103 protein-coding genes and 1 tRNA gene are annotated in these 112,722 nt (G+C 69.8%); 54 read left to right on the top strand and 50 right to left on the bottom strand.

Annotated elements, in window-relative coordinates:
* The first annotated feature begins 475 nt into the window (after positions 1–475).
* The 4 genes from J4030_RS06140 to J4030_RS06125 all read left to right on the top strand — a co-directional run bounded on the left by J4030_RS06140 (position 476) and on the right by J4030_RS06125 (position 6,909).
* Positions 476–1,612, top strand: a complete 1,137-nt coding sequence (locus J4030_RS06140; RefSeq protein WP_208048328.1) for a site-2 protease family protein — start codon at positions 476–478, stop codon at positions 1,610–1,612.
* An 11-nt stretch (positions 1,613–1,623) separates the two neighbouring features.
* Positions 1,624–2,622, top strand: a complete 999-nt coding sequence (locus J4030_RS06135) for a tRNA (adenine-N1)-methyltransferase (RefSeq protein WP_208048327.1) — start codon at positions 1,624–1,626, stop codon at positions 2,620–2,622.
* A 68-nt stretch (positions 2,623–2,690) separates the two neighbouring features.
* Positions 2,691–4,427, top strand: coding sequence for a proteasome ATPase (gene arc, locus J4030_RS06130; protein ID WP_208048326.1), 1,737 nt, complete (start codon positions 2,691–2,693; stop codon positions 4,425–4,427).
* Positions 4,428–4,599: 172 nt separating this feature from the next.
* Positions 4,600–6,909 carry a hypothetical protein gene (locus tag J4030_RS06125; protein ID WP_208048325.1) on the top strand — a complete coding sequence of 770 codons (2,310 nt, stop codon included), beginning with the start codon at positions 4,600–4,602 and terminating at the stop codon, positions 6,907–6,909.
* Between the two features lie 2 nt (positions 6,910–6,911).
* Here J4030_RS06125 and J4030_RS06120 read toward each other — a convergent pair whose 3' ends face one another.
* Positions 6,912–8,183 carry an FAD-binding protein gene (locus tag J4030_RS06120; RefSeq protein WP_208048324.1) on the bottom strand — a complete coding sequence of 424 codons (1,272 nt, stop codon included), beginning with the start codon at positions 8,181–8,183 and terminating at the stop codon, positions 6,912–6,914.
* Positions 8,159–8,584 (bottom strand): DUF3054 domain-containing protein, encoded by a 426-nt coding sequence (locus J4030_RS06115; RefSeq protein WP_208048323.1) that lies wholly within the window; start codon positions 8,582–8,584, stop codon positions 8,159–8,161. Before J4030_RS06115 ends, J4030_RS06120 begins: the two co-directional genes overlap by 25 nt.
* Positions 8,585–8,798: 214 nt before the next feature.
* Between J4030_RS06115 and J4030_RS06110 the strand changes: the two genes are divergently transcribed.
* The gene (locus J4030_RS06110; protein ID WP_208048322.1) at positions 8,799–10,244 is read left to right on the top strand and encodes an HNH endonuclease signature motif containing protein; all 1,446 of its coding nucleotides are present in this window, start codon (positions 8,799–8,801) and stop codon (positions 10,242–10,244) included.
* Positions 10,245–10,336: 92 nt separating this feature from the next.
* On the opposite strand, the gene J4030_RS06105 is transcribed toward J4030_RS06110, so the two are convergent.
* Both J4030_RS06105 and J4030_RS06100 read right to left on the bottom strand, forming a co-directional pair.
* Positions 10,337–11,221 carry a slipin family protein gene (locus J4030_RS06105; RefSeq protein ID WP_208048321.1) on the bottom strand — a complete coding sequence of 295 codons (885 nt, stop codon included), beginning with the start codon at positions 11,219–11,221 and terminating at the stop codon, positions 10,337–10,339.
* Positions 11,194–11,691: an NfeD family protein gene (locus tag J4030_RS06100; RefSeq protein ID WP_208048320.1), complete on the bottom strand. Its 498-nt coding sequence runs from the start codon at positions 11,689–11,691 to the stop codon at positions 11,194–11,196. The genes J4030_RS06105 and J4030_RS06100 overlap by 28 nt, the downstream gene beginning before the upstream one ends.
* Positions 11,692–11,887: 196 nt before the next feature.
* Here J4030_RS06100 and J4030_RS06095 point away from each other — a divergent pair, with 196 nt between their 5' ends.
* Positions 11,888–13,129 carry a DUF2235 domain-containing protein gene (locus J4030_RS06095; RefSeq protein ID WP_208048319.1) on the top strand — a complete coding sequence of 414 codons (1,242 nt, stop codon included), beginning with the start codon at positions 11,888–11,890 and terminating at the stop codon, positions 13,127–13,129.
* A 3-nt stretch (positions 13,130–13,132) separates the two neighbouring features.
* On the opposite strand, the gene J4030_RS06090 is transcribed toward J4030_RS06095, so the two are convergent.
* Complete coding sequence (locus J4030_RS06090; protein ID WP_208048318.1) at positions 13,133–13,678, bottom strand: hypothetical protein; 546 nt, start codon at positions 13,676–13,678, stop codon at positions 13,133–13,135.
* A gap of 449 nt (positions 13,679–14,127) precedes the next feature.
* Positions 14,128–15,132, bottom strand: a complete 1,005-nt coding sequence (locus J4030_RS06085) for an alpha/beta hydrolase (RefSeq protein WP_208048317.1) — start codon at positions 15,130–15,132, stop codon at positions 14,128–14,130.
* A gap of 43 nt (positions 15,133–15,175) precedes the next feature.
* Between J4030_RS06085 and dop the strand changes: the two genes are divergently transcribed.
* From dop to prcA, 4 genes are all read left to right on the top strand, one after another.
* Positions 15,176–16,702, top strand: coding sequence for a depupylase/deamidase Dop (gene dop, locus J4030_RS06080; protein ID WP_243762948.1), 1,527 nt, complete (start codon positions 15,176–15,178; stop codon positions 16,700–16,702).
* 106 nt (positions 16,703–16,808) lie between these two features.
* A complete protein-coding gene (locus J4030_RS06075; RefSeq protein WP_208048316.1) occupies positions 16,809–17,012 on the top strand; it encodes a ubiquitin-like protein Pup in 204 nt (67 codons plus the stop codon).
* Entirely contained in the window at positions 17,009–17,836 is an 828-nt protein-coding gene (gene prcB, locus J4030_RS06070; protein WP_208048315.1) for a proteasome subunit beta, read from the top strand. Before J4030_RS06075 ends, prcB begins: the two co-directional genes overlap by 4 nt.
* A complete protein-coding gene (gene prcA, locus J4030_RS06065; RefSeq protein WP_208048314.1) occupies positions 17,833–18,600 on the top strand; it encodes a proteasome subunit alpha in 768 nt (255 codons plus the stop codon). The genes prcB and prcA overlap by 4 nt, the downstream gene beginning before the upstream one ends.
* Before the next feature lie 3 nt (positions 18,601–18,603).
* On the opposite strand, the gene J4030_RS06060 is transcribed toward prcA, so the two are convergent.
* Positions 18,604–19,353, bottom strand: a complete 750-nt coding sequence (locus tag J4030_RS06060; protein ID WP_208048313.1) for a DNA alkylation repair protein — start codon at positions 19,351–19,353, stop codon at positions 18,604–18,606.
* A gap of 263 nt (positions 19,354–19,616) precedes the next feature.
* Here J4030_RS06060 and J4030_RS06055 point away from each other — a divergent pair, with 263 nt between their 5' ends.
* The 5 genes from J4030_RS06055 to J4030_RS06035 all read left to right on the top strand — a co-directional run bounded on the left by J4030_RS06055 (position 19,617) and on the right by J4030_RS06035 (position 26,226).
* Positions 19,617–21,431 (top strand): ABC transporter ATP-binding protein, encoded by a 1,815-nt coding sequence (locus J4030_RS06055; protein WP_208048312.1) that lies wholly within the window; start codon positions 19,617–19,619, stop codon positions 21,429–21,431.
* On the top strand, positions 21,428–23,305 hold the full coding sequence (locus J4030_RS06050) for an ABC transporter ATP-binding protein (RefSeq protein ID WP_208048311.1): 1,878 nt from the start codon (positions 21,428–21,430) through the stop codon (positions 23,303–23,305). The genes J4030_RS06055 and J4030_RS06050 overlap by 4 nt, the downstream gene beginning before the upstream one ends.
* Positions 23,306–23,348: 43 nt before the next feature.
* A complete protein-coding gene (gene pafA, locus J4030_RS06045; RefSeq protein WP_208048310.1) occupies positions 23,349–24,710 on the top strand; it encodes a Pup--protein ligase in 1,362 nt (453 codons plus the stop codon).
* A 73-nt stretch (positions 24,711–24,783) separates the two neighbouring features.
* Complete coding sequence (locus J4030_RS06040) at positions 24,784–25,761, top strand: FKBP-type peptidyl-prolyl cis-trans isomerase (protein ID WP_208048309.1); 978 nt, start codon at positions 24,784–24,786, stop codon at positions 25,759–25,761.
* Between the two features lie 45 nt (positions 25,762–25,806).
* Entirely contained in the window at positions 25,807–26,226 is a 420-nt protein-coding gene (locus J4030_RS06035) for an FKBP-type peptidyl-prolyl cis-trans isomerase (protein ID WP_208048308.1), read from the top strand.
* Positions 26,227–26,320: 94 nt separating this feature from the next.
* Here the strand turns inward: J4030_RS06035 and J4030_RS06030 are convergent, their stop codons facing one another.
* The gene (locus tag J4030_RS06030; protein WP_208048307.1) at positions 26,321–26,566 is read right to left on the bottom strand and encodes a hypothetical protein; all 246 of its coding nucleotides are present in this window, start codon (positions 26,564–26,566) and stop codon (positions 26,321–26,323) included.
* Positions 26,567–26,744: 178 nt separating this feature from the next.
* Between J4030_RS06030 and J4030_RS06025 the strand changes: the two genes are divergently transcribed.
* The 6 genes from J4030_RS06025 to J4030_RS06000 all read left to right on the top strand — a co-directional run bounded on the left by J4030_RS06025 (position 26,745) and on the right by J4030_RS06000 (position 33,425).
* Positions 26,745–27,725 carry a YafY family protein gene (locus J4030_RS06025; RefSeq protein WP_208048306.1) on the top strand — a complete coding sequence of 327 codons (981 nt, stop codon included), beginning with the start codon at positions 26,745–26,747 and terminating at the stop codon, positions 27,723–27,725.
* On the top strand, positions 27,725–28,693 hold the full coding sequence (locus J4030_RS06020; RefSeq protein WP_208048305.1) for a YafY family protein: 969 nt from the start codon (positions 27,725–27,727) through the stop codon (positions 28,691–28,693). The genes J4030_RS06025 and J4030_RS06020 overlap by 1 nt, the downstream gene beginning before the upstream one ends.
* Positions 28,694–28,791: 98 nt before the next feature.
* Positions 28,792–29,118 (top strand): Sec-independent protein translocase subunit TatA, encoded by a 327-nt coding sequence (tatA, locus tag J4030_RS06015; RefSeq protein WP_208048304.1) that lies wholly within the window; start codon positions 28,792–28,794, stop codon positions 29,116–29,118.
* Positions 29,119–29,148: 30 nt separating this feature from the next.
* Positions 29,149–29,970 (top strand): twin-arginine translocase subunit TatC, encoded by an 822-nt coding sequence (gene tatC / locus J4030_RS06010; RefSeq protein WP_243762947.1) that lies wholly within the window; start codon positions 29,149–29,151, stop codon positions 29,968–29,970.
* A gap of 27 nt (positions 29,971–29,997) precedes the next feature.
* Positions 29,998–32,793: an RNA helicase gene (locus J4030_RS06005; RefSeq protein WP_208048303.1), complete on the top strand. Its 2,796-nt coding sequence runs from the start codon at positions 29,998–30,000 to the stop codon at positions 32,791–32,793.
* A gap of 89 nt (positions 32,794–32,882) precedes the next feature.
* Positions 32,883–33,425 (top strand): PH domain-containing protein, encoded by a 543-nt coding sequence (locus J4030_RS06000; protein ID WP_208048302.1) that lies wholly within the window; start codon positions 32,883–32,885, stop codon positions 33,423–33,425.
* Between the two features lie 8 nt (positions 33,426–33,433).
* Here J4030_RS06000 and J4030_RS05995 read toward each other — a convergent pair whose 3' ends face one another.
* The gene (locus tag J4030_RS05995) at positions 33,434–34,366 is read right to left on the bottom strand and encodes a 5'-3' exonuclease (RefSeq protein ID WP_208048301.1); all 933 of its coding nucleotides are present in this window, start codon (positions 34,364–34,366) and stop codon (positions 33,434–33,436) included.
* 28 nt (positions 34,367–34,394) lie between these two features.
* Between J4030_RS05995 and J4030_RS05990 the strand changes: the two genes are divergently transcribed.
* The 4 genes from J4030_RS05990 to J4030_RS05975 all read left to right on the top strand — a co-directional run bounded on the left by J4030_RS05990 (position 34,395) and on the right by J4030_RS05975 (position 38,111).
* Positions 34,395–34,868 carry an Lrp/AsnC family transcriptional regulator gene (locus J4030_RS05990; RefSeq protein ID WP_208048300.1) on the top strand — a complete coding sequence of 158 codons (474 nt, stop codon included), beginning with the start codon at positions 34,395–34,397 and terminating at the stop codon, positions 34,866–34,868.
* A 267-nt stretch (positions 34,869–35,135) separates the two neighbouring features.
* Positions 35,136–36,773, top strand: a complete 1,638-nt coding sequence (gene lnt, locus J4030_RS05985; RefSeq protein WP_208048299.1) for an apolipoprotein N-acyltransferase — start codon at positions 35,136–35,138, stop codon at positions 36,771–36,773.
* The gene (locus J4030_RS05980) at positions 36,766–37,524 is read left to right on the top strand and encodes a polyprenol monophosphomannose synthase (RefSeq protein ID WP_243762946.1); all 759 of its coding nucleotides are present in this window, start codon (positions 36,766–36,768) and stop codon (positions 37,522–37,524) included. The genes lnt and J4030_RS05980 overlap by 8 nt, the downstream gene beginning before the upstream one ends.
* Complete coding sequence (locus J4030_RS05975) at positions 37,521–38,111, top strand: FxsA family protein (protein WP_208048298.1); 591 nt, start codon at positions 37,521–37,523, stop codon at positions 38,109–38,111. The genes J4030_RS05980 and J4030_RS05975 overlap by 4 nt, the downstream gene beginning before the upstream one ends.
* A gap of 15 nt (positions 38,112–38,126) precedes the next feature.
* On the opposite strand, the gene J4030_RS05970 is transcribed toward J4030_RS05975, so the two are convergent.
* From J4030_RS05970 to J4030_RS05960, 3 genes are all read right to left on the bottom strand, one after another.
* Complete coding sequence (locus tag J4030_RS05970; RefSeq protein ID WP_179480705.1) at positions 38,127–38,486, bottom strand: RNA polymerase-binding protein RbpA; 360 nt, start codon at positions 38,484–38,486, stop codon at positions 38,127–38,129.
* Positions 38,487–38,735: 249 nt separating this feature from the next.
* The gene (locus tag J4030_RS05965) at positions 38,736–40,103 is read right to left on the bottom strand and encodes an MFS transporter (protein WP_208048297.1); all 1,368 of its coding nucleotides are present in this window, start codon (positions 40,101–40,103) and stop codon (positions 38,736–38,738) included.
* Positions 40,104–40,128: 25 nt separating this feature from the next.
* Positions 40,129–41,619: an FAD-binding oxidoreductase gene (locus J4030_RS05960; RefSeq protein WP_208048296.1), complete on the bottom strand. Its 1,491-nt coding sequence runs from the start codon at positions 41,617–41,619 to the stop codon at positions 40,129–40,131.
* Positions 41,620–41,826: 207 nt separating this feature from the next.
* On the opposite strand from J4030_RS05960, the gene J4030_RS05955 reads away from it, so the two are divergent.
* Positions 41,827–42,252 (top strand): VOC family protein, encoded by a 426-nt coding sequence (locus tag J4030_RS05955; protein WP_208048295.1) that lies wholly within the window; start codon positions 41,827–41,829, stop codon positions 42,250–42,252.
* 21 nt (positions 42,253–42,273) lie between these two features.
* Here the strand turns inward: J4030_RS05955 and J4030_RS05950 are convergent, their stop codons facing one another.
* Positions 42,274–43,167, bottom strand: a complete 894-nt coding sequence (locus J4030_RS05950; protein WP_307864588.1) for a LysR family transcriptional regulator — start codon at positions 43,165–43,167, stop codon at positions 42,274–42,276.
* Positions 43,168–43,259: 92 nt separating this feature from the next.
* On the opposite strand from J4030_RS05950, the gene J4030_RS05945 reads away from it, so the two are divergent.
* From J4030_RS05945 to J4030_RS05925, 5 genes are all read left to right on the top strand, one after another.
* Positions 43,260–44,402 carry a TDT family transporter gene (locus J4030_RS05945; RefSeq protein ID WP_307864587.1) on the top strand — a complete coding sequence of 381 codons (1,143 nt, stop codon included), beginning with the start codon at positions 43,260–43,262 and terminating at the stop codon, positions 44,400–44,402.
* 67 nt (positions 44,403–44,469) lie between these two features.
* Complete coding sequence (locus J4030_RS05940; protein ID WP_208048294.1) at positions 44,470–45,036, top strand: cysteine hydrolase family protein; 567 nt, start codon at positions 44,470–44,472, stop codon at positions 45,034–45,036.
* 375 nt (positions 45,037–45,411) lie between these two features.
* The gene (locus tag J4030_RS05935) at positions 45,412–46,476 is read left to right on the top strand and encodes a site-specific integrase (protein WP_243762945.1); all 1,065 of its coding nucleotides are present in this window, start codon (positions 45,412–45,414) and stop codon (positions 46,474–46,476) included.
* The gene (locus J4030_RS05930; protein WP_208048292.1) at positions 46,473–46,805 is read left to right on the top strand and encodes a helix-turn-helix transcriptional regulator; all 333 of its coding nucleotides are present in this window, start codon (positions 46,473–46,475) and stop codon (positions 46,803–46,805) included. Before J4030_RS05935 ends, J4030_RS05930 begins: the two co-directional genes overlap by 4 nt.
* Before the next feature lie 262 nt (positions 46,806–47,067).
* A complete protein-coding gene (locus J4030_RS05925; RefSeq protein WP_307864586.1) occupies positions 47,068–48,324 on the top strand; it encodes a recombinase XerD in 1,257 nt (418 codons plus the stop codon).
* An 82-nt stretch (positions 48,325–48,406) separates the two neighbouring features.
* On the opposite strand, the gene J4030_RS05920 is transcribed toward J4030_RS05925, so the two are convergent.
* The 3 genes from J4030_RS05920 to J4030_RS05910 form a co-directional block, all read right to left on the bottom strand.
* A complete protein-coding gene (locus J4030_RS05920) occupies positions 48,407–48,790 on the bottom strand; it encodes a hypothetical protein (RefSeq protein ID WP_208048291.1) in 384 nt (127 codons plus the stop codon).
* A 619-nt stretch (positions 48,791–49,409) separates the two neighbouring features.
* A complete protein-coding gene (locus J4030_RS05915; protein ID WP_208048290.1) occupies positions 49,410–50,234 on the bottom strand; it encodes an LLM class flavin-dependent oxidoreductase in 825 nt (274 codons plus the stop codon).
* Between the two features lie 134 nt (positions 50,235–50,368).
* Positions 50,369–51,112: a potassium channel family protein gene (locus J4030_RS05910; protein WP_307864585.1), complete on the bottom strand. Its 744-nt coding sequence runs from the start codon at positions 51,110–51,112 to the stop codon at positions 50,369–50,371.
* 327 nt (positions 51,113–51,439) lie between these two features.
* Here J4030_RS05910 and J4030_RS05905 point away from each other — a divergent pair, with 327 nt between their 5' ends.
* The gene (locus J4030_RS05905) at positions 51,440–51,823 is read left to right on the top strand and encodes a hypothetical protein (protein WP_208048289.1); all 384 of its coding nucleotides are present in this window, start codon (positions 51,440–51,442) and stop codon (positions 51,821–51,823) included.
* Between the two features lie 95 nt (positions 51,824–51,918).
* Here the strand turns inward: J4030_RS05905 and J4030_RS05900 are convergent, their stop codons facing one another.
* Both J4030_RS05900 and J4030_RS05895 read right to left on the bottom strand, forming a co-directional pair.
* Positions 51,919–52,980 carry an alpha/beta fold hydrolase gene (locus J4030_RS05900; RefSeq protein ID WP_208048288.1) on the bottom strand — a complete coding sequence of 354 codons (1,062 nt, stop codon included), beginning with the start codon at positions 52,978–52,980 and terminating at the stop codon, positions 51,919–51,921.
* Positions 52,981–53,069: 89 nt separating this feature from the next.
* Complete coding sequence (locus J4030_RS05895) at positions 53,070–53,822, bottom strand: DinB family protein (RefSeq protein ID WP_208048287.1); 753 nt, start codon at positions 53,820–53,822, stop codon at positions 53,070–53,072.
* A gap of 92 nt (positions 53,823–53,914) precedes the next feature.
* Here J4030_RS05895 and J4030_RS05890 point away from each other — a divergent pair, with 92 nt between their 5' ends.
* A complete protein-coding gene (locus J4030_RS05890; protein ID WP_208048286.1) occupies positions 53,915–54,625 on the top strand; it encodes a hypothetical protein in 711 nt (236 codons plus the stop codon).
* A 32-nt stretch (positions 54,626–54,657) separates the two neighbouring features.
* Positions 54,658–55,224 (top strand): GNAT family N-acetyltransferase, encoded by a 567-nt coding sequence (locus J4030_RS05885; RefSeq protein ID WP_208048285.1) that lies wholly within the window; start codon positions 54,658–54,660, stop codon positions 55,222–55,224.
* Between the two features lie 40 nt (positions 55,225–55,264).
* Here the strand turns inward: J4030_RS05885 and J4030_RS05880 are convergent, their stop codons facing one another.
* The 3 genes from J4030_RS05880 to J4030_RS05870 all read right to left on the bottom strand — a co-directional run bounded on the left by J4030_RS05880 (position 55,265) and on the right by J4030_RS05870 (position 57,320).
* Positions 55,265–55,744, bottom strand: a complete 480-nt coding sequence (locus tag J4030_RS05880) for a GNAT family N-acetyltransferase (RefSeq protein ID WP_208048284.1) — start codon at positions 55,742–55,744, stop codon at positions 55,265–55,267.
* Positions 55,745–55,780: 36 nt separating this feature from the next.
* The gene (locus tag J4030_RS05875) at positions 55,781–56,647 is read right to left on the bottom strand and encodes a GNAT family N-acetyltransferase (RefSeq protein WP_208048283.1); all 867 of its coding nucleotides are present in this window, start codon (positions 56,645–56,647) and stop codon (positions 55,781–55,783) included.
* Positions 56,648–56,846: 199 nt separating this feature from the next.
* Positions 56,847–57,320 (bottom strand): hypothetical protein, encoded by a 474-nt coding sequence (locus J4030_RS05870; RefSeq protein WP_208048282.1) that lies wholly within the window; start codon positions 57,318–57,320, stop codon positions 56,847–56,849.
* Here J4030_RS05870 and J4030_RS05865 point away from each other — a divergent pair.
* Positions 57,319–57,525, top strand: a complete 207-nt coding sequence (locus J4030_RS05865) for a hypothetical protein (RefSeq protein ID WP_208048281.1) — start codon at positions 57,319–57,321, stop codon at positions 57,523–57,525. The genes J4030_RS05870 and J4030_RS05865 overlap by 2 nt on opposite strands.
* A gap of 204 nt (positions 57,526–57,729) precedes the next feature.
* On the opposite strand, the gene J4030_RS05860 is transcribed toward J4030_RS05865, so the two are convergent.
* Positions 57,730–58,425 carry a dienelactone hydrolase family protein gene (locus J4030_RS05860; RefSeq protein ID WP_307864584.1) on the bottom strand — a complete coding sequence of 232 codons (696 nt, stop codon included), beginning with the start codon at positions 58,423–58,425 and terminating at the stop codon, positions 57,730–57,732.
* 311 nt (positions 58,426–58,736) lie between these two features.
* Between J4030_RS05860 and J4030_RS05855 the strand changes: the two genes are divergently transcribed.
* A complete protein-coding gene (locus J4030_RS05855) occupies positions 58,737–60,182 on the top strand; it encodes an HNH endonuclease signature motif containing protein (RefSeq protein ID WP_208048279.1) in 1,446 nt (481 codons plus the stop codon).
* Between the two features lie 98 nt (positions 60,183–60,280).
* Here the strand turns inward: J4030_RS05855 and mshC are convergent, their stop codons facing one another.
* Genes mshC through J4030_RS05830 form a run of 5 tightly spaced genes read right to left on the bottom strand, consistent with a single transcriptional unit; the run spans position 60,281 to position 64,757 of the window.
* Positions 60,281–61,531, bottom strand: coding sequence for a cysteine--1-D-myo-inosityl 2-amino-2-deoxy-alpha-D-glucopyranoside ligase (gene mshC, locus J4030_RS05850; RefSeq protein ID WP_208048278.1), 1,251 nt, complete (start codon positions 61,529–61,531; stop codon positions 60,281–60,283).
* 19 nt (positions 61,532–61,550) lie between these two features.
* The gene (locus J4030_RS05845; RefSeq protein WP_208048277.1) at positions 61,551–62,354 is read right to left on the bottom strand and encodes an SCO1664 family protein; all 804 of its coding nucleotides are present in this window, start codon (positions 62,352–62,354) and stop codon (positions 61,551–61,553) included.
* On the bottom strand, positions 62,332–62,871 hold the full coding sequence (locus tag J4030_RS05840) for a DUF3090 domain-containing protein (RefSeq protein ID WP_179480772.1): 540 nt from the start codon (positions 62,869–62,871) through the stop codon (positions 62,332–62,334). Before J4030_RS05840 ends, J4030_RS05845 begins: the two co-directional genes overlap by 23 nt.
* 9 nt (positions 62,872–62,880) lie before the next feature.
* Positions 62,881–63,696, bottom strand: a complete 816-nt coding sequence (locus J4030_RS05835; RefSeq protein WP_208048276.1) for a histidine phosphatase family protein — start codon at positions 63,694–63,696, stop codon at positions 62,881–62,883.
* Complete coding sequence (locus J4030_RS05830; protein WP_208048275.1) at positions 63,696–64,757, bottom strand: LLM class F420-dependent oxidoreductase; 1,062 nt, start codon at positions 64,755–64,757, stop codon at positions 63,696–63,698. Before J4030_RS05830 ends, J4030_RS05835 begins: the two co-directional genes overlap by 1 nt.
* 51 nt (positions 64,758–64,808) lie before the next feature.
* Between J4030_RS05830 and J4030_RS05825 the strand changes: the two genes are divergently transcribed.
* Positions 64,809–65,744 (top strand): aldo/keto reductase, encoded by a 936-nt coding sequence (locus J4030_RS05825; protein WP_243762957.1) that lies wholly within the window; start codon positions 64,809–64,811, stop codon positions 65,742–65,744.
* Between the two features lie 50 nt (positions 65,745–65,794).
* On the opposite strand, the gene J4030_RS05820 is transcribed toward J4030_RS05825, so the two are convergent.
* Positions 65,795–66,163, bottom strand: coding sequence for a primosomal protein (locus J4030_RS05820; RefSeq protein WP_208048273.1), 369 nt, complete (start codon positions 66,161–66,163; stop codon positions 65,795–65,797).
* A 39-nt stretch (positions 66,164–66,202) separates the two neighbouring features.
* Between J4030_RS05820 and J4030_RS05815 the strand changes: the two genes are divergently transcribed.
* Entirely contained in the window at positions 66,203–66,388 is a 186-nt protein-coding gene (locus tag J4030_RS05815) for a DUF5703 family protein (protein WP_179480782.1), read from the top strand.
* A 56-nt stretch (positions 66,389–66,444) separates the two neighbouring features.
* Here the strand turns inward: J4030_RS05815 and J4030_RS05810 are convergent, their stop codons facing one another.
* From J4030_RS05810 to J4030_RS05800, 3 genes are read right to left on the bottom strand one after another with little or no spacing between them, the layout of a single operon-like run.
* Positions 66,445–67,764: a M20/M25/M40 family metallo-hydrolase gene (locus tag J4030_RS05810; RefSeq protein ID WP_208048272.1), complete on the bottom strand. Its 1,320-nt coding sequence runs from the start codon at positions 67,762–67,764 to the stop codon at positions 66,445–66,447.
* Positions 67,761–69,311, bottom strand: a complete 1,551-nt coding sequence (locus J4030_RS05805) for an ATP-dependent DNA ligase (protein WP_208048271.1) — start codon at positions 69,309–69,311, stop codon at positions 67,761–67,763. Before J4030_RS05805 ends, J4030_RS05810 begins: the two co-directional genes overlap by 4 nt.
* A gap of 35 nt (positions 69,312–69,346) precedes the next feature.
* Positions 69,347–69,781 (bottom strand): hypothetical protein, encoded by a 435-nt coding sequence (locus tag J4030_RS05800; protein ID WP_208048270.1) that lies wholly within the window; start codon positions 69,779–69,781, stop codon positions 69,347–69,349.
* 86 nt (positions 69,782–69,867) lie between these two features.
* Between J4030_RS05800 and J4030_RS05795 the strand changes: the two genes are divergently transcribed.
* The 3 genes from J4030_RS05795 (at position 69,868) to J4030_RS05785 (ending at position 72,890) form a co-directional block, all read left to right on the top strand.
* Positions 69,868–71,064 carry a sorbosone dehydrogenase family protein gene (locus J4030_RS05795; protein ID WP_208048269.1) on the top strand — a complete coding sequence of 399 codons (1,197 nt, stop codon included), beginning with the start codon at positions 69,868–69,870 and terminating at the stop codon, positions 71,062–71,064.
* Positions 71,065–71,186: 122 nt separating this feature from the next.
* Positions 71,187–71,275 (top strand) — tRNA-Leu (locus J4030_RS05790).
* A 211-nt stretch (positions 71,276–71,486) separates the two neighbouring features.
* Positions 71,487–72,890 (top strand): glutamate decarboxylase, encoded by a 1,404-nt coding sequence (locus J4030_RS05785; RefSeq protein ID WP_208048268.1) that lies wholly within the window; start codon positions 71,487–71,489, stop codon positions 72,888–72,890.
* Between the two features lie 87 nt (positions 72,891–72,977).
* Here the strand turns inward: J4030_RS05785 and J4030_RS05780 are convergent, their stop codons facing one another.
* The 3 genes from J4030_RS05780 to J4030_RS05770 all read right to left on the bottom strand — a co-directional run bounded on the left by J4030_RS05780 (position 72,978) and on the right by J4030_RS05770 (position 80,040).
* Positions 72,978–73,922: a transglutaminase family protein gene (locus J4030_RS05780; protein WP_208048267.1), complete on the bottom strand. Its 945-nt coding sequence runs from the start codon at positions 73,920–73,922 to the stop codon at positions 72,978–72,980.
* Complete coding sequence (locus J4030_RS05775) at positions 73,919–76,582, bottom strand: circularly permuted type 2 ATP-grasp protein (protein WP_208048266.1); 2,664 nt, start codon at positions 76,580–76,582, stop codon at positions 73,919–73,921. Before J4030_RS05775 ends, J4030_RS05780 begins: the two co-directional genes overlap by 4 nt.
* Before the next feature lie 68 nt (positions 76,583–76,650).
* Positions 76,651–80,040 (bottom strand): transglutaminase family protein, encoded by a 3,390-nt coding sequence (locus J4030_RS05770; RefSeq protein WP_307864583.1) that lies wholly within the window; start codon positions 80,038–80,040, stop codon positions 76,651–76,653.
* 235 nt (positions 80,041–80,275) lie between these two features.
* Between J4030_RS05770 and J4030_RS05765 the strand changes: the two genes are divergently transcribed.
* A complete protein-coding gene (locus J4030_RS05765) occupies positions 80,276–81,061 on the top strand; it encodes a hypothetical protein (RefSeq protein WP_208048339.1) in 786 nt (261 codons plus the stop codon).
* A 5-nt stretch (positions 81,062–81,066) separates the two neighbouring features.
* Here J4030_RS05765 and J4030_RS05760 read toward each other — a convergent pair whose 3' ends face one another.
* The 5 genes from J4030_RS05760 to J4030_RS05740 all read right to left on the bottom strand — a co-directional run bounded on the left by J4030_RS05760 (position 81,067) and on the right by J4030_RS05740 (position 86,480).
* Positions 81,067–82,392: a DNA polymerase IV gene (locus tag J4030_RS05760; RefSeq protein WP_208048264.1), complete on the bottom strand. Its 1,326-nt coding sequence runs from the start codon at positions 82,390–82,392 to the stop codon at positions 81,067–81,069.
* A 71-nt stretch (positions 82,393–82,463) separates the two neighbouring features.
* The gene (locus J4030_RS05755; protein ID WP_208048263.1) at positions 82,464–83,003 is read right to left on the bottom strand and encodes a hypothetical protein; all 540 of its coding nucleotides are present in this window, start codon (positions 83,001–83,003) and stop codon (positions 82,464–82,466) included.
* 128 nt (positions 83,004–83,131) lie between these two features.
* Positions 83,132–85,249, bottom strand: coding sequence for a DEAD/DEAH box helicase (locus J4030_RS05750; RefSeq protein ID WP_208048331.1), 2,118 nt, complete (start codon positions 85,247–85,249; stop codon positions 83,132–83,134).
* Between the two features lie 109 nt (positions 85,250–85,358).
* Positions 85,359–86,156 carry a 1-acyl-sn-glycerol-3-phosphate acyltransferase gene (locus J4030_RS05745; RefSeq protein ID WP_208048262.1) on the bottom strand — a complete coding sequence of 266 codons (798 nt, stop codon included), beginning with the start codon at positions 86,154–86,156 and terminating at the stop codon, positions 85,359–85,361.
* Positions 86,157–86,165: 9 nt separating this feature from the next.
* On the bottom strand, positions 86,166–86,480 hold the full coding sequence (locus J4030_RS05740) for a hypothetical protein (RefSeq protein ID WP_208048261.1): 315 nt from the start codon (positions 86,478–86,480) through the stop codon (positions 86,166–86,168).
* A 64-nt stretch (positions 86,481–86,544) separates the two neighbouring features.
* On the opposite strand from J4030_RS05740, the gene J4030_RS05735 reads away from it, so the two are divergent.
* Positions 86,545–87,558: an LLM class flavin-dependent oxidoreductase gene (locus J4030_RS05735; protein WP_307864581.1), complete on the top strand. Its 1,014-nt coding sequence runs from the start codon at positions 86,545–86,547 to the stop codon at positions 87,556–87,558.
* Between the two features lie 71 nt (positions 87,559–87,629).
* On the opposite strand, the gene J4030_RS05730 is transcribed toward J4030_RS05735, so the two are convergent.
* From J4030_RS05730 to J4030_RS05715, 4 genes are read right to left on the bottom strand one after another with little or no spacing between them, the layout of a single operon-like run.
* Positions 87,630–88,442 (bottom strand): RNA methyltransferase, encoded by an 813-nt coding sequence (locus J4030_RS05730; RefSeq protein WP_208048259.1) that lies wholly within the window; start codon positions 88,440–88,442, stop codon positions 87,630–87,632.
* Complete coding sequence (locus J4030_RS05725; RefSeq protein ID WP_208048258.1) at positions 88,439–89,161, bottom strand: sulfite exporter TauE/SafE family protein; 723 nt, start codon at positions 89,159–89,161, stop codon at positions 88,439–88,441. The genes J4030_RS05730 and J4030_RS05725 overlap by 4 nt, the downstream gene beginning before the upstream one ends.
* Complete coding sequence (locus J4030_RS05720) at positions 89,158–89,922, bottom strand: sulfite exporter TauE/SafE family protein (protein WP_307864580.1); 765 nt, start codon at positions 89,920–89,922, stop codon at positions 89,158–89,160. Before J4030_RS05720 ends, J4030_RS05725 begins: the two co-directional genes overlap by 4 nt.
* Before the next feature lie 42 nt (positions 89,923–89,964).
* Positions 89,965–90,750 carry an ABC transporter ATP-binding protein gene (locus tag J4030_RS05715; RefSeq protein WP_208048257.1) on the bottom strand — a complete coding sequence of 262 codons (786 nt, stop codon included), beginning with the start codon at positions 90,748–90,750 and terminating at the stop codon, positions 89,965–89,967.
* 34 nt (positions 90,751–90,784) lie between these two features.
* Between J4030_RS05715 and J4030_RS05710 the strand changes: the two genes are divergently transcribed.
* Both J4030_RS05710 and J4030_RS05705 read left to right on the top strand, forming a co-directional pair.
* Positions 90,785–91,543, top strand: coding sequence for a hypothetical protein (locus tag J4030_RS05710; protein ID WP_208048256.1), 759 nt, complete (start codon positions 90,785–90,787; stop codon positions 91,541–91,543).
* A gap of 124 nt (positions 91,544–91,667) precedes the next feature.
* The gene (locus J4030_RS05705; RefSeq protein WP_208048255.1) at positions 91,668–92,225 is read left to right on the top strand and encodes an AAA family ATPase; all 558 of its coding nucleotides are present in this window, start codon (positions 91,668–91,670) and stop codon (positions 92,223–92,225) included.
* 145 nt (positions 92,226–92,370) lie between these two features.
* Here the strand turns inward: J4030_RS05705 and glgA are convergent, their stop codons facing one another.
* On the bottom strand, positions 92,371–93,582 hold the full coding sequence (glgA, locus tag J4030_RS05700; protein ID WP_208048254.1) for a glycogen synthase: 1,212 nt from the start codon (positions 93,580–93,582) through the stop codon (positions 92,371–92,373).
* Positions 93,583–93,669: 87 nt separating this feature from the next.
* Here glgA and glgC point away from each other — a divergent pair, with 87 nt between their 5' ends.
* Genes glgC through cphA form a run of 4 tightly spaced genes read left to right on the top strand, consistent with a single transcriptional unit; the run spans position 93,670 to position 99,934 of the window.
* On the top strand, positions 93,670–94,917 hold the full coding sequence (glgC, locus tag J4030_RS05695) for a glucose-1-phosphate adenylyltransferase (RefSeq protein WP_208048253.1): 1,248 nt from the start codon (positions 93,670–93,672) through the stop codon (positions 94,915–94,917).
* A gap of 22 nt (positions 94,918–94,939) precedes the next feature.
* Positions 94,940–96,145, top strand: a complete 1,206-nt coding sequence (serB, locus tag J4030_RS05690; protein ID WP_208048252.1) for a phosphoserine phosphatase SerB — start codon at positions 94,940–94,942, stop codon at positions 96,143–96,145.
* Entirely contained in the window at positions 96,138–97,022 is an 885-nt protein-coding gene (locus J4030_RS05685) for a cyanophycinase (RefSeq protein ID WP_208048251.1), read from the top strand. The genes serB and J4030_RS05685 overlap by 8 nt, the downstream gene beginning before the upstream one ends.
* A 50-nt stretch (positions 97,023–97,072) precedes the next feature.
* Positions 97,073–99,934: a cyanophycin synthetase gene (gene cphA / locus J4030_RS05680; protein ID WP_208048250.1), complete on the top strand. Its 2,862-nt coding sequence runs from the start codon at positions 97,073–97,075 to the stop codon at positions 99,932–99,934.
* An 82-nt stretch (positions 99,935–100,016) separates the two neighbouring features.
* Here the strand turns inward: cphA and J4030_RS05675 are convergent, their stop codons facing one another.
* The 3 genes from J4030_RS05675 to fabG are packed head-to-tail and all read right to left on the bottom strand — an operon-like array spanning position 100,017 to position 103,718.
* Positions 100,017–102,200, bottom strand: coding sequence for a tetratricopeptide repeat protein (locus J4030_RS05675; RefSeq protein WP_208048249.1), 2,184 nt, complete (start codon positions 102,198–102,200; stop codon positions 100,017–100,019).
* A 17-nt stretch (positions 102,201–102,217) separates the two neighbouring features.
* On the bottom strand, positions 102,218–102,979 hold the full coding sequence (gene fabI / locus J4030_RS05670) for an enoyl-ACP reductase FabI (protein ID WP_179480840.1): 762 nt from the start codon (positions 102,977–102,979) through the stop codon (positions 102,218–102,220).
* 25 nt (positions 102,980–103,004) lie between these two features.
* Positions 103,005–103,718, bottom strand: a complete 714-nt coding sequence (gene fabG / locus J4030_RS05665) for a 3-oxoacyl-ACP reductase FabG (RefSeq protein WP_208048248.1) — start codon at positions 103,716–103,718, stop codon at positions 103,005–103,007.
* 101 nt (positions 103,719–103,819) lie between these two features.
* On the opposite strand from fabG, the gene J4030_RS05660 reads away from it, so the two are divergent.
* Together J4030_RS05660 and J4030_RS05655 are read left to right on the top strand one after the other, a co-directional pair.
* Positions 103,820–104,128, top strand: coding sequence for a DUF3099 domain-containing protein (locus J4030_RS05660; RefSeq protein ID WP_208048247.1), 309 nt, complete (start codon positions 103,820–103,822; stop codon positions 104,126–104,128).
* A 2-nt stretch (positions 104,129–104,130) separates the two neighbouring features.
* A complete protein-coding gene (locus tag J4030_RS05655; protein WP_208048246.1) occupies positions 104,131–104,370 on the top strand; it encodes a hypothetical protein in 240 nt (79 codons plus the stop codon).
* Between the two features lie 93 nt (positions 104,371–104,463).
* Here the strand turns inward: J4030_RS05655 and moaA are convergent, their stop codons facing one another.
* Positions 104,464–105,477 (bottom strand): GTP 3',8-cyclase MoaA, encoded by a 1,014-nt coding sequence (moaA, locus tag J4030_RS05650; RefSeq protein ID WP_208048245.1) that lies wholly within the window; start codon positions 105,475–105,477, stop codon positions 104,464–104,466.
* 33 nt (positions 105,478–105,510) lie between these two features.
* Between moaA and J4030_RS05645 the strand changes: the two genes are divergently transcribed.
* The gene (locus tag J4030_RS05645) at positions 105,511–106,329 is read left to right on the top strand and encodes an SURF1 family protein (RefSeq protein WP_208048244.1); all 819 of its coding nucleotides are present in this window, start codon (positions 105,511–105,513) and stop codon (positions 106,327–106,329) included.
* 73 nt (positions 106,330–106,402) lie between these two features.
* Here the strand turns inward: J4030_RS05645 and J4030_RS05640 are convergent, their stop codons facing one another.
* Together J4030_RS05640 and J4030_RS05635 are read right to left on the bottom strand one after the other, a co-directional pair.
* Positions 106,403–108,271, bottom strand: a complete 1,869-nt coding sequence (locus J4030_RS05640; protein WP_243762950.1) for an ABC transporter ATP-binding protein — start codon at positions 108,269–108,271, stop codon at positions 106,403–106,405.
* Positions 108,272–108,533: 262 nt separating this feature from the next.
* Positions 108,534–110,132 carry an ABC-F family ATP-binding cassette domain-containing protein gene (locus J4030_RS05635; RefSeq protein WP_208048243.1) on the bottom strand — a complete coding sequence of 533 codons (1,599 nt, stop codon included), beginning with the start codon at positions 110,130–110,132 and terminating at the stop codon, positions 108,534–108,536.
* Positions 110,133–110,353: 221 nt separating this feature from the next.
* Between J4030_RS05635 and J4030_RS05630 the strand changes: the two genes are divergently transcribed.
* The gene (locus J4030_RS05630; RefSeq protein WP_208048242.1) at positions 110,354–111,313 is read left to right on the top strand and encodes a neutral zinc metallopeptidase; all 960 of its coding nucleotides are present in this window, start codon (positions 110,354–110,356) and stop codon (positions 111,311–111,313) included.
* 64 nt (positions 111,314–111,377) lie between these two features.
* Complete coding sequence (locus tag J4030_RS05625; RefSeq protein WP_208048241.1) at positions 111,378–112,583, top strand: MFS transporter; 1,206 nt, start codon at positions 111,378–111,380, stop codon at positions 112,581–112,583.
* Positions 112,584–112,722: the final 139 nt, after the last annotated feature.

Here is a 112,722-nt window from a genome sequence, read left to right as displayed (position 1 = left end):
GGACCGGCCCCCGACAACTGCCCGGCGAGCCCACCGGGCAGTGCGTGGGTCGGGTCGGTGGAAGGGCGCCGCGTGGTCCCTCGTGAGGCGGGCTTGGTGGGTCGGGTCGGTGGAAGGGCGCCGCGTGGTCCCTCGTGAGGCGGGCTTGGTGGGTCGGGTCGGTGGAAGGGCGCCGCGTGGTCCCTCCTGAGGCGGGCTTGGCCGGTCGGGTCGGTGGAAGGGCGCCGCGTGGTCCCTCCTGAGGCGGGCTTGGCCGGTCGGATCGGTGGAAGGGCGCCGCGTGGTGCCTCGGGCGCAGGAAAGTCGCCGCAGAGCCCACGACCCACTCAACCCGGGCCGGCAGCGCCAGGCGATCGACACGGGCGTCCTCCAGGCCGCCTGTGAACCGGCGCAGCAGCGGGAAGTGGCGGCGAGCATCCACGAACCCAGGGTTAGCCCTGAAGTGCTGCACGACGCCTGCAGTTAGCCTGAGCACATGCCGCGAACCCCCGACGCTTCCTGCCCCGGGTGGCAGATCGGCCAGGTTCGCGGCGTCCCCGTCTATCTGGGACGCAGTTGGCCCATCATCGCGATCTTCATCGTGGTCACCTTCGGACCGCAGGTGCACGGAGTGCTTCCCGAACTCGGCTCCGGCGGCGCCTACCTGGTCGCGATCGGCTACGTGCTGCTGCTCCTGCTGTCCGTGCTCGTCCACGAGGCCTCCCACGCCCTGGTGGGGCAGTGGCGCGGATACCAGGTGCGCCAGATCGTGGCGGACCTCTGGGGCGGGCACACGTCGTACGACACGGCCGACACCACGCCACTCTCCAGCGCGCTGGTGGCCGTCGCCGGACCGCTGAGCAACGGCGTGCTCGCGGGTCTCGGCTACCTGGCGCTGCAGAGCACGGACGGCGGGGTGCCCCACCTGCTGGTCCAGGTGTTCGTATGGACGAACGGCTTCGTGGCGATCTTCAACCTGCTGCCGGGTCTGCCGCTCGATGGCGGGTTCCTCGTCGACTCCCTCGTATGGCGGATCACCGGCTCCCGCGCGACCGGGCTGCTGGTTGCCGGGTGGTGCGGCAGGGTCGTCGCCGTCATCGTCGTCGTCGCCGCCCTGGGGCGATCCCTCCTGCAGGGTGTCCAGGTCGACTTCTACACCGTCGTCTGGGCCGTCCTGATCGCCGGATTCCTCTGGGTGGGTGCGACGAGCGCGATCGCCCGTGCCTCGGCGAGCCGGGTCATCTCCCGGGTGACCGTGCGGCAGTTGCTGACGAGGGTGACCCTGGTGCCCACGGGTACGCCGCTGTCCCGGCTGCGCGGCAACGGCGACCTGGTGGTCACCGACCCGGCGGGGGTGCCGTGGGGTTTCGCGACGGCGGCCGACCGGGCACGGGTGCCCGCGGGCATCGGCGACAGCGCCCCGGTCGACGCCGTCGCGCGACGCCAGCCACAGGGCTGGGTCGCCCAGGTGGACTCGGTGGACGACGACTGCTCGGAGCTGATCACGGCCGTGCAGTCCGCCGATCCGGCGCCAGAACAGCTGCTGGTCACGCTGCGCGACGGCCGGCCCGTCGGCATCATCCGCACGGCCGAGCTGGGACAGGCGCTGCAGGCCGCCTCGCAGGCTCACTAGGCTGACGCCCGATGACCACACCGACCGCACACGCCACGGGCGCCGACACACGACGCGGTCCGTTCACCGCAGGAGAGCGCGTCCAGCTCACCGACGCCAAGGGCCGGATGCACACCATCACCCTGGGGGAGGGCAAGCAGTTCCACACCCACCGGGGCCACCTGCTGCACGACGACCTGATCGGCGCGCCCGACGGCAGCACGATCACCAACACCGCCAACGTGCAGTACCTGGCGCTGCGTCCGCTGCTGTCGGACTACGTGATGTCGATGCCGCGCGGTGCCGCCGTCGTCTACCCCAAGGACGCCGGCCAGATCGTCACGATGGCCGACATCTTCCCTGGCGCCCGGGTCGTCGAGGCCGGCGTGGGTTCCGGTGCACTCAGCATGTCGCTGCTGCGCGCCGTGGGCGACACCGGTCACGTGCACTCCTTCGAACGCCGCGAGGACTTCGCCGACATCGCCCGGGGCAACGCGCGCGCGTTCTTCGGTGCGGACCACCCGGCATGGACGGTGACCGTCGGCGACCTGGTCGAGTCGCTGCCCCAGCACGAGGCGCCGGGCTCGGTCGACCGGGTCGTGCTCGACATGCTCGCCCCCTGGGAGTGCCTCGACGCGGTCGCAGAGGCGCTCGCGCCCGGCGGTGTCCTCATCGCCTACGTCGCGACCGCCACCCAGCTGTCCCGGGTCGCCGAAGCGGCCCGCGAGCACGGCGGCTTCACCGAGCCGCAGGCGTGGGAGTCGATGGTGCGCGGCTGGCACCTGGAGGGCCTGGCGGTCCGACCCGAGCACCGGATGCACGGACACACCGGCTTCCTCATCACCACGCGCCGGTTGGCACCCGGTGTCACCCCGCCGCTGCGCAAGCGTCGTCCGGCGAAGGGCTCCTACGGTGATGAGAGCGACGCGTCGAGCTCGAGCTGGGACGCCGAGAGCCTCGGTGAACGCCCCGTCTCGGACAAGAAGGTCCGCAAAGTTCGCCGCTCGTTGAGTGAGCCGCCCGCGAATTGATCAGGCCGTCGGGTTAAGGTCGGGTGACATCACTCGCGAAGCGCCCACCGCTCCACGCAGGAGGCCTGATGTCCGACCACCAGCCCGATGACTCCACGCCCTACGACGCCGTCGAGAGCCTCCAGCAGGAGGTCAAGGCACTCCGCAGCCGGCTGAACGCATCCGGCGCCGGGCGCAACCCGCAGCTCACCCAGCAGGTGAATCAGCTGCAGTCCTCCGTGGGCACTCTCTCGGCGCAGAACGAACGGCTCGTCTGCACGCTCGGCGAGGCTCGCGAGCAGATCGTCACGCTCAAGGGCGAGGTCGACCGGCTGGCGCAGCCGCCCGCCGCGTACGGCGTGGTCCTCGCCGTCCGTGACGATGCGACGGCCGACATCCTCAACAGCGGCCGCAAGATGCGGGTGGCGGTCAGCCCGACCGTCGAGCCCGAGGTGCTGCAGCCCGGCCGCGAGGTACTGCTCAACGAGGCGATGAACATCGTCGCGGTGACCGGCTACGAGTCCATCGGCGAGATCGTCACGGTCAAGGACCTGCTCGACGACACGCGCATCCTGGTCGTCGCGCACACCGACGAGGAGCGGGTGTGCCGTCGGGCCGCGAGCCTCGACGGGCAGACCGTCCGGGTCGGCGATTCGCTGCTGCTCGACGGCCGCAGCGGCTTCGTCTACGAGCGCATCCCCAAGGCCGAGGTCGCGGACCTCGTACTCGAAGAGGTGCCCGACATCCAGTACGAGGACATCGGCGGCCTGGCGGGGCAGATCGAGCAGATCCGCGACGCCGTCGAACTGCCCTACCTGCACAAGGAGCTCTTCCGCGAACACGCGCTGCGGCCGCCCAAGGGCGTGCTGCTCTACGGCCCTCCCGGGTGCGGCAAGACGCTCATCGCCAAGGCGGTGGCCGCGTCGCTGGCTCGCAAGGTCGCCGAGAAGACCGGGCGATCGGAGACCCGCAGCTTCTTCCTCAACATCAAGGGCCCGGAGCTGCTCAACAAGTACGTCGGTGAGACCGAGCGGCACATCCGGCTGATCTTCCAGCGGGCGCGGGAGAAGTCCTCCGACGGCACGCCCGTGGTGGTCTTCTTCGACGAGATGGAGAGCCTCTTCCGCACCCGCGGGTCGGGCGTCTCCTCCGACGTGGAGACCACGATCGTCCCCCAGCTCCTCGCCGAGATCGACGGTGTCGAGCGCCTGGAGAACGTCATCGTCATCGGTGCGTCCAACCGCGAGGACATGATCGACCCGGCGATCCTGCGTCCGGGCCGGCTGGACGTGAAGATCAAGATCGAGCGGCCGGACGCCGAGAGCGCCCGGGACATCTTCGAGAAGTACCTCACCGTCACGCTGCCCCTGCATGCCGACGACCTGGCGGAGTACGGCGGCTCGGCGCAGGACACGGTGACCGCGATGATCCAGACGACCGTCGAGCGGATGTACACCGAGATCGACGAGAACAAGTTCCTCGAGGTCACCTACGCCAGCGGTGACAAGGAGATCCTCTACTTCAAGGACTTCAACTCGGGCGCGATGATCCAGAACATCGTCGACCGCGCGAAGAAGATGGCGATCAAGGATCTGATCACCCTGGGCTCCAAGGGAATTCGTGTCGATCACCTGCTGCGCGCGTGCGTCGACGAGTTCAAGGAGAACGAGGACCTGCCCAACACGACCAACCCGGACGACTGGGCGCGCATCTCGGGCAAGAAGGGCGAGCGGATCGTCTACATCCGCACACTCATCGACGGCAAGGACGGCTCCGAGCCCGGCCGCGCGATCGACTCGATCGCCAACACCGGCCAGTACCTGTAGCCGGTTGTCCGCGGTTTCGTGACGGCGGCGTCACGAAACCGCGGACAACCGACCGCGAGCCGGACCATGATTCCTGACCAGGTCTCAAGAGCCGTCAACGTCCCTACGGCGCAGTAGTTTTGGAGCCCGCGGCGCTCGCCGCATTCCTGCTCCGTCGGAAGTGGTCACCCGAATGCGTTCGTACGCCGCGCTGCGCAGTCTCCTTCTCGCGATGCTGCTGGGGTGCGCGCTCGCTGCGCCCACCATGGCGTACGCCGCCTCGATGTCTGCCGCCCTTTCGCACCCGAGCGGAACCGCGCGCCCGGCCGTCGTCGCGGGACCGGCGCCCACCACCCGGCTCACGTCCGTCGCGCCCACCCGGGTCATCGACACCCGGACGGGCCTTGGCGGCCCGAAAGGAGCTGTTGCAGCAGGGAGTACGACGACCGCCAAGGTCGGCGGGACGGGCGGGGTGCCCACCTCGGGGGTCGCAGCCGTCGTCCTCAACATCACGGTGACCGGTGCGACCGCTTCGGGGTATCTCATCGCCTATGCGACCGGTTCCACCCGACCGGGCACCTCGAACATCACCTTCTCCGCCGGACAGACCGTGGCCAACCAGTCGGTCACGCCGGTCGACGCGAGTGGCCGGGTGAGCGTCTACCTGTCCACCTCGACGCAGTTCTTCGCCGACGTCTCCGGTTACTACGCCACCGGCGGCTCCTACCACCCGGTCACCCCGACCCGTCTGCTGGACACCCGCAAGACGCACACGGTCGCGGCGGGGTCCACCACGACGGTGCCCGTCACAGGTGTCGCAGGCGTCCCGTCGAGCGGGGTGGGTGCAGTCATCCTCAACATCACGGTGGTCGCGCCCGCCACGTCCGGATACCTCATCGCCTACCCGGCCGGAGCGACCCGCCCGTCGTCCTCGAACGTGAACTTCGTGGTCGGACGCGCCGCCGTGGGTACGACGTTCGCGCGGGTCGGCACCGGGGGAGCGGTCTCGATCTATACCTCGGCCACGACCCACCTGCTGGTGGACATCGCCGGCTGGCTCCCGACGTCCGCCGACTACACCGGCGTCACCCCGACCCGCCTGGTCGACACCCGCAGCGGCACCGGGGCACCGCGGGCGCGGGTCCCCGCGGGCGGCACCCTCACCGTGCAGGTCACCGGGGTGGGCGGCGTACCCACGGCGGGCATCAACGCCGTCGAGCTGGGCGTCACCGCGGTCGGGCCGTCCGCCGGCGGTTACCTCACGACCTACCCCGCGGGCGGCAGCCGCCCGGGCTCCTCCACCCTCAACTACCCGCAGGGTCAGGCCGTCGCCAACTCGGTGACCGCCAAGGTGGGTGCGGGCGGCAAGGTCAGCATCTTCAGCTCGGCGCAGACCGATCTGCTCGTGGATGTCCAGGGTTACTTCCGCTATCCGCTCACCGGCGTGGTGTCGGCGTGGGGCGCGGGGTTCAGTGGCCAGCTCGGCAACGGCGCCAGCCCCACCTCTTCGAGCGCCACGGTGCGGGTGAGCGCCCTCTCAGGGGTGACCGGCATCGCAGCCGGAGAGGCCACCGGGTACGCGCTGCGGGCGGACGGCACCGTGTGGGCGTGGGGCGACGGCGGGGCAGGTGAGCTGGGCGACGGCGGCAGCCTGGACGGCTCGGACGTCACCACCGTGCCGCGCCAGGTCCTCGGTCTGACCGGAGTCACGTCCGTGGCGGCCGGCTACTTCTCCGGCTACGCGCTGCGCGGCGACGGCACGGTCTGGGCGTGGGGCAGCGGTTTCCACGGCGAGCTGGGCAACGGATCCGGCAACTCCAGCAGCACGCCGGCGCAGGTCACCGGACTGCCGGGGATCGTCGCGATCTCGGCGGGGTGGGACACGGCGTACGCGCTCGCGTCCGACGGCACCGTGTGGGCCTGGGGCGACGGGTACTACGGGCAGATCCCCGGGACGACGGAAGGCGCCAGTACGCCGGTCAAGGTCACCGGCATCAGCAACGTCGCCTCGATCGTCGGCGGGGGACGCTCGGTGCTCGCGCTGACCTCGGACACCGGCGTCTGGGTGTGGGGCGACAACTCGGTCGGCCAGCTCGCGCTCAACTCGCCCGATCCCTACGTGACCGTGCCCACGCGCATCCCCGGGTACACGGCTGACGCGGTCGCGGCGAGTGGCGTCGACGGGTACGCGATCCGCGGCGGCGGTGTCTCCGCACAGGGCCAGGGGGCAGGCGGTGGCATCGGCTACGGCAGCACTGCGGACTCCCGGGTGCCCCAGAGCGTGCTCAACGTGTCGAACGTCCTGTCCATCGCCGCCTCCGACAACTCCGCCTATGCGCGGATGTCCAACGGCACCATCGCCGCCTGGGGGGACAACAGCTACGGCGAACTGGGCAGCGCGGGGCCCACCGACTCGGCGAGCACACCGGTGGTCGTCACGGGGATCACCGGCGCGACGGCGGTCGCGGCCGGCGGCCGCTCGGCGTACGCCATCACCCCCTGAGGTCAGTCCGATGCGACGTGGCGACGCAGGAAGTCGTTGAGGAACGCGCCGGACGGATCGAGCTCACGGCGTACCGCCTCGAAGTCGTCCAGGCGCGGGTACGCCGCGTCGAGTCGCCCCGCGTAGGTGAACAACTTGCCCCAGTGCGGGCGCGGGTCGAACGGTGCGAGCGCCTGCTGGACGAGGTCGGCGGCCTCCGATGTGGCGGCCGTGTCCGGACGCCAGGTGAAGTGGAAGACGACGCTGTCGCGGTCGTAGGTCGGGCTGAGCCATTGCCCGTCGGCTGCGACCGCACGGATCTCGGACACGATGATCATCGGCGCGATGCGCTCGCCGATCTGCAGCAGTGCTTCGGCGGCCGCGGCTCCATGTGCTGCGGGCACGAAGAACTCGGACTGGATCTCCTCGCCCGAGCTGGGGGTGAACCCCATCCGGAAGTGCGGCAGACGGTCGGACCACAGGCCGGGCGCCCCGCCCTGCTCGGTCACCTTCTCGCTGGGCTCGCCCGAGGCCCAGGACGGGTGCTTGGTGTCGGCGATCCACTCGGCGCCCGGCAGGACCGGGGCATCGCTGCGCTGGTCGGTGCGACTCTTCAGCACGATGTGGTCGGGTCCGGGCCCGACCCACCGGCCGAAGACGCTGACGCTGTACGCAGACTCCAGGATGGTCCCCAGCTCGGCGGTCAGCTGTGCCCAGGTCAGGCCGACGAAGGTGTCCTGGCGCACCTCGAACTCCGGCTCGATCGAGAGCCTGAGTCGGGTGACGACGCCGAGTGCGCCGAGCGACACCACGAGTGCCGGGAACCGCGGGTCGGAGCGGTCGAACCACCGCAGGTCGCCGTCCGCGGTCATCAGCTGCACCGCCTGCACGGAGGCGGCCAGCCCCGGCTGGCGGGCGCCTGATCCGTGGGTGCCGGTCGCGACGCTGCCGGCGACGGTGATGTGGGGGAGCGAGGCGAGGTTCGCCAACGCGAGGCCCTCCTGCGCCAGGAAGGGCACGAGCGCGCCGTACGTCGTCCCGCCGCTGACCTCGACCGTGCTGTGGTCGGCGCTGACGACCGGCGGCTCCACGAGCCCGGAAAGGTCTATCTGCCAACCGTTCTCACTGTCCGCGACATAGTTGAAGCTGTGCCCGGAGCCGGTGACTTTGACCGACGGCGCCTCGCGGAGGACCGACCGCAACTCCTCGACCGACGTGGGTCGGACGCGGCGGCCCGCGCGATAGGCGATGGTGCCCGACCAGTTGGTGTTCAGCTGTGCGTCCGTCGTTGCCATCCGGCAACAATGCCACGCCACCCGAGCAGGAACACCGCCAACACGACCATCGCGACGATGACGAAGCTGAGCGCCACCCCGCGGCCGGTGACGACTCGCAGCACCATCCCGATCGCGACGGCACCCACCCAGACCGGTACGCCGGCACGCAGCGACGCGGGCGCCCATCGCCGTATGCCGACCGCGAACGCCCACCCCACGGCCGCCCCCGCCAGGAACGGCCACGCCACGACGGCGGACTCGAGCACGGGGTGGCTCTCGGAATGCGATGCCCGCCCGATCGCGGCGAAGGCGACGATGAGCACCACGTCGAGCACGGCGGCGATCACCGTGGTACGCCGCGCAGCGAGGTCGCGCCCGGCGGGTGGCTTGGTGACGGGAGCCGAGGTTCGAAGGGCCATGGTTCGAGCCTAAGCGGCACTCGTCAAGACTCCGACACTGACTTGTGGACAACCCCTGAGTCGCCCACCTCGCCGAGTGAGATGTCGATAACAAAGTCCTGAATGATCAACATTGGCAGGCATATTCGCCCGATATGTTCTTGTGCAACGTGTCGAACAGGCGTATGATAGACAGTAGATGGCAAGAGGTGCCGTCATCAGCGCAGGAGGGGCCATGGCGCGGCCGACGACCGACATTCCTCGGCCTGCTGCGCCGGGTGCTGGTGACCGGTTGTTGGCTTCGCTGCGGGAGTTCACCTCTGCGCTGGATGAGTGGCCCGGAGCGCTGTGGCAGCTGGATGAGGCGGGCCTGGCCCAAGTGGTCGGGGGCATGCTGCGTGTCTCCTCCCGGGCGGAGAACGTCGCCGCGCTGGCCACCGCGGACGCGCTGAGCCGCGGGACGGTCGCGAACTCCACCGCGACGGGTGCCCCGGCGTGGGTGGCTCGGCAGGCGGCTGGCGTGGACCCGACGGTCGTACGCCGGGTCGGGGCGGTGGGTGTCGAGTGCGCCGACCCCCGCAACCAGGTCGTAGTTGACGCGCTGGCCGATGGGTCCGCCGGTGTGCCGGTCGCCGCTGCGGCGTTGCGGCAACTACCGCTGATCCTGCCGCAACTGCCGACCGCGGATCGGGATGACCTATTGGGCCGTTACCTGTCGCTGTCCGACTACGGCGCAAAGACGTTGCGGGAGCTGACCACCCGGATCTTGGGGGAGTACGCGCCGCAGCGGCTCGTCCGTGACGAAGAGCGACAGCAGGAGTGCGAGTCGGTGTACTGGGCCGATTTGCCCAGTGGGCTGACTCGGTTCGTCGCGGAACTGTCCGGCGGGCACGCCGCCGTGGTCAAACACGCCCTGCGCGCCTTGTCCGCGCCCACACCCGCGCCACAACCCAGTCCCGCCAGTACAAACGACCCTGACAGCGACTCGGGAACCGGCCCGCTGCTAGAGACCGGCGCCGGTACGCCCGAGCGGGACCCGCGTACCCCGGCCAAACGGCGGGCGGACGCGTTGGTGCGGCTGGTCGACACCGCAGCCGGGGTGCTGGACGGCACCACGCCGCGGCCGGTCGGTGAGTTCGGCGGCACCGCCAAGATCCTCGTCACGATGGACTACGCGACCTTGTACGAGGGCCTTCGCAACGCGGGCCGGCTCCATCAGGACAGCCAACTAGGTTCGCACGACAGCCAATCCGGCCCGACGTACTTGCCAGGCATCGGACGCACCACCGACGGGGATTACCTCGACGCCGGCACCCTCAGGCGGCTCGCATGCGACGCGGACCTCATCCCCGCCGTCCTCGGCACAGACTCCGAATCCTTAGACGCCGGCAGGGCCAGACGCCTCTTCACCGGCGGCCTCAGAACCGCGATCATCCATCGAGATCAGCACTGCACCTTCCCCGGCTGCGACCGACCACCGGACTGGTGCGACGCACACCATGTGACGCCATGGTGGGCCGGCGGAGAGACAACACTCCAGAACGCGGCGCTGCTCTGCGCACGCCACCACACCATCGTCCACCGCGACCTGCTCACCGCGAAGGTCACCACCACCGGCGTGATCTGGGACCTCACCCCCGGGCTGATGCCCTCCCGACCCGGTCGCCGACCCGCAGCCTGACGCTGAAGGCGTTCACTTTCGTTGACGGTGTTGGAACGCCGTCAACGAAAGTGAACGCCGTCAGCGTCAGAACGCCAACGCGGGTCTGTAGGTCAGGACGGTGAGACGACCGCGTCCATCTCGGGCTGAGCATCGTCGGCCTCGCCCGTGACCCGGCTCTCCTTGAGGATCGCGTCCGCCGCCCGCTTGGCCTCGGCGACCTTGTCGGAGGCGTCGGGGCTGGGCCTCAGACCACCGAGCACCCCTTGGATGAGATCGATCGGCAGGGGGATCACGACGTTGTTGTTGTTGTTGCCTCCGATCTCAAGCAACGTCTGCAGATACCGCAGCTGCAGGGTGGCGGGGTTGGTCGACATGACGTCGGCCGCCTCGGCCAACTTCGCCGACGCCTGGAACTCACCCTCGGCGTTAATGACCTTCGCACGACGTTCGCGCTCGGCCTCTGCCTGCCGCGCGATGGCCCGCTGCATGCTGCCCGGGATCTCGACGTCCTTGATCTCCACGAGCAGGACCTTGATGCCCCACGGCTCGGTCTGCTGGTCGATGACCTTCTGCAGATCCGCGTTGAGCCGCTCGCGTTCGGACAACAGCGTGTCCAACTCCGCCTTACCCAGTACGGCGCGCAGCGAGGTCTGGGCGATCTGGCTGGTCGCCGCCAGGAAGTTCTCGACCTCGACGATCGAGCGGTTGGCGTCCACGACGCGGAAGTAGGTCACCGCGTTCACCCGCACGGGCACGTTGTCCCGCGTGATGACGTCCTGCGCCGGCACGTTAAGCGTGACCGTTCGCATCCCGACGCGGACCATCCGGTCCACCACCGGGATCAGCAGCACCAGTCCCGGCTCCTTGAGCGTGACCAGACGTCCCAGCCGGAACACGACGCCCCGCTCGTACTCGCGCAGCACCCGGACGGACGATCCCAACAGCGCCAGGAGAACGACGACGACGACTACAGCGACAATTCCGAGGGCTTCCATACCGGATCCTTTTCCCACGAGTGCGGACGACGAACCATCAAGGTCAATCCGTCGAGTCGTTCGATCACGATGGTCTCGCCCGCGGTCGGCGCGGGATCCTGCCATCCGAAACTGGTACGCGCGCGCCAGAGCGAGCCGTCCGCGGCCACCTGGCCCTCGTCCCCTGCCCACGTCTGCACGACACCGGCCACACCGGGTAAACGTTCAGGCCCGGACTGCGGTTCCAGACGGCGCGACAGCAGGACCTTCTGACCCACGACGAGCAGCAGGACCGCGCCGACGAGGGTGAGGACCAGGGCCACGGGAAGGGCCACGGCCAGTGGTGCGCCGGCGGCCTCGACCATCAACCCGACACCGCCGGCAAGCGCGAGAACGCCGACGGACCCGAAGATGCCGAAGCCGGGCACATGGGCCTCCAGCACCAGCAGCCCCAGTCCGCACAGGGCCACCAACACACCGATCGCAGCCATCGGGATCACCTGATCCGGGCGAACGGGCCATCGCATGGAACGGAGCCCCAACCGACTCGACGCACCAGTTCCGCCGCTTTCCAAGATACTCCGCACTGGAGCCAGGTCCCACGAGATTCTCTCAACGAGCTGCCGATCGTGCGGCTGCGGGCATAACCTCGAGGGTCGAAATTCGCCGCCACGAAGGGGTGTCGCAATGTCGGACCAGGCACAGCACCCGGGGCCGACCCAGGACGGGCCGAAGACGATCGTCATGTGCCTGGACGGCACCAACGACCAGATCGGGGTCTCCGAGCCGTCGAACGTGGCGAAGATCTTTCGGATGCTCAGCCTGGTCGATCCGTCCCGGCAGATCGCGTACTACGACCCGGGCATCGGCACTCTGCCGGCCCCCCACGCCCGCGGGATCATCGAACGGCACCTGTCCACCGGGGAGGAGCTCGCGTTCGGCATCGGCATGAGGCACAAGCTGACCGAGGCGTACAGCTGGCTGATGCGCCACTACGCGTTCGGCGACCGGATCTTCGTCTTCGGGTTCAGCCGGGGCGCGTACACCGCGCGAGCGCTGGTGGGGATGCTGCACTGTCCCGGACTGCTGCGCACCGGCTCGGAGAACCTCGTCCCGTACGCGATCAACAAGTACGCGACCAACGACTGGCCTGACACCCCCGAGGAGTGCCAAGGGCTCACCGAGTTCGCCGACGCCTTCTGTTGGGGGACCCCGCAGAACCCGGTCAGTGCGGGCCGCCGCACGCCAGGCAGCGCGTACGTCGGGTCGCGGTCGCCGGCGCAGGAGCCCGTCTCCCCGCCGATGGACGGGTCCTACTTCGTGCCGTACCACTCCGTACCGGTCGCGTTCCTCGGCATCTGGGACACCGTCGAGGCCTCCGGTGTGCTTCACATGCACGAACACCATTGGCGCTTCACCCACTCCGTGCCGAATGCGATCTCCGTCCGGCATGCCGTCGCGATCCACGAGTGGCGCAACCCGTACCGGGCGATGCTGCTGGAGGACCGGCCCACCTGCGAGCACCCGGAGGAGGCATGGTTCGCGGGTGTCCACTCCGACGTCGGCGGGACGTACGAGGACGACCACCGGCTCGCGGTCATCGCCCTGAAGTGGGTCGTCGACGGTGCGGTCGAGCATCTGATCCTGCGCGAGCAGGACTCCTACTCGGCCCTGTTCGATGCGCTCACCGAGGGCGCGTACCAGGGAGCCGTCCACCCGTTGCCCAAGTCATGGCTGGTCACCGGCCCACCCCACCATCGGCGGATACCGGAGGGCGCCTGGATCCACCAGTCCGCCGCATCCCGGCTCGGTGATCGCGGACTCGGGCCCCGCTTCGAGCTTCCGTCGGCGCACAACGTCACCGACTCCCACTGGTATCAGCAGGTTCTAGCCGACCGACTGCAGATCAGCCCCACTGCAGCCAAGTGACGATCAGTTGACGGTGTAAGAGGCCGAACCGTTGGCGTCGGTCGCGTTAGTGGCGCTGGCCGTGGCGGTCAGTGTCCGCTGCCCCGCGCTGGTGCTGCTCAGCGCCGAGGTGAACTGGAGCACCGCAGTCTGATCGCCGGGCGCGATCGACCCGGTCCAGGTGAACGTGAGGACCCGGTTGCCACCCGAGGTCGCCGCGCTCACGTACACCCATCCCGTTCCGGACACTGCGGTGGGATCGGCGGTCGTGGCCTGCGACGTCGGGAACCGGACGAGGACGGTCAGCTTCTGAACGGTGGCGGACACCGAGGGGTACGACGCGTAGTAGACGTTCTGGACCTGGACCTGGGTCTGCAGAGCCGTGGGCTTGCCCGCGGTGTTGTTCGCCGTGCCTGTCGTGTTGAGCGTGTTGAAGGCCAGCTGGGCCGGCTGAACGCTCGTCGATGCCGCCTCGGCAGGAGCGGGCGCTCCGACGAGGATGACCGGCGCCGTCCACAGCGCGCCCGCGATGACTGCTCGCCGCCTGATCCGCGGTCGCTCACTCTCCACGACGGCACCCCCTCGGTCACGCATGTCCCCGCCCACAGCATCTCCCCGGTCATCGTTTGGTAAAGCGATGGTAAACCGTTGAAACCTCAATGAACGGCGAAACGCGCAGATCTCTTTCGAAATAGTTCGTCGATCAGGTTTGGACTGTCGATACGCACCGCCGAGGGAGCGGCGTACGACGGAATCCGCACGCTTTGCGCATCGCCGGAATCCGAGCGCACGTGGACACGCCGATGCGTCCGGCGATGGGGGAGCGGACCGAACCGGCGGGGGAGAACCGCCGGGACAGGAAGATGAACGCGCGGGCGGTCAGCCGCCCGCCGTCGACCGGTTCACGTCACCTGAAGAGTCAGGCGTCCCGCGAGGCGCCGGGGGAATCGGGGTGCCGGACCTTCGCCTGCACCCACGAGAGGCTCACCACGTACGGCGGTGAGCGGTCTAACCGGCGCTCAGACCCACCAGCGGCGCAGCGTGTCGGAGATCTCCCACCAGGCCTGGTAACCGACGTGGGTGCCGCCCGGCATGTTCAGGAAACCGTGGGGGACACCGCGGTAGCAGGTGTATCTCGTCGGCACGCCTGCGGTCTCGAGGGTCTGCGCGTAGCGCTCGCCCTCGGGGTGGAGCGGATCCAGCTCGGCGGTCTGCACGAGTGCCGGCGCCAGGCCCGCGTGGCTCGCGGCGTGCGCGGGTGAGACGACCGGGTCGCTGCCGGTCAGACCGGAACCGGTGAGATAGAAGCCCTCGAAGGCGTCCATGTCCGCGCCGGACAGGACGGGCGCGTCGCGGTAGGGCCGGTCGGCGGCCAGATCGGTGGCCGGGTAGACGAGCACCTGACCGGACAGGTCGATCCTGTTGTCACGGGCGTGCAGCGCGGCCAACGCCGCGAGGTTCCCTCCGGCGCTGTCCCCGCCGACCGCGACGCGCGGCGTGGTGCTCGTGAGGCTGCCGGCTCCGGTCGTGACCCAGTCCAGGACGTCCAGGCAGTCGTGCACTCCGGCCGGCGCCTTGTCCTCCGGCGCCAGGCGGTAGTCGGGAGCCAGCACGACACAACCGGTCTGCTCGACGAGGAAGCTCAGCAACGGGTCGAAGTCCCGCGGGCGCCCCAAGGCCCACCCTCCGCCGTGATACCAGACCAGCACCTTCTCCGATGTGCCGGACGTCGGCCGCAGCACCCTGGTCGGCACCGTGCGACCGTTGCGCACCGGCACCTGCACCGTCTCGATGACGGCGCCGGCCGCGACCCGGCCCACCACCCAGGACACGGGCGGCCTCGGGGCCGGTGAGAGCGCGCGTCGCTTCTGCAGCTCCGCCGCGCTGAGCTCACTGAGCGGCTTGCCCTGGCTGACGGCCAGACCCGTGCTGATCACCCTGGTGCGCAACGGCATTCCCGCCGAGGCCGTCCATAGCGACCGCAGACGTGCGCCGCCGGCTACCAGTGCAGATCGGTTGTCCATGGCGCCAGTCTGCCGTTCGCGGATCGCTCGTTACTGTCGGGGGATGACAGTGCGCCGTGTGATGGGCATCGAGACCGAGTACGGCATCTCCGTCCCCGGTGACCCGACCGCGAACCCGATGAACCTGTCCGGTGCGGTCGTGACGGCGTACGCGACCCGCCAGGGCATCCGCTCTACCCGGGCCAGCTGGGACTACGAGGACGAGGCGCCGTTGCGCGACGCGCGCGGCTACGACCTGTCCCGGGCGGTCGCCGACCCGTCCCAACTGACCGACGAGCCGGATCCGACCCTCGCGAACGTCGTCCTCACCAACGGTGCGCGGCTGTACGTCGACCACGCCCACCCGGAGTACTCCTCGCCCGAGGTGACCAGCCCGCGCGCTGCCGTGGTCTGGGACCGTGCCGGCGAGCTGGTGATGCGGGAGGCGTCGCGCCTGCTGTCGCCTCCCGGCGCTCCCGGCGTCAACCTCTACAAGAACAACACCGACGGCAAGGGCGCCTCGTACGGCACTCACGAGAACTACCTGATGAGCCGGGCGACACCGTTCGCGGACATCGTCAGGCACCTCATCCCGTTCTTCGTGGTGCGCCAGGTGATGAGCGGGTCGGGCCGGGTCGGGATCGGCGCCGAGTCCACCCGGCCGGGTTTCCAGCTGTCGCAGCGCGCCGACTTCTTCGAGGTCGAGGTCGGTCTGGAGACCACGCTCAAGCGGCCGATCATCAACACCCGCGACGAGCCGCACGCGGTCGCCGACCGCTACCGGCGGCTGCACGTGATCCTCGGCGACGCCAATCACTGCGATACCGCCAACCTGCTGAAGCTGGGCAGCACGAGCCTGGTGCTCGCGCTGATCGAGGCGGGCGCGGTGACCCGCGACCTCACGCTGGACCAGCCGGTGACGACGCTGCGTGAGATCTCCCATGACCCGACGCTGCGCACGAAGGTCAAGCTTGCGGACGGCACGAGCATGACGAGCCTGGAGCTGCTGCGCGTCTACCAGGAGATGGCCACCACCTGGCTCACCAAGACGTACGGCGACGGGCCGGGCGACTGGGACGACGACACCGTGCAGGTCATGACGCTCTGGGAGCAGGTGCTCACCGGTCTCGAGCGCGACCCGATGAGTTGCGCCCGGCAGGTGGACTGGGTCGCGAAACTCGCTGCGATGGAGGGCTTCCGGGCCAGGGACAACCTCGACTGGTCGGATCCGCGACTGCGCGCCATCGACATCCAGTGGTCCGACGTGCGGCTCGACAAGGGCTTGTTCCACCGCATGTCGGCGGCCGGACGTTTCGACACGCTCGTCGACGAGGAGGAGGTACGCCGGGCGGTGACCACCCCGCCGGAGGACACGAGGGCGTACTTCCGCGGTCAGTGCCTGGCCCGTTTCCCCGATCAGGTGGCGGCCGCGTCGTGGGACTCGGTGATCTTCGACGTCCCCGGTCGGCCCAGCCTGCAGCGCGTGCCGATGCTGGAACCCGAACGCGGCACCAAGGCGCACGTAGGGGAGCTGATGGAGAGCGCCGGCAGCGCCGACGAACTCCTGCGCGCCCTGGCCGTCGTCGACTGACTCGCCGCCGCCCGCGAGTTGCCGTCGGCATGGGCGCGCCCCGCAACCGTGTCGGACACGCGCATTAAGGTGGAGATCGAGTCTTCCTCAGCGAAAGCGAGCCACCATGGCCGGCCAGGAGCACAAGAGTCCCCAGCGTCGAGACGCCGACCCGCATGGCGATGCGCCCGAGCCCGCCGCGCCCGCGGTCCAGGCCGGCAAGCAGGAACTCGACGACGACACCGACAGCATGCTGGCGGAGATCGACGGCGTGCTGGAGAGCAACGCCGAGGAGTTCGTCCGGGGTTTCGTCCAGAAGGGTGGCCAGTGACCTCAGCCGACGCGTCGAACGGCCGGCTCCCTGCCGCGTTCCTGCAGGCCGGATCGGCATCCTTCACCGAGTTCGTCGGTGCGCATGCTCCCCACCTGATCCCCGGGTCGAGGGCCGTGCCGGGCGGCGTACCGATCGACGCGCCGCACGGCACGACGATCCTCGCGATCCAGTACACCGGCGGCGTGCTGCTCGCCGGTGACCGGCGAGCGACGATGGGCAACCTGATCGCCAACCACACGATGCAGAAGGTGTTCACCACCGACGAGTACTCCGCGGCCGGCATCGCGGGCACCGCCGGCATCGCGATCGAGCTGGTACGGCTCTTCCAGGTCGAGTTGGAGCACTACGAGAAGATCGAGGGCACTCTGCTGTCGCTGGAGGGCAAGGCCAACCGGCTCGCCAGCATGATCCGGGGCAACCTCGGCATGGCGATGCAGGGTCTGTCGGCGGTGCCGTTGTTCGCCGGATACGACCTGGCCGGCGATCGCGGACGGATCTTCTCCTACGACGTGACCGGTGGCTGTTACGAGGAGACCGACCACCACAGCGTCGGCTCGGGGTCGTTGTTCGCCCGCGGAGCCCTGAAGAAGCTGTGGCGCTCAGGACTGACCCGGGACGAGGCGATCCGGGTGGCGGTCGAGGCGCTGTACGACGCCGCCGACGACGACTCCGCGACCGGCGGCCCGGACCTCGGCCGACGGATCTGGCCGACCGTGGCGTTGCTGGACGCCGAAGGGGCACGGTTCGTGAGCGCCGAACAACTCGAGCAGGTGGTGACCGGCGTCGTTCAGCAGCGCCGGGAGGAGGCCGATCCGCGATGAGCATGCCGTTTTACGTCTCGCCCGAGCAGTTGATGAAGGACCGTGCCGACTTCGCGCGCAAGGGCATCGCCCGTGGCCGGTCGGTGATCGTGCTGGGCTACGACGGCGGCATCGCCTTCGTCGGTGAGAACACCAGCCGCGCGCTGCACAAGGTCTCGGAGATCTACGACCGCATCGCGTTCGCCGCGGTCGGCAAGTACAACGAGTTCGAGAACCTGCGGGTCGCCGGCGTGCGGTACGCCGATCTGCGGGGTTACTCCTACGACCGCATCGACGTCACGGCGCGAGGCCTGGCGAACGCGTACGCGCAGACCCTCGGCACCGTGTTCACCCAGGAGTCCAAGCCCTACGAGGTCGAGATCGTCGTGGCCCAGGTCGGTGCCTCCACCGACGACGACCAGATCTACCGGCTCACCTACGACGGGTCCGTGGCCGACGAGCGCGGATTCGTCGCGATGGGCGGCGCGGCCGACGCGATCACCGAACTGCTCGAAGACCGCTGGCACGGTGGGCTCGATCTCGGCGAGGCGTTGCGCCTGGCCGTCGAGGCGCTGGCGCCGGACCCGCAGGGCGTATTGCGGGAGTTGGGGGCGGCGCAGTTGGAGGTGGCCGTGCTCGACCGGCACCGGGAGCGACGGGCGTTCCGCCGACTGGCCGGGCCGTTGCTCGACGCGCTGCTGAGCCCCGACGACCCCACCCACGACGTCCCGCAGACCGACGACCCGGGCGTCGGCTCACACGAGACGCTGACCGGCGAGGGCTGAGCCTCAGCGCAGCGAGCGGTAGTGCATGCGCTCGGCCTGGCCCAGGTGTTCGACCGCGTAGGTGAGCATGGTGCGCGGCATCTGTGCGGCGTGCTGGTCCAGGAACGAGCGCAGCAGTTCCACGTCGACCCGCTTGCCGATCTCGCGCAACATCCAGCCGACGGCCTTCTGCAGCAACAGTTCCCGGTCGGTGACCAGTTGCTCGGCGAGTTGTAGCGTCGTGCTGGCGTCGCCCCGTTTGATGAAGGCGAAGGAGGCCAGCACGGCGACCCGCCGTTCCCAGAGCACCGGTGATCCGGCGAGGTCCAGCAGCAGACTGCGGTCTCGATCGACCAGGTACTCCCCGAGCACGGCGTCGGCTGAGGCGTCGACCAGGTCCCAGTTGTCGATCCGGCCGCGGCGCACGGCGGCCAGGTAGAACGACACGTACGCGGCGCGGGCCTGTTCGTCGAACCCGCGCGTCGCGGACGCCGCGGCGAACGCCCGGTTGAGCACGATCACGGCGAGCTGACGGTGCTCGTGCACGGGGGAGTCGAGCAGCACGTCGAGCTGCACCAGGGGCATCCCGGTGGCATGCCGGGCGACCTCGCGCACCACCGGCATGCGCACGCCGATGAAGACGTCGCCCTCGCCGTACTCACCAGGACCGGTCTTGAAGTACCGCTGCAGGGTGGGCACGTCGCCGGGGTCGGCGACCTCGCCGAGGGCCCGCATCGCAGAGCGGGCGTCGTTGAGGACGGAGCCTTGGGGCATTTTCTCAGTGTGGCATCGCGCGACCCCCCGATGGTGGTTCACGATGGCCCGAAACCACCGCGGGCCGGCCGGCCCCGACCGCCCACCGACCGCTCCGGCGGAAACGCGGTGGCGGCTGTCGGTGGCGGATGACAGAGTCATCTGCGGGTGGTCGGCCGGCCGTTGGCGTGGATGGATGACGGCAGATCCGCGGACCAACGCATAGATCAGCAATAGACTGGTGTGCCCGGAGGGTCGGGGCCGGTCGGACGAAGGGGGAGTGGATGACAACGGACCACAGCCGTGAGGCGCTCGGGCGCCGCCCTCCTGTCGGCCCTGCGCCTTCCACGCCTTCGCGGTACGCCGCGATGCGGCGGTTGCTGCCCTACCTGCGGCCCTACCGCACGCGCTGGATCGCGATGGTGTTCGTCGCGGTGGTGAGCACGGTGGCGACGATCGTGATCCCGCTGATGACCAAGGTGGTGATCGACGGCCCGGTGCGCCACCACGACCGCACCGGCCTGTGGCTGTGGGGGAGCGCCGCCCTCGGCATCGGGATGGCAGAGGTCCTGCTCTGGATCGTGCGACGCTGGCTCGTAGCCCGCGCCACGATGGGCGTCGAGGCCGACATCCGCAAGGACCTCTACGCGCGGATGCAGTTGCTGCCCATGTCTTTCCACAGTCAATGGCAGTCCGGCCAGCTGCTGTCGCGCATCATGAACGACCTGGGCACGGTGCGCCGGTTCCTGTCGTTCGGCGCGCTCTTCCTGCTGCTCAACACGATCCAGATCGTGATCACCACGCTGATCCTGCTGGCCATGTACTGGCCGCTGGGCCTGGTCGTGGTCGTCTCCGTCGTGCCGATCTGCGTGACCGTGCTGCGCAACGAACGCAAGTTCACCGCCCTGTCCCGCAAGGCGCAGGACCAGTCCGGCCGTGTCGCGACGCACGTGGAGGAGTCCGCGCTCGGCCTGCGGGCGATCAAGTCCTTCGGGCGCGAGGACTACGTCTTCGACCGGTTCGACGCGCAGGTCCGGGAGCTCTACGACATCCAGGTCGGGAAGGTCGGCCTGCAGGCCACCTTCTGGACGATCCTGGAAGTGATCCCCAACGTCACCCTGATCCTGGTGCTGGGGCTCGGCGCGACCGCCGCCGGCGAGGGCCGGATCACGCTCGGCACGCTGGTCGCGTTCATCACCATGATGCTGTCCATCGTCTGGCCGATCGCCTCGATGGGGTTCTTCCTGTCGATGACCCAGGAGTCGATGACGGCCGCCGACCGCATCGTGGAGGTGTTCGACGCGCCCCGGGAGATCCTCGACGGCGCGGGTCTCGTGCCGGTCCGCGGCGGCGAACTGGAGCTGCGCGACGTCGGGTACCGCTTCCCGGACGGTGACGGGTGGGCGCTGCGTCACCTCGACCTGACCGTGCCCGCCGGGCAGACGCTCGCCCTCGTGGGGCCCACGGGCGCGGGCAAGACCGTGTTGACCGGCCTGATCTCACGGCTGTACGACGTGAGCGAAGGGGAGGTGCGCATCGACGGCGAGGACATCCGCGACCTGCGCCTGGACCAGCTGCGGTCGGTGGTCGCCACCGCGTTCGAGGATCCGACGCTCTTCTCCATGTCGGTGCGCGAGAACCTCACTCTCGGTCGCTCCGACGCCACCGAGGAGGAGATCCGCGAGGCGCTGCAGGTCGTGCGGGCCGACTTCGTCGACGACCTGCCCTACGGTCTGGACACCCGGATCGGCGAGCAGGGGATGAGCCTGTCCGGCGGCCAGCGCCAACGACTGGCCCTGGCCCGGGCAGTGCTCGCGCAGCCGCGGATCATCGTCCTCGACGACACGCTGTCCGCGCTCGACGTGCACACCGAGGCGTTGGTCGAGGATGCCCTACGCGAGGTGCTCGTGGGTGTCACCGCGATCGTCGTGGCGCACCGCGCCTCGACGGTGATGCTCGCCGACCGGGTGGCGTTGCTGCAGGACGGACGCATCACCCATGTCGGCACGCACCGCGAACTGCTGCAGTCCGTGCCCGACTACCGCTACCTGCTCGCCGCCGATGACGAGGCGACCGTCCCGACCGGAGGTGCCCGATGAGCACCGAGGTGTCACCCCGCACCGACGCGCCGGAGGCGGATCGCGCGGCGGACGAGGCACTCTCGCCCGAGCAGTGGCGCGGCAAGGTCGCGGACCCCGAGCAGGAGAAGGTCGACGACGGCACGACGTACCGGGCCGAGGCCCGTGCGCTGCTGCGCAGCCTGCTGCACCCCTACCGGCGGGCGATCGCGCTGCTCACGCTGGTGGTGGTGCTGGAGAACCTCTCCCGACTGGCCGTGCCGTTCCTGGTGCAGCGCGGCATCGACCACGGCATCCCGCCCATCGTGGCCCACCGGGGCTCGCGCACCCTGATGGTGGTCGTCGGCATCCTGTGCGTGGCCGTGGTCGTGCAGGCGGTGACCCGCACCTTCTTCCTGCGTCGCTCGGGGATCATCGGCCAACAGGTGCTGCTGGAGCTGCGCCGCAGGGTGTTCCGGCACTTCCAGCGGCTCGACGTCTCCTTCCACGACCGCTACACCTCCGGCCGCGTGGTCAGCCGCTCGACGAACGACGTCGAAGCGATCCAGGAGATGCTGGAGAACGGCTTCGACAGCCTCATCACCGCGGGGCTGACCCTCGTCGGTACGGCGATCGCACTGCTGCTGCTGGATGTCCGGCTCGGGCTGATCTGTCTGGTGAGCTTCCCGTTCCTGGTCCTGTTGTCGGCGTGGTTCCGTCGCGAGTCGTCCAAGACCTACCGGGAGGTGCGCGAGAGCGCCGCGCTGGTGATCGTGCAGTTCGTCGAGACGATGACCGGCATCAAGGCCGTGCAGGCCTACCGCCGCGAGCCGCGCAACCAGCAGATCTTCGAAGCGCTCGCAGACCGTTACCGACGGATCAACGAGCGCACCTTCAAGCTCGTCGCGGTCTTCATGCCCGGCGTGAAACTCATCGGCAACATCACCACCGGCGTCGTGCTCATCTACGGCGGGTGGCGGGTGCTCGAGGGGTCGATGACGATCGGCGTCCTCGCGGCGTTCCTGCTCTACCTGCGGATGTTCTTCGAGCCGATGCAGGACATCACCCAGTTCTTCAACACCTTCCAGTCGGCCTCCTCGGCGTTGGAGAAGCTGGCCGGAGTGCTCGCCGAAGAGCCCAAGATCGCCGACCCGAGCTCGCCGAGGCTGCTGGAGTCCGCGGACGGCACCGTCGACTTCGACCACGTCGACTTCGGGTACGTGCCGGGACACCCGGTCATCAGCGACCTGGATCTGCACATCCCCGCCGGGCAGACCGTCGCGGTCGTGGGGACGACCGGTGCGGGCAAGACCACCCTGGCCAAGCTCATGGCCCGGTTCTACGACGCCAGTGCGGGCGGCATCCGCCTCGACGGTGTCGACCTGCGCGAGGTCACCCAGGAGCAGCTGCGTCGTCAGGTGGTGATGGTCACGCAGGAGAACTTCATGTTCGAGGGCAGCGTGGCCGACAACATCCGGTTCGGCGCCCCGGACGCCAGCGACGACGAGGTGTTGGCGGCAGCCCGGGCGGTCAGCCTCGACCGCTTCGTCGACACCCTGCCGGACGGTTACGACACCGACGTCGGCAAGCGCGGCGGGCGCCTGTCCGCCGGGCAGCGGCAGCTCGTGGCGTTCGCGCGGGCCTTCCTCGCCGACCCGGCCGTCCTGATCCTCGACGAGGCCACCTCCTCGCTCGACATCCCCAGCGAGCGGCTGGTGCAGCGGGCCCTGGAGACCGTGCTCGCCGACCGGACCGCGGTGATCATCGCCCACCGGCTCTCCACCGTCGAGGTCGCCGACCGGGTGCTGGTCATGGAGCACGGCCGGATCGTCGAGGACGGCAGCCCGGCACAGCTGATCGCCGATGCCGGCCGCTACGCCGCGCTGCACGACGCCTGGACACGCTCGCTCGCCTGACGGTCGCCGGGCATCTCCCGGTCTGCGCGACTAAAGTCAGGTCATGGAGCGTCGCATCTTCGGTATCGAGAACGAGTACGGCGTCACGTGCACCTCCGCGGGGCAGCGCCGACTCTCCCCGGACGAGGTCGCGCGCTATCTCTTCCGCAAGGTCGTCTCGTGGGGCCGGTCCTCGAATGTGTTCCTGGGCAACGGTTCCCGGCTCTACCTCGACGTCGGGAGCCACCCGGAGTACGCCACGCCCGAGTGCGACGACATCCGCGAGGCCGTCATCCACGACAAAGCCGGGGAGCGCATCCTCGAGGGACTCGTCGAGGAGGCCCAGCTTCGCCTGGCCGAAGAGGGTGTCGAGGGCCAGATCTATGTCTTCAAGAACAACACCGACTCCGCCGGCAACTCCTACGGGTGCCACGAGAACTTCCTGATCGGCCGGCAGGGGGAGTTCCAGGCCGTCTCCGACGTGCTCATCCCGTTCCTGGTGAGCCGGCAGATCATCTGCGGCGCCGGCAAGATCTCGATGCTCGGGCACAAGCCGACGTACTGCGTCAGCCAACGCGCCGACCACATCTGGGAGGGGGTCAGTAGCGCGACGACCCGCTCGCGGCCCATCATCAACACCCGCGACGAGCCGCACGCCGACGCCGAGCGCTACCGCCGACTGCATGTGATCGTCGGCGACAGCAACATGAGCGAGACCACCACGTTGCTGAAGCTCGGTTCAGCCCACCTGGTGTTGCAGATGATCGAGGCCGGCGCACCGATGCGCGACCTGAGCCTGGAGAACCCGATCCGGGCCATCCGCGAGATCAGCCACGACATCACGGGACGTACGCCGGTGCGTCTGTCGAACGGCAAAGAGATGTCGGCACTGCAGATCCAGAGTGAATACTTCGAGCGCGCGCGGGCGTTCGCCGAGAAGGAGGGCATCAGCGACCCGGTCACCAAGCAGGTGCTGGATCTGTGGCAGCGCACGCTGACCGCCGTCGACACCGATGACCTCGGCATGGTCGACACCGAGATCGACTGGGTCATCAAGCACCGTCTGCTCGACCAGGTCGCCGCCAAGCACGGCCTGGGGTTGGACGATCCGCGACTGCAGCAGATCGACCTCACCTACCACGACATCAACCGGCGCCGAGGGCTCTTCTACCTGCTGCAGCGCCGTGGAAAAGCAGCGCGCGTGTGCACCGACCCGGAGGTCTTCGCCGCGAAGACCTTCCCGCCGCAGACCACCCGCGCGAAGCTGCGGGGCGACTTCATCCGGTCCGCGCAGTCGCATCGTCGCGACTTCACGGTGGACTGGGTACACCTGAAGTTGAACGACCAGGCGCAGCGCACGGTGCTGGTCAAGGACCCGTTCTCGGCGCAGGACCCCCGGGTCGAACGGCTCATCGACGGCATGTGACCGCTGGCGAGGCGGCACAGAACACCGGGTTAGGGTGACGTGTCTCCCACACCCGACCCATGAGGTTTGCTCCGTGCGCCGCACTGCCGTCCGTCTGCTCAGCATCACCGCCGTTCCGCTCGTCCTGCTCACAGGATGCGGCAGCGACTCCAAACCCAAGACAGCGACGTCGCTCAGCGACCTCAAGGTCAACACCTCGAACGCCAACAAACCGACGGTCACCATCCCCAAGGGTGGCTTCAAGGCCGGTTCCCAGACCGCCACCCAGGTGCTCTCGCAGGGATCCGGTCCGACCCTCGGCGCCAAGCAGATCGCGTACGTCGACTACGTGGCCTACAACGCCACGAAGAACAAGCAGCTGGTCAGCACCTTCGGGCAGCGTTTCGTGCCCATCCCGCTGGCCGACACCACCCAGCTTCCCGGCCTGGTGAAGTCGCTCGTCGGCAAGAAGGTCGGCACGACCCAGAAGGTCGCGATCCCGGCGTCCCAGGGCTTCGGGTCCGCGGGCAACAGCACCCTCGGGGTCTCCGCCACCGACACGCTGGTCTTCTACATCAAGATCGACGGGGCGGCCGACGCCCTCACGCAGCCCACCGGCACGCAGGCCACCCCGCAGAGCGGCTTCAAGGTCTCCGTCCCCGCGGGCACGAACAAGCAGGCCTCGATCACCGTCCCGGCCGTCGCGCCCAAGACGCTCGTGGCCCAGCCCCTGATCACGGGCAAGGGCATCAAGACCGCCACCGGCGACTTCGTCACGGTGAGCTACACCGGGATCAACCTGCGCACCAAGAAGGTCTTCGACACCAGCGCCAAGACCGGTCAGCCCGCGACCTTCCAGCTCGCGACCGGCGCGATCACCGGCTTCGTGAAGGGCCTCACCGGTCAGACCGTGGGCAGCCGGATGCTCCTCGTCATCCCGCCGGCCCAGGGGTACGGCACAGCAGGCAACACGCAGGCGGGCATCAAGGGCACCGACACCATCGCGTTCGTCGTCGACATCCTGGCGATCGTCCCGCAGCCCCCGCAGCAGCAGTCCTCGACCGGTAACTGATCCGGCGCACGCCCCACTTCGATCCCACTGCACAGGAAGGTCGCCATGCCGTTCGACTCCACCACCACCAAACCCGAAGTCGACTTCCCGGGTGACACCCCGCCCGATGACCTGGTCATCGAGGACATCACCGAGGGTGACGGCAACGAGGCCGAGTCCGGCGACACGATCGAGGCGCACTACGTCGGCGTGGCCTGGTCGACCGGTGAGGAGTTCGACTCCTCCTGGGACCGCGGCGAGCCGCTGCGCTTCCAGGTCGGCGTCGGCCAGGTCATCAGCGGTTGGGACGAGGGCATCGTGGGGATGCGCGCGGGCGGTCGGCGCAAGCTGACGATCCCGCCCCAGATGGGCTACGGCGAGCGCGGTGCGGGCGACGCCATCAAGCCGGGGGAGACCCTGATCTTCGTGGTGGACCTGGTCAGCACCAACCGACCCGGCGCGGGGGCTGCGTTCGGCATCGGCTGACCCGACCAGCGCCCGAGTGGCAGAAAAGAGCGTCGAGTGGCGTACCTACAGGTATGCCACTCGACGCTTTTGTCTGCCACTCAGGGTGTGGTGCTCAGAGGAGGATGCCGACGAGCGGCGCGAGCACCAGGGCCACCGAGACCACCAGCCCGATCCAGGCCAGGACCCGGTGGAATTTCTTGTCGGCGCGCAGATTGCTCGCCAGCTGCAGCTCGGGCGCGACCCACGGGGACAGACCCATCCGACGGGCATCCGGCGGCAGCTCCGTCGCGCGCCACACCGGAGTGCCGGGCGACCACGGCGGGGTCGGCTCGTCGGGTGCGGGAAAGACTCCGGGCATGAGCTCAGCGTGACAGACCCGACGTACGAATCGATGACAGTGGCACAGATTCGTCCGAGAGGCACAGGTCGACCGGTGTCTCGGACGTAGCTGTGCCGCCGTCGTGCAGGACCCGGACAAATCGCGAGGGCGAACATACGTGCGCACCCGGGCCCGACGTGGGATAGCGTTGCCGCACATGAGCACCACCTCCCCGGCCGCCAAGACCGAGCGGCTGCTCAATCTGGTGATCTGCCTGCTCTACACGCGCCAGCCGCTGTCGAAGGCGCGGATCCGCGACGCCGTGCCCCAGTACGGCGAGACCGCGTCGACCGAGGCCTTCGACCGGATGTTCGAGCGCGACAAGGACGAGCTGCGCGATCTGGGGATCCCGCTGCGTACCGAGCCGCTGGACGCCTACTTCGACGACGAACCCGGCTACCGCATCGACCGTCGCGAGTACGCGCTGCCCGACATCGTCTTCGAGGCGGACGAGCTGGCCGTGCTGGGTCTGGCCAGCCGCACCTGGCAGCAGGCAAGCCTCGCCGGCGCGGCCTCGACCGCGATGCGCAAGCTGCGGGCCGCCGACGTCGAGCGCGACAGCGCGTCGATCCTCGGTCTGGAACCGCGCGTGCGCACCACCGAGGCCGCCTTCACACCGGTGAAGGACGCCGTCCTCGCCTGCCGACCGATCAGCTTCGACTACCGCAAGCCCGACGGCGCGGTCAGCACCCGCCACCTGCAGCCGTGGGGTGTCACCAACTGGCACGGCCGTTGGTACGTCACCGGATTCGACACCGACCGCGACGCGCCGCGGGTCTTCCGGCTGGGCCGCATCGACGGCGCCGTGAAGGCCACGGGGCGGGCCGGCGCATACCAGGTGCCCGAGGACCACGACGCGCTGCGGATGATCGACGGCGTCGAGGTCGAGCGCGAGCCGCAGCCGGCGGTGCTGCGGGTGCTGGTCGGAGCGGGGAACACGCTGCGACGGCGCGCGCGCACCGTGGGCGAGGTCGACGACCACTGGTCGCAGCTGGACGTCGACTTCACCGACACCGAGGTGTTCGCCGAGCAGATCGCCGGGTTCGGCCCGGCCGTCCGCGTGATCCACCCACCGGAGCTGTCCCGTGCCGTGGTACGTCGGCTGCGCGCCGCCCGTGACGCCCAGGAGGCACGCTGATGGCCACTCCCGAGAGCGCCACCGCGCGGCTTTCCCGACTGCTCACGATGGTGCCGTGGCTGGTCAACCGGCAGGGCATCGACATCGACGAGGCGGCCGCCGAGCTCGGCGTGCCACGTACGCAGATCGAGGCCGACTTGAGCCTGCTCTTCGTCTGCGGGACACCGGGACACCTGCCCGACGACCTGATCGAGGCCGAGTGGGAGGAGGGCCGGGTCTACCTGCGCAATGCCGACACCATCGCCCGGCCGCTGCGGCTCGGCATCGACGAGGCGACGGCCTTGATCGTCGGGCTGCGCGCGCTCGCGGCCGTGCCGGGCCTGGGGGAGCGGGAGGCCGTGGACCGTGCGCTGGCCAAACTCACCGAGGCGACGGGTGAGAGCGCGCAGGCGACCAGTCGGGTGCAGGTGAAGTTGGCGGGCTCGGTCGCCGACGAGACGCTCGCCCTGGCCCGCGAAGCGCTGTCCGCGCGCCGCCGTGTGCACCTTCGCTACCTGGTGGCCGCGCGCGACGAGGCCACCGAACGGGACGTCGACCCGATGCGGGTGTTCAACATCGACAGTCACTGGTACCTCGAGGGGTGGTGTCACCGGGCGCAGGACGTGCGGCTCTTCCGGCTGGACCGGATCGAGACGATCACGCTGCTCGACCACGACGGCACCCCGCCCGCGCAGGCACGCGCCCGCGACCTGGACACCGACATCTTCACCCCGGCCCCGGACGACCTGCAGGTGACCCTGGGGCTCGCGCCGCAGGCCGCGTGGGTCGCGGAGTACTACCCGGTGCAGGAGCTCATTCAGGGCACGGACGGCACCCTGACGGTGACGCTGCGCACGGCCGACAGCACGTGGGTGCGCAACCTGGTCTGGCGTCTGGCCGGCGGAGCCTGGGTGATCGAGCCGGAATCGCTGCGCCAGGAGGTGCGTGCGGGCGCGGAGGAAGCGCTCGCGGCGTACGAGGAGAGCTGATTCCGCCGAGAGTGACCTTCGGCATCGCCCGGGAGTGACCAGGCAGGTCGCGTACAGTGGATATCGCTGCACGACCCTCAACGCGAAGGACATCTGCGATGGTTCGCAACTTTTTCGACGGCTGGCACATCGTGGTCATTGCCGTTGTGGTCCTCCTGCTCTTCGGGTGGAAGAAGATGCCCGACATGGCCCGCAGCTTCGGCCGCTCCGCGCGCATCCTGCGCTCGGAGATGGACGAGATGAAGAACGACAAGAAATCCGAGGCCGCCGGCCAGACGGTCAAGGGCGAGGCGAGCACGCCGCCCCCGGCTGCGCCCACCGCCGCGCCGGGCGCCACCCCGCCCGTCACACCGACCGCAGGTGCGACTCCCGCGATGCCCGAGACCCCCGCGCAGCACCCGGCGGACCACAACACCTCCGCCTGACACGTCGCGCGGCGGGGCAGCTGAGACTTCATGGCCGTACTGCGCCATAACGACAATCCGGAAGGCCGGATGTCCCTGGGGGAGCACTTCAGGGAGTTTCGTCGGCGTGCCCTCGTCGCTGCCATCGCCATCGCGATCGCAGCGGTGCTCGGCTGGTTGAAGTTCGACACGGTCTACCAGTGGATGATCAATCCTCTGCTGGACGCCGCCCGGCATCGTCACGTGCCCGATTCGCGGGTGAGCACCAACTTCGGCCGGGGGGTCGGCGACGCCTTCAGCATCAAGCTCAAGGTGTCGGTGTGGCTGGGTTTCATCATCGCCAGCCCGGTGTGGCTCTGGGAGATCTGGGCGTTCCTGGCCCCCGGCCTGACCCGGAAGGAGAAGCGGGTCGGCGCGGCGTTCGTCCTGTCGGCCGTGCCGCTCTTCCTGCTCGGCTGCTGGGTGGCGACGCGCACGATCCCCAACGCCGTGGTGTTCCTCATCTCCCAGACGCCGAGCGAGGGCACCAACTTCATCGACGCGCAGACCTACATCGCGTTCATCATCAAGTTCGTCCTGGCGTTCGGGCTGGCCTTCCTGCTGCCAGTCTTCCTGGTCGGGCTCAACGGCATCCGGGTGCTCCCGGCCCGGGTGATGCTCAAGGGCTGGCGGATCGCGGTCATGCTCATCTTCGTCTTCGCCGCCGTCATGAGCCCCAGTCCCGACGCCTGGTCGATGCTCGCGCTGGCCTTCCCGATGGTCGCGCTGTACTTCGCGGCGGTGGGCATCTCGGCGTTCTTCGATCGTCGACGCAAGCAGGCCGAGCCGCGCGAATGGCTCGACGTGCCGGACGACGAGGCCTCCACGCTCTGATCCACCCGCAGGGCTAGCCTTCGAGATATGTCCAGCTCGGCAACTTCGCAGTCCCCGCGCGCCCCGCGCCGGATCGACAGTTCGCATCTGCGCCGGTTCGCCGACGGGTACGACTTCCCGTTCGACGACTTCCAGCGGCAGGCCCTGGTCGCCGTCCAGGAGGGGCGCCGCAGCGTTCTGGTGGCCGCGCCGACCGGATCGGGCAAGACGCTGGTGGGTGAGTTCGCGGCGTACCTCGCGCTGCAGACCGGCACCAAGACCTTCTACACGACGCCGATCAAGGCGCTGTCGAACCAGAAGTACGCCGATCTGGTCGCGCGGCACGGCGCCGACAAGGTCGGCCTGCTGACCGGCGACTCCTCCATCAACGGCGAGGCTCCGGTGGTCGTGATGACCACCGAGGTGCTGCGCAACATGATCTACGCCGGATCGGACACCCTGCGCGGGCTCGGGTACGTCGTGATGGACGAGGTGCACTACCTCGCCGACCGCTTCCGCGGCGCCGTGTGGGAGGAGGTCATCATCCAGCTGCCGGACGAAGTACAGCTGGTGTCGTTGTCGGCGACGGTGAGCAACGCCGAGGAGTTCGGGGAGTGGCTCGGCACGGTCCGCGGCGACACCGAGCTCATCGTCGAGGAGACGCGCCCGGTGCCGCTCTGGCAGCACATGATGGTCGGGCCGAGCATCATGGACCTCTTCGTCGACGACGACAGGGACAGCGATCGTCTGCGGCTCAATCCCGAGCTCCTGCAGCGCATCTCGCAGTTCGATGCCAAGACCGACCGACACGGACGTCGCGAGGACGCGGGCGGGCCGAAGGGCCGACGGGGCAACCAGCGTCGTGGCCGATCCCAGGAGGGCCCGGTCCGCTCGGGCCGGCCGAGTCGGGGACCCAGCAGGGCCGAGGTCATCGACGCCCTCGACCGGGCCGGCCTGCTGCCTGCGATCACCTTCATCTTCAGTCGCGTCGGCTGCGACGCGGCGGTCTCGCAGCTGCTCGCGTGGGGCACCCGGCTCATCCCGGCCGCTGAGGGCGAGCGGATCCGCCAGCTCGTGCAGGAGCGGGTGTCCTACCTGCCCGAGGAGGACCTGGCCGTCCTCGGCTACTGGGATTTTGTGGAGGGCCTGGGGCGGGGCTTCGCCGCGCACCACGCCGGGATGCTGCCGACCTTCCGGGAGATCGTCGAGGAGCTGTTCACCGAGGGCCGGATCAAAGCCGTCTTCGCGACCGAGACGTTGGCGCTCGGCATCAACATGCCCGCGCGCACCGTGGTGCTGGAACGGCTGGTGAAGTACAACGGCGAGACCCATGCGGACATCACGCCGGGGGAGTACACCCAGCTCACCGGCCGGGCGGGCCGTCGCGGGATCGACTACGAGGGCCACGCCGTCGTGCTCTACAACCGCGGCCTGGATCCCCATCAGGTGGGTGGTCTGGCCTCGACCCGCACCTACCCCTTGCGGTCCAGTTTCGTGCCCACCTCCAACATGGCCGTCAACCTCGTCGACCAGGTCGGTCGGCCCGGCGCGCGCGATCTGCTGCAGCAGTCGTTCGCGCAGTTCCAGGCCGACAAGTCCGTGGTCGGCGCCGGCACCGCCGTACGCCGCAACGAAGAGGCCCTCGAGGGCTACGCCGAGGCGATGCGTTGCCACCTCGGCGACTTCGCGCAGTACGCCGCGCTGCGCCGCGAACTGTCCGACCTGCAGAAGGCCGCAGTACGCCGCCGCGCCGCCAGCCGTCGCGCGGAGACCGCCGTGTCGCTCGAGGCGTTGAAGCCCGGTGACGTGGTGCAGGTGCCCTCCGGTCGCCGTCAGGGCCTGGCCATCGTCATCCAGGCGAACGCGGGCGGCCGCCGCGGCGCCGCCGAGCCGATGGTCCTCACCCAGGACGCCCAGGTGCGCCGCCTCGAGGACAGCGACCTCGACGGGCCCATCGCCGCGTTCACCACGCTGCCGATTCCCAAGGGTTTCCACTCGCGCAACCCCAAGGCCCGTCGTGACCTGGCGGCCACCCTGCGCGCCAAGGTGCCGGACGGGATGGCCGAGCGCGCCACGCGGTCGACCTCTCAGGAGCCGGACGAGCAGACCCAGGTCGACGTGGAGCGCCTGCGCCGCCGGCTGCACGACCACCCGTGCGACACGTGCGAGCACCGCGAGGAGCACGCCCGCTGGGCCGAGCGCTGGTGGCGGCTGCGCCGGGAGACCGACGGCCTGCAGCGCAAGGTGTCCGGGCGCACTCAGACCGTCGCCGCCACGTTCGACCGGATCTGCGATCTGCTGGCCGAGCTCGGGTACCTGACGGCCGACGGCGAGCGGGTCACCGACGAGGGGCGGGTGCTGCAGCGCATCTACGCCGAGAAGGACCTGCTGGTCGCGGAGTGTCTGCGGCAGGACATCTGGCGCAGACTCGACCCGCCGTCGCTCGTGGCGGTGGTCAGTTCGCTGATCCACCAGGCGCGCCGGGAGGGCGAAGGCGGCTCGGTGAAGATCCCGAACGACCAGGTCTCCGAGGCGCTCGAGCACATGTCACGGCTGTGGGGGGAGCTGCACGATCGCCAGCTGGGCAAGAGGTTGGCGCCGACCGGTGAGCCCGACGCCGGGATCGCCTGGATGATGCACCGCTGGGCCAGCGGTGGGCGTCTGGAGCTCGTGTTGCGCGACTCCGAGCTGTCGGCCGGTGACTTCGTACGCCGCTGCAAGCAGCTGGTGGACCTGATGGACCAGATCCACGATGCGAGCTCGGACCCGCAGATGCGACGTACGACGCGCGCGGGTATCGACGCGGTGCTGCGTGGAGTGGTCGCGGCCGACCGGCTCGACTGATTCCATCGGTTGTCAGCGCCCTTCTGGTGCGGGCGCCAGGAATGCGCTGACAACCGGGTCGTGAGACCGGGGCGTGGCAGGATGCGGCCATGTCCTTTTCGCCGAAGCACCTGACCCAGGGTGAGCGCGTCGAGCTCGAGCTGCACACCCACATCAAGCAGATCGTGCTGCCTCTCATCGTGTTGGTCGTCGCGACCGTGGCAGCCCTCGCGGGCGCGGTGTACTGGGACAACCAGTGGGGTCGGCTCGCCATCGCGATCCTCTGGTTGCTGATCGTGATCGGCTTCGTGCTGGTGCCGGTGTGGCGGTGGCGCGCCACGTTCTACGTCATCACCAACCGCCGGCTGATCACCCGCACCGGGATCGTGAGCAAATCGGGGCGGGACATCCCGCTCTACCGGATCTCCGACGTCGCCTACGACAAGGGCCCGCTGGACCGGATCCTCGGCTGCGGCACCTTGATCGTCTCGGACGCCTCGGACCAGGCGGGCCTGCGGCTGCACGACGTGCCCCATGTGGAGGACGTGCAGGTGCGGCTCAACGAGTTGCTCTTCCAGCACGACAACGGCACCGACGACGAGGGCACCTTCCCGCCGGGGGACCCGCGGGGAGACCGGCGCCGCTCGTTCTGAGGCCGGCGTCAGTCCTGTAGGTCGAGTGCGGTGAGCACCCGCCGCAACGGGGTGTTGATGTCGATCTCCTCGCAGATCCGCTGCAGCGCAGCGGGATCCGCGACCGTCGCGGGCAACGCGGTGACCAGGTCGGTGGGCATGGGAGCGTCGAGCGCCACGTCGACGACCGCGGGAGCGACGTTGAGATAGTCCGAGGCCGCCTCCAGCTTGGCGCGCTGTGCGCCCTTGAGCGACGGGTCGCCGCCGTCGATCGCGGCGCGCAGACCCGCCAGGTCGCCGTACCGGGCCAGCAGCGTGGCCGCGGTCTTCTCACCGATGCCGGCGACCCCGGGCAGCCCGTCGCTGGTGTCACCGCGCAGCGTGGCCATCTCGGCGTACGCACGTCCGGTCGCGACCGCGTACTTCGCCTGGAGCGCCGACTGGTCGATCACGTCCGGTTCCCGGACCCCCCCGCGCGCGGTGTAGAGCACCCGCACCGATGCCTCGTCGTCGACCAGCTGGAACAGGTCGCGGTCCCCGGTCACCACGTCGACGGGGCAGACCCCCAGGTGCGTGTGCACCAGGGTGCCGATCACGTCATCGGCCTCGTACCCGTCGGCGCCGACCCGGGGGATGCCGAGTGCGGCCAGCAGCGCCACGATGTAGGGCACCTGCGGGGTGAGGTCCTCCGGCGACTCCTCGAGCACCTCGGACCCCTCGGTCACCCGGTGCGCCTTGTACGACGGGATGGCGTCCACCCGGAACGCGGGGCGCCAGTCGTTGTCCCAGCACGCGACCAGATCGGTGGGAGAGTGGTCGTTGACCAGGGTCGCGATCATGTCCAAGAAACCGCGGATCGCATTGGTGGGCAAGGCATCCGGGCTATCCCGCCTGTCCGGCACCCCGTAGAACGCGCGAAAGTAGAGACTCGCAGAGTCCAGCAGCATGAGGCGTCGGGTCATGGACTGCATCGTCCCCTACAGTGCCCCCATGGAGGAACTCGATCGTCGGATCGTCGGCATGCTCGCCGCCGACGGGCGGATGAGCTTCACCGATCTGGGCCGGGCTCTCGGCCTGTCGACCTCCGCGGCGCACCAGCGGGTACGCCGCCTGGAGGAGCGCGGAGTCATCCGCGGCTACCGTGCGCTGATCGACCACGACGCGGCCGGCATACCCCTCACGGCGCTCATCTCGGTGACCCCCGTCGACCCCGCCGCACCGGACGATGTGCCGGACCGGCTGCGCGACCTCGCCGAGCTGGACTCCTGCTATTCGGTGGCGGGAGTGGAGAGCTACGTGCTGCAGGCCCGGGTCGCCGGTCCGCTGCAGCTGGAGGAGCTGCTCGCCCGCATCAGGGCGGCGGCATCGGTCACCACGCACACCACGGTCGTGCTCAGCACCCCCTGGGAAGACCGCTTTCCGCCGCCGGTCCGAGAACGGCGTGTCGAGCGCGACACGCCGTAAATGCCAATATTGGTGAAACTTTGACGTTCCTGAGAGCGACGCGTTGACCTGCGAAAACGCGCATCTGCGCAGGTCAGACCGCTGTTGACATCTACTTGTCGACGGGTAAATTTCTTCTCGCGCCGCAGGCCGTTACGGCGGTTGCAGGCAGGATGGACTCGCACTCTCAGTAGAAAACATGCGCCTCGGCGCGTACTGGTCCCAACGGAGTGCGGGTCCATCCCTCTGCCCGGAGGCCTTACGGGCGCCTCGCATACCCTTGCTCGCGTGTGGCGACGGCTTCTCCTCTGTGTCGTGGGCGGACTCTGCCTGTGGCTCTCCTTCCCGTCGCTCAGCATCTGGCCGCTGGCCATCGTCGGCGTGGCCCTGATCTCCCTCGGCACGTGTGGTGCGCGCGCCCGGGTCGGGTTCCTCTGCGGACTGGTGGGCGGGGCCGCATGCTTCCTGCCGGTGCTGCACTGGACCGGCATCTACGTCGGCCCGCTGCCCTGGATCGCGCTGGGCATCACCGAATCGATCTACGTGGGTTTCCTCGGACTCGGCATCGCGATCCTGCAGTCCGCGGCGCCGCTGCCCTGGCTTCCGCGGTGGCTGTGGCCCGCGGCGGGCCCGCGGGTGCGCCCGTTCTGGGTGGCGCTGCTGTGGGTCGTGCAGGAGGGCGTGCGTTCCAGCGTGCCGTTCGGCGGATTCCCCTGGGCGCGTCTGGCGTGGTCGCAGTCGGACTCTCCGCTGGCGCACCTGGCCTCCATCGCCGGGGCACCGGGCCTCACCTTCGTGGTGGCGCTCCTCGGCGGGGTGCTCGCCGCCGTCGTGCACCGGTGGGCGCCCGGCATCGTCGGGGGGCGGCAGGCCGACGCACCGGCGTACGCGCCTCGACGCAGCCTGCGCCCGCTCTGGCCGGTGCTCGCCGTCGTCGCCGTCGTGGCTGCCTCCGTCTGGTACCCGACGCCCACCTCCGGTAAGAAGCTGCAGGTCGTCGGCATCCAGGGAAACGTCCCGACCATCGGGCTGGAGTTCAACGCCCAGCGTCGCGCGGTGCTGGACGACCACGCGCGGACGACGGCGCGGGCCGCCGCGATGGTGGCGCGCGGGCAGATCCCCGCACCGGACCTGGTGGTGTGGCCGGAGAACTCCTCCGACATCGACCCGACCCGCAACCCGGACGCGATGACCGAGATCCTGCACGCCGTCGCCGAGGTCAAGGCACCGCTGATCGTGGGCGCCGTACTGGACGAGCCGGCGCCGGACGTCTCGAACGCCTCCCTGCTCTACCTGCCCGGCGAGGGCATCGTCGCGCGGTACGTGAAGCAGCACCCGGTGCCGTTCGCGGAGTACATGCCGTATCGCTCGTTCTTCCGACACTTCAGCAGCAAGGTCGACCTGCTGACCGTCAACTTCACGCACGGCAAGAAGACCGGTCTCTTCACGATCCCCACCCGCACCCAGGGCGACGTGAAGGTCGGACCCGTGATCTGTTTCGAGGTGGCGTACGACGGGTTGGTGCGCGCCCCCGTCGAGAAGGGGGCGCAGCTGATCATCGTGCAGACCAACAACGCGACGTTCGGGCGTACGGCCGAGTCCGAGCAGCAACTGGCGATCTCCCGGATCCGTGCGATCGAACACGGTCGGTCGGTGGTGCACGTGTCCACGGTCGGAGTGAGCGGACTGATCACCCCCGACGGCGTGGTGCACGACCGCTCCAGCCTCTTCACCAGCAAGGTGCTGTCGGGGGCGATGCCACTGCGCAGCTCGCTGACCCTCGCCGACCGCCTCGGGAATCTGCCGGAACACCTCGCGTACGTGCTGGCTGTGGCATCCTTCCTGCTGGCCGCGTCGGGTTCGCGGCGACGACGCACCGCCGTCCGTGCCGACACGACGACCCCGAGAGGCCGCCAGCTTGTCTGACTCCGCCCTACGGCGCGTGCTGGTGCTGGTGCCGACGTACAACGAGCTGGAGAGCCTCCCCGCCATTCTGAGGCGCCTGCGCGAGGCCGTGCCCGACGCCGACGTCCTGGTCCTGGACGACGCCTCGCCGGACGGCACCGGTGAGCTGGCCGACCGGCTGGCTGCCGACGACCCGCACCTGCAGGTGATGCACCGCTCGGCCAAGGAAGGTCTCGGCGCGGCGTATCTGGCCGGGTTCGCGTGGGGCCTGGAGCGCGACTACGACGCGCTGGTCGAGATCGACGCCGACGGCTCGCACCCGCCGAGCGTGCTGCCACGGATGATCCAGGCGGCGGCGCAGGCCGACGTGGTGATCGGCTCGCGATGGGTGCCCGGCGGCAGCGTGCGCAACTGGCCACGCCAGCGGGAGGCGCTCAGCCGCGGCGCGAACCTCTACACCCGGCTCCTGCTCGGCATGCAGGTGCGCGACGCCACCGCCGGTTACCGGGTCTACCGCGCCGACGCGCTGCGCCGGCTGCGCCTGGAGGACGTCGCCTCGGCCGGATACTGTTTTCAGATCGACCTCACATGGCGCGCCGCGCAGGCGGGCATGCGGATCGTGGAGATACCGATCACCTTCGTCGAGCGTGAGGTAGGGGTGTCGAAGATGAGTGGCGACATCATGCGCGAGTCCCTGGTCAACATCACGTCCTGGGGTCTGCACTACCGCGCCGGGCAACTCGCCCGGCTGCTGCCGGGCGGCCCCCGATGACGACGGTGCCCCGCCGACGGACCCCCTGGCTGCGGTGGGTGCCGCTGATGCTGCTCGTTGCGGCTGTCTGCGAGATCGCCGTCATCGTCGCCGTCGCGCGCGCCATCGGAGGATGGCAGACGCTCGGGCTGCTCGTCCTCTGCTCCCTGCTCGGTGCCTGGCTCGTACGCCGTGAATGGTCCGGCGCGTGGCGGCATCTGCGCGAGGCCCTGCGCACCGGCGCGATGCCCGCGGACGAGCTGGCGGACGCCGCCCTGGTGCTGGTCGGCGGGCTGCTGATCTTGGTGCCCGGTTTCATCACCGATGTGCTCGGTCTGCTGCTGATCCTGCCTTTCACCCGGCCGGTCGGACGGCGACTGCTGCAGATGCTGGTGGCGCGCCGGGTGCTCGGTGCGGCCGGGAGCGGACGTGTCGTACGTGGCGAACGGGTGCCACCGACGTACCGGGCCGAGCCCTACGACTGGAAGAAGGAAGAGCGCGACGGGCAGCGGGACCCGTCGGGCGACCGGGGGAGCGGGCAGGGCCCGGATACGCCGATGGCACCGGGCGAGCCCGGTGCCATCGAGGGAAAGATCGTGCGGGACTGAATCCCGCAGGTGCGGTCAGGCGGTGCGCTTGCGGCGCGGCTTCTCACCGCGCGAGGCGCGCAGCCAGGTGAGGCGCTCCTCCAAGAGCTCCTCCAGCTCGGGCACCGAGCGACGCTCGAGCAGCATGTCCCAGTGGGTACGCGCGGGCTTGACCGGCTTGCGGCTCGGCTCCGGGCCGTCGACCAGGGTGGCTTCCTTGCCGCAGCGGCACTCCCAGATGGACGGCACGTCGGCCTCCACGGAGAAGGGCAGCTCGGTGATCCGGCCGCACTGGCACTCGTACCGGACGGTCTGTCGCTCGCTGTACGCGATGTTCTCATCCGTCTCCAGCGACAGCGTGGAGAGGTTGGTGCCTCGAAGTGAACGGTCTGCCATGGTCTTCTCCCTGCTCGGCGGCCGCGGCTCGTCGGGAACACCGCGGCGATCTCTTACGCATAACGAACCGGTGTGGTGTCGTGTTCCATCGCGCATGAGGATTGATGAGTCTGATTCGTAGACGTCGGCGGGCTCGGATTGGTTGCCCCTGGATGCCACCGAAGGCTCACGACGTCGGCGGCGACATTATCGAGGGCGCTCGGGGGAGGGCAAATCGGCATACGCCGGCCGGGTCCCGCCGAGCGCCCCTCAGACGACGGCCGGCACCTCGTTCCCGGCGGCCTCGACGCCCTGGCGCACGTCGACCGTCCGCAGCAGCGTGCCGCCGACCACGAAGAAGACGATCAGCGCCCCGATGGAGAGTCGATAGTCGTGGAAGAGCTGGTAGACCACCCCGAACGTGAGGGTGCCGAGCCAGCTGGTGCCCCGGTCCATGGCCTGGTAGAGGCTGAAGAACTCCGCCTCGCGGCCGTGCGGCACCAGGTGGGAGTACAGCGAACGGGAGAGCGCCTGGGTGCCACCGAGGACAAGGCCAATCCCGGTGGCGAGCAGCAGCCAGAGCATGAACGCGTGCCGGGGCACGAAGAACGCGAGGATCACCACGACGGTCCATAGATAGAGGCTGCGCAGGACCAGGTCGCGCGCTGGCACCCGGCGGGCGAGCCGGCCGAAGCCGAGGGCGCCGCCGAACGCGACGAACTGCACCAGCAGGATCGTGAGGAGCAGCTCGGTGCTGGAGAACTTCAGTTGCTGCGCGCCGTAGAGGCTCGCGGAGGCGATGACCGTCTGCACGCCGTCGTTGTAGAAGAGGTAGGCCAGCAGGAAGCGCAGCGTCTGCGGGTAGCCGCGCAGCTCGGCGAAGGTCGCGCGCAGCTGACGGACACCGGCGGTCAACGGACTACCGCCGATCGCGGCCGCCGGTTCGTGCGGCACGGTCCGCAGGCCGCGGATCGAGTAGACCGCGAAGACCGCCCACCAGAGGCCGTTCACCCCGAAGCTGATCCGCACCACGGCCGTGGTGCTGAGTCCGAGGGTGCCGTGCAGTGACAGGAAGACCAGGTTGACCACGAGCAGCAGGCCCCCGCCGAGGTACCCGTAGGACCAGCCGCGGGCCGAGACCCGGTCGCGGTCGTCCGGCGGGGTGATCCGGCACATGATCGCCGAGTAGACGATCAGCGACCCCGCCACGCAGACGTTCGCCACGATCGCGAAGCCCATCCCGAGCGCCCACCGGGTGCCGGCCACCAGGCACAGAGCGGCCGCGGCCACCGAGCCGACGGCGGTGAACCCGGTCAGGAAACGCAACGGGCGACGGGACCGGTCCGCCATCGCGCCCACCACGACGAGCACGAACGCCGAGACGATCGTGGCCACGGTGATCGTGTACGGCACCAGGGAGCCTGGCGCCACCGGGATCCCCAGCACGTGCAGATCGGCGTGGCAGGTGCGGTCGCTGGGTTGGGTCGGGCAGGCGGCCTTGTTCGCGATGCTGGTGAGGTACGGCGAGAAGAGCACCGCGAGCGTGACGGTGATGTACGCCGTGACTGACCAGTCGTACCAGTACCACCGGGACTGCAGACGAAGCTGTTCGGGAGTCGAGGAGCGTCCGCCGGCCACCGTCAGAGGGTAAAGGGCAGGTGCATCAGACCGTGCGGTCGTACTTCTGGTGAACGGACTTCAGCGTCGCGGTGTTGCCGGCGAAGTACCGCGAACCGGCGACACCGCTCTCCAGGTAGTTCACATAGCCGCCGGCCGAGACCGCTCTGGTCGCCGCGTGCGCCGCCGCGATCCAGGACCGTGCGCCGGCGTAGTCGTTGCCGCCGGCGTACCACTGGATCGACGCCTGGTGGGAGCGCCACGGGAAGGCGCCGGACCTGGCGGACACGTCGTGCACGGCGCCGTCCAGCGGGTCCACGAGAGCGGACACCGAACGGTGGCCGGCGGCCAGTGTGCCGCGGACGATCGCCGCGGCGGCCGCACTGGACATCGTCGTGACCAGGTCGGTGCCCGCGGTGAAGGGCGCGCGCGCCGACGTCGTACCGCCGCCGAAGTACCGCACGGTCGCGAGGTAGCCCAGCTCGAAGTGGGAGGTGGAGGTGGCGCGGGCACCGATGTGCCGCTGCAGCGAGCTCAGCGCGACGAGTTCGTGGCCCGCCGTGCAGACACCGAGGATGCTCGGACGCAACGATCCCGCACTGAGGTCGAGGTGCACGTTGGCCCACCAGTCCCTGCTGGCACCGGCCAGCCAGGATGCCCAGCCCTCCAGCACCTGGGTCGCCGATCCGACCGGGAAACTCGCGCGGAAGACGCCCCGGTTGCTCGTCGGGTACGTGCCGTACCCCAGGCTCGTCACGACCCCCGGGATCGCACTGCTGCCGCCCCGGGCCGCCCAGAACAGGTCGCTGTTCGAGGAGGCCGTGGCGGTCACGAGCCTGCTGTCGGGCAGCACGAGCTGCACCGACTGCAGCCGGTCGCAGGTCAGTCCGTGGGCACGGGACTCGGTGCCGAGGCCGCCGCCGAGGGTGAGCCCCGACGCACCGACGGTCGGGCAGGTGCCGGTGGGGATGGTGCGGTTGCGGCCCGCGAGCAGGGCGTGCACGGCGTACAGGTTGGCTCCGGCCTGCACGGCCACGGTCGACCCCGAGGCCTGCACGCCCGCCATGTCGCGCAGGTCGATGACCATCGCGCCGTCGGCCGCCGACGCGCCGATGTACGAGTGCCCCCCGGAGCGCGGTGTGACCTGCAGCCCGTGCTCGTTCGCGAAGGCCACGCAGCGCTGCACGTCGGACGCGATCTTGGGGCGGACGACGGCTTGGGGTCTCGCACCGTCGAACTCGGGATTGAAGAGCAGCTTGTCCTGCGCGTACGGCGTGCTGCCCGGCAGCAGGACCACGCCCTGGATCTGGCTCGCCAACTGCTTCCAGTCGTCGAGCGTGGGCGCGGCCGCGGTGCCGACCGTGCGCTCCACGGCGGTCTGCGTGCTCGGCGACGAGGCGCCCGCCGACGACACACTGCCCGCAGCCGCGGTGCGACCACTCGCGCTGAGGCTGCCGGAACTGCATCCTGCGAGCGCGGCTGCTGCGGCTCCGGTGGCGGTTGCTGCCAGGAACGCGCGTCGATCGAGGTGGTCCATGTCTCGTAGACGCGCGAGGAGCGGTGCGTGGTTGGGTCCGTCGTACGCCATGGCCGTGCCTCTCGGGGAATGCGCCTCGCTTCGACCACTTTCAGATTAGGGTGCCGGGCCGAGGCACCGGGTGGTTTCGCTGAGGATTCCACCGCCCGGTACGTCGCGATCGCGGGTGCCGACGTCGGCCGACGGACAGATGGGAAGTGACCGGTGATGAGCGCAGCCGAAGAGGTGCCACGAGTGCGGCAGACGGTGCTCGACACGACCGACGTGCGCGGCCTGGCCGAGTTCTACCGAGTGCTGCTGGGCTACGACTACCGCCCCGGCGACGAGACGCCGGACGCGGGGGAGCCGGACCCCGCCGACTGGCTGGTGCTGCGCGGTGGGGACGGCGCGCCGCCACTGGCATTCCAGCAGGTCGAGGTGCTGACGCCCAGCAGCTGGCCGGACAACGAACCGGTGCCGCAGCAACTGCACCTGGACATGACGGTGGCCTCGAAGGACGCCCTCGAGGAGCAGCACCAGCGGGTCCTGCGGCTCGGCGGGCGGATGCTGTTCGACCGGTCCGACGACGAGGAAGAGCCGTTGCGGGTGTACGCCGACCCGGCGGGGCACCCGTTCTGCATCTTCGTGGGGTGAGGTCGGCCGGGTCGGCGCGGATCAGCCGGTGCGGGCGATGGCGAGCAGGTCGCGCACCGGTCCGGCCGGCGGGCGCGCCGTGCCCACCCAGACCGCCGTCAGGTCACGGCGCAGGTCGAGGTCGGCGACGGGCACCGACCGCAGCCGACCGCTGCTCAGGTCGGCCTCGACCGCCAGCCTGCTGAGCACGGCCGGCGGACTTCCAGCGAGGACCGAGCTGCGGACGGCCGCGGTCGTAGTGAGCTCGACCGCGGGCTCGGACGGGGTGAGCGCCGCGGCGCGCAGCGCGGATTCCAGCACGCGGCGGGTGCCCGAGCCGGGCTCGCGGGCGGTCAGCCCACGCCGCGCCAACGTGCTCGCGGCGACTCCCCGTCGTCTCCTGCACCACGGGTCGTCCGGGTGCGCGACGACGACGAGCTCATCGTGGGCGACGACGAGACTCGCGAGACCGCTGTGCGAGACCGAATCCTCCACGAAGCCGAGATCGGCCTCTGCGGCGCGCACTGTCTGAATCACGTTCTCACTGTTGGTCGCTCGAAGCGTGACGGTCGTCGTGTGTCGTTGCCGCAGGCGGACCAGCCAGGCGGGCAGCAGATACTCGGCGACCGTCATGCTGGCGACCACGGACAGCTCGCGGTCGCGGTCGGCGCGCAGCGTCCCGATGCCCTGCTCGATCTCGTCGGCGACGTCGAGCAGGCGGGTGGCCCACTCCACGAGGAGCACGCCCGCGTCCGTCAGTGTGGATCCACCGGGGGAGCGCCGCAGCACAGTGACCCCGACATTCACCTCGACGGTGCGCAGTCGCTCGGACGCGGCCTGTTGCGACATCCCAGCGGCGCGGCCGGCCGCCCCGATGCTGCCGAGGCGGGCGACGTCGACGAGGAGGCGCAGCGAGGGCAGATCGGGCAGTGTCACGCGAGCCACCGTACCCACTCACAGGGTCGAGTTGTGACCGAACAGGGACGTACCGGCTAGCGCGGCGGCGGCACCACCCCGAGGCTGGTCGCGTGACCCAGACCCTTCAACCGTCGGCGTCGAGTCGCGCCGGGGGAGCCTTCGCCGAGCTCCGCGGTGCTTCGCCGCTGGCGTATGTGGGGCCCAACTGGTTCGCGGCCGTGATGGGTACCGGGATCGTGGCGCTCGCGGCCGTGGGTTTGCCCGTGCAACCGGCAGGAACCGCCGTCTTCGCCGCTGCCGTCTGGGTTTGTGCCGCAGCACTTCTCGTCGTTCTTTCCGTTGCGACGGTCGCGCATTGGGTGCGGCATCCGGTCGTCGCTCGGAGCCATCTGGACCACCCGGTGATGGGGCATTTCTACGGCGCTCCCGCCATGGCGTTCGTGACCATCGGCGCGGGTGCGTTGGCGACGGGGCGCCCGCTGCTCGGATCGCACCTCGCGGTGGCGGTCGACGCCACCCTGTGGTCAGTGGGGACGGCGATGGGCCTGACAACGACGGTGTTGGTGCCGTACCGCGCCTTCGTGCGGGGAAGCGCCGCCACCGAAGCGGCGTTCGGCGGCTGGCTGATGCCGATCGTCCCCCCGATGGTCAGCGCGGCCGGGGGCGCCGCGCTCATCCCGCATCTTCCGCCAGGGCACGCGCGAGCCACCATGTTGTTCTTCTGTTATGCCTGCTTCGGCGTGACGTTGCTCGGATGCCTGGTGGTCATCCCGTTGATCTGGCGGCGACTGCTCCGATATGGGGTCGGCGCTGCGGCGTCGGTGCCCACGCTCTGGATCGTGCTCGGCCCGCTCGGGCAGTCGATCACCGCGGCGCGTCGCCTGGGGGTCGCCGCGCCGACCGTGCTGGGCTCGGCGTACGGCCCGAGCTTCCGCGAGACGACTCTGATCTACAGCGTTCCGGTGTGGGGGATCGCGATGCTGTGGCTCGGCATCGTGGTGGCGATCACGGCGCGGACGGTGCGTTCGGGTATGCCGTTCGGGCTCACGTGGTGGTCTTTCACGTTCCCGGTCGGCACGATGGTGACGGGTACGTCGGCCCTGGCCGCAGCCACCGGGAACGACGTGCTGAAGGTGATGGCCTGCGTGCTGTATCTGTGCCTGGTGGGCGCCTGGTGCCTGGTGGTGACGCGGACGGCCAGGGGCGCGTGGTCCGGGCGTCTGTTGCTGACGCCGACCGGGGCATCGCGCTGACGGGGCGCGTTGTCGTAGGTCGCCCCTAGCATCGGGTGCACGACCCGATCCGGACCCGGAGGCACCCATGACCACGCTCTCGAACCGACCCAAGACGGCACTGCTGGTGATCGACGTCCAGAACGGGGTGATGGGAGAGTCGTACGACCGTGACCGGGTCGTCGCGAACGTCTCCACCCTGATCGACAAGGCTCGGGCAGCCGAGGTGCCGGTGGTGTGGATTCAGCACAATAGTGAAGAACTGCAGACCGGCAGCGAAAGCTGGCAGTACGTTCCCGAGCTCACGCGCCTCGACGCAGAACCGTTGGTGCAGAAGGCATTCGGCGATTCGTTCGAAGATACCGAGCTGGAGTCGGTGCTGGCCGAACGCGGCGTCGGTGCGCTGGTGCTGTCCGGTGCGCAGACCGACGCGTGCATCCGGTCCACGCTGCACGGCGCGCTGGTCCGCGGCTACGACACGACGCTGGTCTCGGACGCGCACACGACCGAGGACCTGTCGCCGTACGGCGCGCCGCCGCCCGAGAAGGTCATCGACCACACGAATCTCTACTGGGAGTACCAGACCGCACCGGGTCGCACGGCGGGCGTCGTGACGACCGAGGAACTGGATTTCGCGGCGCCGACCGGCGATTGAGACTGGAGCCGGGTCGGCGGCCGAAGCAGCCGGAGGCCCGGGATCTGCTATCGCCGATAATCTACATTATGACAAGTAGTAGTCTGCGTATTGCATCAGATGCATCAATCGCGTGGTTCGGCTTTACTGCCCCAGCGATGGCGACGTCCAAGTCTCTGACCTGCGGAAACATGCAGTTCTAGGTGCGCGCGGCGCGGCCAGTAAGACCCTCGGATGCCGACCTGCGGGTCAAGCGTTGTTGTGATGACACGCCGCTGACCTGCGCGGATGCGCGTGATTCTCATCTGATGCATCATTGAATCACTGGATGCAACCGGATGTGCGGGAGTTTCAATGCGGATAGACGACTCCGGACGAGTCCACATCGTGGCATCGATGCCGGTCCTGCGCCCCGATGAGCAGGTGCTCGCGATGATGCTTGATGGCTGGCGCAACCAGCAGCTGTCCCGGAACCTGCAGTTCGCCACGATCGACCAACGGGTCCGCCTCGTGCAGCGATTCATGGACCATGTGAATGAGGATCCGTGGAACTGGACCCCGGCGATGGTCGAAGAATTCTCCGCTGATCTGCGGACGGTCAAGCACGTTGCTCACTCCACGCTGCGCAGTTACCACGGCTCTCTTCGAGCATTCACCAGCTACATCAGCAACCCCGACTATGGCTGGGATCGCGTCTGTGAGCAGTACTTCGGGACGCACCCGGCACAGGTGTTCTTCGAGTGGAACACCGCCGGTCACGCCCAGGAGTACGACGCGCGACCGACCAAGCGCCCGTACACGCGGCAGGAGATCGCCGCGCTCTTGGACCACGCGGATGACGAGGTCGAACGCATCGGCCGGTCAGGCCGCAAGGGATGGCAGGCCGCCTACCGCGACGCCGTGATGATGAAAGTCGCCTACGCATACGGGCTGCGGTTCAACGAGCTGCGCCATCTGCAAACGGTCGACTTCGCCCGCAACCCGCACGCCCGGGAGTTCGGCGCCTTCGGCGTCTGCAAGGTGCGCTACGGCAAGGCACGACGCGGCTCACCCCACAAACCCCGCAGCGTCCTAACGGTCTGGCGATGGACACCAGCCATCCTCGAAGACTGGCTCGCCAATGGCCGGGGCGAACCCGACACGCTCGACCTGTTCCCCAGTGAACGCGGCGGGCTGGTCGTCGAGTCGACGCTGATCCGCCGGGTACGCCGATACTGCGAAGAACTCGGCATGCCCGACGGTCTGGACCTGCACTCCTTCCGACGCTCCTACGCCACGCATCTACTCGAAGCCGGCTGGGACCCACGATTCGTACAGGACCAGATGGGACACGAATACGCCTCGACCACCGGCATCTACCAATTCGTGTCCGACCAGTTCCGACGCTCTACCCTGCGGGCCGCGCTCGACCGTACGGTGAAGGAAGCCATGGCCCGCACCACCCAGGACGGAACATCATGAAACGCACAGTCGACTACACGTGGCGACTGGCTGAGCTCATGGCAGCACGCGGCCTGCACAACACCACCGACCTCATCCCCTTGCTCGCCGAGCGTGACATCACCTTGTCCCGACCCCAGGTCTACCGCCTGGTCAACCAACGCCCCGAACGCGTCTCCCTGCAGGTCATCGCCGCGCTGTGCGACATCTTCGAATGCACACCCGCCGACCTACTCACCACGACAGCGGCCGATGCACGTGCCCGCAAGACCGGAACCGCGGACGCGCCGAATGTCGTCCAACTGGACCGGACCGTACGACCGCGCCGCGCGAACATCCTGGACGAATAGAACTGTGGCATTGATGGATCCGAAACCTGTCGGCCTCTGTCCTCGCCGCACCGTCCGCGGCCGGCCACGCGCCACCAGTGACCGTCACGACCCGTGCGCACGCTGCGGACGCAACATCCCACGCCTGGCAGCCACCTGGCCCGAAGGCCGGCTCTGCTTCACCTGCTACTTCAACGCCGTACACACTCATGGCACCTGCCCCGCCTGCCTCCAAGACCGGCTCCTGCCCGGACCACCTAACGCCGACGGCCACCCGACCTGCGTGGCCTGCGCCGAGATCCCCTACGACTTCCACTGCCAGCGATGCAACGTCGAGGCCGCGCACCACCGAGGTCGCCTCTGCGCCCGGTGCGCACTACGAGATGGCCTGCACGACCTCCTGGGCGGCGAACCGAACCAGCCCGCACTAGCCGGACTTGTCGATGCCCTCTGCGTCGACGACCGACCCGAATCGATCATCGTCTGGAAACGCTCTGCGAAGGTTCAAGAACTACTACGCACCCTCGGCGACGGCACCATCCCGGTGACCCACGAGGGGCTCGACACAGTGCCCGGCAAGCCCACCGAGCACCTACGCGCGATCTTGCAACACCATGGTCTACTCCCCCAACGTGACCAGTACCTGCCTCGATTCGAGCAATGGATCGACGCAAAGCTCGCAGGCCTACCCGACGACGTCGGCCAACCGGTGCGGCATTTCGCCACCTGGCATCACCTGCGACGGATCCGCGCGAAAGCAGCCGCCGGTGCCTCAACCCGCGGACCGGTCCACTCCGCCAAACAAGAGATCACCGAAACGGTGAAGTTCCTGCTCTGGCTGCACGAGACCTACCAGCGCACCGCCGCCACCTGCACCCAACAAGACGTCGACGAGTGGATCGCCAGCGGGCCAACAACACGTAGCGCGATCAGGACATTCTTCGTGGTGGCCACCAAAACACGCCTCAACACCACCGTCACAGTCCAGCACCGATCGGCCACAACAAGCCCGTCGCTGAGTCAGGACCAGCGACTCGCCTGGATCCACGAACTCCTCACCGGCACCAGCGAATCACTGCCCTACCGCGTCGCCGGCATGCTGCTGCTGCTCTACGCCCAGCCCCTTGTCCGAGTCGTTGCGCTCCCGACGAGCATCATCAGCAACAGCGAGAACGGCATGACCATCGCCCTCGGCACACACCCCACAGACGTCCCCGAACCGTTCGCTTCTACGATCTGGCAACACCTGGCCTCCCGGCCGAACCTCCGTACCGGCGCCGGCAGCAACAACCCCTGGCTGTTCCCGAGCACGCTCGCCGGAAGGCACCTACACCCGGGCACGGCCATGGATCGTTTGCGCAGCCTCGGTGTCAACCTCCTTGGCGCCCGCAACCGCGCCATCGGTGAACTTGTTCTGCAATGCCCACCCTCGCTCGTCGCCGAAGCTCTCGGATACAGCCCCCAGGTGGCATTCCTCCACGCCACCAAAGCCGCCGAACCATGGGCCCGCTACGCAGGTCGGCGCATCAGTAGCCCGTAGCCGGTAGCCGGCGCTCAACGACACGGCTACCCGCAGCGCCCTACGCGAACCGCCGCCTACCCGGCACGCCCGGACGGACTCATTATTGGACGTCACTTTCCGTTCGCTCCACCCGCTCGCGACTCAGATACCGAACCGGCTTGCCGAGCGACTGCGCGTAAGCAATCTCGCGTCGGGTTGACTGACCCACGTAGCCGCCCGGATCCACGATGTACACCTCGTCGGCCATGCGAATCTTTTGGAAGTGCACACGGCCGAGCTGCCCCCTCAGGTCCGAGCTATCGGCTGCCCAGTCATAGTCCGGCAGATCAGGCAGGCCGAACATTCCGAGGCTGATCACGACGCAACCCTCCATCGTGAGTCGCTGGTTGACCTCCGCGAACTCAGCTTCAAACTTGCTCGAGCCGCACAGCGTGATGACCTTCGCCTCACGTTCGGCCGACTGCGGCGGCTGCTGGTCCTGCATGAGGTTCATGATCGGGCAACGGCAAGACAAGTTCACCGCCACCCCTAGCCGTCCACTATTGCGGCATGACTGGGTCGGTTACGCTCGCCCGCCGCTGCCGCGACAGGCGCGGATCGGTGAGCTATACGACCAACCTTGATACGCAGGGTGTCCAGTAAGATCCACGACTGTAGCCCACCCCTGTCTCGCCACACGTTTCGAGCTAATGACTCGCTGCTACGGCGATGACCTGTAGACAGGTCATCATGCTCGACACGCACCGGATGTGGCTGCTTTCGCTGGACACGATCAGCGGCCGGCCACGAGCCCGCACGATGGTGACGGCGGTGGCTGCAACTTTGCTGCTCGACCTTGTCGACGCCGGCCTGGTTGTGTGGCGTCCGCCCAGAATTCGCCGCTGTGCGTCATGTCGTACACCCAGCGGATTCGTCTATCTCCATGCTGGCCCGGGAGCCACCCGCTGACCCGTCGATGACAGCGGCGACGTGCATTGCGTCCCGAAGCACCTCAGAACCCACCCTGACTTCGGTGCCGCAACGCTCCTGCCATCGAGACGGTGCGCTGCAAGGCTCGCCTCGATCACTCCCGGTACCGGCGACGAGCAGCGCGGACTGATCAGTCAGTTGCCGGCGAGCTGGGACACGACAGGGGCCAGTGTCTCCACCGAGTTGGAACCGATGACGACGACGGAGAAGCCGATCTCCTCGCGCCGACGATGCAACTCCTCGAGGGCGGCCGACGGGTCGGCCGGCAGGATCGCCAGGGAGTCGGCCGCGCGCATCGCGGCCGGGTCGGCACCGGGGCCGGCCATGTACGGCGCGACGGTGTCCCCCACGACCGACACGTGCAGGGCAAGGGGGATGTCGCGGGTCGCTCGAAGATCGCGGACGAGCTCCTTCACGTCATCGCGTGTGTCGCCGGGCAGCGACGCGATCGTCACCGTGTCAGCGAGTTCGACGGCCAGCGCTCGCGTCCTCGGACCCCGTACCGCCATCACGACCGGGGTGTGCCGGTCAGGTCCGTCGAGCTTCCGCAGTGCTGTCACGGTGTCCCGCATGCGGTCGACGCGTTGGCCGGGCGTGGTGGGCGGTAGGCCCAGTTCGGCGGCGAGATCCTCGATTCCCGGGCGCCCGGTGCCCAGGCCGAGCTCGAAGCGCCCGTCGGTGAGCTCGGTCAGCGAATGCGCCTCCCATACCGTCATCGAAGCCGGGCGCAGCGCCGTGGCGTAGACCCACGTGCCCACGTGCAGGTCGGTCAGGCTCGCCGCGACGGCGAGAGTCGGTCCGGGTGCGGGCTGCCATCCCGGGACGTCGGGCAGCAACAGGGTCGAGTACCCGAGATCGGCGACGCGGCGTATCTGGTCACGCCACGTCCCCAGGTCGGCGATCGGCGCGACGACGCCGAACCGGATGGGCCCCGTGACGTCAGTCTGTGCATCGGTCATCGTCGCGTCCCCCTCGTGCGGGTCATCGTCGGAGCGACTCATCCTCCCAGCGCCTGTCGGATGCGCAACCCTGAATCGTCCGGGCGCCTGCCAGCCGGTCTGCATGTCCGCTCAGGTGCCACGTCGCCCAGGTGCTACGGCCGCTCGCCGTCGCCGTTCTGCTTCTCGACGATGGCTCTCAACTCGCGGAGCTCGGCGAGGATCTCGGTCGTGGCGTCCGACTCGCTGCGCACTCGATCGGACAGCCACGACGCCAAGGTCGCGGTGACCGTTCCGAGCAGCGCGATCCCGCTGATCATCAAACCGATCGCGACGAACCGGCCCTCGGTCGTGACCGGGTACCGGTCGCCGTAACCGACGGTCGTCATCGTCGAGATCGCCCACCACCACGCATCACCGAAAGAGTTGATGTTCGCCCCGGGATGTCCCCGCTCGGCATCGGTCGCGGCCAGCGCAGCCACGAACGACAACAGCACCGCTCCCCCGACCACGTACGCGACCACCCGACCGCGCAATGTGGAGGTGGCCCCTCGGTTGAACACGTGCAGCAGGGTCACGAGCCGCAGGAGACGCAGCGGCCGCAGCATCGGCAGGGCGATCACCGCCAGGTCCAGCAGGTGCCGCACGAACCACCGGCCACGCTGGTGACTCAGCGCCAACCGGGCGACGTAGTCGACCGCGAAGAGTGCCCAGCAGCTCCATTGCACCGCCCAACACGCGTGGCGCACAGCCCGATCGACGTGCGGCGAGATGATCGGAACGGCGTACGCCGAGAGGAAGAGCACGGCGGCACACATCAACGGGGTGTCTGCCGCGCGCTGCCAGCGGGCGACCCGCGGATCCTCAGGTGGCGCGACGTCGTCGGTAAGGATCGTCACCGCGACGACCGCGCCTGTTCCAGCAGCCGCTTCCGGCCGGCCAGCATTCGGCTCATCATGTCTGTCACAACCCGCGCCCCATCCGCATCGGTCTCGAGCGACGCCACCGGCGGCAGACCGGGCAGTCGGCACTCTCGGCACCCCGTCATACCCCTCCCACTGTGGGTCTCTGGATCACGCCTGCGCGCACGCGGACCAGACTAGTTACGGGACCAGCCCCTCGGACCGGTCCGGGCCGTGTCGAGCGAGTGGCGGAGGCGCCGGAAACGGGCCTGTGATGCGCGTGGTGCCGGGTCACCGCCTACAGATATCACTATGGTTCGGCGGGTGAGGGGTCAGAACATTCGGGGAGTCGCGGGCCTGCTGGTGATCGTTCTCGTCGTCCTGGCTGCCGGGTCGGCGATTCGCTATCGCCACTCCTACGGCACCTTCGACGTGATGAGTCGGCCCGTGCATCTCTACGTCGGCGGATACCGCTTCGAGCCCACGGCGCAGACGCCGGAGGACGTCGCTGCGTTCCGTCCCGGAGCGCCCCATCTGCACTCCGTCGGCACCTGGTCGCTCTTCCCGATCGTCGGAGGCCGATCCAAGGACATCGTCACCACGGATGTCGGCAAGTGCATCTCCGAGGTGGCCATTGAACTCGGTCACCACCAGCAGGCGTTCTACGTGATGGAAGATGTTGCCAACAACCCGGCCTGCGGCATCTGACGGTCATCCCCGGTCGAGCACACCTCAGGACTCCTGCTCGGCGTCGCACGCCAAACCTGCCTGTCGCAGAAGCAGCGACGTACGCGCCCCCTGCGTCAGGCAGGTTTGGCGAGCAGTTCGCTGAGGTGCCGGTCGATCTGCGGCATGTAGGTCTCGGCGACCGCGAACAGGCCGAGGTGACCGAGGACTTCGTCGACGACGCGTAGTTCGCTGCCCGGGATCAGACTCTGCTCGGCGGCGCAGTCTCGGACGGGGAAGAACATGTCCTCGTCGATCGGCATCACGAACGTCGTGGCCGTGATGCGTCCCAGTGCTGCGGCGAGGTCACCGCCGGTGTGGCGGGCGACGTCGCCGCGTTGCCACTTCCACGCCATGCAGAGCAGGTCGCCCGGATCCATCACGGTGAAGTACGGCTCGAGGAAGCCGGCCATGAATGCTTCCTTGGTGTCGAATTCCAGCGCGCGCCAGACCTCCTGCTTCCAGAACTCCGTGGAGAAGCCCATGATCGCCCAGATGCCCGCGTGCCGCTTGAGACCCGCCTCGACGTCCTCGTTGGACGCGTACTCGCCACCAGCCCAGCCGGGGTCGGAGGTGATGGCCTCGATGAGCGCCTTCGTGTAGAGGAAGTCGTGCGGGGTGTTCTGCGCGGTGCCGGCAATGGGCGCGGCACGCTTAACCTTGTCGGGAAAGCGCACCGCCCACTCGTAGGTCTGCTGCGCGCCCATCGAACCGCCGACCACGAGCGCGAGCTGCTCGATGCCGAAGTGCTCGCGGAGCAGCCGTTCCTGCGCGACGACATCGTCGCCGATGCGCACGTTCGGGAACTTCGACATCGCGATCTCGGCGTTCGGGCCGTCGGCATTGTGCGGGGAGGTCGACAGACCGCTGCCGATCTGGTCCACCACGACGATGAAGTACTTCGACGGATCCAACGCGTGGCCCGGCCCGATGTAGGCATCGCGCCAGATCTGGTGGGTGCCCGAATACCAGGTGGACACGAAGATCGCGTTGTCCTTCGCAGCGTTCAGCTCACCGAAGGTGGCGACCGCCAGCTGACAGTCGGGGATGACGCCGCCCTCCTCCAGCTTCAGCTCACCGATGCTGATCAGGTCGTAGTCGCCGTGCGCATCGTGGCCGTAGTACGAATTCGCGATCATGGTCAGCCTTCGGAGTGAGTTCGGGGCGCGGAGACCCATCCTCCTTTCGGCGCGCGTGGTCGGTCAACGATTTCCGCGACAACTCGCGCCTACGCGCGCCCGTCGAGCCACAGGTGGCAGCGCTGTACCCGGTCGATGCGAAGCAGGCCCCCGCGGTGCCACGGGTCGTCGCCGAGTCTGCGCCGTAAGGATGCCTCGTCCGGCGCAGTGACGAGATGCACGATCTCGCCGCCGTCCTCCAGCGGTCCACCGAGGGCGATGGTCCCGTCCGCGACCAACCCGTCCGTGTACTTCGCGTGGGCTTCCCAGCCCGTCTGGTGACGAGGGTCCAGATCGTCATCCCATGCCGGACCATGGCCGATGACCGCCGCGAAGGTCGGCAAGATCGGCGCGCGCTGGCGACACTCATACAGACTGCGTAATAACGTAATCTCCGCGCAGTGATGGGCCAGCTCGTCGATCACGTGCAATACGTACGAGCGCCGGGTGGCCTCCCCATGATCGCCAGCCGTCGCACCGACGGGCGCGGACAGAACGACCTCGTCGCGCACCACCAGGGCACGCCAACGGGTGAAAGCCTCATTCGCCGCAGCCATCGCGGCCACAGCGCCGGTCGGGCTGGGGCGAGATGCAGTCGCAGGCGCCTCCAGGCCGAGCCAGACCCCGTTCCGCTGCTCCCCCAACACCTCGGTGACGTGCTGCACTCGCCACCGGATGCTGATCCGATCGTCCGGCGTGGGACACCATGCCCACTCTTCGTCGCCCAGCTCCGACATCCGGACCGTGAAGCGCGCCCAGACGTGGTCGGCCAGCTCCAACACGTCGTCGCGCGAGGAATCCACCTGCCGAGTATCCGCGAGATCTCAGGCGACGACCAAGGCGCCGGATCGATGAGAGGTACGGCGACGACGTTGTCCGGTGATGTACTCAGCGCATGAGTCACGATGGTCCGCGCGAGGAGGACTTCCGGGCTCTTGCCCGTAGCTCACCGTGGCGGTTCCAGACCCTCCACTTCACGCACCGATCCAGCCCGTCCGACGACGACGGCGGGGTTGAGGCATGGCTCGACCGCCCGTCCCAGTGCGTGACCGTCCGATCCAAGGGCGTGGTCGGGGTCGCCGGCGGCGTGCCGTACAGCGGGTCGGCGGGGACGGACCGACCACTCGGCGTGCCCGAGTTTCGGGCCGACGGGCTGGTCGCACGCCGACCGCCGGCGTGGCACCTGGTTCGGGGCGACCCGATGTGGCGGGACTACCGGTGGACCGCGATGCTCGACCCGGACGAGCTCGACCACGGCGTGCAGATCCGTGATGTGGCCGCGGCCGTCCGTCTGGGGCGTGAGACGTGGTCGGCCACCTGTGTGCCCCTGGTCGGGGCGGGCGAGGACTGGGTCGGCGGGTATGACCCCCGCTGCGGATGCTGCCCGTTGCTGGACAGCCGGGCGAGTCGGTTGGTGGAGTACGGACCGGATCACCCGATTACGGGCGCGGACGGCATCCCCACGACTTACCGGGTGCAGCTGGACGTGCAGACCGCGGTGGTTGTACGCATCGATGCCTTGGACCGCGCTGCAGGCTTGGTGCTGTCCAACGAGATCCACGGTGTCGACACGCGTCTCGAACCACCAGGACCGTCATCTTCATGAGTCGATGAGTGCCATGGTGTGACACTTCTCGTGTGCAGACTCTCGAGAGCGACCGCCTCCTGATACGCCCCTGGTCAGCAGAGGACGTCGACTTCGTCCTCGACATGTACTCCCGCTGGGACGTGCAGCGCTTCATCGGCCGGACTCCGAAAGTGATGTCGAACCGCAGTGAGGCCGAGGCCGCGGTCGCCCGCTGGAACACCGGCGACCACCCGACGTACGGGATCTGGGCCATCGAACACCGCGAAAGCGGCGACCTGCTCGGCACCCTGATGCTGAAACCGATCCCCGCCTCCAGCGACGAGGATCCACTGCCACCCTCGGGTGACATCGAGATCGGTTGGCATCTGCACCCCGACGCGTGGGGTCACGGTTACGCCGCGGAGGGAGGCACTCGCATCCTGCAGCACGCCTTCGACTCCGGCCTCGCCAGAGTCGTCGCGGTGACATTGGAGGCGAACACCGCGTCCCAGGCTGTGGCGCGACGCATCGGGATGACCCACGAGGGGCCGACCAACCGCTACTACAACATGACGTGCGAGTTGTTCACCGCCACCCATCCGGGGTCCGGCGGCGACCGGATCGCCGCGTCACTGTGACCGTGAGACGTCAGATGCCAGCAACCCGGCGCCGCTCCGCTCACTCCTCGACGTGCAGGGAGCGCCAGACGGTCGCGGCGTTCGGGTCGCCCGAGGGAGCGCTGTCAGTGCGGAGCTGCACGAAACCCTCGCGCTCGTAGAAACGGGCCGCATCGCGGTTCCCAGCGAAGTGTTCGAGCACCACGTCCTGGACGCCGTAGGGTCGTGCCGCGATCGCTGCCTGTAGGAGGCCGCGGCCCACCGACCGGTCGCGCCAGTCTGGCCGCACGTAGAGCTTCCACACGACGTACGCCCCGTCGAACTCTCCGGTCTCGCAGACCCCGACGATGGCGCCACCATCCTCCGCGACCCACTCGTGTCCCGCGCGCACGGCGTCGGTGGTGCGCCGAACCGACCACCAGTCGAGCTGCGCGAAAGCGGCCTGCTCGCCGAGGATCGGCCGGTAGTGCTCTGGCACGACCTCCGCGCCGAACGCGAGGATCCCCGCGACGTCGTCAGGGGTCGCTGCGCGCACGAGCATCCGAGCCTCTGGATGAGAAATGCGCCTCACCACCCTCTACTGAGGGCGGCTCAGGTCGGCCACGTCCGCCAGCCGCCGGTACCCCGCCGCCTCGTACGTGGCGATCCCGCCTGTGTTCGCGCTCCGGGTGCAGACGGTTGCGCTCGACGACCCCATCTGCCGTAGGGCGGCTGCGGCGGCGATGCAGATCGCCCGGCCGTAGCCACGGCCTCGGTGCTGCGCATGCACCCCCATGGGTTCGAGCAGTCCCGGCTTCCCCGGGCCCGCGGACCACACCGTCACCTCGGCGACCGCGTGGCCGTGGTCGTCATACGCGACCAGTGATCGAGCGTCGGCGTATGCCGGCCCCTCCGCCATCGCGTGCCAGCGTTCGTCGGTGAACCTCTGACTTTCGAACGCCGATCGATGCACCACGGTCTGCTCGGACGCCTGACCGGGCCCGATGAGCTCGATGCGCACCCCCGACTCCCCCACCGGATCCCGAAGGTCTCGCGAGAGCGGAGTCCACGCTTCGCCCGCGACCCACCCCTCATCGGCGAGGAACCCCCGGAGCACTGCGGCATCACGCGCCTCGACGGCCACCTTCCCCGCCGGCAGGACCCCGCGCTCCACCTGCGTGATGTCGGCTGCCATCCGCCGTGCCAGCTCCTCGTCGTGCTGAGCGTCCGGTGCAATCGTCAGCCGCAGCACCTCTGGCCCGTCGAGCAAGCCCACGGCGACGAGTCGTCCGTCCCGGGCCCAGGTGCGCATCGCCGCCGCGGTGGCCTGCGCACCGGATGTCCAGTGCCACCCCAGATCGCCCGGATGCAGCGGCACGGTCGGCCCGTCGTACTGCCACTCCCCCAGCGCGCGCACTGCGTCGCCGAGATCGACGACGTCCGGGGTCTGCAAGGTGATCGTCATGCCCCGATCAGACACGAGACAAGCATGCGGCCGCATCCCATTTTCGGAACGCAGCGGCGGGGCCAGCGGCTTCGGAGACTTGCCGGGATCTTGCCGCAGCAGTGGGCAGTTGGCGAGGCGTCCTACCCCCTGTCGGGCTGCGACATGCCGGCGCGTGGGGTGGGCGGTCGGCCGCGACCTCCACCGGCCGACCGCCAGGTCAGTGCTCGCGCCAGCAGGCCAGCACGAACGACGCCACGGTGTACGCGAAGTCCTTGCGGGTGGTCTTGTCGACTCCGACCACCGGCTTCATCGCGGTCGCGTCGACCTCCAAGGTGAGGTTGTCCCGCACGAAGGACGCGGTGCCCCCAGCGGTCTCGTACGCAGGAAGGCCGAGCGATGCCAGACCGCTCAGGGTCGACACCTTGGCGGCACTCGCTTTGCGGGAGTCGAAGTACGCGCGGGCCGTGGCGTCGTTCGTGGACTGCTTGACGCGGAGCACGAGATTGCCCTCAGCCAGCGGGTATGTGCAGGTGAAGAGGTTGTCCGACCACTTCGTGGTGCCCTTCGGGGTCGCGCTCAGCTTCAGCGCGTCCTTGATGTTGGCCGGGACGTCCCCGCCGCACACCATCAGCGCCTTCTTCGGCGGCGTTGCGCCCATCGTTTGACCGGGCGCCATCGACATCCCGGCCATGGAGTCGCCCTTGCTCGAGGACGACGAACTGGACGACGCGGACGGGCTCGTGGACCTGGACGACGACGTACTGCTCGTCGTGGTCGACGCCCCGGATGAGGAGGAGCTGCCGCACCCGGCAAGCACCAGGGGCGCGGCGGCGAGAACGACGATCGCCGTGCTGCGGATCTTCATGATCATCCTTCGACTCGCGGGCGTGCGGTGACATTGACGTATGCGGACCGCCGCGCTGCCGCCTGGGCCTGGCGGCAGTCGCGGTGGTCATCAGGTGTTCGTAGAGACCAGCCTGCCGGATTGCCCGCCCATACCCGCGCCCAGGGTTCCGTCGTACACGCGACGCGCCACCCTCACCTCATCGACCGTCCGAGGTGAGCGTCGCGACAGGGTCGCGCCCGCGGACACTCGCGGGTCAGTTCAGCGTGCGGTCGAGGAGGGCGCGCAACTCGCGGAACGACCGCTCGGTCGCCTCGTGGTCGTACGCCGCAGTATCGGACATCGAATATCCGTGCGGCGCGCCGGAGTAGACCTCGTTCTTGGCGGTGAGGCCCGCTCCGTCAAGCGCCGATCCAAGGGACTGCACGTTGTCCGGGGTCATCGACCGGTCGTTGTCGGCGTGACCGAAGACGAACTCGGCGCGCGCTGTCGAGATGCTCATGTGCGGACTCTGCGGGTCGTCCGCCACCAGTCCCCCACCGTGGAAACCAGCGCACGCTGCAACGAGGTCGGGATGATCGCCGGCAGCGCGGACCGCGAGACGTGCGCCCATGCAGTAGCCGAGGACACCGACGGGGGTGCTCACGTCGTCACGCGAGGTCAGCGCGTCCAGCCAGGCCTGCGTGTCAGGGCGTGACTGCTCGGGGGTGAGTTCGTGGACACGCGGCATCGCCTTCTCGAAGAACGCCGCGCGGGCCTCGTCACTGTCCAGCTCACCGGCAGGCGAGGTCTCCGCCGCCGTGCCGACGCGGTAGAAGACGTTCGGGACCAGGACGACGTATCCCCACGAGGCAATCCGGTCGGCCATCTCGTGCAACCGCGGCCGAAGGCCGATGGCGTCCATGTAGAGGAGCACTCCGGGGTGCGTGCCGCCCCCGTCCGGTGTGGACACCCATGCCTCTGCCGGACCTGACGCTGCCTGCACTTCGATCATCATGTGCTCGGACGTTACATAGGCAAGCTGATCATCTGGAGGGCGGGTGCCGTCCTGGCCCGCTGGGCTTCGCTCGTGGGGCGCAAGGGGTTCATCTAGAGGGTGTGGACAAGCGCTCTCTTGCGCGGGGGATGTGGATAACTTCTGCTCGAATAGTGCTGCCAAATATGAAGATTCGACCAATTGACTATTGCGCATTGCTTCGAACGCGCGTACGATGAGAGGTAGATCGCAGACCTGCCGGGCGACTGCAAAGGGGGTGGGTGCGGATGAGTGTCGAGGGGATCTCTCGGGTGCCGAATGCGTCGCTGCCGCCTGCCCCACCGGTGGTGCCGGCCGGTCCCGGTGCGGCGCCTGAGCTGCTGGGTCGGCTGGCCGATCTGGTGGCGGACCTTCAGGGGTGGCCCGGTGCGCTGTACCAACTGAGTGAGGCCCAGCTGGGTGGGTTCGTGGCCGCGATGGTGGGTTTGTCGTCGCGGGCCGAGTCGCTGGCGGCGGTCGCTACGACCGAGGCGGTCACCCGCGGGACCGTGGCCAACTCCACGGCAACGGATGCGGGTGGCTGGGTCGCTAGTTGTGTCACCGAGAGTGACGGTGCCGTTGCCGACTCATCCGCCTGCCGGCGGGTGGGTGTGGTCGCGACCGGGTGCGCTGACCCTCGTAACCGGGTCGTCGCCGGTGCGTTGGCCGCGGGGGTCGTCACTGTGCGATGCGCGCAGGTCGCGCTGCGGGAGGCACCGAAGGTGTTGCCGGTGATCCCCGGTGCCGATCGGGACGAGGTCCTCTCCTGGTACCTCGCGTTATCGCACACCGGGGCCCGCACCCTGCGGGACCTGTCCGCGCGAATCATCGGCCGGTTCGCCCCCGAAGTCCTCGTCGCCGACGAAGAACACCAGCAGGCCTGCGAAACGCTCACGTGGGCGGACCTGCCGAACGGGTTGACCCGGTTGACCGCGGACCTGTCCACCGGTCACGCCGCGGTGATCAAACACGCCATCCAAGCCCTCGCCGCCCCCGCTCCCGCATCGTGCCCCGCCGCCGCCGCGGCCGGTGGTGGTGTTGCTGCAGAGACCGACCCGGTATCCGGCCTGGGTGCCGGTGTCGTGGCCGAGCGGGACACCCGCACCCCCGGCAAGCGGCGCGCGGACGCGCTGATGGAACTGGCCGACACTGCGGCCCGGTTGCTGGACGAGGACCGGTCCCACAGCAACGGCAACGTCGGCGGGTCGGCCAAGATCGTCATCACCTTCGACCACCAGACCCTGATCGACCAGCTCACCACCGCAGGCCACCTCCCTGGCGTCGGGCGAACGATCAACGGTGACCTGCTCGACGCCGGGACCCTGCGGCGAATGGCATGCAACGCCGACCTCATCCCGATGGTTCTCGGTGGCGAGTCCGAACCCCTCGATGTCGGGCGCACCCGACGCCTGTTCACCGGTGGACTCAGAACCGCGATCATCCACCGCGATGAAGGGTGCACGTTCCCGGGCTGTGATCGACCACCCGACTGGTGCAAAGCCCACCATGTGAAGCCCTGGTGGGCCGGCGGCAAGACCAACCTTCAGAACGCGGCACTGCTGTGCGGCCGCCACCACACCATCGTGCACCGCGACCTGCTCACCGCCACCGTCACACCCACCGGCGTCACCTGGAACCCCACCCCCGGACTCATGCCACAACAGCCCGGCCACCAAGGCAGGGGCGCGGCATGACCCTGACGGCGTTTACCACCACTGACGGCGTTCGAACACCGTCAATCGACGCGAACACCGTCAACGTGGATGCGCAAGACGCGCGGCGTACGAGCGGCTCAGAGAGCGATGCCGAGCAGGGCGTCGACCGCCCTCGCGACGAGCGGCGACGCACCGCCGGCAGTCGCGGTCGCGCACCAGTCGTCGATGAGCTGGAGCGCCCGCGGCGCATCGAGGTCGTCGCACAGCGCGCGACGGATCCCGTCGACGAGCACCTCGGCGTCGCCATCCTCACCGCGGCCCACCGCATCCCGCCACCGGTCGAGCCGCTGCTCGGCCGCGGCGAGAAGGTCTGGGGTGTACTCCCACTCCGTGCGGTAGTGCTGGTCGAGCAGCACGAGGCGCACCGCCATCGGATCGTGGCCGGCGAGCGTCAACTCCGAGACCCGCACCAGGTTGCCCTTGGACTTGCTCATCTTCTCGCCGTCGAAGCCGACCATGGCCTGACGCGCGTAGTGCTCGGCGAAGGGCTTGTCGCCGGTCAGCGCGACGGCCTGGACGGCGCTCATCTCGTGGTGCGGGAAACGCAGGTCGGTCCCCCCGCCCTGCAGCTCGAAGCCCATGCCGAGGTGGTCCAGCGCAATCGTCGTGCACTCCACATGCCAGCCTGGGCGACCGGGACCGACCGCGCCGCCGTCCCACGACGGCTCACCCGCACGGGCACCGCGCCACAGCAACGGATCGAGCTGGTCGCGTTTGCCGGCGCGATCCGGGTCTCCCCCACGGTCGGCGAAGACCGACATCATCTGCGCGCGGTCCCAGCCGCTGACGTCGCCGAACGACGACTGCTGGGACAGATCGAGGTAGACATCGGCCGCACCGTCCAACGGCCCGTCGTCCTCGGGGATCGCGATCGTGTACGCCGCGCCGGAGGCGAGCAGGCGGCCGACGACGTCGATGTGACGAGGCATCGTCTCGACCACGCTCACGAAGTGGTCCGGCGCGAGCACCCGCAGTGCGGTCATGTCGTCCTGGAACAGCGACACCTCGCGGTGTGCGAGATCGCGCCAGTCGATCCCGTCGCGAGCCGCACGCTCCAGCAGCGGGTCGTCGATGTCGGTGACGTTCTGCACGTAGAGCACCTGACGACCGGCGTCGAGCCAGACTCGCGCGGCGAGGTCGAAGGTCACGTAGGTCGCCGCGTGGCCGAGGTGCGTCGCGTCGTACGGGGTGATCCCGCAGACGTACATCCGGGCGGTGTCGTCGCGCAGTTCGACGGTGTCGAGTGCGCCGGTGACCGGGTTGTGCAACCTCAGGTCCTGGCCGCTGCCCTCGACGGTGGGAATCTTCGGGGAGGGCCAGGACTTCACGTCGGTCAGCCTATCCGGGTCACCAGAGCGGCCATGGCAGTGGTGTGCGTCCCTCGGGGACCTTCGGGTAGGTTTCCTCCCGCAGCAGCCGCGCGCACCGGGACCGCAGGGCCTCCAGTTCGAGGTGTGTGAGGAGACCCTCGAGGGGGTTGTCCTCGCGCAGGAATTCCGCGAGACGCTCCAGACGCAGCAGATTCTCCTGATCGATGGGGTCGCCCGCGAATCCCCACAGACAGGTGCGCAACTTCGGCGCCGAGTTGAAGCAGAGCCCCTGGTCGATCGCCCACACCCGGCCCTCGTCCACGATGATCGCGCTGGCCTTGCGGTCGGCGTTGTTCAGGACCGCGTCCAGCACGGCCAGATCGCGCAGCGCCTGTGTGGTCGAGTGCGACACGATCTGAGAGCGGTCGTAGTCGTCGAGCACCGACCAGATCGGCACGTACCCCTCGGGCACGTCCGAGCCGTGATCCACCCGTAGCAGCTCGTGGTCCGGACGCTCGTCCAAGGGTCCGACCCACTGCTGCACCGACCCCGCGCCCAGGGGACCGTCGCGCATCACGGTGGGCGGGATGAGATCCCAGCCGCCGACGTCGGACACCATGAACGCCGCGACCTCGCGAGCGGCCAGCGAATCGTCCGGGAAATCCCACAGCGGCCGTTCGCCGCGAATCGGCTTGTAGACGGCGGCTATCGGGTCGTCGCTGCCGGCCCACACCCGCAGTGCGACGTTCGAGGCGTCGACCAGTCGACCCTCGATCTCCAACTCGCCCTCGCGCAACGTCGCGAGGATGTCGTCGGAGCTAGCGTCGATAGCCGTTGGCACGGGGACACACGTGGCCGGTGGGTTCGAGGGGCTCCCCGCAGAACGGACACGGCGGGCGTCCGCTCGCGACGGCGGCGAGGCTGCGGCGGGCGAACTCACGAGCCAGTTCGGGTCGCAGCACCACGCGCATGAGGCTCGCGTCCGGCTCGGTCACCTCGACCAGGTCGGCGCCGGTCTCGTCGGGTTCCAGCGACACCTCGCGGTCGTGACACTCGATGATCACAACCTTGCGGTCGGCCTCCCACGCCAGGCTCATGGTGCTGACCCGGAACTCGTCGTCGATCGGCGTGCTCAGCGGGTCATTGTCCTGGGGCGCCTGGGGGACGTCCGCGGTGGCGTCGACCTCATCGAGCAGGTCGTTGACGCGCTCGGCGAGCACCGCCACCTGCTCCTTCTCCAGGGACACCGACACCACGGCCCGGCCCTGTACGGCCTGCAGGAAGAAGGTGCGTCCTCCGGGCGGGCCCACGGTGCCGGCGACGAACCGGTCCGGGTGCTCGAACTCCAACAAACGCATGCTCAGACTCTAATCGGCGACATCGGCGACCGATGAACCGGTGGACCCGGTCGCGACCGTGTCGTGACCGTGCGCGTCGCCGGCGCCGTCCGGCCCGGTCGCCGCAGCGTCCTGACCGGACCCGTCGGCGACGCCCGTGGAGCCACCAGGTGTGGCGTCGCCGCTCGATTCCTGCTTGCTCGGCAACAGGTCGGCGACGTCACGCGCCTGGTCGTTGACGCGTACGACGAACGGCCGGTTGGGGGTGTACCGCACCACCGACAGCGACGCCGGGCCGGTCATGATGCGCTGGAACTGGTCGAGGTGCAGCCCGAGCGCGTCGGCCAGGATGGCCTTGATGACGTCGCCGTGGGACACCGCGCACCAGACCGCCTGCGGCCCGTGCTCGGCCTCGATTTCCGCATCCAACCGGCGTACGGCGGCGACCGCGCGGGCGTGCATCCCGGCGAGCGACTCGGACTCGAAGTCCTCCGACGGGGGGAAGACGGCACCGGCCGGGTGGTCCTGCACGGTGCGCCACAGGGGTTCCTTGGCGAGCTCGGAGATCTTGCGTCCGGTCCACGCGCCGTACTTGCACTCCCCCAGGTCCTGATCGGTCTCGACCTGCAGGCTGTGCGGCGCGGCGACCGCGGCGGCGGTCTCCTGGCAGCGTTCGAGGGGACTCGAGACGACGCGCGCGATCGGGAGCACGGCGAGCTGCTCGGACAGTCGTCGCACCTGTTCGCGACCGGTGTCGTCGAGGTGGACGTCGGGGGTCCAGCCGGCGAGGACGCCGGCAGTGTTGGCCGAGCTGCGGCCGTGCCGCAGCAGCAGGAGAGTCGCCATCAGTCGGCGAGGCCTTCGCGATCGAGCACCTCACGCATGAGCACGAGGGTGGCCAGGCGATCCTCCAGCGATTCCCCGACCGGCGCGACGTTGATCGTGGTGACACCCGCCTCGGCGTACCGGTGCAGCCGCTGCGCGATCCGGTCCTTGGGACCGATCAGCGAGGTCTGGTCGATGAAGTCGCGCGGGACGGCACCCGCCGCCTCGCGGTGCTGGCGCTGCAGGTAGAGGTCCTGCACCGTGCCGGCCTCCTGCTCGAAGCCCATCCGCACGGCAAGCTTGTTGTAGAAGTTCTTGTCGCGCGACCCCATCCCGCCGATGTAGAGCGCGGCGTTCGCGCGCAACCGGTCGGCCGCCACGTCGAGGTCGTCGTCGACGCTCACGCTCACGGACGCGGCCACGTCGAAACCGTCCAGGTGGTCGTGCCCGGCCTTGGCCCGACCGGTCCGGATCTCGGCGAGCTGCTCGCCGACGTACTCGGGGCTGACGAAGATGCCGAGCCACCCGTCGGCGATCTCGCCGGTCAGCTGCAGGTTCTTCGGGCCGATCGACGCGAGGTAGATGGGCACGTTGGGACGCTCGGGCAGCAACAGCAGCCGCAGCGCCTTCCCCGGACCGTCGGGCAGGGGCAGCTGGAAGTGCTTGCCCTCGTGCTCGACGTTCTTGCGGGCGAACGCCGCCCGGATGATCTCGACGTACTCCCTGGTGCGGCCCAGCGGATCGTTGAAGCGCACGCCGTGCCAGCCCTCGCTGACCTGGGGACCGGACACACCGAGACCCAGGTGGAACTTCCCGCCGGTGATCCGGTCGAGGGTGGCCGCGGTCATCGCCGTCATCGCCGGGGTGCGCGCCGGGATCTGCATGATCGCGCTCCCCCAACCCATCTGCGGGGTGTGCGCGGCCAGGTACCCCGCCAACGAAGGGATGTCGGAGCCGTACGCCTCGGCGAGCCACGCCACGGCGTACCCCTGCCGGTCCGCCTCCCGCGCGAGAGTCACCATGCTTTCCAGGTCGTCCGTGCCGGTCGTGCCCCAATAGCCGAGGTTGAGCCCAAGTCGCATGGTCCAGACGCTAACGCACCACCTCCGGGGCCTACGGTGTGCACCGTGCGCATGCGAACGGTGGGACGGTCCGGTCTGCGGGTGAGCGCACTGGCGCTCGGCACGATGGGGTGGGGCAGCGAGGTCGACCAGAACACGGCGGCCGAGCTCCTGGACTCCTTCCGCGACGCGGGCGGCACGCTGGTCGACACCGCGTACGGGTACGGCGACGGTGCCAGCGAGCAGATCCTCGGCGCGCTCGTTGCCACCTCCCGGGATGAGCTCACGCTCGCCACCAAGGCGGGCATCTCGCGGACCAGCGGCGCCCGCGTCGTCGACACCTCGCGTGGCACCCTGCTCGACCAGCTCGACGCCTCCCTACGCCGCCTGCGCACCGACCGCGTGGACCTCTGGATGGTGCACGCCTGGGGCGACACCGCGCCGATCGAGGAGACGGTGTCGGCGATGGCGTACGCCGTCTCCTCGGGTCGCGCGCGCTACGTCGGGGTGTCGAACCACAACGGCTGGCAGCTCGCCCGGGTGGCGACGCTGCTGCAGGCCGAAGGCGTGCCGGTCGTCGCGGATCAGATCGAGTACAGCCTGGTGGCCAGGACCGCCGACTCCGACGTCCTGCCCGCCGCGGAACATCTGGGCGCCGGCATCCTGGCCTGGGCACCGCTGGGTGGCGGAGTGCTGACGGGCAAGTACCGGCACGGAGTCCCGGCGGACTCCCGCGCCGCCGGGGGCCGGCACGAGAACTGGGCGCGCCGGCGGGTGGACAACGGGTCGGGGACCATCGTGGATGCCGTGGCGACAGCGGCCGAGGGGCTGCGGATCAGCCCGGTGCAGGTGGCGCTGACGTGGTTGAGGGAGCAGCCCGGCATCGCCACGGCGATCGTGGGCGCGCGTACGCCCGGGCAGTTGCGGATGGCGCTGGGAAGCAACGCGATCGACCTGCCCGATCAGGTCAGGGACGCACTGGACGAGGTGTCCCTGCACTCGGAGTAACAGCGCAACCAGGTACGCCGCTCAGCGCGCGGTCGGCGAAGGTAGCGGGCTCAGCGCCCCGGAGTGGCGGGACCGCGCTCGAACTCGACGTCCTCATCATCCAGATCCTCGGCGGCGTCCTCGTCGGGATCATCCAACTCGTCCGACGACTCGTCGTCATCGTCGTCGTCCTGGTCGTCGTCGAGGTCGTCGTCGTCGAGGTCGTCGTCGTCCTCGTCGCCTTCGTAGACCTCCAGCGGGGTGACCTCACCGAACGCGTCCATCAACGACTCGTCGTACGCGTCGAAAGAGTCGGCGACCCGGCGGTACGCCTCGACGACCGCCGGATCGTTCTCCCCCCGCCGTGCACGTGAAGCGGCCAGGTGCTCTTCGAGCGCGTCGGTGAAGCGCTGCAGGGCAACTCGCGGATCGATGGGCATGCCCCCGACCGTATCGGGTGTGTCGCACAATAGGCAGTCATGATCGAGTACGAGTACCGCATGCTGCGCTTCCCGCGGCACGCGAGCCGGGGTGACATCCGCCAGATCCTGGCCGACGAGGCCGAGTACGGCCACTGGGAACTCGCGCGCGTACGGCTCTATATCGGCGGTCACCGACGGGTGTGGCTGCGCCGCAAGATCATCCGCGTGCAGCGCACCGCCTGACGCCCACCCGCGCGACCGCACTCTCGCGGGAGCGGGTGCCGCGCGGGTGGAGAAGGTCAGCAGTCCGCGAGGAAGCCGCCCAGCACCCGTGTGCCGAACTTCAGCGCATCCACCGGCACCCGCTCGTCGACACCGTGGAACATCGAGGAGAAGTCCATGTCCGCCGGCAGCCTCAGCGGCGCGAATCCGTAGCCGGTGATGCCGAGGGTCGCCAGCGCCTTGTTGTCGGTGCCACCGGACAGGCAGTAGGGCAGGATCGCCGCACCCGGATCCTGCGCCAGCAGCGCCTGCTTCATCTTCTCCACCAGCGGCGCGTCGTACGGCGCCTCCAGGGCGATGTCCTTGTGCACGACCTCGACCTCGACGTGCTCGCCCGCGAGCTCGGAGATGATCGACATCATCTCCTCCTCGTGACCGGGCAGGAAACGACAGTCCAGCGAGGCACTGGCGCTCTGCGGGATGACGTTGTGCTTGTAGCCGGCGTTCAGCATGGTGAAGTTCGCGGTGTTGCGCAGGGTGGCGTTGACGAAGGCCGACGCACCGGCCAGATCGGGCAGCAGGTCGTCGACCGAGTCGTCGTCGTACGGCTTGCCGGTCAGGTCCGACAATCCGTCGAACAGGTCGCGGACCGAGGCGATGAACTCCCGCGGCCACGGGTGCGCATCGATGCGGGCGATGGCCTCGGCGAGGCGTACGACGGCGTTGTCGTCGGCCACCAGCGAGCCGTGCCCGGCTCGACCATGGGCGCGCAGCGTCAGCCAGGCGATGCCCTTCTCGGCGGTCTGCAGCAGGTAAGCGCGCTGGTCGACGCCCTCCTTGTTGCGCACCGTGACCGAGTAGCCGCCAACCTCGCTGATTGCCTCGGTGACGCCCTCAAAGAGGTCAGCACGGTTCTGCACGAGCCACTGCGAGCCCTTGACTCCCCCGGCCTCCTCGTCGGCCAGGAACCCGATCACCAGATCGCGCGCGGGCTTCTTGCCGGTGCGAGCGAGGTCACGCACGCACGCCAGGATCATCGCGTCCATGTCCTTCATGTCGACTGCGCCACGTCCCCACACGCAGCCGTCACGGATCTCGGCGCCGAACGGATCCGCCGCCCAGTCGTCGGCGTTCGCCGGCACGACGTCGAGGTGTCCGTGCACGGCCAGCGCGCCACGCGCGGAGTCCTCGCCCTCGATGCGCACCAGCACGCTCGCCCGGCCCGGCTCGCTCTCCACGAGCTCTGGCTCGAGCCCGACCTCCTCGAGACGCCCCATCACGTACTCGGCCGCCTTGCGCTCCCCCGGACCGCTGCCGTCGCCGTAGTTGCTGGTGTCGATGCCGATGAGGTCCTGGCAGAGCTGGACGACCTCGTCTTCGGGCTGCGCGTCAGTCATGCCTCCCACTGTGCCACCTCGCGCACCAGGTCCACGGTGTCGGCTTCCTCGGCGCGTTTGTCCTCGCGGTAGCGCAGCACGCGAGCGAAACGCAGCGCCATCCCGCCGGGGTACCGAGTGGATCGCTGCACCCCGTCGAACGCGATCTCCACCACCTGTTCGGGACGCACCGTGACGGTCCACCCGTCGTCCGCGGTGGCCAGCTGGGAGAAGCGCTCGGTCTGCCAGGCCAGGATCTCGTCGGTCATCCCCTTGAAGGTCTTGCCGAGCATCACGAAATCCCCCGTCGCCGGATCGCGTGCGCCGAGGTGGATGTTGGAGAGCAGTCCGGTGCGCCGCCCGCTGCCGCGCTCGACGGCGAGCACCACCAGGTCGAGGGTGTGCCGGGGTTTGACCTTGACCCAGCCCGCGCCGCGACGGCCGGCAGCGTACGGCGCGTCGAGCGACTTGACGACCACGCCCTCGTGACCGGCCGTGACCTTCTCCTGGAAGAACTGCTGAGCGACCTCGGGATCCGCGGTCTCGACCCGCGGAATCAGATAGGTCCGCGGCACCAATGCGGTCAGCCGGGCCCAGCGCGCGCTCGCGGGCACGTCGATCAGGTCGTCTCCGTCGATGTGCAGGACGTCGAAGAACCAGGGAGTCACCGGTGTCTCGACGCGCAGCTGTGCCGGGTCCTTGCGGCTGGCGGTGCGCGCACCCGTGACCTGGAAGGGCTGCGGCACGCCGTCCTCACGCAGGGCGATGACCTCGCCGTCGAGCACCAGCCGCTCAGCGGGGAGAGCCAGCACCGCCTCCAGGACCTCCGGCAGCCGGTCGGTGACCTCCTCCAGGCTCCGGGTGAAGAGCCGAACCTCACTGCCCAGCTTGTGGGCCTGGATGCGGATGCCGTCGAGCTTGCACTCCACCGCCACGGCCTCCCCCGTCGACGTGACGGCCTGCATCGCGTCACTCACGGTCGTCGCCGACGCGGCGAGCATGGGCCGCAGGGGTCGCCCTGGCAGCAGACCGATCTCGGCGAGCGCGGACGCTCCCCCGCGCAGGGCCGCCGAGGCGACGGGCGCGGTGAAACCCGCCAACATGACGGCGCGTCGTACGGAGGGTGCGGGCACCTGGGCCGCGGCGGCGATCGCCGCGAGCATCACACCGTCCTGCGCACCCTGGCGCAGCTCGCCGGTGATGAGGCCCTTGAGGAAGGTCTGCTCCGGCTCGGTGGCCGCGCCGAGCAGCGCGCGGAGGATCTGCTCGCGTGCGCCCGCCGAGCCAGGTCCGCCGGCGTCCGCGAGCTGCTGCATCGCCTCGTCGGTCTGCGCGACGGTGAGTCGGGGCGTGGCAGCCGGCTCGGGAACCGCCGCGAGAGTGCGGTATCCGACGCCTACGCGGCGCTGCGGAAGCACGCCCGACAGGTACGCCGCGACGACCTCCACCTCGTCGGGCTCCTCCTGTGCCGCGGCGCCCAACAGGTCGGCCACCAGTTGCGTCTTGGCGTTGCGCGAGCGCGTCGCACCGACCTTTGTGGAGACGGAGACGAGATCAGCCAGCAGCATCCGGTCAGTCTGCTGGTAACCACCGACACTCGGTGTCAGGGCCTGGTCGCGTATTTCACCGGGCGGCCCGTGAGTCGATCGACGACCGTGCGTCCCGCGAGCGGCGCGCGCAGATGTACGGGGACGGGGACAATGAAGCCTTCAGCAGTTCGAGCACAGCCGTTGCACTCGAACCGCTGATAACTCATGGCGACGACGACCCGGCTCGACGACTCACTGACCACCCTCGCAGTCACATCCTTGTCACCCCCGGCCAACATCGCGGTGCTGAGGACCAACGCACGGGCGTCGGAAGATGCGGACTCGTAGGAGGCGACGGCGACGCTACTGCGGTGGTAGCTGATCTTGCCGTCGGAATGGAGCTGCCAGACGAGACCCACGACCAGGCCAACGACGACCACCCCGGCCGCGAACCACGATGCAATGCGCTTCATCGATCCTCCCTCCCCTTCATCCTCAGGACGCCGCACGCTGCTCCCTGGTTGGGCGGAAGGACGGCCCAGCCCGGTGGAGCACGTCCCACCACAGCTGGGGGCTCGCGGTCTAGCGTTGTTTCATGAGCCATCACACTGATCACCGCCGCATGCCCCGCTCCCTGCGCGCCGGCGTCACCGCGGCCGCGGTCGCCGGCACTGCCGCCGTCACCATGGCGTGCTCGGCCGTCTCGGGCAGCGCCAGCGGTTCCGCGCAGGCAGCCGCCGCACCCGCCGTACAGACTGTGATGTCGGGCCTCGATCACCCCTGGGACGTGTCGTTCTTCAAGAACGGCGACATGCTCACCACCCAGCGGCCGGGCGTGCTGACCCTGCGTACCCGCGCCGGCAGCGTGCGCACCATCAAGGCGCCGCTGGGTGACCTCTACGTGCACAGCGAGGGCGGCCTGGAGGGCCTGGTCGTCGACCCGACGACCGTGCACCGCTACTTCTACACCTGTCAGACCTACCAGCGCGGCGGTAAGGCGGTCGATGCCCGCGTGATCCGGTGGGCGATGTCGAACGACGGCAAGTCGGCCAACCGCCAGAAGACGATCCTCTCCGGTCTGCCGGTGACGAGCGGCCGGCACAGTGGGTGCCGGCTGCGGTTCGTGCCGGGTTACTGGCTCGCGGTCGGCACAGGCGACGCCGCCACCGGGACGAACCCGCAGAACCTCTACTCCCTGGGCGGCAAGACCCTGCGGGTCGGTGCCAACGGTCAGATTCCGACCAACACGCCGTTCCACTCCAAGGGCGGCAATGCGCGCTACGTGACGAGCTACGGGCACCGCAACATGCAGGGCCTGGCGATGCGCCCGGGCACCTCGCAGCTGTGGACGCAGGAGCAGGGCACGACGCGGGACGACGAGACGAACATCGCCTACAACGGCGGCAACTACGGGTACGACCCGGTGCCGGGCTACAACGAGTCCGTGCCGATGACCGACCTGAAGAAGTTCCCCAAGGCCATCCGCGCACAGTGGTCCTCGGGGTCGAGCACCGTCGCGACCTGCGGCATCACCTTCCTGCAAGGCGCCGCCTGGGGCCGCTGGAACGGAGCGCTGGCCATCGCCGAGTTGAAGGGTCAGGGCGTGCGCGTCCTCACGCTCAACAAGGCGGGCAAGGTGCTGCGACAGGAGCTGATGCCGGAGCTGAACAAGACCTTCGGGCGGATCCGCACCGTCCAGACCGGCCCCGGCGGGGCGCTCTACGTCACCACCGACAACGGCAACAAGAGCGACAAGGTGCTCCGCGTGACACCGCACGCGCCCGCCTCCTGACCGCGGCGTCCGGGGCGGTACGACGGCCGCTCGGCGGCTGCTGCCGATGCGGGGCGCAGGCCTACAGCGTGCTAGCCTTTCGCGTCGTCGGCCCGCCTCCCAGGGTGGCCGTCGTACACCTCGTCCGGGTGGCGGAATAGGCAGACGCGCTAGCTTGAGGTGCTAGTCCTCGTATTAGAGGGTGGGGGTTCAAGTCCCCCCTCGGACACCACAGATCGACAGCTCACAGGGCCCGCCATGCGGTGCGGCCGGTGCTGTGCACGACGCCCACTTCGTCCTGGCGACGAGGTGGGCGTTCTGCGTCTGTGGCCAGTGCTGCAGTCCTGGCCGCAGACGCAAAACCCCCACGAAACGTGCGGCGAGACCACCCGGGCCGTGCGGCGGGCGCGCGGGGCGCAGGTGACGCTGCGATAGTGACCGGCATGGCCCTCCACGGTGACAACGTCCCTGTCCGACACACTCCGGGACGGCGCGAGGGGAACCCGTTCCTCGGCCTCGCCAACCCGGCTCTCGAGACCGAGATCATCCCGCCCCTGAACGCGCTGTCGCAGCATCCGGTGCCGCCGGACGTCGCCTATCAGCTGGTCCACGACGAGTTGCTGCTCGACGGGAGTGCCCGCCTCAACCTCGCGACGTTCGTCACCACCTGGATGGAGCCGCAGGCGCACCAGTTGATGGCCGAATCGGTCGACAAGAACATGATCGACAAGGACGAGTACCCCCAGACCGCGGCCATCGAGAACCGCTGCGTGGCGATCCTGGCCGATCTGTGGCATGCGCCCGAGGCAGACGTCGCCACCGGCTGCTCGACGACCGGATCCAGCGAGGCGTGCATGCTCGCCGGGATGGCCCTCAAACGTCGATGGGCGGCCCGAACGGGCGCCGACCCGACCCGGAGACCCAACCTGGTGATGGGCGCGAACGTGCAGGTCTGCTGGGAGAAGTTCTGTCGCTACTGGGATGTCGAGCCGCGCCTCGTCCCCGTCGAGGGCGATCGGCTGCACCTCGGCGCCGAGCAGGCCGTCGCCCACTGCGACGAGAACACGATCGGGGTGGTGGCCATCCTCGGATCGACCTTCGACGGGAGCTACGAGCCCGTCGCGGAGATCGCCGCCGCCCTGGACGGGCTGGCAGCGGGCGGAGGCCCCGACGTACCCATTCACGTGGACGCCGCGTCCGGCGGGATGGTCGCCCCGTTCCTCGACCCCGACCTGGTCTGGGACTTCCGCCTCCCCCGGGTGGCTTCGATCAACACCTCCGGTCACAAGTACGGGCTGGTGTATCCCGGTGTCGGCTGGGCGATCTGGCGCGACGCGGACGCTCTGCCGAAGGAGCTGGTCTTCAACGTCAACTACCTCGGTGGTGACATGCCCACCTTCGCGCTCAACTTCTCCCGTCCGGGGTCGGAGGTGATCGCGCAGTACTACACGTTCTTCCGACTCGGTTTCGAGGGGTACGTCGCTGTGCAGCAGGCGTCCCGCGACGTCGCCACCTGGCTGGCCAGTGAGATCGAGAAGCTCGGCCCCTACCGGCTCATCACCCGCGGGGACCAGCTGCCGGTCTTCGCCTTCACCACCGCCGACGACGTCACCGAATGGGACGTCTTCGCGGTCTCACGCGGTCTGCGCGAACACGGGTGGCAGGTGCCCGCGTACACCTTCCCGCAGGACCGCACCGACCTCGCCGTCCTGCGGATCGTCTGCCGGCACGGCTTCTCCCGCGACCTCGCCGACCTCTTCATGCGCGATCTCCGGCAGGTCACCGACACTCTGGTGAAGGACGTGCGGAAAGCAGGCAACAGCGGCCCGACGTCCTTCCACCACTGAGGGGTCCGCCGGCAACTGACGCGACGCCCGCCTCGTCCCCACGACGAGGTGGGCGTTCGACGCGCACCGTCGCCTCCGCAACTCGGGTCAGGTCACCGACAGCAGCCGTGGCGGCAGGTCCGCGGGATCCAGCGGGATGACGTCGACCAGCACCTCCAGCCGACTGGTCCTGCTCTCGGTGTAGATCACCCCGCGCAACGGCGACACATCGCGGAAGTCGCGGCCCCACGCGGTCGTGAGGTAACGCGAGTCGGCGAAGTGGTCGTTGGTGGGGTCCAGGTCGATCCAGTCCCCGCCGGGCACCATGGCGGCGACCCAGGCGTGCGTCGCGTCCGACCCCTCGAGCTTCGGCTTACCGGCCGGCGGCGCCGTCTCGATGTAACCACTCACGTAACGGCCGGGCAGACCTACAGCGCGCAGGCACCCGGCGCCCAGGTGGGCGAAGTCCTGGCAGACGCCGCGCCGGCTGGCGAGCACCTCGTCCAGGGTGGTCGAGACGCCGGTGGCGCCCTTCTTGTACTCGAAGTCGTCGAACACCCGGTGGTACAGATCGGCCAGCGCCTCACCGAGCGGACGGTCCGGCGGCAGGATGGACGCTGCGTACTCCCGGACCGCGGGGGTGAGCTCGACCAGGCTGGACGGTAGCGTGTAGGCCGCGTACGCCGCCCGCGGAGTCGCCTCGGACTCGCGCAGCTCGCGCGCCGCGGAGGCGACGGTCCAGCGATTCAGCGCGTCCACGTCCACTGGCGGCACCGTCACCGACACCACGCTGGTCTTGGACACGCGCAGCTCGGTGTGGCGGGTCCGCACCTCGAGATAGTGGCTGAAGTTGCCGAAGAGGTCGGTGTGCTCGCTCAGTACGTCCGCGGCCGGCTTGACCTCCACCACGTTGGACGCGACCTGCTGGTGCGGTGTCGCACGCGGCCGCAGACAGGCGCGCCCGTAGGACGCGGTGACGTAGTCCTCGTAGTAGTAGTTCGTGCGGTGCCGCACCTCGTACCACCGCGTCGCGTGCAGGTCCGAGCCGGTCACGACTCCCCCGCCCTCGACGGCGCCGCCATCGTCTGGGTCATCCCGCTGAGCTCCTGCGTGAGCCCACCATCCATGGTCTGCCCCATGCCCTCCGGCTCGATCAACTCGCTGACCCGCATCGTCTGCTGGGTGCTGGGGCGCCCGAAGTGCGCATCCTCGATCGCCGCACCCAGCCGGGTGAGTCGCTCGTGCAGCTCGTGGCCGAGCTGCTGGAGGCCGGCGCGGCGCGCGGCGCAGATCTCGTCGAGGTCGACACCCGTGAGCAGTCCTCGGATGTCCGCGATCTGTGCTGTGACCTGGACGTTCGGCACCTCGCGCAGCGCGATCTCCAGCTGGTCGAGCTGGAAGCGCACCGAGCGTGGGTTCGCCGGGTCGAGCAGCAGCAGGTCCAACGCCGCCTGCACGGGCGAGGCCGGGCCCTGCCCCGCGGTGAGCCTGCGTCGGTGGGTGATGAGGCTGTCGCAGGCGCGGAGGACCGATTCGGTCAGCTGACCGTCGACCACCGGTGGACGCTCCTGGGCGAGGGTGTGCCGCAACAGGTCGACGGTGCGCAGCGCGCGTTCCGTACGTCGGCCCGCGTCGAGGAACGCCCACGCCAGATCGCGCACCATGCTCTCGGCGTTGAGCCCGGCCAGCGCGATGAGCAGCTCGAGAGCCTGGCCGAGCACCCCCTGCACGGGGTCGTCGGCGCCCGCCGCGTCGTCGGGGAGCCCGTCGAGCGCCTCCTGGAGCCGACCGAGCACCCGCCAGGTGTCCACGGAGAGCAACTCGCGGGCGGCGTGCGCGGTGCGCACCACCGCCTCGATGTCGTAGGCGATGGTGCCGACCCTGGTGGTCTCACTCAGCAGGATCCGCAGCTCGTGCACCGGCGTGGCCAACGCTGCCTCGGCGTGAGTTCCGGTGAATCCCGGTCGCACGGTGGTCAGTTCGGTCAGCGCGGCGAGCAGCACCGCCATCGCCGCGTACCCCGGCGACGCCGACCGGCGCAGGTGGTCCGCGACGAGGTCGTCGCAGATCAGGGCCAGCCGGGTGGAGGACTCGGCGCGCTCGGTGTAGCGACCCAGCCAGAAGAGGTCACCGGCGGCACGCGGCGCAAGAGCGACCGACCGATGCATCCCGGGCAGGGGCCGGGCGAGCCACAGGTGCGCGTTGTCGCGGTCGGTGCGCTCGATGTCCGCGGACGCGAGGACCCAGACGTCCTTGGCCTGCCCGCCCGCCGCATTGGAGACCAGGCGGCTCGTCTCATCCCGTGACAGTCGGCCGAGCCCGCCTGGCATCCAACGGTATCCGTCATCGCTCGCCACCCCGAACGCGCGGAGCACCAGACGTCGTGGAGCGAGACCGTCGTCCGCGACGACCGGTGTGGTCGACATGGCCACCGGTTCCTGCAGGGTCCAGCGCCACGGCTCGCCCTCGATCTGCGCCTTCAGGTCGGACAGTTGGGCATGCGTGCGCTCCCACCCGAAGACGGTCTGCTCGCCGGCCTCGCGGTCGATCGGGGTGATGACGAGTTCACCGAGCCGCGCGAGTCCCTCGCGGCGGGCATCCTCGTCGCCGCACCAGAGCGTTCGGACCGAGGGCAGGCGCAGCTCCTCACCGAGCAGCGCGCGGCAGGCGCGGTCGAGATAGGGGGCCAGCGCGGGATTCTCCAGGACCCCGGCGCCCAGCGGGTTGACCACGCTTACGTGGCCGCTGCGGGTGGCCTCGACGAGCCCGGGGATCCCCAGCCGGGATCCGGCACGCAGATCGAGCGGATCCGACCAGGACGCGTCGACCCGCCGCAGGATCACATCGACCTGCTCCTCCCGCCCGGTCGTGCGCAACCACACCTTCCCGTCACGCATGCCCAGGTCCTCCGACTGCACCAGGGGCAGCCCGAGGAGGGTGGCGACGAAGGCCTGGTCGAACGCCGTCTCGCTGGCGGGGCCCGGCGAGAGCAGCACGACGCGGGGCTGACGGTCGCGTTCGTGTGCGACCGCCAGCAGCGCGTCGCGCACGTCGTCGAAGAAGCCACGCAGCCGGCTCAGCTCGGTCGTTCGGTAGAGCCCGGGCAGGGCACGGGCGACGATCCGGCGGTCGGCCATCGCGTATCCGGCGCCCGACGGGGCCTGCGCGCGGTCACCGAGCGCCGTCCACTGCCCGTGCGCGTCACGGGCGAGGTCGGTGCTGGGCAGGATGAGTTGTCGGGGGCCGGGCAGGGAGGTGCCGTACGCCGCGGGCAGGAACCCCGCGTGCCCGAAGACGACCGCTGCCGGGATGGTGCCGTCGGCCAGCAGTCGCTGAGGGCCGTAGAGGTCGGTGAGCAGCGCGTCGAGCAGCTCGGCGCGTTGGGAGAGGCCGGATTCGATGACCTGCCACTGCGTCCGGTCGAGGATGACGGGCAGTGCGTCCAGGCGCCATCGACCGGCCCGTCGGCCCTCGGGTGCGACGCCGTAGGTGATGCCGTCGTCACTGACCAGACGGCGCACCCCGGCCTGCAGTGACCGAAGGCCGCCCGCGCCGAGGGCGCCCATGTCGCGCACCAGGTCGGCGCTGGGGACGAGCGCGCCGTCGGCCCCGAAGGTCTCGTCGTACGGGGTGCCGAGATCCTGTCCGGCGAGGGGCGACCGCGCGTCGGAGCGCCGATCCCCGTACTGCTCCAGCACGTCGACGGTCGTCATCGTGATTGGACCTCGACGAGGTGTTCGGACGCGCGAGCAACCTTGACCGACATCATGATCCGCTCACCCTACGAGGTCGCCTTGTGGCCGGCCGAGAAGCGTCGCAGGTCGAGCGTGGCGGGATAGTCGGCACTGGCGTACGCGGTGCTCGCGGTGGTCGGCCACGCGCTGGTGTCGACCGGTCCGGCGGTGTGGCCGGCTGCCTCGAAGCGGCTCCCCCGGCGGGTCTCCGCTTCGGCGGCGTTGACCGGGTAATGCTCGTAGGACCGGCCCCCGGGGTGCGTAACGTGGTACGTGAAGCCACCGAGAGAACGGTCGTTCCAACGGTCGACCAGGTCGAAGACGAGCGGTGAATGCACCCCGATCGTCGGGTGCAGCGCCGACGGCGGCGCCCACGCGCGGTAGCGCACACCGCCCGCGACCTGACCACCCGTGCCGGGCACCGGGAGCAGGGGCATGGGCACGCCGTTGCAGGTCACCACGTGCCGCTCGGGCAGCAGTCCGGTCGCGGAGACCTGGACGCGCTCGACGGAGGAGTCGACGTACCGCGACGTTCCGCCACGGCCGACCTCCTCCCCGAGCACGTTCCACGGCTCGAGTGCCTGCCGCAGCTCCAGGTGCACTCCGGCCACGTCGACCTCTCCCAACCGGGGGAAGCGGAACTCGTGGAACGGGCCGACCCAGGCGGGGTCGAAACGCGTTGTGTCACTAACGCTTTCGCGCAAGAACACGTTGAGGTCGTCGATCACGTCGCGCAGATCCGCCGACGCGAAGGCGGGCAGCAGGAAGCGGTCGTGCAGCCGGGTGCCCCACGGGATGAGCGGCGCGGCGTACGGCCTCGACCAGAACCGGGCGACGAGGGTGCGCACGAGCAGCGCCTGCACCAACGCCATGCGCGGGTGCGGCGGCATCTCGAAGCCGCGCATCTCCAGCAGTCCGAGCCGGCCGCGGTCCGAATCGGGGCTGTAGAGCTTGTCGATGCAGAACTCGCTGCGGTGGGTGTTGCCGGTGATGTCGGTCAGCAGGTGCCGCAACAGCCGGTCGGTGAGCCAGGGCAGCGACTCCTTGCCCTGCTGCAGGGGATCGCTCGTGACGCGCTCGAGCTCGGAGAACGCGATCTCCAGCTCGTAGAGCGTCTCCGCGCGACCCTCGTCCACCCGCGGGCTCTGGCTGGTCGGGCCGATGAACCGGCCGGAGAAGACGTACGACAGCGCCGGGTGGTGCTGCCAGAACGTGATCATGCTGCGCAGCAGGTCCGGTCGCCGCAGCATCGGACTGTCGGCCGGGGTCGCCCCGCCGAGGGTGATGTGGTTGCCGCCTCCGGTGCCGGTGTGGGTGCCGTCGAGGTCGAACTTCTCGGTCGCGAGCCGCGAGTGACGGGCGTCGTCGTCCAGGCTCTCGGTGAGGTGCACCAGCTCCGGCCAACTGCTCGTCGGCTGCAGGTTGACCTCGATCACGCCCGGGTCCGGCGTGACGCTGAGGGTCTGGACGCGGCCGTCGCCGGGCGGCGGGTAACCCTCCAGCACCACGGGTACGCCGGTCGCAGCGGCCGCACCCTCGATCGCGGCGAGCAGGCTGACGCCGTGCTCGAAGTCGTCCCAGGGCGGCAGGAACACGAAGACGTGACCGTCGCGCTCCTCCACCGCCAGGGCGGTGCGCGGCGAGTCCTCGATGTCGCGGACAGGGGCAGCCGGTACGTCGTCGGGGACCGTGATCGGGTCGATCCGCGGCAACGGGCCGCGCGCCGCGAACGGCGACCGGTCGGGCACGTAGGGCGCCTCGGTCCAGGCCACGGACGCCAGTGGGAGGCGCAGCCCCAGTGGGGAGGTGCCGGGCATCAGGAAGAGGCGCTCGCGGCGGGTGCGCCAGTGCGCGGTCGCCCAGCCGTCGCCGTCCGGATCGGAGAAGACCGGCACGACCCACCCGGCTGGCATGCCGGCGGACGCGTCGACGGCTGCCAGCTCGCGTGCACGCTGGTCGGCGCCCGTCTCCGGCGTGATGCGCTCGTCCGGGCGCTCCCCGCGGGGGTCGCGGGCCTGGGTGAGGAGCTCGTTCAGCGGATCCTCGTACGCCGCGCGCGTCACCTCCGCAGGCACGCCCAGGCGGGCTGCGACCGCCAGAGCCAGCGCGCGTACCGACTCCCCCGCGGCCGTGGAGCCGGCCTCGACGCGCGGTGCCGACCATGGGTCGTCGAGCAAGGACTGGTCGCGCCAGAGTGGTTGACCGTCATGCCGCCAGAGCAGCCCGATCTGCCACCGCGGCAGCGGCTCACCGGGGTACCACTTCCCCTGACCGTGGTGGGTCAAGCCCTCGGGGGCCCACCGCGCGCGCAGCTTGTCGGCCAACTGCGTTGCCAGCTGGCGCTTCTCGGCACCATCGGCGGCGGTCTCCCACTGCGGGTCGGAGGTGTCCCCCACGCTTACGAAGGTCGGTTCCCCGCCCATCGTGAGGCGTACGTCGCCCTCGGCCAGCAGGTCGTCGACGTGGGTCCCGAGCGCCTGGACGCCCTGCCACTGCTCCTCGGAGTACGGCTTCGTGACGCGCGGGTCCTCGAAGACCCGGGTCACGGAGTTGGAGAAGGAGAACTGCACGCCGGTGAAGTCGGTGGCTCCGGAGATCGGCGCGGAGCTGGAGGGGTGCGGCGTCGCGCAGAGCGGGATGTGCCCCTCGCCGGCGAACAGGCCCGAGGTCGCGTCCAGCCCCACCCATCCGGCGCCGGGGATGAAGACCTCGGCCCATGCGTGCAGGTCGGTGAAGTCCTGGGTCGGCCCGCTCGGACCGCCGATTGCTGCCTGGTCGGCGGTCAACTGCACCAGGTAGCCCGAGACGAAGCGCGCGGCCAGGCCCAGCTGACGCAGCACCGAGACCAGCAGCCAGGCGCTGTCCCGGCAGGAACCCAGGTGCTTGCCGAGGGTCTCGTCGGGCTGCTGGACGCCGGTCTCGAGGCGGACGCTGTAGTCCACGTCGTCCCGCACCCGCTGGTTGATGCCGACCAGGAAGTCCACGATGCGGGTGCCGCCGGCCGGACGCTCGACCTTGTCCTGCACCCACTGCCGCACGAGCGGCCCCGGCCCGGCGCCCGGCGCACCGTCGTCGACCGGTCGCAGATACGGCTCGAGGTCGGCGTGCAGCTCCGGCGGGTAGGTGAACGGGTAGGTCTCGGCGTAGTCCTCGACGAAGAAGTCGAACGGGTTGATGACCGTCATGTCGGCCACCAGGTCGACGATGATGTCCAGCTCGCCCACCTTCTCGGGAAAGACGAGTCGGCCCAGGTAGTTGCCGAACGCGTCCTGTTGCCAGTTGAGGAAGTGGTCGCGCGGGGAGACGGTCAGCGAGTACGCCGTGATCGGCGTACGACTGTGCGGAGCCGGCCGCAGCCGCACGGTGTGAGGATGCACGGTCACCGGGCGATCGAAGGTGTAGGTCGTGCGGTGCTGGAGGGCCACGCGGATCGTCACCCGGCACACCCTATGCAGTCGCCTGGCGTGCCCGGGTTGCGCCGGTGTTACGTCTGGTGCGCCACGGTCGGTTTCCCGCGTGCGTGGATTGTCGGCGCTGCGGTCACTTTCCGACGCGGCGTACCGCGGCTGACGCGAGTTGTCGGCGCTGCGGCCACTTTCCGACGCCGCTGTCGCCGGGGCGGGCGATAAACCGGGTGCGGGGTGGCCGACCGTTGCTGCAGGGTCGATGCCTATGTACGCATTCGAGGGGATGACTCCTGCCACCGACGTCTCCGACGCCGATGCCGAGTGGGCGCTGTCGCGGATGCGCGGAGGCGACGGCGTGTCGCGCATGGTGCCGGACTGTTTTCCAGCGGTGGTGCGGCTGATGCACGAGCTGCGCACGGGCGACGAGGCGCCGTCACCCCGCTGGTCGGACGCGCTCCCGGACTTCTTCCAGGACGGGCCGAACGGGTTCCTACATCACCAGGTCGAGCCGTACCACGTGACTGATGGCACGCTGCCTCGCGACTACCTGCCGAGGTTGCTGCCGTTGCTGATCGACACGACGACCACGCCGCAGCTCAGCTGGTACGCGCTCTGGAAGGGATTCGGCGGCATCAGCGGCTCTGGAGCCTCCGGGATGCTGCTGTCGTCGAACGGTGACATGACCAGCGGTCAGATTGAGTTGGAGCGACGCAGACTGCAGGGGGACGCCGACAGCGCAGCAGCAACGGCCAGGCGCTTCGTTGCCTCATGCGCCGAGATCCCGTGGTGGGGCGCTCGGGAGATGGCGTTGATGAGCGGATCGCTGTCGGCGGTGGACGCGCTCGGCGGACCGACCGCTTTCGCCGAAGGGGTGTCCGCACTGGGTCCGCAGATGTGGTGGCCCGCGGATCGAGCCTGGTTCGCGGCGACGGACATCGACGATGCCTGGACCTACATCGCCGGCCCCGGCTCGCTGATCGACGCGGTGCTGGACCTGGACCGCCGCAGAGTGCTCGAGGCGTACGAGGTCTCCTTCGACCAGCGCTGGTGAGGCCGTCAGGTCCAGTCGGGCGGGTCGGCGGGATGCAGGGCCGGGTCGTCGGCGGCGAACGTCCGCACCGGACCGGGCGGCGTACCCGGGCCTTCGAACCGCACGGTCACCCGCCCAAGGCCGCGGCCCCAGACCCACCCCGCGCCCAGTTCGTCGTGCCGGACGTCGGCCCCCGGCGCCCACCCCTGGCTGGATCGCAGCAGTGGCGCGGGCGTGACGGGAGCGACGTCGGCCTCGACCGGCCCGCCGTCGGGCTCGTCGTCGAAGAGGAACTGCTCCTGCGCGTGGGTGGTGAAGCCGGACACACCGACCCCGAGCAGCCGCAACCCATCCGACACGTCGACCGCGTCGAGCAGCCGTTGCGCGGTGGCACGGATGACCTCGGGCTCGCCCGTCGGGTGCGGCAGGGTCGCCGAGCGGGTCGAGGTGGTGAAGTCGTGCTGGCGCACCTTGATCGTCACCGTCCGGGCGAACGCCGACCCCTCGGCCAACCGACTAGTCACCCGGGTGCTCATCGTGGCGAGTTCGGCGGCGAGCACCCGCGGGTCGGTCACGTCGACCTCGAACGTCTCCTCCGCGGACACGCTCTTCGCCTCCCGCTCGGTCTCCACCGCGCGGTCGTCCTGGGCCCGGGCGAGCCGGTAGATGCCCCGCCCGTGCGAGTCGCCGAAGATGCTGACCAGATCGGCCTCGCCCATCCGCTGCAGGTCCGCGACGCTCTCGACACCGAACGTCCGCAGCCGGGTCGCCGTGGCAGGTCCGATGCCGCCGATCGCACGCACCGGCAAGGGCCCCAGCACGTCCAGTTCGTGGCCCGGCGGTACGACGACCAGCCCCGCCGGCTTCTCCAGGTCGGACGCGATCTTGGCCAGCATCTTCGACGAGGCGACGCCTGCCGACGCCGTCAGCCCGCCGGTCGCGCCGGGGATGTCGTCGAGCAGTCGACGCACCCGTGCCGTGACGTCCTCGAGGGTGAGCTCGATCCCGGCAGCCGCGAGATCGACGTACGCCTCGTCGACCGACACCTGCTGCACGACCGGCGAGAGCTCGTGCAGCAACCCCATCACCGCCTGGCTCGAGCGGCTGTACGCGCCGAAGCGGGGTGACAGGAACGCCGTACCAGCCGGGCACAGCCGGCGCGCCTGAGCCGTCGGCATCGCCGACCGGGCGCCGTAGACGCGCGCTTCGTACGACGCGGTCGACACAACGCCGCGGTGCCCCGTGCCGCCGACGCAGACGGGCTTCCCTTGCAAGGAGGGCTTGTCGCGTTGCTCGACGGCGGCGAAGAAGGCGTCCAGATCCAGGTGCAGGATGCTGGCCGTCGTTCGCATGCGGTCATTCTCGCCGGAGGCGTGGCGCGATGCGTGAGGGGTGGCGGACGTCGGCGCCACCCGTCACGAGCTCAGTGGGTCAGCACCAGCTTGAGCGCGACCACCAGCGCGGCCACGAGGGCGACGGAGAGCCCGAACCGGACGCCACGCTCCACACTCATCCCCCGGTGCAACCGGCGGTAGACCAACCCGGTGAGCCCGAGCCGCACGATCAGGATCACGCAGGCGAGGGACTGCGCCCACACCGCCGGCGGCCATCCGAGCGCGGCGACACCCAGCAGGACCAGGGAGGGCACACCCGCACTCACGACGGGGACCGAGTCACGCAGCTCGTGTCGCACCATCCCCGTCAGTGAGTGACCGGTGAGGGCTGCGCCGACGATGTCGGCGAGCGCGTGCGCGATGTACGTCGACAGGATTGTGCCCAGCACCACGAGGAGCGACCGCCCGGAGCGGATGTCGGACTGGGAGACACCCGCAGTCGCCGCGAGCACCAGGATCTCGCCGTAGACGTACGCCGACATCCTGCTCTCCGCGCGGGAAGTCTCGAGATCGCCCGCCGCGTGGACGTAGGCGCGGACGGGGTGCTGTAGTGCATCGCTGATCGGCACAGTCGCTGATTCTGCCTGGCCTCGGACTCGATGCCCGCCGAGTGGCATACCTATGTATCGAGCGGCGTACCTCCACCCGGTGCACTCGACATATACCTATGCCACTCGGCGGGAGAGGCGGGTCGGCGTCAGACCGTGCGGTGGATGAGCAACGGGAGGACCGCGCCGGCCCCCGCCTCGCGCAGCGTCGCCGTGGCGACCGTGACCGACCACCCTGACCGCGATGCATCGAGCACCAGCAGCACGGTCTGCCCCTCGACCGCCGGGAGCTCACTGCCCGCGAACGCGGTGCGCCAGGCGGCCGCCTCGTCCGAGGACGCGAGGTCGGCCACATCGGGGCTGGCGACCGCCCACGCGGCGTACGTCATCCGCCCTACGGCGGCCAGCCGCTCCGCCAGGGACGCAGTGAGCAGCGGATGCCCGTCCACCGCGCACGAGACCACGACCTCCGGGCGAGCCGGCCAGTCGTCTTTCCAGCCGGCGAGCACCCGTACGGCGGCGTCCTGCAGCTCCTGTGGTGCCGCTTCGTCGTGGCGTAACGGTCCGGCCCGCAGCTCGCTCCACTCCGCCGCATCGGCGTGCACCAGCACGCGCCCGGGTGCGGCCGCGAGCTGCGGTGGGATGCGGCCCTTCGCCCCGAACGCGCCACCGGGCCACAGCTTGCGGGGTTCGAGCACCTGCTGGTCGGCACGCAGCACCGCGGCCAGGTCGCGCACGGTCTGCGGGTCGGCGTGGTCGGACCAGCCGTCGGGCAGATGGCCGGTGCACACCGAGCAGCGACCGCAGGGCTGCGCGGCCGGATCGTCGAGGGATTCCTGCAGCAGCGCCATCAGGCATCGTTCGCCCGCGATGTAGGACCGCATGATGTCGGCCTCGCGGCGGCGTCCGGCGAGGACGCCCTCATAGTGCGCGCCGTCGTAGGTCCACGGCGTCCCGGTGACGCTCCACCCGTCGGTGGCCCGGCTGACGACCTCGTCGACGGCGAGCTGCTTGAGCAGCAACTCGATCTTGCCGCGCCGCAACCCGGTCTCCGCCTCCAGCGCGGGCACGGACTGCGGTGAGTTCGCGTCGCCGAGCGAGGCCAGCAGGCGGCGTACGTCGTCCTCGCGCGGGATCGTCGTCGTCGCGAAGTAGTCCCACACGCCCTCGTCACCGGCGGACGGCAGCAGCGCGACGGGTGCGTGGTCGATCGCACGACCCGCACGACCCACCTGCTGGTAGTACGACACCGGCGAGGGCGGCGCGCCCACATGCACCACGAAACCCAGGTCGGGCTTGTCGTAGCCCATCCCGAGCGCCGACGTGGCCACCAGCGCCTTGACCTCGCCCGCGCGCAGCGCGTCCTCCAGCCGTTCGCGCTCCCCCGCCTCCAGACCACCGGTGTACGCCGCGACCCGCAGCCCGGGGTCCTCGGCGTACCGCGTGCGCAGCGCCTGCGTGAGCCGCTCGGCGTCCGCGACCGTGAGCGCGTAGATGATGCCGGAGCCGGGCAGCCTGGGCAGGTGGTCGACGACCCAGGCGTACCGCTCGAGCGGGCCCATCGTCGGCAGCACCGCCAACTCGAGACTGGAACGCGCGAGGGGCCCGCGCAGCACCGTGGTGTCGGTGCCGAACTGACGCGCCAGGTCCTCGACCACCCGGGAGTTCGCCGTGGCGGTGGTCGCGAGCACCGGGAGATCGGGGTGCACCTGCTGCAGCACGTCCGACACGCGTCGGTAGTCCGGCCGGAAGTCGTGACCCCAGTCGGACACCGAGTGCGCCTCGTCGATGACGACCAGGCCGAGCCGCCCGGCCAGGGTCTGCATCACCCGGGCGCCGAACCCCGGATTGGCGAGGCGCTCGGGCGATACCAGGATCACGTCGAGAGCGCCGGAGGCCAGGTCGGCCTCGATCGCGCTCCAGCTGTCGATGTTGGAGCTGTTGATCGTCGCGGCGCGCAGCCCGGCCCGGCCCGCGGCGGCCACCTGGTCCCGCATCAGCGACAGCAGCGGCGAGACCACCAGTGTCGGGCCCCGGCCGGCCTGCCTGCTCCACGACGTCGCGATCCAGTAGACCGCCGACTTGCCCCAGCCCGTCGCCTGCACGACCAGCACCCGGGCACCGGGACGGGTCAGCGCGTGCAGGGCCTCCCCCTGGCCGTCGCGCAGCTGCGCGTCAGGGCCCGCCAGGTCGGTGAGTACGCGTGCGGCGACCTGATCGATGTCGAGGCTGCCGGCGGCGGTCGGTGTCGGGGTCACCCGGTGCATTGTGCCCGCGCCGGCCGACAGCGCCCGCGCCGTATCCACAGGGGCACAGTTACGACCGAGAGCCACAGGCCGACCTGTGGCTCTCGGTCACAGCTGAGCCACGGTGCGGTCAGGACTTGGACTTGGCGGCCTTCGCCGCGGCCTTGGCAGCCTTGGCGCGCCGCTTCGCGATCTTGTCGGCAGCCTCCTGAGAATCCAGTTCGCGGGCGCGCTCGGGCGTCGGCGCGGCGCCGCCCAGCCGGGCCGGCAGGTAGACGAGATCGTCGCCGGTGAGCGTGGGGTAGGACTGCTGCACCTCGTGCAGCATCTCGGCCATCGCCGACTTCACCTGAGCAGTCACGGCCGCGGTGTCGGCGTCGGCGGGCACCGGGATCGCCGGACCCACCCGCACCGTGATCGGCACGTGGCGGCGCTTGCCGACCGACTTCGGGTGGTCCTTGGTCCACACCCGCTGGGTGCCCCACACGACCATCGGCAGGATCGGCACGCCGGCCTCCTGAGCCATCCGGACCGCGCCGAGCTTGAAGTCCTTGAGCTCGAAGGACCGCGAGATCGTCGCTTCCGGGAAGACCCCGATCAGTTCGCCGTTGCGCAGGGCCCGTACGGCCTCCCGGTACGCCGACGCGCCGGCCGCACGATCGACGGGGATGTGCTTCATCCCCCGCATCAACGGCCCGGTGACCTTGTGGTCGAAGACCTCCTTCTTCGCCATGAACCGCACGAGGCGGTGCACGTCGACGGCCGGGAAGCCGCCGTACGCGAAGTCGAGGTAGCCGATGTGGTTGAGCGCCATGACCGCTCCACCGGTGGCCGGGATGTTGTCCGCGCCGATCCGGGTGATGTCGTTGCCCTGGAAGGCGAACAGGCCCCGGGCAGCGGCGATGACGGGACGGTAGACGGGTTCCATCGCGTCAGACTATCGGCGGTCGGAGATCGCCCAGGCCGTCGCCGCGCTGGCCGCGGCGACGGTCAGCACCGACGGCCAGGCGCCGATCTTCTTGGCCAGCGGGTGCGACAGCCCGAACGACAGCAGGTACGTCGCGCCGAGCGCCGCCGCCCCCGCCGGGCCGACCTTCGCCACCCAGCTGCGCGCCGCGTACCCACCGGCCGCCGCGAGCACGACCCCGCCGACCGGGCGTACGCCGGTCTCTCGCGCGGCGAGGTAACCGCCCACCAGCCCGACGGCGACGATGGGCGCGGTGGTGACGGATTCGGCGGGTCGCAGCGGCATCTCGGCAGCGTATCGACCGTCCCTGAGGCGGAATGCAGGCCGCCGGGGGGGCGTTGTCGCCCTCGTGAGCCACGCCATCCCCCTGTCAGTGCTCGACCTCTCCCCCGTCAGTTCCGGACGCACCGGTGCGGATGCCCTGCGGGAGACCGTGCAGCTCGCTCAGGCCACGGAAACCCTCGGGTACGAACGTTTCTGGGTCGCCGAGCACCACAACCTGCCGAGCGTCACGAGCAGCGCCCCCGTGGTCATGATGGCCACGGTCGCGGCGTCGACCAGCCGGATCCGGGTGGGCGCGGGCGGCATCATGCTGCCCAACCACTCACCGCTGCAGGTCGCCGAGCAGTTCCGGGTGCTGGAGGCGCTGCACCCCGGGCGCATCGACCTCGGGCTCGGACGCGCGCCGGGCACCGACCAGCTCACGGCGTTCGCCCTGCGCCGCAGCCGGGAGGCGCTGACCGCTGACGACTTCCCGCAGCAGTACGCCGAGCTGCTCGCCTACGTCGACGGTTTCCCGGACGACCACCCGTTCGCGCCCATCTCCGCCCAGCCGTCCGACGTACCGCTGCCCCCGATCTGGATCCTCGGCTCGAGCCTGTACGGCGCGCAGGCAGCGGCCGCGTTTGGTACGGCGTTCGCCTACGCCGGGCACTTCGGCGAGGCCGACCCCACCGAGGCGATGGACATCTACCGCAAGGGCTTCCGGCCGAGCGGACGTCCCGGCGCGCTGGAGGCACCGCGCTCGATGCTCGCGGTCAGCGCCATCGCCTCCGACGACGAGCAGACCGCGGCGGACAACGCGCGGGCGGCGGCGCTGGCCATGGTGCGGCTGCGCCAGAACCGGCCCGGTCCCTTCCCGTCACCGCAGGAGGCGGCCGCGCACGAATGGAGCGAGCTGGACGAGTCGATGGCGCAGCGGATGTCGCGGTTCACCACCATCGGCACCGGCGACCAGGTGGCGAAGGGCGTGCGCGCACGGGCTGAGGCGTGCGGCGCCGACGAGCTGATGGTGACCACGAACGTGCACGATCCGGCGCAGCGCCGGCGTTCGTACGAGTTGCTGATGAAGGCCTACGCCTGACCCTTCCCTCATTTTGGACATGCACGACGGGGCAGATGTGCCCCGTCGTGCATGTCCAAAATGAGGCGGGGTCAGCGGGCGCGCGTCGCCCACATCGCGACCGCCGACGCCGCCGCAACGTTGAGGGAGTCCACTCCCCCGGCCATCGGGATGCGCACCACGGCGTCGCTGTGCGCGAGCGTCCGCGCCGAGAGCCCGTCACCCTCGGTGCCGAGCACCAGCAGCAGCTTCTCCGGGAGGTCGGCGGCCAGTTCGTCGAGGTCTATCGAGCCGTCGCCGAGCGCCAACGACGCGACGTACCAACCGTCGTCGCGCAGCGTGCCCAACGCCGTCGGCCACGGCTCGATCCGGGTCCACGGCACCTGGAAGACGGTGCCCATCGACACCCGCACGCTGCGCCGGTAGAGCGGGTCCGCGCAGCGCGGGGTGACCAGCACGGCGTCGACACCGAGCCCGGCGGCCGAGCGGAAGATCGCGCCGACGTTCGTGTGGTCGACCACGTCCTCGATCACCAGGGCACGGCGAGCGCCGGCCAGCACCTCGGCGTACGGCGCGGGCTCCGGCCGGTGCATCGCGGCCAGCGCGCCCCGGTGCAGATGGAATCCGGTCATGGCCTCGATCACGCCCGCGTCGGCGGTGTAGACGGGCACGTCGTCGCGTCCGGCCTGCTCGACGAGATCGGCCAGGTCGGTCAGCCACCGCTCGCCCATCAGGAACGACCGTGGACGATGGCCGGCGGCCAGCGCCCGCCGGATCACCTTCTCGCTCTCGGCCAGGTAGAGCCCCTGCTCGGTCTCGAGCAGCCGGCGCAGCGCGACGTCGGTCAGCGAGAAGTAGTCGCGTACCCGCTCGTCGGCGGGGTTCTCGATGCGTACGACGCTCATGCCAGCGCCGCTCGGGCCAGCACCAACACTCCCGCCAGGGCCGCGACGACCAGCACCGCACGACGCATCCGCTCGCGGTCGACGGTGGCCCGCACGGGTCGCGCCAGGACGGCGCCGACCGCGACGAACGGGATCCAACCGAGTCCGGCGAGCATCTCCCCACCATGCACCTGGCCGGCGACCGCCAGGCCGAGCAGCGACGTCGTGGCCCCGGCGACGAAGAACACCGCGAGCGTCGAGCGCACCCGCGAGGGACGCTCGTGCTGCAGCACCAGCCCCAGGAACGGCCCGCCGATGGAGGCCGCCGTACCCGAGATGCCGGTGAGGATCCCCGCACCCAGAGCGGGCATCGGACGCGCCCGCACGGTCAGCCGCGAGACCGATGCGGCCACCGCCACCAGCACCATGACGCCGATCACCACGGCGATCGCGTCCGAGGAGGCCGTCGCGACCAGCCAGACGCCGACCGGCATCAGCGCCACCCGGCCGGCAATGGCGAATCCGAAAAGACGCCAGTCGATGTCGCGCTCCCCGAAGGCCAGCTCCCAGACCGGGAGGGCCAGCGACGTGAGGAGCAACGCGGCGGGCATGAGATCCGGACGCAGGATGATGATGACCGGCGCGGCGACGACGGCGAGTCCGAAACCGACCACCGACTGCACGAGCGCGCCCACGGCGACCACGATGCCCAGCAGCAGGTAGACGAGCAGGTCGCTCACCGCAGCACGAGATTGCCGATGGCGACCAGTCCGATCACCACGATGAACGCACGCAGCAGCCACGGCGGCAGCGCGCGACCGACCCGCGCGCCGATGAGCCCGCCGATCAGCGACCCGACCGCGATCAGTCCCGCGGCGGCCCAGTTCATCTTGTCCCAGGCGATGATGAGGAAGGTGATGGCCGCGACGCTGTTCACGATGGTGCTCAGCACGTTCTTCACGCCGTTGACCCGCTGCAGCGACTCGGTCATGAAGACGCTCATCAGGCCGAGCAACAGGACGCCCTGCGCGGCTCCGAAGTAGCCGCCGTACACCCCCGCCCCGTAGATGCCGACCAGCAGGGCGATCCGTCGTGCACGAGTGTCGTTCTCGGCGTGCGCCGCCTGCGCCCGCTTGCCCAGCCACGGCCCGAAGACCACCAGCAGGATGCCGACCAGGATGAGGATCGGTACGACGGTCTTGAACACCCCGGGCGGCAGCACGATGAGCAACACCGCACCGGTGACCCCGCCGAGGAACGACATGGGCGCGAGGCGCCGCAGCAGCGCCGCCATCCCGCGCAGTTCCTTGCGGTAGCCGAAGGTGCCGGAGAAGCCGCCCGCCACCAGGCCCAGCGTGTTCGACACGTTGGCGGTGACCGACGGATAGCCGAACGCGAGCAGCGTCGGGAAGGTCACCAGGGTGCCCGAACCCACCACCGTGTTGATGATCCCGGCGGCCATTCCGGCGAGCAGGATCAGGACTGCATGGCTGAGCGGCACGAATTCAACCTAACGAGAACGTCGTACGCGCTCGGGCGCGTCTCAACTGTCGGCGCGCGCGGACCAGCGGTCCCCGTGCCGGTCGAGGACCAGGGGCATCCCGAAGGTCGCCGTGAGGTTCTCCGCGGTCAGCGTCAGCTCGATCGGCCCGGCCGCGACCACGGCTCCGTCGCGCAGCATCAGCACGTCGGTGAACCCCGGCGGGATCTCCTCGACGTGGTGGGTGACGAGCACCAGGGCCGGCGCGTCGGTGTCCTGCGCCAGCGCCGACAACCGGCCGAGCAGGTCCTCCCGGCCGCCGAGGTCCAGTCCGGCGGCGGGTTCGTCCAGCAGCAGCAGCTCCGGGTCGGTCATCAGCGCGCGGGCGATCTGGACCCGCTTGCGCTCGCCTTCGGACAGCGTCCCGTAGCGACGGTCGATCAGGTGGGCCGCCCCGAGCGCGTCGAGCAGCTCCGCGGCGCGCGCGTGGTCGAGGTCGTCGTACGCCTCACGCCAGCGCCCGACGATGCCGTACGACGCGGTGACCACCACGTCGCGGACCACCTCGCCGCCGGGGATGCGCTCGGCGATCGACGCGGACGCCAGCCCGATCCGCGGCCGCAACTCGAAGACGTCGACCGCGCCGAGGACCTCCGACAGCACGCCGGCGACACCGGTCGTGGGGTGCATCCGGCCGGAGGCGATCTGCAGCAGGGTGGTCTTGCCGGCGCCGTTCGGTCCGAGGACGACCCACCGCTCGCCCTCCTCGATCTCCCAGCTGACCCGGTCGAGCAACGACTTGCCCGAGCGGACCACGCTCACGTCGGCCAGCGCCAGCACATCGCTCATGGAGTCCGACCCTAGGCGACCTACGATGTCCGCCGTGTCGACCCTCCCGGCGTGTGCGCGCCTCAGCCTCTGGGTGACCGCCGCCTGGGCGGGTCACCTCGACCTCGACGACGCCGTACGCCGCGCCATGCCCGACGTCGACGAGGTGCACGGTGATCTGGACCGCCTCTCGCTGTGGCAGGACTTCGGCGAGCGTGTGCTCGGGTGCGCGCTCCCCCGCCCCGGTGACCTGACGGGTATGCCGCGCGGGAGCCTCGACTTCACCGGCGCGGCCGCCGACTCCGGCGAGTGCGTCTACGTGCCCGCGCTCGGCGGTGCCCTCGTGCCGACCATCGAGACCTACGGCCCCGAGGGCGACACCGGCACCCAGATCACCTGGACGGCGTACGACTGCGAACCGACACCGGTGCATCAGCTGGAGAGCCTGCAGGAGAGCCAGATCGAACGTGACCTGGCCGAACTGGTGCGGGAGGCGACCGCCGCGTTCGAGACCCTCGACGTGCAGCCGTGGGCGGGGTCGACCGCCCGCGCCGAAGTGGACTCGCGGGTGCGGGATCACGACTGGGGGCTGCCGCCCGGGCTGCCCGGCCGCGCGCACCGCATCCTGGTGCTCGCTGGGTCCATCGCCTCGGCGGTCGACGTCGCCCTGGCCGAGTCGCCCGCCGTGCACCGGCACGACCACGGCGAAAGGCACGCACTGCTGCTGCGGCTGCAGGCCGGCGCCGATCGGGCGCTGGCCCAGGCCACGACGTCCTGCGCGCTGTCGCTCGGCGGTCTGCGCCCCGCCCGCTGACGCCGCCTCGACGCGGCGGGTCGGCGTCCGTGTGGGGAATTTGCGTCGGTGGCCAGGGCTGCAGTCCTGGCCGCGGACGCAAACCGCGCACCATGTGCAACCAACCCCGCTACCGTCCTGCGACGTGGGGACTGGACGACCGCTCGGCGAGGCACGGCGGATCCTGATCTACGGGGTGACCGGATCGGGTAAGACGACGCTCGCTCGGAAGCTTGGCGAGGCCACCGGCATCGAGTGGCACTCCGTGGACGATCTGACGTGGGAACCCGGCTGGATTCCGGTGGCGGAGGAGGAGCAGCGGCGACGGATCGAGCGCATCTGCAAGCAGCCCGAGTGGATCCTGGACACGGCGTACCGAAGGTGGCGGGACGTTCCCCTGACGCGCGCCCACCTCGTGGTCGCGTTGGACTACCCGCGGTGGTTCTCCCTTCAACGGCTCGTCCGCCGTTGCATCGCCCGATTGGTGGACCAGCGCGAGATCTGCAACGGGAACCGTGAGTCGTTGAGCGGTCTCTTCGGCCGCGAATCGATCATCGCCTGGCACTTCCGATCCTTCGCACGCAAGCGCGCCCGCATCCGTGACCTGGCCGCGGATCGGGACGGTCCTCCGGTCATCAGACTCACCACCGCCCGCCAGACACGCGCGTGGTTGGACGATCTGCGTCGGCAGTCCGACAGATAGCGACCCGGCCGACGACGTACGCCGCGCAGTCGGTGCGTCCGTGTGGGGGATTTGCGTCGGTGGCCAGGGCTGCAGCGCTGGCCACGGACGCAAACCGCATACGCGCTGCTGTCGATGCCGCCCTACCTCGCCGCGCCGACCGCTCTCAGCGGGCGGCCCACTCCTGTACGACGCGGTCGTAGACCTCCTGGGTGCGGACGGCGATCGCCTCCCAGCCGAACTCGCGCACCGCGCGCTCGCGACCGGCGCGGCCGCGTTCCCGCGCGCGGACCGGGTCCGACACCGCATCGGTCAGCACCCGCGCCAAATCGGCGACGAACATGTCCGGATCCTTCGGTGTGCCGGTGCCGTCCGCGACTTGATCGATCGGGACGAGCCAGCCGGTCTCGCCGTCGGCCACCACCTCGGGGATCCCGCCAGTCGCCGTGCCGACCACGGCCACCTCGCACGCCATGGCCTCGAGGTTGACGATCCCGAGCGGCTCGTAGACCGAGGGGCAGATGAACACGGTGGCGGCAGACAGGAGCGCGACCACTTCCCGGCGTGGGAGCATCTCGTCGATCCAGACGACACCCCCGCGCGACTCCCGCAGGCCGGCGACCAGACCCTGCACCTCGGCGAGAATCTCGGGGGTGTCCGGCGCGCCTGCGCAGAGCACCAGTTGCACCTCGGGCGGCAGTTCGGCCGCCGCGCGCAGCAAGTAGGGCAACCCCTTCTGCCGCGTGATCCGGCCCACGAAGACGATCGATGGCCGGTCCGGGTCCATGCCGTGCCGGCGGGCGATCTCCTTCGCCTCCGGCGACTCGTCCCGCGCCCACAGGTCGGCGTCGATCCCGTTGTGCACCACGTGCACCCGCGCCGGGTCGAGCGCGGGATAGCTGCGCAGCACGTCCTGGCGCATCCCGTCCGACACCGCGATGACGGCGGCGGCGTTCTCGTAGCCGGTGCGTTCGACGTACGACGAGATCCGGTACCCGCCGCCGAGCTGCTCGGCCTTCCACGGCCGCATCGGCTCGAGCGAGTGCGCCGTGATCACATGCGGCACGCCGTGCAGCAACGAGGCGAGATGGCCGGCCATGTTGGCGTACCAGGTGTGCGAGTGCACCACCTCGGCGCCCGCGCAGTCGGCGGTCATCGTGAGGTCCACACCGAGGGTCTGCAGGGTCGCGTTGGCGTCCTGCAGCTGAGGCAGGTCGGGATAGCCGGTGGTGTCGGGCTCCTGGACGGGTACGCCGAACGCCCGCACCTGCGTCTCGATCCCGCCGGCCCGCAACGCCTTCACCAGTTCGGCGACGTGCACCCCCGCGCCGCCGTAGATGTTCGGTGGGTATTCCTTGGTCAGCAGATCGACGCGCACGCCCGCGACGCTAGTCCTGCGGGGCGGTCGGCACCACCGTGTCGCGGATCCGCACACGCACCGCCGGGGTGGGCCTAGGTTGGGTCAATGGTTGCCAAAGGTGGTCCCAGCGTCCTTGCCATCGTGCTCGCCGGTGGAGAGGGAAAACGGTTGATGCCGTTGACCGCCGACCGTGCCAAACCCGCCGTCCCATTCGGCGGTATCTATCGGCTGATCGACTTCGCACTGTCCAACCTGGCCAACAGCGGCTACCTGAAAATGGTCGTGCTGACCCAGTACAAGTCGCACAGCCTGGACCGGCACATCACCAAGGCCTGGCGGATGTCGACGCTGCTCGGCAACTACGTCGCGCCCGTTCCGGCCCAGCAGCGGCTCGGCAAGCAGTGGTTCGCGGGTTCGGCCGACGCGATCTACCAGAGCCTGAACCTCATCCACGACGAGAAACCGGACATCGTCGTCGTGGTCGGCGCCGATCACGTCTACCGGATGGACTTCTCCCAGATGGTCTCCCGGCACATCGAGTCCGGCGCAGCCTGCTCGGTGGCCGCGATCCGGCAGCCGATCGCGCAGTCCGACCAGTTCGGTGTCATCGAGCTGGAGAAGGGCTCCCAGCGTATCTCCGCCTTTCGTGAGAAGCCCACCGATCCCGAGCCCCTGGAGGACAGCCCCGGCGAGATCCTCGCCTCGATGGGCAACTACGTCTTCACCGCGGACGCGCTGGTCGACGCCGTACGCCGCGACGCCCAACGCGACGACAGCAAGAACGACATGGGCGGCGACATCGTGCCCGACTTCGTCAGCCGTGGCGAGGCGTACGCGTACGACTTCGGCGACAACGAGATCCCCGGTGCGACCGAGCGCGACCGCGGCTACTGGCGCGACGTGGGGACGATGGACTCCTACTTCGACGCGCACATGGACCTGGTCTCGATCCTGCCGATCTTCAACATCTACAACTACGAATGGCCGATCCTGACCAACCCGGGCAGCTTCCCGCCCGCGAAGTTCGTGCACGGCTCGGCGAAACGGCGGGGCGTCGCGATCGATTCGATGGTCTCCTCGGGCTGCATCGTCAGCGGGTCCCTGGTGGAGCGATCCGTGCTGTCCCCCAACGTGCACGTGCACAGCTTCGGCCACATCGAGGACTCGGTGCTGCTCGACAACGTCGACATCGGCCGCTCCTGCACCATCCGCCGGGCCATCCTCGACAAGGACGTGGTGGTGCCCGAAGGCGTGAGCATCGGGGTCGACCACGACGTCGACCGCAAGCGCGGCCTGACTGTCACCGACAGCGGGATCGTGGTCGTCGGCAAGGGCACCGTCCTCACCGTCTGACCCAGCCGGGAGACTGAGCGTCATGTCGCCCGGCACCGTCCTGCTCACCCTGGCCGGTGACGACTCCCCCGGAGCCGTCGCCGACGTCCTCACCGCCGTCGCGCCGTACGACGAGGACGTGCTCGACCTCGGCCAGGTGGTTGTCCGCGGCCGCTTGTCCGTCTCGCTGTTGCTGACCTGCCGTTCGAGCGCCGACGTGCTGTACGACGCCGTGGCCGGAGCGGCTCGCGCGCACGGCCTCGACGTGACCCTCACGGCGGATGTCGAAGACGCACCGGTGCCCCAGGTCGGCCGAGCCTCCGTCGTGGTCATCGGGGCCCCGCTCCGCGCCGCGGCCCTGGCCGCCATCACCGCGGCGATCGTCGCCCAGGGCGCCCGTATCGAGCGAGTACGTCGGCTCGTCCGCACCCCCCTCACCGGTCTCGAACTGCAGGTGTCCGGCGCGGAGGTGCCCATCCTTCGGCGGGCGCTCGCGATGGAGGCGTCGGCCCACTCCGTCGACGTGGCGGTCGCCCCGGGTGGGCTCGATCGCCGCGGACGCCGCCTGCTGGTCATGGACGTGGACTCCACGCTCATCCAGGACGAGGTGATCGAGTTGCTGGCGCGGCACGCCGGGGTCGAGGCCCAGGTCGCGGCGGTCACCGAGCGGGCCATGCGTGGCGAGCTCGACTTCGCGGAGAGCCTGCACGAGAGGGTCGCGACGCTGGCCGGGCTGCCCGAGTCGGTGCTCGCCGACGTACGCCGTGCCGTCCGGCTCACGCCCGGAGCCGCCACGCTCGTGCGCACGGTGAAACGACTGGGGTTCACGGTCGCGGTGGTGTCCGGCGGTTTCATCGAGATCGTCGGGCCGCTGGCGGCCGAGCTCGGCATCGACCACGCGCACGCCAACACCCTGGAGATCCGGGACGGCCATCTCACCGGCAGGGTCACCGGCCAGGTCGTGGACCGGGCCGAGAAGGCCCGCGCGCTCAGGCGATTCGCGCACGCGGCGGAGCTGCCGCTCTCCCGGACCGTCGCCGTCGGAGATGGCGCCAACGACCTCGACATGCTGGCCATCGCCGGCCTCGGCATCGCCTTCAACGCCAAACCCGTGGTGCGGGCCGAAGCGCACGCATCGGTCAGCGTGCCCTACCTCGACGCCGTCCTCTATCTGCTCGGCATCTCCCGGGACGAGATCGACGCGGCCGAGGCCAACATCGCCCAGTCCCTAGACTCCCCCCATGCCTGAAGCACCGAAGCGTTCGCTGCTCATCATCGGAGGCGCGGAGGACAAGGTCGGCCGGGTCACCATCCTGCGGCGGTTCGTCCGCCTCGCCGGCGGCCGCAAGGCCCGCCTGGTCGTCATCCCCACCGCGTCGTCCGTCCCGGATGAGGTGGTCGAGGTCTACTCCACCGTCTTCGAGCGGCTCGGGTGCGCGTCCGTCACCTCCGTCGACCCCGCCAACCGGCAGGCCGCGGGTGACAGTGAGCTCGTCGAACGCGTCGACGACGCGACGGGCGTCTTCCTGTCCGGCGGCAACCAGCTGAAACTGAGCCAGCTGATCGTCGGGACGCCGCTCGGCGCGGCCCTGCTGCGCGCGTACCAACGCGGTGCCGTCGTGGCGGGCACCTCCGCCGGCGCCTCGATCATGAGCCAGTTCATGATCTCGATGGGCGACGAGGGCGTGACGCCGCGCCAGCGTTCCAGCCAACTGACCGCCGGCCTCGGGCTGCTGCCCGGTGTGATCGTCGACCAGCACTTCGACCAGCGGGCCCGCTACGGCCGGTTGCTGTCGCTGGTGGCCGGATCGCCGAGCCTGCTCGGCATGGGCATCGACGAGGACACCGCCGCGGAGATCACCGACGGCCGCGCGCTGACCGTCGTCGGCTCGGGTGCGGTCTTCGTGGTGGATGCTCGCAACGCGGTGACGGACGCCCACGAGGCGCGCCGGGACGCACCCCTGCTCGTCACCGGCGCCGTGGTGCACACCCTGCCGTTCGGCGCCACCTTCGATCTGCAGACCGCCACCTTGACCGAGTTCGTGGAGAAGCACACCGACCTGTCGGTCTCCTCCAGCCGCGACCGGCACGACACCGCAACGGCGGCCGCAGCGCTGCGTCACTGACCGACGCGCGCCGCACCGCACCGTCACCCGAACCCGTATGGAGGTTCCCCTTGCCGACCGACCGCCCCGTCCCCACCGGACCGGCAGCGCCCGAGCTGCAGATCGTCTCCACCCGGGTCTATCGCGGACCCAACATCTGGTCCTACGACAAGGCCGTCCACCTCGTGGTTGATCTTGGTGTGCTGGAGGGCTATCCGTCGGACACACTGCCCGGATTCACCGATGCGCTGCTGGACCTGCTCCCAGGGTTGGAAGGCCACACCTGCTCGCGTGGCCACCGCGGCGGTTTCATCGAGCGGCTGCGTGAGGGCACCTGGCTCGGCCACGTCGCCGAGCACGTGGCCCTGCAGCTGCAGCAACAGGCCGGCCACGACCTGCGCCGCGGCAAGACCCGCGCCGACCGGGGTGTGCCCGGTCGCTACAACGTGATCTACGGCTACCTGGACGAGCGGGTCGCCCTGGCGGCCGGCCGCCTCGCCGTGCGCCTCGTCAACCACCTCGTACGCGCGGAGCCCGGCTTCGACTTCGCGCTCGAGTTGGACGCCTTCCTCGCCGCGTCGGGGCGGATGGCCTTCGGACCGTCGACCGCCGCGATCATCGAGGAGGCGACCAGCCGCGACATCCCCTGGACCCGGCTCAACCAGGCCTCCCTGGTCCAGCTCGGGCAGGGCGTCCACGCGCAGCGCATCCGCGCCACGATGACCTCCCGCACCTCGGCGCTCGCGGTCGACATCGCCGGCGACAAGAGCCTGACCACCACGCTTCTCGGTTCGGCCGGCCTGCCGGTGCCGAAGGCCGAGAGCGTCCGCAGCGCGGAGGCCGCCGCGGACGCGGCGATCTCCATCGGCTTCCCGGTCGTGGTGAAGCCGCTGGACGGCAACCACGGTCGCGGGGTGTGCCTCGACCTGCGCAGCGAGGCCGACGTGCTCGCAGCGTTCCCGATCGCGCAGGCGCAGTCCAAGCGGGGCGTCGTACAGGTCGAGTCGCACATCACGGGCAAGGACTACCGCTGCCTCATCATCGGCGGCCGGATGGCGGCCATCGCCGAGCGGGTGCCGGCCCACGTCATCGGCGACGGCGAGCACACCGTCGGCGAACTGGTCGAGACCACCAACGCCGACCCACGCCGCGGGGTGGGGCACGAGAAGGTGCTGACCCGGATCGCGATCGACGACGCCGCCCGCGAGCTGGTGAAGTCGCAGGGATACGAATGGGATTCGGTGCCTCCTGCCGAACAGATGGTCAAGTTGGCACTCACCGGCAACATGTCCACCGGCGGCATCTCGGTCGACCGCACCTTCGACGCCCACCCCGACAACATCGAGATCGCCGAGGAGGCCGCGCAGCTCATCGGCCTCGATGTTGCGGGCATCGACTTCATCTGTCCCGACATCACCGCACCGGTCCGCGAGACCGGCGGAGCGATCTGCGAGGTCAACGCGGCTCCCGGTTTCCGGATGCACACCCACCCGACGGTCGGCGAGCCGCAGTTCATCGGCAAACCGGTCGTCGACCTGCTCTTCCCACCGGGCGCACCGTCACGGGTGCCGATCGTCGCGGTCACCGGCACCAACGGCAAGACGACCACCTCGCGGATGCTGGCGCACATCATGAAGGGCCTCGGCCACAAGGTCGGCATGACGTCGACCGACGGCATCGTGATCGACGAGCGCCTGGTCATCCGGGCCGACGCCTCCGGCCCCCGGTCCGCGCGGATGGTGCTGTCGAATCCCCGGGTCGACTTCGCCGTCTTCGAGGTCGCCCGCGGCGGCATCCTGCGCGAGGGTCTCGGCTACGACCGCAACGACATCGCCGTGGTCACCAACATTGCCGCCGACCACCTGGGGATGCGCGGCATCGACACCCTCGAGCAGCTTGCGACCGTGAAATCCGTTGTGGTGGAGGCAGTTCCGCGCGACGGTTTCGCGGTGCTCAATGCCGACGACCCGCATGTACGCGCGATGCGGCGCAAGTGCTCGGGCACCATCGTGTGGTTCTCGATGGAGCCGCCGGGCAGCGAGGTCCGCGAGTTCGTCGAGGAGCGCTGTCGTCGCGGCGCCCGTGCCGTGGTGCTGGAGCCGAGCGACCGCGGCGAGATGATCGTGCTGCGCCAGGGTCGCCGCCGGATGCCCCTGGCCTGGACGCACCTGCTGCCGTCGACGTTCGGCGGCACCGCCCGGATGAACGTCGCGAACGCGCTCGCCGCCGCCGGTGCGGCGTTCGCGGCGGGTGCGCCGTTGCACGACATCCGCCAGGGTCTGCGCACCTACACCACGTCGTACTACCTCTCCCCCGGTCGGTTGAACCGGCTGGAGGTCAACAGCGCCGAGGTGTTCGTCGACTACTGCCACAACCCGCCCGGCATGGAACGGCTCGGCGAGTTCGTCGAGGGGTACGTCGAGCAGCGGCAGAAGTCGCTGGACCACCGCATCTCGCGGATCGGCATGATCGGCGCGGCCGGAGACCGACGCGATGAGGACATCGAGGCGCTGGGGCACATCGCGGCCCGGCACTTCGACGTCATGGTGGTGCGCGAGGACGCCAACCTGCGCCGCCGTGCACCGGGTGAGGCGGCGGCACTCGTCGTACGCGGTGCGCAGCGCGCCATGGACGCCGGCGCGCGGTGCAAGCAGATCGCGACGGTCGTCGACGAGATCGCGGCCGTGCGGCATTCGGTGCACCTGGCCAATCCCGGCGACCTGGTGATGCTCTGCGTCGACCAGCACGCTGCGGTGCTGGCCGAGCTGGAGGACTTCACCCACGAGGCGGCCGCCGGATCGCGCACCGACGGATCCCAGCCCGGCGATCCCGACCTGGATCCGCGGCAGTTGGTCGACGAGGCGCGGACGTCGTACGCCCAGGAGGCCGCCGCCCGTCGGGAGGCCATCGAGCCGCCCGCGCCCGCTCTCTGACTCCCCGTCGAGCGGAGGGGTCCACCGTCGAGCGGAGGCGTCATGTCCCCTCCGCTCGTGCGTGAACCCCGCCGCTCGATGGTCAGATGGCGGCGGTGAAGCGCGTGAGCGAGCCCGGGTAGCGCTGCACGTCGGGGTCGGCCGATGCCGCGACCAGGTGCTCCAGCGCCATCCGCAGCGCGTCCGGGTCACGGCCCATGTCGTGCAGGGTGAACGCGCGGAAGGCCACGACCGCCGGATTGCCCGGCCAGTCCGCCAGCAGCTGGTCGAAGATCGCCAGCGACTCCTCGAAGCGGCCCAGGTGGCGCAGCGTGGACCCCTTCTGGATCAGCGCGCGCCGGTGGAACGGTTCGCGCAGCGGACGTGCCAGCGCGTCGTCGTACCGCGCCAGCGCCTCCTCCTCGCGGCCGGCGGAGTCGTAGGTGCCCGCCAACTCGTAGAGGACTCGCCCGTCGTCGGGGAAATCGAGTGCCAGTGCGTGCGCTGCCTCGATCCGGCGTACGTCGTCCCCCATCGCCCACAGCGCGGCGATCCGGTCGTCGGCCTCGTGTCGTCCGGTGGCGGCGGTGACCTTGCGTGCGATCGCTGCGGGATCATCGACCCGCCCGCCGTGCTCGAGCAGCCACGCGTGGACCGGCGCCTGGTGGGAGTGCACCATCTCGGCCAGGACGTCGCCGTCCCGCGCGTCGTTCAGCAATGCGCGCAGACCTTCGAGCTCCGTCTCGGAGGAATTCACCGGTGCCACTCCGACTCGCGAAAGTCCTTCTCGCAGCTTGGCTTCCAGCCCCTCCATCGTGCGCCCGCGCAGGTAGTGCTCTTTGTGCTCGATGTAGACCCGGTCGGCTCCGAGACCGGCCATCTCGCCGAGGTTGACCAGGATCTCGTCGGTGCGGTCCCCACCCGTCCCGAGCCCGAGCAGCACCTGCGACCCCGGCGGCGTCAGCCCGCGCGCGACGCGCAGCAGCGCTTCCAGGCCGGCCTCGTTGTGAGCCATATCGACGATGAACGTCACTTCGCCACCATCGATGGGAACGGAGTAGACGTTAAGACGACCCGCGTTGTGCTCGGCGTCGGGCAGGAACGTACGCAGGCCTTCGACGACCGCGTCGTGCGGCAGTCCCGCGGCAAGACCGGCGGCGGCCGCGGCCAGCGCGTTCGCGACGTTGTGCTCGGACAGGCCGGCCAGGGTCACGGGCACGTCGCTGACAGGCAGCAACCGCACGGGCGACTGGCCCGGCGCGAGCACCGTGAGCTGCCCGTCCAGCACGGTGATGCCGCGGCCGCCCGCGCCGAGCGCCTCCCGCAGCGCGGGAGCGTCCGGCGACAGGGTGAAACACCACGGGCGGCCGCCTGCGGCGCCGCGCATCGCCCACACCCGCGGGTCGTCGCCGTTGAGCACCACCCACCCGTCGGGCCGGGTGACCCGCGTGATGATGGCCTTGACCTCGGCCAGCTGGTCCAGAGTGTCGATCCCGTTGACACCGAGGTGGTCTGCACTGACATTGGTCACCACACTGACGTGGTTGTACGCCGTACCGAGGCCCTTCAGCAGCATCCCGCCACGCGCCGTCTCCAGCACGGCGAAGTCGACGCTCTTGTCCGCGAGCACGGTGCGAGCTCCGGCCGGGCCGGAGTAGTCGCCGTACTCCACGAGCTCACCCTCGATGAGAACGCCGTCGGTGGAGCTCCAGCCGGTCCGACGACCCGCCGTCATCGCCAGGTGCGCGATCATCCGGGTCGTCGTGGTCTTGCCGTTGGTGCCGGTCACGCAGACCGTCGGGACCCGCGGCCGCAACGGCCGCAGCACCTCGCCGATCGGCGCCTGATGCACCCGCTCGGCAGCCGAGGCCACCGCCTGACGAGTGTCCTCGCCGGCCAGGAGCGCGGCGAGCAGCGGCCCCAGCTCCTCACCGAGCGCGACGGCCCGGCCCCGGTTGCGCACCGCCACCGCGACGAGGAGCTCCTCGGCGGTCGTGCCCGCACGCGCACGCACTCCCAGACGCGCGGATCCGGCACCCGCGGCCACCGAGCGCACCGCTCGTTCCACGACCCGCAGCACGAAGCGTTGCCGGGCCTCGGTGCCGGGTCGGCCGGGCTCCGAGCGTCGTACGCCCAGCCCGCGGGCGACCTCGACGAGCGCGTCGCGCTCGGCGGCGAGGTAACCCGGCACCGACAGCGTCAGGAGCACCGCGGGTCGGGTGAAGTAGAGATTGGGGCCCTCGAGCACCCGGACGTGGGTCACGGTCGCGCCGTCATGGGTGGACACCCGCGAAGCCTAGGTCGCTACTGCCCCATCGCGTGCACCCCGCCGTCCACGTGGACGATCTCGCCGGTCGTGGCGGGGAACCAGTCGGACATCAGCGCCACACAGGCTCGGGCAGCCGGTTCGGCGTCGCGCACGTCCCAGCCGAGCGGCGCACGCTCGCCCCAGGTGTTCTCGAACGTCTCGAAGCCGGGGATCGACTTCGCGGCCGTCGTGCGCACAGGCCCGGCGGCGACCAGGTTGCACCGCACCCCGCGCGGTCCGAGGTCGCGCGCCAGGTAGCGGTTGGTGGACTCGAACGCCGCCTTGGCCACGCCCATCCAGTCGTAGACCGGCCAGGCGAACTGGGCGTCGAAGGTCAGCCCGACCAGCGAGGACTTCTCGTGCATGAGCGGAAGCGCAGCGACTGCAAGGGCCTTGAGGGAGTACGCCGACGCCTGCAGCGCCGTGCTCGCGTCCTCCCAGGTGCCCTCGAGGAAGTTGAACGCACCGGGCGGCGCGAAGCCGATCGAGTGCAGCACCCCGTCGAGACCGTCGACGTGCTCGCGCAGGCGGTCGGCCAGCGAGTCGAGGTCGTCGGTGCTGGTGACGTCGAGCTCGACGACCTCGGGAGTCGTCGGCAACCGCCGGGAGATGGTGCGGGTGATCTTCATGGTGCGACCGAACGACGTCAGCACGACCTCGGCGCCCTCCTGCTGCGCCAACCGTGCGACGTGGAACGCGATGGAGGAATCCATCAACACCCCCGTGACCAGCAGTTTCTTACCCTCGAGCAGTCCCATGTCGTCCTCTCTCGCGCTTCATTGCCTAGTGGCCCATCCCCAGGCCGCCGTCCACCGGGACGACCGCTCCGCTGATGTACGCCGCGTCGTCGCCGGCGAGGAACTGCACCACTCGGGCGACCTCCTCGGGCTGCGCGAACCGGCCGGCGGGGATGGCCGCCAGGTATTCCGCCTGCTGCTTCTCCGGCAATGACCGGGTCATGTCGGTGTCGATGAAACCGGGGGCGACGACGTTGGCGGTGATCCCGCGCTTGCCGAGCTCACGGGTGATCGAGCGCGCCAGACCCACCAGTCCGGCCTTGGACGCCGCGTAGTTGGCCTGGCCGGGCGCGCCGTACAGCCCGACGACGCTGGAGATGAAGATGATCCGGCCGCGCTTGAGCTTCAGCATGCCCTTGCTGGCGCGTCGCGCACAGCGGAACGCACCGGCCAGGTTGGTGTCGAGCACGGAGGTGAAGTCGTCGTCGCTCATCCGCATCAGCAGCGTGTCGTGCGTGATGCCGGCGTTCGCCACGACCACCTCGATCGGGCCTCCCAGGAGCTCCTCGGCCTGCGTGAACGCCGCATCGACCTGCTCGGCAGAGGTGACGTCACACGGCACGGCGTGCACTCCGTCGGGTCCCTCGCCGGTGCGCGAGGTGATGACCACGTCGTCACCCGCCTGCGCGAACGCGGTGGCGATCGCGGCTCCGATGCCGCGATTGCCACCGGTGACCAGGACTCTGCGGGGCTCGCTCATATGTCTCCTCATCGACGTCGGCCCCGACGCTATCGGACTACCGCGCGGTAGCCGGAGCCGCTGCCCACAGGCGGCTCACTGCCGACGCCTACACTGGAAGCATGCCCCGTGGCAAGGAAGTCCCCACCGTTGCGTCGGCGACCAACCTGCCCCCTTCCGCCAAGGGCGACCAAAGCTCGCGGATGCGAAAGTACCTGTTCTCCATGGGCATTCGCACTCTGTGCTTCTTCCTGGCCGTGGTGCTTACAGGCCCCGCCCGCTGGGTCTGCGTGGGGTTGGCTGTGGTGCTGCCCTACGTCGCCGTCGTGATCGCCAACGCCACGAACCGCCGCCGGATCGACGTGCTCGGGTCGGTGCGCCCCGAGGAGCAGGTCCCGCGCCTCGAGGCGGGGCATCACACGCCGCTGTGAGCGTGCTCTTCCCTTCGGCTCCGCCGGGTGACGGTGCGGCGGAGACCGTGTGCAGCGCCAAGGGCTGCCGCACACCGGCGGCGTACGCGCTGCTCTGGAACAACCCCAAGCTGCACACTCCTGACCGCCGTAAGACCTGGCTGGCGTGCGAGGAGCACCGTGAGCAGCTGAGCTCCTTCCTCGGCATCCGCGGGTTCCTCAAGGACGTCTTGCCCGTCGAGGACCTCCCGCACCGCACCTGAGCCCGAGTGGCATATATATGTTTCGAGTGGCATACCGACGAGTGCGCCACTCGAAAGATATGTATGCCACTCGGCAGGGAAAGTCCCGGGGATTCAGCCGCCGATGGCGGACATCGGGCGCTGCGGCTGCAGGAAGTCGGGGCGGTCGATCCCGTGCCCGGCCGCCTTGGCCCACATCGTCGCGCGGATGACCTCGGTCAGCTGCTCGTCGGACGCGCCGGAGCGCAGCGGCGCGCGCAGATCGCCCTCGTCGCGGGCGAAGAGGCAGTTGCGCACCTGCCCGTCGGCGGTGAGCCGCACCCGGTCGCAGGCCGCGCAGAACGGCGCGCTGACGCTGGCGATCAGGCCCACTGTCTCCGGGCCGCCGTCGACCAGGAATTCTTCCGCCGGTGCACTCCCCCGCGCATCCGCCGGGAGCTCGGTGAGTCGGAACCGCTCCTCGATCGCGGTACGCAGCTGCGCGCCGGTCATCATCGTCGAACGGTCCCAGGAGTGCTGGGCATCCAGCGGCATCTGCTCGATGAACCGCAGCTGGTAGCCGCGGTCCAGGCACCACGCGAGCAGGTCCGCAGGGCTCTCGACGTCACTGTGCATCGCCACCGCGTTGACCTTCACCGGTGCGAGCCCGGCGTCCGAGGCCGCCTTTAGACCGCGTTCGACGTCATGGAACCTGTCCCGGCGGGTCAGCACCTGGAACCGCTCGGGTGAGACCGTGTCGAGCGAGACGTTGACCCGGTGCAGTCCGGCGTCCGCCAGCGGCTGAGCGAGCCGGTCGAGCCCGATGCCGTTGGTGGTCATCGCCATCCGCGGCGCGTTCGGCAGCTCTCCGACACGGCGTACGACGTCCACGAGGGAGCGGCGCAGCAACGGCTCGCCGCCGGTGAACCGGACCTGCCGCACCCCGAGGTCGACGAACAGCCCGATCACGCGGACCAGTTCGTCATCCGTCAGCATCTCGGGACGGGGCATCCAGTCCAGACCCTCGGCGGGCATGCAGTAGGTGCAGCGCAGGTTGCAGCGGTCGGTGACCGAGACCCGCAGATCCGCCGCGACCCGCCCGAAGCGGTCGCCCAGCACCGGAAGGTCGCGTGCTGGTGAGTGCGTCATAGCGTCCAGAGTACGGCGGGTACCGTTGCGTCAGTGATTCGCTTGCTGCTCACCAGGCGTTGGTTGACCTGGATCCTGGTGGCGGTGGTGTGGGGCATCGGCTGCTTCTTCCTCGGTCGCTGGCAATGGCACCGGTGGGAGTCCAAACACAACGCGCAGCAACAGGTTTCGCAGAACTACAACGCGCCGCCCCGTTCTATGCCCTCGGTCGTGCCGACGTCGGCGTCCCAGCTCCCGGCGAGCCGACAATGGACCCAGGTGCACCTCCGCGGGCACTACCTGCCGGCCGCGCGGATCCTGGTGCGCAACCGGCCCGACAACGGCAACTTCGGGTACGAGGTCCTCGTGCCCTTCGTGCAGGACGGCGGAGCAGGCACCGTGCTGGTCGACCGCGGCTGGGTCGACAACGGCGCGAACGCGTCCACCCCGGCGTACGTGCCGCCCGCACCCTCCGGCGCCAGCACCGTCGTCGGCTGGCTGAGGCCCACCGAGCACAGCCTCGGCCGCGCACCGGTGCCCGGCTCGGTCGCGTCGATCAACCCCGGCGACGTCACCGCGCAGACCCGGGTGGCGACGTACACCCACGTCTACGTGCGGATGCGCAGCGAACGTACGGCGGCCGGCGCCGTCCCCGCCCGGCCTGCTCCCCTGGACAAGCCGGACCCGGGCTCGTACGCCGGGATCAACCTCAGTTACGCGCTGCAGTGGTGGCTCGGGATGGTCGCGGGACTGGCGTTCGTGCTGTTCCGCGCCCGCCAGGAGCACCGGGACGCCGAGTTGGAGTCAGGTGCGACGCCGGCGAAACCGCCGCGCGTCAAGAAAGTCCGCATCTGGGACGAAGAGGACGCCTGACAGTGGCCGCCTCCCCGCGATTGTCCGCAGGAAAGTGACGCCCGCGCCACAGAACCGCTGACAATCGCGGCGGTCAGGCGGGAGTGGGCGTCTCGGAGAACTGGGTGCGGTAGAGCTCGGCGTACAGGCCGTCGGCTGCGAGTAGCTCCGCGTGTCGCCCGCGCTCCACGATCTGCCCGGCCTCGACGACGAGAATCTGGTCGGCGGCGCGCACGGTCGACAGGCGGTGCGCGATCACCAGCGAGGTGCGCCCCTGCAACGCGGTGTCGAGCGCGCGCTGCACGGCAGCCTCCGACTCGCTGTCCAGGTGTGCGGTGGCCTCGTCCAGCACGACGACCGACGGTGCCTTGAGCAGCAGGCGCGCGATGGCGAGCCGCTGCTTCTCCCCGCCGGACAGGCGGTGCCCTCGGTCGCCCACCAGGGTGTCCAGACCGTGCGGCAACCGGTCCACCAGCTCGGAGATGTTGGCGGCCTGCAACGCGGCGTGCAATTGGGCGTCGGTGGCGTCCGGGCGCGCATACCGCAGGTTGGCGCCGATGGTGTCGTGGAACATGTGCGCGTCCTGGGTGACCATCCCGACCCGGTCGCGCAGCGAGGTGTTGGCGACCTCGGTGAGGGCGACCCCGCCGATCCGTACGGCGCCGGACGTGGGGTCGTAGAGCCGGCCGACCAGGGCGCTGATCGTCGTCTTGCCCGCACCGGACGGACCGACGATCGCGACCATCTCCCCCGGGTGCGCGACAAACGAGATGCCCTGCAACACCTGCGAGCTGGCGCCGTCGTCGCCGGACTGCACGGTCTGCAGCGAGGCCAACGAGACCTGGTCCGCATCCGGATAGCTGAACTCGACGCCCTCGAACCGTACGTCGAGCGGCCCGTCGGGCAGCGCCACCGGGTGCTCCGCCTCGCGCACCATCGGCTGCAGGTCGAGGATCTCGAAGACCCGCTCGAACGACACGAGCGCCGACATCACGTCGACGCGCACGTTCGAGAGCTGGGTGAGCGGCAGGTAGAGGCGCCCGAGCAGTGCGGCCAGGGCCAGCAGCGTGCCGACCGTGAGGGTGCCGCGTGCGGCCATCACACCGCCGACGCCGTAGACCATCGCGGTCGCGAGTGATGCCAGCAGGGTCAGCCCGACGAGGAAGACGCTGCGCTGCAGGGCCAGGGCGATCCCGTAGTCGCGGACCTTGCCGGCGCGCTCGGCGTACTCGCGGTGCTCGGTCTCGGGCCGGCCGAACAGCTTGACCAGCAGCGCGCCGGCGACGTTGAAGCGCTCGGTCATCCGCGCGCCCAGATCGGCGTTCTCGATCATCTGGTTGCGGGTGAGCCCGGCGACGCGGCGTCCGATGATGCGGGTCGGGATGAGGAAGAGCGGCACCAGGACCAGCGCCGCGAGCGTGAGCTGCCAGGACAGCACGGCCATCGCGCTCACGATCACCACGAGACTGACGGCGTTCGAGACCACGTTGGACATCACCGAGGTGAACGCCGTCTGTGCGCCGATGACGTCGGAGTTGAGACGGGTGACCAGCGCGCCCGTCTGAGCCCGGGTGAAGAACGCGATCGGCTGCCGGAGCACGTGGGCGAAGACCTCTCGACGCAGGTCGTAGATCAGTCCCTCCCCGATCACCGCGGACAGCCAGCGTTCGCCGACGCCCAGTCCGGCGTCCAGGATCGAGACGACGGCGGCGCCGACCGCGAGCCAGACCACCAGCGAGGTGTCCCGGTGCAGGACTCCCTTGTCGACGATCTCGCGCAGGATCAGGGGGGTCGCGATCACCATCAGCGCGTCGATCACGACCATCACGAGGAAGGCGATGAGCGGACGCCGGAACGGACCTGCGTAGCCCAGCACCCGCTTGGTGGTGCCCGGCTTGAGGGGCGCGTTCTTCACGGAGGAGTCGCGGGTGAGCGAGCGCATCGTCATCCAACCGCCGGGCATCGACACGTCTGCGGCTCTCCTTCGCTGTGCACGTCTGAAAGGTCTGGATGGGTCAACACCCGGGGGCACGCAGGTATGCCGAGCGGGCCCGCCCCGGCCACCGCGTCGGTCTCCGCCGGTGTGGGCGGTTTGCGTTCATGGGCAGTGCTGCAGCCCTGGCCGCAGACGCAAACCGGCCACCTCGAGCGACCTGCGAGGCCCCGCCCGCCGGGCGGACACCGCAGGCGGACACATGACAGCCACCCCGGCGTACGGCGACGGGTCAGGCCAGCGTGACCAGGTCCAGGTAGTCCGGGTTCCAGTGGTCCTCGACCCCGTCCGGGAGCATCAGCACCCGCTCGGGCTCCAGGGCCGACACGGCGCCCTCGTCGTGGGTCACGAGCACGACAGCACCCTCGTACCCGCGCAGCGCGCCCAGGATCTCCTCGCGGGACGCCGGGTCGAGGTTGTTGGTGGGCTCATCGAGCAGCAGCACGTTGGCCGACGACACGACCAGAAGGGCCAGCGACAGGCGCGTCTTCTCCCCACCGGACAGCACCCGGGTGGGCTTCTGCACGTCCTCGCCGCTGAAGAGGAACGAGCCGAGCACCTTGCGGGTCTCGGTCTCCCCGAGGTCCGGCGCCGCGGACTTCATGTTGTCCAGCACCGACCGGTCCATGTCCAGGTTCTCGTGCTCCTGGGCGTAGTAGCCGAGCTTCAGCCCGTGCCCTGGCTGCACCTCACCCGTGTCCGGGTCGTCGACGCCCGCGAGGATCCGCAGCAGGGTCGTCTTGCCCGCGCCGTTCAGGCCGAGCACGACGACCCGCGAGCCGCGGTCGATCGCCAGATCGACGTCGGTGAAGATCTCCAGCGACCCGTAGGACCGCGAAAGCCCTTCTGCCATCAACGGGGTGCGCCCGCAGGGTGACGGCTTCGGGAAGCGCAGCTTGGCGACCCGGTCCTGCTGACGCTCGGTCTCCAGCCCCGCGAGCAGCCGTTCGGCGCGCTTGGCCATGTTCTGCGCGGCCGTCGCCTTGGTGGCCTTGGCGCGCATCTTGTCGGCCTGGGTGAAGAGGGCCGACGCCTTCTTCTCGGCGTTCTGGCGCTCACGCTTGCGGCGGCGCTCGTCGGTCTCGCGCTGCTGCAGGTAGGTCTTCCACCCCATGTTGTACTGATCGAGCTCGGCGCGGTTGGCGTCCAGGTGGAAGACCCGGGTCACCACGGTGTCGAGCATCTCCACGTCGTGGCTGATGATGATCAGGCCGCCCTTGTACGCGCGGAGGTAGTCGCGCAACCAGACGATCGAGTCGGCGTCCAGGTGGTTGGTCGGCTCGTCGAGCAGCAGCGTCTCGGCACCGGAGAACAGGATCCGGGACAGCTCCACCCGGCGCCGCTGACCACCGGACAGCGTCTGCAACGGCTGATCCAGGAGCCGCTCGTCCAGCGCCAACGCGGAGGCGATGGACGCGGCCTCGGACTCGGCTGCGTATCCGCCCTGCGCCTGGAACTCGTGGTCGAGACGGGTATAGCGGCGCATCGCCTTCTCGCGACGTTCCTCGTCGTCCTCGCCCATCTGCGCCTCGGCCTTGCGCAGGTCGCGCACGATGGTGTCCAACCCGCGCGCGGACAGGATGCGGTCGCGCGCCAGCACTGTGAGGTCACCGGTGCGGGGGTCCTGCGGCAGGTAGCCGACCTCGCCGGAACGGGTCACCTGGCCTGCCTCGGGGTTCGCCTGCCCGGCCAGCACCTTCGTGAGGGTCGTCTTGCCGGCGCCGTTACGGCCGACCAGACCGACGCGATCGCCCGGTGCGACCCGGAAACTGGTGTGCTCCAACAAGGTCCGGGCGCCGGCGCGTAGTTCGATGTCATGCGCGGTGAGCACGGTCGGACTCCTTCGGTGCGATGAGGGGGCGTCCGCCTGCTGGATACGCGGCAACGCGAACGCCCGACCCCGGGCCGTCGGGTCAGGCGTACACCCGATTTTACGCCCACCGCAGCGGCCACACGACCACATGACGGCGCACGTGACGAACATCGCTGGCTACGCTGACGCTGATCAGCCGGAGCACAGCCGGCACACCGACTGCCGGAGGTCGACCCGCCGTGACGTTCAACGACAACGCCGACATCGGCACCTCCGACGTCTCCAGCGGGGGTTCGGGGGGCGGCGGTGGCGGCTTCGCGCCGGGCGGGATGGTCGCGGGTGGTGGCATCGGAGGCCTGGTCCTCACCGTCATCATCATCCTGATCAGCAACTTCGCCGGCGGGAACGGCGGCGGCGCGACGTCGAACGCCGGCAATGCAGGTCAGGTCGCCGGCAACCAGTACGACAACGGTCAGGTCGGCGGGAGCGACTCGGTGCAGCAGCAGCTCGCGGCGTGCAGGACCGGCGCCGACGCCAACCGCAGCGACGTCTGCCTCATCAAAGCCACGGTGGCGACGGTCGAGAACTTCTGGACCACCTACCTACCCAAGGCCACCGGCAAGCAGTACACGGGGGCCGTCGCGGTGGTCTACAGCGGCAGCACCCAGTCCTCCTGCGGCACCGCCAGCAACCAGACCGGACCGTTCTACTGCCCGCTGAACAAGAAGGTCTACATCGACGCCGGCTTCTTCTCCGAGCTGAGCAGCAAGTACGGCGCGGACACCGGCCAACTGGCCAAGGAGTACGTCGTGGCGCACGAGTACGGCCACCACATCCAGGACCTGCTCGGCGCCCTCGGACGCGCGCAGCAGGATCCCCAGGGCGCCACCAGCGGCTCGGTCCGCACGGAGTTGCAGGCCGACTGCTACGCCGGCCTCTGGGCGCACTACGCGACGACCACCACGGACGCCAACGGGACGGCGTACCTGAAGGCCATCACCGCCTCCGACATCAGGTCGGCCCTCTCGGCAGCATCCGCCGTCGGCGACGACCGCATCCAGAAGCAATCGTCCGGCAGGGTCAACCAGGACACCTGGACGCACGGGTCGTCCGCCGAGCGGCAGCACTGGTTCCAGACCGGCTACCAGACCGGGCAGCTGAACGCCTGCGACACCTTCAACGCGACGTCCCTCGGCTGACCCTGTCGATCCGTATGACGAGACACCGGTCTCATCGACCGGACACCGGCCTACCGTCGGGTGGGTGAACGACGCTCCGGCGACTGCGCGCCCCTGGTTGATGCTGACCCTCGGCACACTGGCGCTCACCGTCGCCTGCAGCCTGCTCTACGGCATGCCGTTCCTCGTGCCGACCTTCCGCGCGCAGGGCGTCAGCCTGAGCGCCGCGGGAGCGCTCGCCGCCGCACCCTCCCTCGGCCTGGTGGCCACCTTGATCCTGTGGGGCGGCTTCGCCGACCGGTACGGCGAGCGGCTGGCGATGTGGCTGGGACTCGGCCTCACCGGTCTCGCCGGACTGGTCGCCGCCGCGAGCCACACGCTCCCTGCCCGGGCCGTGGCGCTGGCCCTCGTGGGAGCGGCGGGAGCGTCGGTCAACTCCGCGAGCGGGCGGCTCATCATGGGCTGGTTCCCGCAGGAACGACGCGGGGTGGCGATGGGCGTGCGGCAGATGGGGCAACCGCTCGGGGTCGCCGTGGCCGCACTGGTGCTGCCACCGCTCGCCCACCGGTACGGCGTGTCCGTGGCACTCCTCGCGCCGTCGGCGCTCTGCCTCCTGGTGACCGTCGCTCTGCTGTTGTTCGCCGTCGATCCCCCACGCCACGCGCCGGCGACGGCAGGGGTCAGGCCCGCGTCGCCGTACCGGGACTCGGCTGCGCTCTGGCGGGTGCACGGAGCCAGCGCCCTGTTGGTCGTCCCGCAGTTCGCGACCGCGACGTTCGCTGCCGAATACCTGGTGGCACAGCGTCATTGGGATCCCGCGGGTGCGGGTCGCATCCTCGCGGTCGTCGCCGTCCTGGGTGCCACCGGACGCCTGGTTGCCGGTCGCTGGTCCGATCGGGTCGGCAATCGCCTAGGGCCGATGCGTCAGATCGCAGTGGTCTCCATGTGCTGCATGCTGGCGGTAGCCGCCACCGCGTGGGCGGGCTCGGTGCTGGTGATCCTGGCGCTCGCGGCGGCGTCGATCGTGTCGGTCACCGACAACGGGCTGGGCTTCACGGCGACGGCGGAGTTCGCCGGGCCGTCCTGGGCGGGGCGGGCGCTCGGCACCCAGAACACCGCGCAGAACCTCGCGGCGTTCGGTACCGGCCCTCTGGTCGGCGCACTAGCCGCCGCGCACGGGTACGGGCTCGCGTTCGCGATCTGCGCGGTCTTCCCGCTGGTCGGTGCGGTGCTCACCCCGGTAGCAGCCGAACGGCGACGGCTCCGCCTGAGCGCTGCTCACGCCACCTGAGACGAGCGCTCAGGCGGCGAGTCGGGCGTAGACGACGGTGTTGTTGCGGAAGTGGCCGGTCGCGGAGTCGAAACTGCCCCCGCAGGTGATCAGGCGCAGTTCGGGGTCGGTGGTGTTGCCGTAGACGGCCTGGGTCGGG

Source organism: Allobranchiibius sp. CTAmp26, assembly GCF_017565405.1.
Classification (GTDB): Bacteria; Actinomycetota; Actinomycetes; order Actinomycetales; family Dermatophilaceae; genus Allobranchiibius.
The sequence above is the reverse complement of the archived record's forward strand: the minus strand, read 5'-3'. Positions and strand labels throughout refer to the sequence as shown.

What these genes read in the sequence shown, in the direction of transcription:
- J4030_RS06100 (WP_208048320.1), bottom strand. Translation starts at nt 11,691, where the DNA reads ATGGCTGCGATCGGTGTGTTGGTGGCCCTGTGCGGACTGGGGCTGCTG.
- fabI (WP_179480840.1), bottom strand. Translation starts at nt 102,979, where the DNA reads ATGGGACTGCTCGAGGGTAAGAAACTGCTGGTCACGGGGGTGTTGATG.
- J4030_RS06085 (WP_208048317.1), bottom strand. Translation starts at nt 15,132, where the DNA reads ATGGACAACCGATCTGCACTGGTAGCCGGCGGCGCACGTCTGCGGTCG.
- J4030_RS05870 (WP_208048282.1), bottom strand. Translation starts at nt 57,320, where the DNA reads ATGGCCGGGATGTCGATGGCGCCCGGTCAAACGATGGGCGCAACGCCG.
- prcA (WP_208048314.1), top strand. Translation starts at nt 17,833, where the DNA reads ATGAGCATGCCGTTTTACGTCTCGCCCGAGCAGTTGATGAAGGACCGT.
- J4030_RS05920 (WP_208048291.1), bottom strand. Translation starts at nt 48,790, where the DNA reads ATGCAGGACCAGCAGCCGCCGCAGTCGGCCGAACGTGAGGCGAAGGTC.
- J4030_RS05660 (WP_208048247.1), top strand. Translation starts at nt 103,820, where the DNA reads ATGCCCCGTGGCAAGGAAGTCCCCACCGTTGCGTCGGCGACCAACCTG.
- J4030_RS05785 (WP_208048268.1), top strand. Translation starts at nt 71,487, where the DNA reads ATGGCCCTCCACGGTGACAACGTCCCTGTCCGACACACTCCGGGACGG.
- fabG (WP_208048248.1), bottom strand. Translation starts at nt 103,718, where the DNA reads ATGAGCGAGCCCCGCAGAGTCCTGGTCACCGGTGGCAATCGCGGCATC.
- J4030_RS06020 (WP_208048305.1), top strand. Translation starts at nt 27,725, where the DNA reads ATGGCCACTCCCGAGAGCGCCACCGCGCGGCTTTCCCGACTGCTCACG.
- serB (WP_208048252.1), top strand. Translation starts at nt 94,940, where the DNA reads ATGTCGCCCGGCACCGTCCTGCTCACCCTGGCCGGTGACGACTCCCCC.
- J4030_RS05640 (WP_243762950.1), bottom strand. Translation starts at nt 108,271, where the DNA reads ATGCCCGGCGGTTGGATGACGATGCGCTCGCTCACCCGCGACTCCTCC.
- J4030_RS05805 (WP_208048271.1), bottom strand. Translation starts at nt 69,311, where the DNA reads ATGCTGCTGGCTGATCTCGTCTCCGTCTCCACAAAGGTCGGTGCGACG.
- J4030_RS06055 (WP_208048312.1), top strand. Translation starts at nt 19,617, where the DNA reads ATGACAACGGACCACAGCCGTGAGGCGCTCGGGCGCCGCCCTCCTGTC.
- J4030_RS06030 (WP_208048307.1), bottom strand. Translation starts at nt 26,566, where the DNA reads ATGCCCGGAGTCTTTCCCGCACCCGACGAGCCGACCCCGCCGTGGTCG.
- J4030_RS06115 (WP_208048323.1), bottom strand. Translation starts at nt 8,584, where the DNA reads ATGGCCCTTCGAACCTCGGCTCCCGTCACCAAGCCACCCGCCGGGCGC.
- J4030_RS05840 (WP_179480772.1), bottom strand. Translation starts at nt 62,871, where the DNA reads ATGCGTTTGTTGGAGTTCGAGCACCCGGACCGGTTCGTCGCCGGCACC.
- J4030_RS05795 (WP_208048269.1), top strand. Translation starts at nt 69,868, where the DNA reads ATGAGCCATCACACTGATCACCGCCGCATGCCCCGCTCCCTGCGCGCC.
- J4030_RS06060 (WP_208048313.1), bottom strand. Translation starts at nt 19,353, where the DNA reads ATGCCCCAAGGCTCCGTCCTCAACGACGCCCGCTCTGCGATGCGGGCC.
- J4030_RS05995 (WP_208048301.1), bottom strand. Translation starts at nt 34,366, where the DNA reads ATGACCCGACGCCTCATGCTGCTGGACTCTGCGAGTCTCTACTTTCGC.
- J4030_RS05960 (WP_208048296.1), bottom strand. Translation starts at nt 41,619, where the DNA reads ATGGACCACCTCGATCGACGCGCGTTCCTGGCAGCAACCGCCACCGGA.
- J4030_RS05880 (WP_208048284.1), bottom strand. Translation starts at nt 55,744, where the DNA reads ATGCTCGTGCGCGCAGCGACCCCTGACGACGTCGCGGGGATCCTCGCG.
- J4030_RS05955 (WP_208048295.1), top strand. Translation starts at nt 41,827, where the DNA reads ATGAGCGCAGCCGAAGAGGTGCCACGAGTGCGGCAGACGGTGCTCGAC.
- J4030_RS05815 (WP_179480782.1), top strand. Translation starts at nt 66,203, where the DNA reads ATGATCGAGTACGAGTACCGCATGCTGCGCTTCCCGCGGCACGCGAGC.
- J4030_RS05915 (WP_208048290.1), bottom strand. Translation starts at nt 50,234, where the DNA reads ATGACCGATGCACAGACTGACGTCACGGGGCCCATCCGGTTCGGCGTC.
- J4030_RS05830 (WP_208048275.1), bottom strand. Translation starts at nt 64,757, where the DNA reads ATGCGACTTGGGCTCAACCTCGGCTATTGGGGCACGACCGGCACGGAC.
- J4030_RS06095 (WP_208048319.1), top strand. Translation starts at nt 11,888, where the DNA reads ATGTCGGACCAGGCACAGCACCCGGGGCCGACCCAGGACGGGCCGAAG.
- pafA (WP_208048310.1), top strand. Translation starts at nt 23,349, where the DNA reads ATGGAGCGTCGCATCTTCGGTATCGAGAACGAGTACGGCGTCACGTGC.
- J4030_RS06050 (WP_208048311.1), top strand. Translation starts at nt 21,428, where the DNA reads ATGAGCACCGAGGTGTCACCCCGCACCGACGCGCCGGAGGCGGATCGC.
- J4030_RS06075 (WP_208048316.1), top strand. Translation starts at nt 16,809, where the DNA reads ATGGCCGGCCAGGAGCACAAGAGTCCCCAGCGTCGAGACGCCGACCCG.
- J4030_RS06135 (WP_208048327.1), top strand. Translation starts at nt 1,624, where the DNA reads ATGACCACACCGACCGCACACGCCACGGGCGCCGACACACGACGCGGT.
- tatC (WP_243762947.1), top strand. Translation starts at nt 29,149, where the DNA reads ATGGCCGTACTGCGCCATAACGACAATCCGGAAGGCCGGATGTCCCTG.
- J4030_RS05825 (WP_243762957.1), top strand. Translation starts at nt 64,809, where the DNA reads ATGCGAACGGTGGGACGGTCCGGTCTGCGGGTGAGCGCACTGGCGCTC.
- J4030_RS05975 (WP_208048298.1), top strand. Translation starts at nt 37,521, where the DNA reads ATGACGACGGTGCCCCGCCGACGGACCCCCTGGCTGCGGTGGGTGCCG.
- J4030_RS05835 (WP_208048276.1), bottom strand. Translation starts at nt 63,696, where the DNA reads ATGGCGACTCTCCTGCTGCTGCGGCACGGCCGCAGCTCGGCCAACACT.
- J4030_RS06035 (WP_208048308.1), top strand. Translation starts at nt 25,807, where the DNA reads ATGCCGTTCGACTCCACCACCACCAAACCCGAAGTCGACTTCCCGGGT.
- moaA (WP_208048245.1), bottom strand. Translation starts at nt 105,477, where the DNA reads ATGACGCACTCACCAGCACGCGACCTTCCGGTGCTGGGCGACCGCTTC.
- J4030_RS05990 (WP_208048300.1), top strand. Translation starts at nt 34,395, where the DNA reads ATGGAGGAACTCGATCGTCGGATCGTCGGCATGCTCGCCGCCGACGGG.
- J4030_RS05935 (WP_243762945.1), top strand. Translation starts at nt 45,412, where the DNA reads ATGCCGGTCCTGCGCCCCGATGAGCAGGTGCTCGCGATGATGCTTGAT.
- glgC (WP_208048253.1), top strand. Translation starts at nt 93,670, where the DNA reads ATGGTTGCCAAAGGTGGTCCCAGCGTCCTTGCCATCGTGCTCGCCGGT.
- J4030_RS05810 (WP_208048272.1), bottom strand. Translation starts at nt 67,764, where the DNA reads ATGACTGACGCGCAGCCCGAAGACGAGGTCGTCCAGCTCTGCCAGGAC.
- J4030_RS05875 (WP_208048283.1), bottom strand. Translation starts at nt 56,647, where the DNA reads ATGACGATCACCTTGCAGACCCCGGACGTCGTCGATCTCGGCGACGCA.
- J4030_RS05750 (WP_208048331.1), bottom strand. Translation starts at nt 85,249, where the DNA reads ATGCACCGGGTGACCCCGACACCGACCGCCGCCGGCAGCCTCGACATC.
- J4030_RS05685 (WP_208048251.1), top strand. Translation starts at nt 96,138, where the DNA reads ATGCCTGAAGCACCGAAGCGTTCGCTGCTCATCATCGGAGGCGCGGAG.
- J4030_RS05970 (WP_179480705.1), bottom strand. Translation starts at nt 38,486, where the DNA reads ATGGCAGACCGTTCACTTCGAGGCACCAACCTCTCCACGCTGTCGCTG.
- J4030_RS06125 (WP_208048325.1), top strand. Translation starts at nt 4,600, where the DNA reads ATGCGTTCGTACGCCGCGCTGCGCAGTCTCCTTCTCGCGATGCTGCTG.
- J4030_RS05745 (WP_208048262.1), bottom strand. Translation starts at nt 86,156, where the DNA reads ATGGAACCCGTCTACCGTCCCGTCATCGCCGCTGCCCGGGGCCTGTTC.
- J4030_RS06110 (WP_208048322.1), top strand. Translation starts at nt 8,799, where the DNA reads ATGGCGCGGCCGACGACCGACATTCCTCGGCCTGCTGCGCCGGGTGCT.
- J4030_RS05765 (WP_208048339.1), top strand. Translation starts at nt 80,276, where the DNA reads ATGTACGCATTCGAGGGGATGACTCCTGCCACCGACGTCTCCGACGCC.
- J4030_RS05865 (WP_208048281.1), top strand. Translation starts at nt 57,319, where the DNA reads ATGGAGTCGCCCTTGCTCGAGGACGACGAACTGGACGACGCGGACGGG.
- J4030_RS05740 (WP_208048261.1), bottom strand. Translation starts at nt 86,480, where the DNA reads ATGCCGCTGCGACCCGCCGAATCCGTCACCACCGCGCCCATCGTCGCC.
- tatA (WP_208048304.1), top strand. Translation starts at nt 28,792, where the DNA reads ATGGTTCGCAACTTTTTCGACGGCTGGCACATCGTGGTCATTGCCGTT.
- J4030_RS06105 (WP_208048321.1), bottom strand. Translation starts at nt 11,221, where the DNA reads ATGGAAGCCCTCGGAATTGTCGCTGTAGTCGTCGTCGTCGTTCTCCTG.
- arc (WP_208048326.1), top strand. Translation starts at nt 2,691, where the DNA reads ATGTCCGACCACCAGCCCGATGACTCCACGCCCTACGACGCCGTCGAG.
- J4030_RS05940 (WP_208048294.1), top strand. Translation starts at nt 44,470, where the DNA reads ATGACCACGCTCTCGAACCGACCCAAGACGGCACTGCTGGTGATCGAC.
- J4030_RS06005 (WP_208048303.1), top strand. Translation starts at nt 29,998, where the DNA reads ATGTCCAGCTCGGCAACTTCGCAGTCCCCGCGCGCCCCGCGCCGGATC.
- J4030_RS05760 (WP_208048264.1), bottom strand. Translation starts at nt 82,392, where the DNA reads ATGCGAACGACGGCCAGCATCCTGCACCTGGATCTGGACGCCTTCTTC.
- J4030_RS05715 (WP_208048257.1), bottom strand. Translation starts at nt 90,750, where the DNA reads ATGAGCGATGTGCTGGCGCTGGCCGACGTGAGCGTGGTCCGCTCGGGC.
- J4030_RS06025 (WP_208048306.1), top strand. Translation starts at nt 26,745, where the DNA reads ATGAGCACCACCTCCCCGGCCGCCAAGACCGAGCGGCTGCTCAATCTG.
- J4030_RS06140 (WP_208048328.1), top strand. Translation starts at nt 476, where the DNA reads ATGCCGCGAACCCCCGACGCTTCCTGCCCCGGGTGGCAGATCGGCCAG.
- J4030_RS05930 (WP_208048292.1), top strand. Translation starts at nt 46,473, where the DNA reads ATGAAACGCACAGTCGACTACACGTGGCGACTGGCTGAGCTCATGGCA.
- J4030_RS05730 (WP_208048259.1), bottom strand. Translation starts at nt 88,442, where the DNA reads ATGAGCGTCGTACGCATCGAGAACCCCGCCGACGAGCGGGTACGCGAC.
- J4030_RS05820 (WP_208048273.1), bottom strand. Translation starts at nt 66,163, where the DNA reads ATGCCCATCGATCCGCGAGTTGCCCTGCAGCGCTTCACCGACGCGCTC.
- J4030_RS05855 (WP_208048279.1), top strand. Translation starts at nt 58,737, where the DNA reads ATGAGTGTCGAGGGGATCTCTCGGGTGCCGAATGCGTCGCTGCCGCCT.
- J4030_RS06000 (WP_208048302.1), top strand. Translation starts at nt 32,883, where the DNA reads ATGTCCTTTTCGCCGAAGCACCTGACCCAGGGTGAGCGCGTCGAGCTC.
- dop (WP_243762948.1), top strand. Translation starts at nt 15,176, where the DNA reads ATGACAGTGCGCCGTGTGATGGGCATCGAGACCGAGTACGGCATCTCC.
- J4030_RS05890 (WP_208048286.1), top strand. Translation starts at nt 53,915, where the DNA reads ATGAGTCACGATGGTCCGCGCGAGGAGGACTTCCGGGCTCTTGCCCGT.
- J4030_RS05775 (WP_208048266.1), bottom strand. Translation starts at nt 76,582, where the DNA reads ATGACGACCGTCGACGTGCTGGAGCAGTACGGGGATCGGCGCTCCGAC.
- J4030_RS05900 (WP_208048288.1), bottom strand. Translation starts at nt 52,980, where the DNA reads ATGATCGCGAATTCGTACTACGGCCACGATGCGCACGGCGACTACGAC.
- J4030_RS06120 (WP_208048324.1), bottom strand. Translation starts at nt 8,183, where the DNA reads ATGGCAACGACGGACGCACAGCTGAACACCAACTGGTCGGGCACCATC.